Here is a 114,505-nt window from a genome sequence, read left to right as displayed (position 1 = left end):
GCCGACGACGCGGCCAACTACGGAGGCATCGGCGCGGTGATCGGTCACGAGATCGGCCACGGTTTCGACGATCAGGGCGCGAAGTACGACGGCGACGGCAACCTCGTCGACTGGTGGACCGACGACGACCGCGCCGAGTTCGCCAAGCGGACCGCTGCGTTGGCGAGCCAGTACAGCGAGTTCACGCCCGACGGCCTCGACCCGAAGTACAAGGTCAACGGCGAGTTCACCCTCGGCGAGAACATCGGCGACCTCGGAGGACTCTCCATCGCGCTTGTCGCGTACACCATCGCGACGGAGGGCGACGACGCGCCGGTCGTCATCGACGGCCTCACCGGGCAGCAGCGGGTGTTCTTCAGCTGGGCACAGATCTGGCGCACCAAGACCCGTGACGCCGAGGCGATCCGTCGCCTGTCAATCGACCCGCATTCGCCGCCGGAGTTCCGCTGCAACGGCGTCGTCCGGAACGTCGACGCGTTCTACTCGGCATTCGACGTCGCTCCCGGCGACAAGCTGTACCTCGAGCCGGATGAGCGCGTCCGGATCTGGTGATCCCTCACCACTGATTGGTTTCCGCCGGTTATGACGAAATAGTCGTCACAACCGGCGGAGACCGGTCGTCACGCGCGGTGACGTGAGTGTCCTCGCGCCCGTGGGGACCGTCCGAGACGACGACTCGCCCGCGCGCTGCGACTCCGGCGCGGTAAAGACGCAGTCGCCGAGCCAGGCGAACGCCCCAGACCACGATCGGGATGAAACCGATCCCGACACCGAGCACCACCACCGGCCATGGCATCAGCCAGGACGCGCCGATGACTGCACCTATCCCGGCCATCCCGATCACCGGGCCGAACCAGGCGATGTCGATCAGGAAACCGGCGAGGATTCCGACGAGGAGGGCGATGGCAGCGGTCCCAGCGCGCGCGTGTGTCATGGAGTGGCCGAAGACACCCGCGCAGCCCGCCATCCACAGAGCCACGACCACCGTGCGCACGATCGCGCCCCGAATCTGGATCGGCCCTGGCTCCATCGTCCGATCGTAGGACACCAGGCAAACGTCTCATCGAGGCGACTTGCCCCGTCACGTCGAAATGATCCCGACTGCACACGACGGCCCGCAACTCGTGACCCGACGCGTCGAGTTGATGCACAATCGAGGTTCGGCGATGCCAGCCCGACAAGCCGAGGGAGTGGCCATGATCAGCGTCTTCGATCTGTTCTCGATCGGTGTCGGACCGTCGAGTTCGCACACCGTCGGGCCGATGCGGGCGGCGGCCGACTTCGCGGCCTCCGTCCGAGACGACCCTCGTGTGGTGCGCGTTCACGTGGGGCTGTACGGATCCCTCGGTGCGACGGGCCGCGGGCATTCGTCCGATCGGGCAGTCGTGCTCGGTTTGGAAGGCGAACGGCCGGAGGCTGTCGACCCCGATGTCGTCGTGCCGCGATCCGATGCAGCCTTCTCATCCGGAACCCTGCGGCTCGGCGGCACTCACCCCGTCGCCTTCGATGTGGAGATGATCGGCGAGCGCAGCCTTCCGCGTCATCCGAACGGCATGCGGTTCGCGGCGCTCGACGACGTCGGGACGGTGGTGAAGGAGACGACGTCGTACTCGATCGGCGGAGGCTTCGTCGTCGGCGACGAACCCGTTCGGGCCACCGAAACCGATGTCCCGCAGCCCTTTCGGACGGCCGCCGAACTCCTCGCACGCTGCGGCGAGACCGGCCTGCCGATCAGTGGGGTGATGCGCGTCGATGAGGAAGCGGTCCGCTCTCCGGAGGAGGTGTCGGCGGGTCTCCGGCGCATCTGGTCGGCGATGGACGATTGCATCAACTCCGGCCTGCACGCCGAGGGCACCCTTCCCGGACCTCTACGGGTTCCGCGGCGAGCCGGCGCCCTCAACGCCAGACTGGCCCGGTCACCGTCCGACGATCCACTCCGGCACGTCGACTGGGTGACCGCGTTTGCGCTCGCCGTCAACGAAGAGAACGCCGCCGGCGGGCGGATCGTGACCGCGCCGACGAACGGGGCGGCAGGCATCGTTCCGGCCGTGCTCGCGTATTACATGCGCTTCGTCCCCGGAGCCCAGTTCGGCGACTGTGAACGTTTCCTCCTGACGGCGGGCGCCATCGCCGTGCTGTTCAAGGAGAACGCGTCCATCAGCGGCGCCGAGGTCGGCTGCCAGGGAGAGGTCGGTTCCGCGTGCTCGATGGCCGCCGGCGCGCTGTGCGAGTTGCTCGGCGGCTCCCCGGCACAGGTCGAGAACGCAGCCGAGATCGGTATGGAGCACAACTTGGGACTCACATGCGATCCGATCGGCGGACTCGTGCAGATCCCCTGCATCGAACGCAATGCGATGGCCGCGGTCAAGGCGATCACCGCCGCGCGAATCGCCCTCAATCACGACGGCCATCACGTCGTGAGCCTGGATCGTGTGATCGCCACGATGCGCGAGACCGGCGCGGACATGAGCGACAAGTACAAGGAGACCTCTCGTGGGGGGCTCGCCGTCAACATCATCGAGTGCTGAGATTCGGCCCCGTCGTGCTCGCGGCGGGTCTAGGGTCGCGTTCATGACCGTCATCCATTCAGATTCCGAAGCCCGGCAAGGGTTCTCGACGCTGCGAGCCGGAGGACTGCACTGGGACGCGTTCCCCCTCCGACTGTTCACCAAGGGCAACGGAAAGGCCTGGGACCCGGGTGCACTCGACTTCAGCCGAGACGCGGACGACTGGGCCTCTCTCGACGACACCCAACGCCGCAGCGCGACGTTTCTCGTCGCGCAGTTCGTGGCGGGCGAGGAAGCCGTCACCCAGGACATCCAGCCGTTCATGTCGGCGATGTCGGCCGAGGGACGCTTCGGCGACGAGATGTACCTGGCACAGTTCTGCCTCGAAGAGGCCAAACACGCACAAGGTTTTCGACTGTGGATGGACACCGTCGGCCTCACCGAGGACCTGCACCCCTACGTCGCCGAGAACCCCTACTACCGCCAGTTGTTCTACGACGAGCTGCCCGCGTCGTTGCGGATCCTCGCGTCCGATCCGTCGCCGCTCAATCAGATCCGCGCGAGCGTCACGTACAACCACGTCGTCGAGGGGTCGCTGGCGCTGACCGGGTACTACGCGTGGCAGAAGATCTGCGTGGAGCGCGGCATCCTTCCGGGCATGCAGTCCCTGATCTCAAACATCTCCGACGACGAGCGCCGCCACATGGCGTGGGGCACGTTCACCTGCCGTCGTCACGTCGCCGCCGACGACACCCTGTGGGACGCGGTGACCGAGCGGATGGGCGAGCTCCTGCCGATGGCTCTCGGGATGATCACGTGGGTCAACGAGCAGTTCGAGAAGCCGCCGTTCGGGATCGACAACAGCGAGTTCCTGACCTACGCAGCCGATCGAGCCCAGCGCCGACTCGGAGCGATCGAGTCGGCCCGAGGACGCCCCGTCGAGGAGATCGATCTCGACTACTCACCCGCCACACTCGAAGACACATTCGGCGACGAGGACCGCGAATCACTCGGCGGCTGACGCCTCAGGCGGAGGCGTTGCCGGCCTTCCACACCTTCCACGGGACGGCCCAGTCGCCGTAGGTGTCCCACACCGGAAGCTCGTCGCCACCCGAGTTGGAGATCTCGACGACGTCGCCGAGCCGGAACGTGTCGTACATCCATTTGGCGTCGGCGGGGCTGAGATTGACGCAGCCGTGCGAGACGTTCGCCGATCCCTGCTGGCCCACGGACCACGGTGCCGCGTGGACGAACTCACCGTCGTTGGAGATCCGGAGATTGTCGAAGACGGTCTCGCGGTAGTAGCCGGGATCACCCTGGCAGACGCCGTAGCTGCACGAATCCATCACGGTGCTCGCTGAGCGCTCCGAGACCACATGGACACCCCGGTGCGACGGAGTAGTCGGCTCGCCCAGGCTCATCGGCATCGTGCGAACGAGTTCGCCGTTGTGGAACACCGTGAGCTGTTCGGTGTTGCCGTCGGCTTTCGCCACCCACGAGTCGTGAACCTTGTAATCCACCGCGTTGTCCTCGGCGCCGTAGACGCCGTCGCCGAGGTCGACTCCGTAGACGTTCGCCTCGATGTGGATCTTGGTTCCGGGCTTCCAGTAGTCCTTAGCGCGATAGTGGACGCTCTGATCGTCGGTCCAGTACCAGGCGCCGGGCTGACTCGGCGTAGTGGTGACGACAAGATGCTTCTCGACTTCGGCGCGATTCTTGATCGGCTTGGTGAACTGGAAGACCATCGGCTGTCCGACCCCGATGCCGTCCTCGGACACCACTTCCGGTGCCGGGACCACGTTCGCGTACGCCGTGTCGTCGGGGTCGATCGTCTTCACGGTGAACGTCTGTCGCGTGTGCTTGCCGTCGGGGTTCACCGCATCCGCTTTGACGGTGTACGTGGTGCCGTAACCGAGGTCCTCGGTGGTGTGCCACTCCTCGCCGCCTTCGGACGACGCGCCCTTGACGTTTTTGCCCTTGCGGTTGGTGACGGTGACCGTCGTGAGGTCGCCTCGACTGGCGCGAACGCTGATCGGCGTCGTCGGGTTGATCGGCTTCGCCGTCGAGTCGGCGAGGGTGATCTTTGCCGCCGGCGCCGGATCAGGCGTCGAGCCTCCGCTGCTGCACGCGGCGGCGAACACCGCCACCGACGCCAGGCCGGCGACGGCGAGCATCCTGGCCGGGCGACGCATCACTGCTTTCCGTCCACTGCGGCGAGCACGCCCGCTGTGGTGGCAGACGCCGCCACCGTGACGGCGAGCACCGACGGCCAGGCGCCGAGTTTCTTGGCGAGCGGATGCGAGGCGCCGAACGCGCCGAGATAGGCGGCGGTGAGTCCGCCGGTGACGGCGGCGCCGCGGGAACGCCACGACATCCCGGCGGCGACTCCGGCCGCCGCGAGGACAACCCCTCCGAGCTCACGTCGCCCGGTGTATCGGGCTGTGGCATAGCCTCCGATGAGTCCCGCGGCGACGAACGGGACCGATGAATCGATCGTCATCTATTCATGGTACTGACGCACTCAACTAGAACACGTTCTATTCTGGTGTCATGGACGTGACATACGAGTCGACCAAGCGCGAGCTCACCACTGATCAGGGCGTCATCCGCTACCACGAGGCGGGCGCCGACAACAGCGAGGTGCTGCTGCTCCTCCACGGCAGCGGCCCCGGCGTCACCGGGTGGCGCAATTACCGCGGCAACCTGGAGTTCTTCGCCAAGACGCACCACTGTTACGTCGTCGAGTTCCCCGGCTTCGGGGTATCCGACGCCGTCGAGGGACACCCCGTCCTGACCGCGGGCGCATCGGTGATCCGGTTCATGGACGCCCTCGGCATCGACAAGGCCGCTGTGATCGGAAACTCCATGGGCGGTGTGGTCGGAATCAACCTCGCGATCAAGTATCCCGACCGGATCGCGAAACTCGTGACGATCGGCGGCGTCGGACCCAACGTGTTCAGCCCCAGCCCGTCCGAGGGCCTGCGTCTGCTGCAGGAGTTCACCGACGCCCCCGACCGCGACAAGCTGGTGCGCTGGCTCAATTCGATGGTCTTCGACCGGTCGCTCGTCACCGAAGAGCTCATCGAGGAGCGGTGGGAGGCGGCCATCAATCCGGACGCCGCCAAGACCGCGGCGATGATGTACGGCTCGAAGTCGTTCGAGATGATGCAGCAGTTCATGGCCAACTCGACGACCCCGCCGTACTGGGCGTCGATGCACCTCGTGAAGTGCCCGACCCTCCTCGCATGGGGACGCGACGACCGCGTGAGCCCGCCCGACATGTCGATGGTCCCGATGCGACTGATCCCCGACGCCGAACTCCACGTGTTCCCGAAGTGCGGACACTGGGTGATGATCGAGGCGAAGGACGCGTTCGAAAGCTCCGTCGCCGCGTTCCTCGCTCGCTAAGAACCACCCCGAGCTGCGACGATCGCGGGCGACATGACGGCAGACAGGTCGCCCGCGACGTCGAAATCAGCTTCCGGCGGCATCGCCACGTAGCTGATCGCGAGTCGTGTGATCATCCGCGCGATGGGTCCCGACATGTGTTCGGGCAGCGCGATCCACGATTCGCGGAGAGTGGTGTCGAGACGCCGCGACGCCGACTCGATGAGCGGCGCGGAGTCGGTGGTGATCAGCTTGAGAAGGTCGGGCTTGGCCTCGCCGCTGAGCAGGGACTGAATCATCGGGTCCTGGCTCGCGCTGGCGAAGAACCCGGCAAAACCTGCGGCGAGGGCACCTTCCACGTCGTTGGGCATTGCCTCCACGGCCGCCCCGATCTCACTGGTGAACTCCTCCACCAGGCGAAGGGCGTACGCCTGCGCCAGACCGTTGCGCGACGAGAACTCGTTATACACCGTCTGTCTGCTGACGCCCGCATGCTTGGCGACATCACTCATGGTGACCTGCGACCAGTCCTTGATGGTCATCAACTCGCGCAGGCCGTCGAGCAGCGACGTACGCAGCAGGAGCTTGCTCGCTGCCGCGTACGTCGGCCGGTCACTCGTGGGTGCGCTCACACCGTCGAGCCTAGCGATGCGTCGATCTCCGCGCGGCATGTCCGGGCGGCAGCGGCTCGTCCGACGGTGACCGCACCGATCAACCGCCCGTCTCGCGTCACTCGTACGGTGGCGTCGTCGTCGGCGAGCGATCCGTCGATCTCGACGTCGCCGTCAGCGGGCCAGCCCACTGTCTGGACGTTGATCCCGTATTGAATCGTCCAAGCGCGCGGCACGTCTCGGAATGTCGGAGCGACTGCTCCGCCGAGTGCCGCGAGCACCGATCCGGCGACGGCCTTGCCCTGATCAGTCGCGCCGAACCAGTGTCCGCCGACTGACGGATCTCCAGTCAGCAGATCCGGAGGAGCCGCCGCGTCGCCTGCCGCGTAGATGTCGGGTGCACTCGTGGCGAACCCCGAGTCGACGACGATCCCGGCGCGGGAGCACTCGAGGCCCGCCGCTTCGGCCAAGCCGACGTCCGGGCGCATTCCGACAGCCGCGACGACGGGACCGTCGATCGCGGCGCCGTCGGATAGGACCACGCCGTCGGCCGACGCGGAGACGACCGCTGAGTCGAGGTGCAGCCGAACGCCGTTGCGTCGATGCAGTTCGGCGAACCACTCCGACACCACCGCGGGGACCGCGCGGCCGAGGATCCGGTCGGCCGCTTCGATCACGTCGACGTCGAATCCACGCGCGGCTGCCGACGCAGCCAGTTCGAGTCCGATCAAGCCGCCTCCGACGATGGCCACCCTGGCGGCCTCTTCGATCGCCTGCCGGGCGGCGAGCGCCTCGTCGAGGGCCCTGATCGTCCGAACGTCCGCGCCGAGCCATGGCGGCCGGGCCGCCGCGCCGCCGGTCGCCAGGACGAGTGTGCGATAGCCGATCTCGTCGCCGTTCGAGCAGACCACCGTGTGCTCCGACGGATCGATCGCGGTGACGTTCACCCCCGTGCGGAGGTCGATGTTCCGTTCGGCCCACGACTGCGGCTTCTGCAGCGCGATCTTCTCGACGGACAGATCAGCGACGAGCAGGTCCTTCGTCAGCGCAGTCCGGCGGTACGGGGCTTCTGGTTCTGCGCCGATGAGCGTCACCGGACCGTCGTACCCGCCCGCTCGAAGAGCGACCGCGGCTGTGGCACCCGCCGTCCCGCCCCCGACGACGACAACGCCGGCGTCGAAAGCGGAACGATCAGAACTGGTGGTCATGGCCGTGCAACCTCGACCATTTCGAAATCGGCCTTGGCGGCGCCGCAATCCGGGCAGCTCCAGTCGTCCGGGATGTCGTCCCATCGGGTGCCGGGCTCGATGCCGTCTTCGGGCCAGCCTTCCGCCTCGTCGTATTCGAACCCGCACTGCATGCAACGGAAGAGTTTGAAGTTCATGTCAGGCTCCAATCGGAAGGAAGTCGATCTTGTCTCGAACACCGCAGTCCGGGCAGTTCCAGTCGTCGGGCACGCTGGCCCACGGGGTGCCTGCCGCGTAGCCCTCACGGGGGGCTCCCTCTGCCTCGCGGTAGACGTACTCGCAGTTGGGGCATCGGTACGCGGTGGCGGCCGGACGATCGAGCAGGGCGACTGCGGTGTCTTGTGCGGCGGCCGGCGCCTGGGCGCGAGCGGTCTGTCCGTACTTGGCGAGGAGCTTGGCTTCCTTGCCCGGCTGCAGATTGGCACGGGTGAGGTCGCCGTCGTAGTGCTCGATGACGCGCTTGTCCATGATCTTGCGCCAGATCGGCGGGAAGTAGGCGATGCCGATCATGCTGGCGTAACCGCTGGGGAGGTTCGGAGCCTCCTCGAAACTGCGGAGTGTCTGGTAGCGACGCGTCGGGTTCGCGTGGTGATCACTGTGACGCTGCAGGTGATACAGGAAGATGTTTGTGCAGATGTGGTCACTGTTCCAGCTGTGTGACGGGGTGCAGCGCTCGTAACGACCGCGGGCGTTCTTCTGCCGGACGAGGCCGTAGTGCTCGAGATAGTTGACGGTCTCCAGCAGCGAGAAACCGTAGACGGCCTGCAGGACCATGAAGGGCAGGATCTGCCAGCCGAAGACCGCTGCGAGCACACCCCACAGGACGATCGACATGACCCACGCGTTGAGAACGTCGTTGCTCCGATGGAACACCGGCTTGTCGATCTTCTTGAGGCGGTTGGCCTCGAGTTCCCATGCCGACTTCAGACTGCCGTAGACACTGCGCGGCAGGAACGACCAGAAGGTCTCACCGAAGCGCGAGCTCGCCGGATCCTCGGGGGTGGCGACGCGGACGTGATGACCACGATTGTGCTCGATGAAGAAGTGACCGTAGAACGTCTGCGCGAGAGTGATCTTCGACAGCCAGCGCTCGAGTGACACCTTCTTGTGGCCGAGCTCGTGAGCTGTGTTGATGCCGATGCCGCCCATGACGCCGATCGACAGGGCGAGACCGATCTTGGAGACGATGCCGAGCGATCCGCCGTCGACGCCGAGCCAGCTCAGGTCACCGAAGCGGCCGTTCGGACCCGCGGTCCAGAGGTACGCCGCGAAGATCAGGCTGGCGAACTGGAACGGAATGTACGCGTAGGTGCAGTACCGGTAGTACTTGTCGTTCTCCAACTGCTCCATGAGTTCGTCCGGCGGATTCTGACCGTCGGGCCCGAAGAACACGTCGAGGATCGGGAGCAGGACGTAGAGCAGAATCGGGCCGATCCACCACCAGACCGGGGACACGGTACCGAGCCAGGCCCAATCGAGCTTGTCGCCGGCCCAGTTCATCAGCGCGATGAGTCCGGTCGCGATGAACACTGCGGTCGGTGGAATCAGGCCGAGAAGCCAGAGGTGGCGCTTCTTGTCACGCCATTGAACGTCGTCGACGGGGCTGTCGTCGATTGTCGGATTCGCCATGTCTTCCTCCTGGTGAGGCGAGTTGGTGAACTTGACATTAGACGTTGGCACGTCGGTTGTCTAGACATCTGGACTAATTTGTAAAGTGCTCGACTTCACTCTGATCCGGTGAACTCCTGGCTACTATCGGGCTATGGGCTATTCGCGATTCGTCGCCATCGGCGACTCCCAGACCGAGGGGATGTGTGACGGAGACGATTCCGCCGGCTACCGAGGCTGGGCCGATCGCCTCGCTGAACGCCTGGCCGTGGACAACCCGGACTTCCGGTACGCAAACCTCGCCATCCGTGGGAAGAACACCCGGAACACTCGCGACGAACAACTCGAGCCGTGCCTGTCCCTGGCTCCCGACCTGATCGCGGCGCCGTTGGGCATGAACGACGTGATCGGACGCGCCGACCCCGCCGTCGTCCGCGCCGATCTCGACTTCATCTACCGACGTCTTGCCGAATCCGGTGCGACCGTTGTCATCTCGACGTTCCCCGACGTCGCTCGCACGATCCCGTTCGGGCGCAGTGTGGAAGACCGGCTTCTCCTGATCAACGACATGATGCGCGAGTTCGCGACGACGTACGGCTTCATCCTGGTCGACCTGTACAGCGCACCCGTCCTGACCGACCTGCGCTCCTGGGCGCGCGACCGATTGCACGCATCCCCTACCGGCCACGACCGCTTCGCCGCGGGAGCCGCATACGCGCTCGGACTCGAGGGCAGCTCCGCCGACTGGGGTCATGCCCTCCCACCGATCGACGACCCCAACCGAGTCCTGCGGACGCTCGGCGACGCCCGGTGGGTGGTCGAATTCTTCACCCCGTGGATCATCCGGAAACTCCGCGGCCGATCACTCGGCGACGGGCGTGTGGCGAAACGACCAGAGCTCGCTCCCGTGATCCTCCCCGGCATCTGACCCATCCGGCTGCGTCGCCCCAGTCAGGCGGCCGTTCGCCCGACCCGCGACAGTAGACTCCGAAGGTCGACATCGGAGCGGAGGTACGTGAGTGATCGTCGAGTCGGGTGACCGCACCGAACGGATCCTGATGCGTTTGATCGTGGCGACCGCGGTCGCGTGCATCGCTTTCGGATTCATCGTCGACACACCGGCCGACGTGATCCGCGGCATCGGCGACATCGTGATCGCACCCGATGTCCTCGTCACCGACTTCGTACTGCTCGGCGGGCTCGGTGGCGCATTCGCACAAGCCGGTCTCGTCACGCTCCTCGCGTGCCTCACATACCGGCTGACCGGAGCGAAGGTCGACGGCGGCGCGGTCGGCTGCCTGTACATGGTGCTGGGATTCGGACTGTTCGGGAAGACGATCGTGAACGTCTGGCCCATCCTCATCGGCGTGGCTCTGTACGCGCTCTGGCGACGCGAGGCTCTGCGCGATTCGGTGACGACGGCGTGGTTCGCGACAGCACTGTCGCCGGTCTTCTCCGAGATCGCCTTCAACACCGGTCTGGTCAAGTGGGTGTCAGTTCCCGTCGGCCTCGCGACCGGGCTTCTCATCGGCTTCATCGTCTCGCCGGTCGCGCGCGGCCTGTTCCGCGCGCACAACGGGTTCACCCTCTACAACATGGGGTTCGTCGCGGGCATTCTCGGCGCGGTGATCATCGCGGTCTTCCGGTCGTTCGGGTTGGAAGATCAGCCGCCCATGACATGGACCAGCGGGAACGACGGTCCCCTGCTGATCCTGTGCGCGATCCTCATCGCGATGGTCGTCATCGCCGCATTCGCCCTCGACCGCAGGCCGTGGCGCGGCTACCGCGGCCTGCTCCGCCGCACCGGGCAGGCGCCCGCCGACTTCATCGGATCCGACGGCCCCGGTCCCACCCTGCTCAACATGGCGATCACCGGAACCCTGACGACAGTGCTCATGGTGGCCATCGACGCAGACTTCAACGGTCCCGTCGTCGGTGGAATCGTCAGCGTCATCGGCTTCAGTGCGTGCGGAAAGCACGCGGTGAACATCGTTCCGGTCATGCTCGGCGTGATCCTCGGAGCACTCACCAAACCACTCGGGCTCGACGACGACGGCGTCGTGTGGGCGGTCATGTTCGGCACGTGTCTCGCTCCGATCTCGGCGCGCTTCGGCCCGCACTGGGGCGTGCTCGCCGGCTTCCTCCACGTCTCGGTCGCCCAGATCGCCGGTTCGCTGACGATCGGGCTGAACCTCTACGGCAACGGCTTCGCAGCCGGAATGGTCGCCGCGGTGCTCAGCCCGATCGCCCTGATGTTCGTTGAACGCCGAGAGTCCGATCGGCTCCAGGAACCGGAAGCGGTCCCGTCGACTTAGTGCGTGTGCTCGCCGTGATCGTGGTCGCCTGCGTGCGAGTGCGGGGCCATCGGGCCCGGATCGGCGGGAACAAGTGCGCCGCCGCGATGCTCGGCCAGCACACCGTGCACCCATGCGACAAGATCGTCGATGCTCTCCTCGTCCCGCTGGCTCAGTGCGACGACGGGCAGTCCGCCCCGCACCGATGACGCGTCGGTCACCATCTGGGCCGGGTCGACGCCGACGTGCGGCCCGAGATCGGTCTTGTTGACCACCAGCAGATCCGCGCGTTCGATGCCCGGCCCGCCCTTGCGTGCCACGTCACCGCCGCCCGCCACGTCGATGACGAAGATCTGCGTGTCGACGAGCGCGGGGCTGAACGTCGCTGTCAGGTTGTCGCCGCCGCTCTCGACGATCACCAGGTCCAGAGGGGCGAACTCGGCTTCGAGGTCTTCTACCGCCAGCAGGTTCGGCGTCACGTCGTCGCGGATCGCGGTGTGCGGGCAGGCGCCCGTCTCAACGGCGACGATGCGCTCCACCGGGAGCACACCTGCCGCACGCAGCAACCGGGCGTCCTCGTCGGTGTAGATGTCGTTGGTCACGACCGCCATCTCGAGGCTCTCCGCCAGTCGACGGCACAGCGTCGCGATCAGAGTGCTCTTGCCTGTTCCGACCGGCCCGGCGACTCCGAGTCGGAGCGGACGTTCCGCCTGGTTGATGCTGCTGACGGTCGTCTCAGGCATGAATGCTGATCCTGTTCTTCGGTACGGACGTGGCAGTTCGACGATAGCGCGCGCTACTGCGCGGCAGGTTTCCGGAAGGTGACGTCGGTGGTCAGCTCATCACGGCAGGCGAAGTAGTCGTCGCCGAGCCGAGCCGAGCCCGCGGTGATCCGACCGTCGTCTCCACACACGACTTGCCCCTGCTTATCGCCGACGAGCAGCCGCCACATCCCGGTCTGAGGGTCCACCACATCGCGGGGTCCTCGCAACCGCACCAGACGGGTTCCGTCGAATGTGTACACGCCGAACCACGCGTGGGTGCCGTCCGTTCCACGACCGATGACGATCTCGTGGCCCGGTTTCGCGTCCAGGTCGTAAAGCGCGACGTCGCGCGTCACCGACTCCGAGTAGACATAGGCGGCACGAGGGACAACCGCCGATTGGACGCCTCTTTCATCGTCGAACGCAACACGCAGTTCGGCGCTTCCGTCAACGCCCTCGACCACACCGATTCCCTGAAGCGACGTCCCGTCGGCGACGGTTCCAGCGCCCACCGAGGTGCACGCCGGTCCGATCCGTCCGCATGGATCGACCGCGATCGGCCCATCGTCGACCACGGTTTCAGGACTGCACGCAGCGAGCGCTGCCGTCGCCGCGACGACGGCAGCCGAGCGCAGGATCCGCATGCCGACCATCGTCGCAGACCGGCCGGTGCGCCGACCGGAGTCTGAGTCGGCGTGGCGGGGCGAGGGGGCTCGGTTCAGGCGGGGAGACGACCTTCTGCCACGTCGAGCACCCACTGCTCGGGCTCTTGGCCTTGCAGCCGGGCCACCTTCACCAGAATATTCGCCGCTGACCGGCGCGCGCGCGGCTGGTCCGACCAGCAAGAATGAAATCGGCGCCTGCACGTTCGCGAGCACTCTGTTCCAGACGAGCACTCTCATCGGGAGACGTCATGACTGTTCACCTCGGCCCGGGTCACTCGACGACCTACGTGGCCTAAGATTAGCAGTCGCGGCCAGAATTCCGACCTCACTAGAGGTCACCAGAGGCGACTCCGTGAGCGCTTCCAGAACAGCAAACCCCAGTTCACTCGACGCATCGTCGCCCCTGTGGGCTTGCTCCGCCGCCCACTGGAACCGTCGCCACCACTCGGCCCGTGCGTCGAAGCGATCGCGGTGCATTCGGTCCATCGCTTCGGACCGTTGCCTCTGCCACAGGGTGCCCACCACACCGATCGACGCGAGCACCCCGACGATCAAGTGTGCCCCAGGCCTGCGGCGTCATCACGACGCCCGTGGGAGCTCATCGTGACGGGCGAACAGTGCCATCGCCTGACGCAACGCGTACGGGATCTCGTAGGCGCAACCGAGAGCATCGTCGTGCCGATCGACAGCCTCCTGAAACCACCACAGTGCTGTCGACAGTTCGTCGAAGGCCGCAATGAGCTCCTCGTCCTCCTCTGTCGGCTCGAGCTCCAGCAACCGATGACGCCGCGTCGCCGCGTCCCACTCGTACTCGAGGGCGACCAATGAACACGTGCGGACGATGTCGCGGAGCGACACACCGTCGCCGAGCTCGAAACGCATCGGCAACACCCTTCCGTACCGTTCGGCACTCGGCTCGAATCGCATCATCCGTTTGAGCCACTCATCGATCGATCCACCCTCGTCACGCGCGAGTTCGTCGGCGATCGTGGGCCACTCCCACACCGGGGCCCGTGCCGCGCGACGCAGTGCCAGCCTCAGTTTCGGCGAGGCGCCGTGCCGCCTCTTCGATGCGGTCTTCTTCCTCCGTGACATGTCGTCCCCCTTCGACAGAACGAGGATCGCACCGAATCACGGAACCGTCGAGACCGAAGTCCACAGGCGGTGACCTGCAGAAACGACCAAAGCGGCCCCGGTGGATTTCTCCACCGGGGCCGCCATCTCGACTGCGCTCGATGAGCCGGGAACGGCTCGATGAGCGGGGAAGGCCCGCTCGACGAACGCGGCGAGTTGTCAGATCACTTGACGAGGTTCTCGTTCGTCAGGGAGGTGACGCCTGCTTCAGCCTTCTCGACCAGCGAGGCCGGGGGCTCGAAGTGCGAGCCGTACTTCGACGCGAGGTCGCGAGCGCGGGCGACGAAGCCTGCGATGCCACCCTCGTAGCCGTTGATGTACTGCACGACGCCGCCGGTCCAGGCCGGGAAGCCGATGCCGAAGATCGAACCGATGTTGGCGTCCTCGACAGAGGTGAGCACACCCTCGTCGAAGCACTTCACCGTCTCGAGCGCCTCGGCGAAGAGCATGCGCTCCTTCATGTCCTCGAAGGGGATCTCCGTCGAACCCGAGTTGAAGTTCTCACGGACACCCGGCCAGATGAGGCCGCGCTTGCCGTCGACGTAGTCGTAGAAGCCCTTGCCGTCCTTCTTGGCGGTGCGTCCGAGCTCGACCATCTTGTCGATGACCGCGTACGAACCGTGCGGCGTGGGCTCCTGGCCTGCCGCGCGGATCGCTGCCTCGGTCTCCTGACGGATCTTCTGCGGCAGGGTCAGCGTCAGCTCGTCCATGAGCTGCAGCGGCGGAGCCGGGTAACCGGCCTGGCTGCCTGCCTGCTCGATGAACGCGGGCTCGACGCCCTCACCGACGGCGGCGACTGCCTCGTTGATGAAGGTGCCGATCACGCGGCTGGTGAAGAAGCCGCGGCTGTCGTTGACGACGATCGGCGTTTTGCGGATCGCGAGCGTGTAGTCGATGACCTTGGCGAGGACTTCGTCCTTGGTCTTCTCACCACGGATGATCTCGACCAGCGGCATCTTGTCGACCGGCGAGAAGAAGTGGATTCCGATGAAGTCCTCGGGACGGTTGACGCCCTCGGCCAGGATCGTGATCGGCAGGGTCGAGGTGTTCGAGCCGAGGACGGCGTCGGGCTCGACGATGTCCTGGATCTCCTGGAACACCTTGTTCTTGACCTCGACCGACTCGAAAGCGGCCTCGATCACCAGGTCGACACCCTTGAAGTCGGCGGGGTCGATAGTGGGGGTGATGCGGGCGAGGAGCGCATCGCTCTTCTCCTGCGTGGTCTTGCCGCGCGAGAGAGCCTTCTCCTCGAGCTTCTCCGAGTAGCCCTTACCGCGCTTGGCAGCCTCGATGTCGATGTCCTTGAGGACGACCTCGATGCCGGCCTTGGCCGACACGTACGCGATCGCAGCGCCCATCATGCCTGCGCCGATGACGCCGACCTTCTTGGCCTGGAACTTCTCGAAGCCCTCGGGACGCGAGCCGCCGCCGTTGATGTGCTGCAGGTCGAAGAAGAACGCCTTGATCATGTTCTGCGCGACCTGGCCGGTCACCAGCGACACGAAGTAGCGGGTCTCGACCTCGTCGGCGGTGTCGACGTCGACGTACGCACCTTCGATGGCTGCGGCCAGGATGGCACGCGGCGCAGGCATGTTGGTGCCCTTGATCTGCTTGCGCAGGAGGGCCGGGAAGGCGGGCAGGTTCGCTGCGACAGCCGGGTTGGTCGGTGCGCCGCCGGGCATCTTGTAGCCCTTGACGTCGAACGGCTGCTGAGCCTCCGGGTTGGCCGCGATCCACTTCTTCGCAGCGGGGACGAGCTCCTCGATCGAACCGACGACCTCGTTGATCAGGCCGATCTCCTTGGCCTTGGTCGGGTTCAGACGCGGGCCCTGGAGCAGAACGCCCATGAGCGCCTGCTGGAAGCCGAGGAGGCGTACGGTACGGACGACACCGCCGCCGCCCGGGAGCAGACCGAGGGTCACCTCGGGCAGGCCGAGCTGGTTGCCCTTGACGTCGGCTGCGACGCGGTAGTGGCAGTGGAGAGCGATCTCCAGGCCGCCGCCGAGTGCCGCGCCGTTGATGGCGGCGACGACCGGCTTGCCGAGGGTCTCCAGACGACGCAGGACCTTCTTGAGACCGTTGGTGCGGTTGGTGATCTCGGTGGCGATCTCCTCCTTGGACTTGTCACCGCGTCCCGCGGTCATGTCCTTGAGGTCGCCGCCCGCGAAGAAGGTCTTCTTCGCCGAGGTCAGCACGACACCGGCGATGTCGTCCTTCTCAGCTTCGAGGCGCTCGATGGTGGCCGACATCGAATCGATGTAGGTCTGGTTCATCGTGTTGGCGCCCTGGTTGGGGTCGTCCATCGTCAGGACGACGACGCCGTCGGCGTCCTTCTCCCACGAAATCATGTTCTCAGTCATGAAAGTCTTTTCCTTTTGTTCCGTGGCCGTCAGAGGCGCTCGATGACGGTTGCGACACCCATGCCGCCACCGATGCAGAGGGTGACCAGGCCGTAGCGGCCGCCGATGCGGTCCAGCTCGTCCAGCGTGCTGCCGAGGATCATCGCGCCGGTTGCACCGAGCGGGTGACCGAGGGCGATGGCGCCACCGTTGATGTTGACCTTCTCGTGGGGAACCTTGAGGTCCTTCATCCACTTCATGACGACCGAGGCGAAGGCCTCGTTGAGCTCGAACACGTCGATGTCGTCGACGGTCAGACCTGCGCGCTTGAGGGCGAGCTCGGTCGACGGCGTCGGGCCGGTGAGCATGATCGACGGCTCGGAACCGATCTCGCCGTACGAGACGATGCGGCCGCGAGGAGTCAGGCCGTTGCGCTTGCCCGCCTCCTCGGAACCGATGAGGACCAGGCCGGAACCGTCGACGATGCCGGAGCTGTTGCCGCCGGTGTGGACGTGGTTGACCTGCTCGACGTTCGGGTACTTCTGCATCACGACGTCGTCGAAGCCTGCCATCGCGGCGAGGCCTGCGAACGCGGGCTTCAGCTTGCCGAGGCTCTCCGCGGTGGTGCCGGGACGACGGTGCTCATCGTTGTCGAGCAGGGTGACGCCGTTGATGTCCTTGACGGGGATGATCGACTTCGAGAAGCGACCCTCGTCCCACGCCTGTGCGGCGCGGCGCTGCGACTCGGCGGCGTACGCGTCGACGTCGTCACGCGAGAAGCCCTCGATCGTCGCGATGAGGTCGGCGCCGATGCCCTGCGGCGCGATGTAGTTGTCGTACGCGGTGGCGGGGTCCATGAAGAGGGCGCCGCCGTCGCTGCCCATCGGCACGCGCGACATCGACTCGACGCCGCCCGCGAGGACGAGGTCGTCGAAGCCCGAGCGGACCTTGGCTGCCGCCAGGTTCACGGCTTCGAGGCCCGAAGCGCAGAAGCGGTTGATCTGGGTGCCGGGGACGGTCTCGCCGAGACCCGAGGTGAGAGCTGCGGTACGTGCGATGACCGCACCCTGCTCGCCGACCGGGGACACGACGCCGAGAACGACATCGTTGATGTCCTTCGGGTCGAGATCGCCGTGACGGGCGAGGAGTCCGTCGATCAGACCCGAGACGAGGTCGATCGGCTTGACGCTGTGCAGCGAGCCTCCGCGCTGCTTGCCACGGGGCGTACGGACCGCCTCGTAGATGAATGCTTCGTCGGACACAAGTGTTCCTTTCACACGAACCTCAGATGGTTACGACCATGAGGCTAACCCCCAATAACGGTTTTGGCTATACCGGGAGGTCAGGTCTATACAAATTCGTCAACACTTCGGCTATGGTCGGTTCACCATGACGTCAACTTCAGGTGTGCGCCGCGCCCGGTCCAACGACCGTAGGCGTCAGCTGATCGATGCCGCGACACTACTGTTCGCCGACCGCGGATACCCGCATGTCAGCGTGGCGGACATCGCTCGGCACGCAGGCGTCAGCGCGCCGACCGTCTACCGACATTTCGAGGACAAACAGGCGCTCCTCTTCGACGCCGTGCAGGCCTCCGTCGACGATCTGGAGGCGAACACCGCCGCTGCGAATCTCGACGAAGCCGACGACCCCGCCGAGGCGCTGGCGGTCGCCGCCGTCCGGCTGAGCATGTCGAATCCACAGTCGACGTCGTTGTGGCGATGGTCAGGTCAGCACCTGTCCGTCGAGCAGAACCGAGAGGTGGTGCGCCGGACGCGGAGCGTTCTTCGTCAGTGGGCGTCGGCCATCGGCTCCACGCGCCCCGATCTCACCGAGCGCGAGACGATGTACCTCGCAGGCGCCGTGCTCAGCGTGGTCGGCAGCGTGGTCGGACGTGCAGTACGGACGGTCCCGCTCAACGTCGAGGCCGAACTGCTCGCGTTGCTGCGTCAGATCCTGCGGCTCACCCCGAGCGATGCGACCCCTCTGATCGAACCTGCGGGCATCGAGGCGCCGCGCACCCGCCGCGACGAGATTCTGGATGCTGCTGCAGTTCTGTTCTCCCGCAAGGGATTCGCAGGCACCGGAGTGGACGACATCGGCGCCGCCGTCGGGATCACCGGCCCGAGCGTCTACAAGCACTTCCCGTCGAAGAACGCGATCCTCCTCGCGATCGGTCAGCGCAGCGGCAACCAGCTCGACGCCTGGGCGATGGTGTCGTACGCGGCGAGCCCCGATCCAGCCGTCCGACTCCGGTCGCTCGTCGACACCTACGTGCACGTCATCACGTCGTCGCCCGACCTCATCGTGGCGTTGACGAGCGGGTACTCGCTCGCGGGCGATCCTCATGCGGGCGAACTCGTGGCCAGTCAGCGTCGCTATGTGGCACGGTGGATCCAGCTGCTGACCGAGTACGCACCGGAGCGCAGTGTCGAATCGACAGGCCTCGTCGTCCACGCCGCGCTGGCGATCGTGAACGACGCGGAACGACTGCCGCGCAGTACGCCGCGGCCCGAGTTCGCCGCCCGGATGGCGTACCTGATGAAGGGACTGCTCGGTGTCTGACGAACCGGTCAGCTACACGCGTGAAGAGCTCGTCGACGCCCTGCAACTCGATCACGACTACGCACAGCGATTCTGGAACGCCTTCGGTTTCGCCCAGGACACCGGTGCCACCGGCCACAGATTCACAACGGAGGACCTTGCGGCGCTTGCGATCTACGTGCAGGGCGACCACGCGATGGACACCTCCGCACAACTCGCGGCCGCACGCTCGATCGGACAGGCGACAGCACGTCTGGCCGAATGGCAGGCAGAGCAGATCCGACTCCTCGCCGCCAACGACGACATCACGGCCACCACCGACCAGATGATCGACGCTCTCGCTCATCTGCAGACACTCGTGTGGCGCCGCCACCTGGAGTCGTACCTGTCGGCGCCGGATCAGGACGAGGCCGAGGCCGACACGGTGATCGGCTTCGCCGACATCGTCGGCTACACGTCGATGTCGCGGAAGCTCGCTATGGCCGAGCTCGAGGATCTGCTGGAGACGTTCGAGTCGTCTGCGCACAGCATCGTCGTCGCCAGCGGCGGACGAGTGGTCAAAGCGATCGGCGACGCGGTCATGTTCACTTCCCCCGACGCCCACGCGGCCGCGGAGACCGCCGTCGCGCTGCACGCACTGACCTCGGGCGGCGAACTGCCAACCCTCCGGATCGGCATCGCACGCGGGCATGCACTCACCCGTCTCGGCGACGTGTTCGGCGAACCGGTCAACATCGCCGCCCGACTCGCGAGTTCCGCGCACTCGGGCACCACACTGGTCGACGAGAACGTCTCCGACGATCTGAAGGGCGACGAACAGTTCCGAGTCCGGTCGATTCCGGCACTGTCCGTTCGCGGGTACCGCCGCCTGCACGCATGGGCCGTCACCAAGAATCGCCACGCGAACTGAGCCTTTACGCGACGCCGGTTTCCGCCGCATGACGCTCGCGTGAACAGGTGAGATTCACTGTGGCGCAGGCGATGTGAGTCGTCGCACCGACAACGGCGGCGGCCCGATCGCGTCTGCACAATCGAGTGCATGACCCCATTGTTCGACGCCGTCACATCATGAGCCCGAACACACACGGGCCAGTCGTCAACCGGGAGACCGCTGTCGGTTCCGACGCCCGACTCTCCTGGCTGCTCGCCGGGGTGGCCGGCATGGTCGGCGCCGTGGCGTTCCTCCACAGCGCCGGGTACTTCGTCACGTTCATGACCGGCAACACCGAACGCGCGGTCGTCTCGTGGTTCGGCGTCTCGACCACCCAGAAGGTCGCGGGCGCGGGAGCTGTCGCGGCGATCGTGCTCATCGTCGCTTTCGTCGCCGGCGTCTGGGCGGCGTCGTTCTGCCGCCGCCGGTACTGGCAGAACCATCCGCACGGACCGACCGTCCTGACCACCGCTGGGCTGCTCGCCGCGGCAGGTCTCGACTTCGCTACGACGGCTTCGATGAGCCCGAGGTCAGGTTCCTGCCGATCGTCGTCATCACCTTCGCCATCGGCGCGCTGAACACCTCCTTCGTCAAGAACGGCGAGGTCTCGGTCCCGCTGTCCTACGTCACCGGCACGCTCGTGAAGCTCGGCCAGGGCATCGAGCGTCACCTGACCGGAGGCGGAACCGTCTACGACTGGCTCGGCTACGCGATGGTCTACGTCGGGTTCCTCGCCGGAGCAGGCGTCGGAGGTGTCGTCGCCTCGGTGTTCACCGGGCCTCAGGTGATTCTGGCAGCCGGGCTGCTGTGCGGTGCGACCAGCCTGATCACATTCCTGCACTCCGACCGCAAGGCGATCCTCGGCTGATCCGACTCAAGAATCCAGTGGAGGATGTCACACCCTGCCCGTACGGTGATCGTGTGAACAATCGACACGACGCATCCGTAGCAGTCGAAGCCGTCGACCTGGTCAAACGGTTCGGCGATTTCACGGCGGTCGACGGCGTGAGCTTCGCCGTCCCGACCGGCACGGTCCTCGGCATGCTCGGCCCGAACGGCGCAGGCAAGACGACCACCGTCCGCATGATGACCACCCTCAGCGACCCGACGTCGGGCACCGCGCGAATCAATGGTTTCGACGTCCGCGAGAATCCGGACGCCGTCCGACGCAGCATGGGCCTCACCGGCCAGGCCGCAACGGTCGACGAGCTGCTCACCGGACGCGAGAATATGCGCATGATCGGCGGTCTCTACGGCATAGGCCGCAAGGCGCTGAAGGAACGGACCGAGCAACTGCTCCATCAGTTCTCCCTCACCGATGCGGGCGACAAGACCGTTCGCGAATACTCCGGCGGCATGCGACGCCGGATCGACCTCGCGGTCAGCTTGATCGCGGCGCCGCCGGTCCTATTCCTCGACGAGCCGACCACCGGCCTCGACCCGCACAGTCGCAACGAACTGTGGGACGTCCTGCGGGGACTCGTCGCGGCGGGGACCACTCTGGTGCTGACCACCCAGTATCTCGAGGAGGCCGACCAGCTGGCCGACCGCATCGTCGTCGTCGACGCGGGAAAGATCATCGCCGAGGGCACTCCGCTCGAATTGAAGACGCAAGCGGGAGCGGCCAGCCTGATCACCACGGTGACCCACGCCGCCGATGTGAACGCGGCTCGGGCGATCCTCGATCAGGTGGCGGGTGACGTGTTCGTCGACGAGCATGCCCGCACCCTCACCGTGCCCGCGGGCGGGCTCGCCGACCTCACTCGCGTCGCGGGGATGCTCGACGAGTCGGGGATCGCAATCGACGACATCGGGCTGTCGCGCCCGAGCCTCGACGATGTCTTCCTCAGCCTCACCGGCCATCGTGCCGAACCCGGCTCCGAGTCCGCCTCCGATTCTGAAGGAGCGAGCGCATGAGCGCCCCCGCAATCGACCCCCGACTCGCGATCGATCCGCCGAGCCTCTGGCGTCAGACGTCGATCATGGTGCAACGCAGCATGATCCACACCAAACGCATGCCCGAGATGCTGTCCGACGTCACGGTCCAACCGATCATGTTCGTGGTGCTGTTCGCATTCGTGTTCGGTCCGGCGATGCCGGTGCCCGGCGGCGGCAGCTACCGCGAGTATCTGCTGCCCGGCATCATGGGCCAGACGATCGTGTTCACCGCGTTCATCGTCGCCAACGGCATCACGGCCGACGTCGACAAAGGCATCGTCGACCGGTTCCGTTCGCTGCCCATCAACCGGACGTCGTACCTGCTCGGTCGAGCGATCGCGTCGTTGATGCACTCGTCCATCGGCATCGTCGTGATGGCGTTGACGGGCCTCGTGATCGGCTGGCGGATCCATACGTCGTTCCCGGAGGCGGTCCTGGGCTTCGCCCTGGTCTTGGTGTTCGGCTTCGGCATCATCTGGTTCGGCATTCTCGTCGGATCGTGGCTCAAGTCAGTTGAGGCCGTGAACGGCTTCATGTTCACGCTGCTCTTCCCACTGACGTTCCTGTCGAACGCGTTTGTCCCGACGGCGCCGATGGCGACGTGGCTGCGGACGATCGCCGAGTGGAACCCGGTGTCGTCGCTGGTCCAGGCCATGCGTCAACTCTGGGGCAACGGTCCGAAGGCCACCGACGCGAGCGCACTCCCGCTCCAGCACCCGGTCCTCGCGACGATCCTCTGGTCGATCGCTCTCACGGCGATCTTTGCACCGTTCGCTCTGCGCGCGTTCCGCCGGCGTACCGCCGACTAGGCCCCTCCCGCTTCCCGCTGCACCTGTCGACTCCCGCTAATTGTCAGACGATTAGCGGGAGTCGACGCGTCACGCGGGAGCGTCGTCCTCGGTCTGCTGCGCGCCCATCAGGCCGAGAACCGGCGTCGTCACCTTCTCGAGCGCAGCAACCGTCGCCGCCTGTCGCTGAGCGAACTCGGCCACAACCCCGGACAATTCGGCCTGGACCTCGGCGAACTTGGCGATCGTCTCTGCCAGCTTCCGCTGCTGGACGATGAAATCCTGCATCGGCTGGGCGACGGCTCCGGCGACGCCGGTGGCACTACCCGCCAGGCTCGTCACCGCCCCGCTCAGCTCGGCGACCTGCCGCATCAGCTCATCCGGGGCGGCCGCTCCTGCCGACGCACCGGCAGCAGCCATTCCGCGGATCTTGTGCAACGTCTCTGAGGCGACCTTCACCGCCTGCTCCTGCGACTTGCTGAACAGCGACATCGCGTCATACGTCCGCTGACCCTCGTCGGGCTTCTCCGGCTCAGACATGAGCGAAGCGTAACGCGACGTGGTGCCCGAGCCCGTGAACCACGCTCAGACTTCGCCGAACACGTTGTGGTGCTGACCGGTCGTGGTCGGACGCCAGGGAACGACTAGGAAATGGTTCGCCGATCAGGCGGTGTGCGAGAGAGCGTCGAGCGGGTCGGCGTAGATCGCGTCGAGAGCGACGGCGCCCGCGGCCTTCTGCTGGACAGTGATCGCCGAACGTGCGACACGAACATCACGCTGGGTGACGACCGACGTCGCACGCAGTGCCTTGCTGACTGCGGGAAGAGCTTCAGGGTAGTCGGTGAAGGCCTGCCCGCCGAGAATCACGTGATCCGGGTTGAAGATGTCCGAGATCAACGCGACGGTCCGGCCGAGGATCTCGGCACGTTCGGTGAGGATGTCGTGCGCGACGGTGTTGCCGGTACGGGCGGCGGCGCGCAGTTCATCGATCGACGACACCGACAGCCCCGCCTTCTCTGCGGCGTACAGGACACCCGAATCGCCGACGGTGTCTTCGAGACGTCCGGTGCGATCAGGATCGAGAAGCGTCGTCTCGCCGGTCGGGAAGTGCCCGATCGTGGGCGGACCCGCGGCAGGCGTGTGGACGGTGCCGTCCACACTGAATGCGATGCCGACCATTTCGCGGGCGTAGAAGTACAGGAAGTTCTGGCTCTGGTCGGACGGCGTGTTGACGACCAGTTCTGCAGCGGCCATCGCCTCGACGTGCGACGCGACGGATACGGGCAGTCCGATGGTCTCCGCGATCACTCGCCCGACGGGGACGTTCGACCATCCGAGACGCGGATGATCGACGACGCCGCCTTCGGCGACTCGTCCGCCGATGGCGACTCCCGCCCAGAGCAGGCGCTTACCGACCCAGCGATCGGCGAAACGGCGAGCGCTTGCGCCAACCGCGGCGACGACTTCTTCGGGAGTCCCGGCCTGCGGCGTCGGGATCGCGATGGCGCCGACAACGCGGTGCATAAGGTCGTGAGTCGTGATCGACGTGGTCTTGTAGCCGATGTGAATCCCGACGGTCAGGAAGCCGGTCGTGTTGATCTCGAACGGGACGCGGGGACGTCCCACGGCGCCGGGCGGCGTCAGATCGGCGCGCTCGCGGATCAACCCCGCCTTGAGCAGAGCGCTGACCTGGCGGTTCACGGTTGAGATCGACAGCCCGGTGGCAGCAGCGGTGTCATCGCGGAAGACCGGCCCCGAGACGCGGGCGGTGCGCAGAACAAGTGCGGCGGCCTTCGTCGACAGTTGCAGACCTGCAGTGGCGACATGCGGAGCGGTCGGCGACGGGACCGAGCGGAGACGAACGGGAGCGATCTCGACGGTGGTCGAGGGGAGGGGACGAGCGAGGGTGGAAGTCATTTTCAGGGGTCCTTGTGCCGGACGCGCAACACGACAGCAGTCGATCGCGACGAAAGAGAGTGCCCGCAGGAGAGCAGGCGAGAAATGGGCTGGTTCAGCGCATTCGGCGACAACAGAGGACCCGAGCCAGCGGCAGACGGCAACCCAGAGCGGTGGTCACGTAGGTGACCTCCGGGATCGCGTGCAGCTGACGAGTCATGGAGCGAAGCTAGCAAGCACCCGCGACGCATGGCAAGTGAAGCAGGCCGTCTACGGTGGAAACGTGACCACCGCCACCCACCCCCACATGCACAGAACGGCCTGCTGAGATGGGCGCCATCTACCTCGTCCGTCATGGTCAAGCACCTGCACACGCGTACGGCGTCGGCAGCGCCGACGGCACCGGCCCCGGGCTCACCGAACTCGGATTCGCCCAGGCCCGACGCACCGGCGAGCTACTCGCCGGCTTCGTCCCGACGTTCGACGCCGCCGTCTCCGGCGACCTCCCGCGCCAACGGGACACCCTCACCGGCGTCCTCGAAGGATTCGGCACCCGACCGGATCATCAAGTGGACGCCGACTGGAACGAATACGAGCTGCCTGCAGAACTCATGACTGCGGCAGCCGACCTGTTCGCCGACCGCGCCGCGTACCAGAAGGTGCTCGACGCCGGGCTCGACGCGTGGATCGCCGGAACCCAGCCCGCCGACGAGACCTTCGCGGAGTTCCTCGCCCGCACGCACGCCGCATCGCAACGCGCCGCCGAACTGGCCGGATCCGGAAAGAACGTGCTCATCACGTCGTCCGCAGGGACCATCGGACTGCTCGTGTCACAACTGTGGGGTGTCCCGCCGGCCGGATGGCCCGCGGTGTCCAGGACGTTCGTGAACGCGTCGGTGACCAAGATCGTCTCCGGGCGGAGCGGCCTGACCGTCGTGTCGGTCAACGAGCACGGCCACCTGGCCTCCGACGGAATCCTGTCGTTCCGGTAGGGACGGGACTCGATAGGCGTCTCGACTGCGCTCGACGAACCGAAAGGTCGCGACGGCCCGGGGCTAAGCCCGGTGCAGGTTGGGGCCGGGGCGGGTGAGCACCGCCTGCGGGAGGACCGCCCAGCGCGAGAGCTGCGAGACCGCGTAGGCGACGGTTGCGACGTCCTCGGCGGAGATCATCTCGTCACCGGGGATCGCCCCCTCCCCTTTTGTCCACTCCGACATGTCCGTGTCGACGTAGCCGGGCGCGATCGACGTCGCCGAGACGCCGTTCACCGACTCCTCGAGGTTGAACGTCTCGCACATCGAGATCAGGGCCGCCTTCGTCGCGCCGTACGCCGCCATCTCCGGCTCGGGATACACCCCGGTGATCGACGAGATCGCGATGACCTTCGCCGCCCCTGCTGCGTCGACCGCCGCCCGAAGGCTCGGCAACAGTCCCTGCATCAACTGGAACGGCGCACGCACGTTGACCTGGTACAGCCGGTCGAAGCGCCGGGCAGGGAAGTCGGCGAAACCACCCTTGAGTCCCATGCCTGCATTGACGACGAGTGCGTCGGTGCGTCCGTACTCCTCGACGTGGCGGGCGATCAGGGCGGCGACGGCATCCTCGTCGGTGGAGTCCGCAGCCACCGACAGCACTCGGCCGCCGTGCTCACGGAGTTGATCGGCACGCGCGTCAAGCGCCTCCTGGCGGCGAGCACTGATCGTCAGGTCCCACCCCTCGCGGGCGAACCGGTTCGCGACAGCCGCTCCGATCCCACGCGAACCCCCGGTCACCAGCGCTACCTTGCGTGCAGTCATTTCACGGCCTCCAGTCCCTGTGCGATGAATGATGCGGTGGCCTCAGCAGCCTTCTCCGCGCCCGCCGCGCCGGACGATCCGCCCTGCAGTGCGCGGTGGGTGATGCCCTCGGCGATGACTCCCAGCTTCAGGTTGGCGAGGCCGAGGTAGAACGCCCAGTCGCCGAGGTCTGCTCCGGTCGCCTGCGCGTAACGCTCGGCGAGCGAGTCCGCGTCGGGCAGACGGTCGCTGGTCCACGCGGCGTCGAATCCGAGGACCGACGAGAACACCGGCTGGCGGTACACGCACATCAGCGCGACGTCGGTGATCGGGTCGCCGAGCGCCGACAGCTCCCAGTCGACGACGGCTGCGACCCGACCGGGGTCGTCGGGCGCGAGAATCGTGTTGTCGATGCGGAAGTCGCCGTGCACAATCGTGCTGCGCGCGGCTGCAGGAACTCGGTCGGACAAGATGTCGACCAGCCTGTCGACGTCATCGAGTTCCCGGGTCTTGACGATGCCCCACTGCCTGGCCCACAGCTTGATCTGACGAGCAGCGAAGCCCTCCGGGCGCCCGAACTCGGCGAGCCCGACGGCCGAGTAGTCGACGGCGTGCAGGTCGGCGAGCGTCCGGACCAGCGCATCGATCGATGCCTCCACCTGCGCGTCGGAGAAGCGCGCCAGATCGTCCACCGAGCGGATCACGTCACCGTCGACGAACTCGACCACGGTGCAGGGCGCGCCGATCACGTCACCGGCCCGGTCGATCGCGACCGTCGGCGCGACTGGAACGTCAGTCCGCGTGAGCGCCGAGGTGACCGCCCACTCGCGCTCCATGTCGTGCGCCGACGGCGTGAGGCCGCCCATCGGCGGGCGTCGCGCCACCCAGTGGTGAACGTCGTCGCGAACGTCGAACGTCAGATTGGACCGGCCGCCGCTGATCAGGTCGATCCGCAGGTCGCCGACCACGTCGACGCCGTTGCTCTCAAGCAGTCGCCGCAGATCCGCTGCCGCGAGTCCCGCGTGACCACTCATGCCTGACGCTCCTTTCGGGCACGTCCGACAGCGCGCTTGGCGATCGCCCACCGGTGCACTTCGGAAGGACCGTCGTAGATCCGGAACGGACGCAACTCGTCGGCGAGACGAGCCAGCGGCAGGTCCTCCGAGACGCCGAGACCGCCGCACATCTGAATGCTGCGGTCGACGACGCGGGAGAACGCCTCGGCGCCGAACGTCTTCGCGATCGATGTCGAGTCCGATGCATGAGAGCCCTGGTCGAGTTCCCAGCACGCGCGTACCAGCAGTGCGCGCGCCGCGGCGAGATCGATCTCGTTGTCGGCCACGAGTTGTTGGATCATGCCCAGGTCTGCGAGCCGTCCGCCGAATCCCTGCCGCCGTTCGACGTAGTCGAGCGCGACCTTCTGCGCGCGGACCGCCGAACCCATCCACCGCATCACATGTGTCATGCGGGCGGGACCCAGGCGTACCTGCGCATAGCGATAGCCCTCGTTGACCTCACCCAACACGTCGGCGTCGGGAACGAAGACGTCGGTGAACGTCATCTCGCAGTGACCGCCGATCATCGACTTGTCGGTGGTGTGGATATGGCGGTCGACTCTGATGCCGTCAGTGTCGCCGGGTGCGAGGAACATCGTCGCACCGCCGCGGTCACCCGGTTCACCCGATGTGCGCGCCATGATGATGAAGAAGCCCGCCCCGTCGGCACCGGTGATGAACCGCTTGCGTCCGTTGATCTTCCAGCCGCCGTCGACTCGCGTCGCCATCGTGGACAGGGCGTTCGGATCCGCGCCTGCACCCGGTGACGGCTCAGTCATCGCGAACGCACTGCGGACCGCCCCGGCCGCGAGCGGCGCCAGGTATTCGTGACGCTGACGGTCGTCGGCGATGTGGGCGAGCATGTGGACGTTGCCCTCGTCCGGTGCACCGATGTGCAAGGCGACCGGTCCGAACGTCGACCGTCCGGCGGCTTCGAACACGGGCGCGCGGTCGGACATCGAGAGCCCGAGTCCACCGAACTCGACAGGTGCGTGCGGCGCGAACACACCGGCGGCCTTGGCCTTGGCGTTCAGTTCACGCCGGAGGTCGTCACCGCCGGCCGCTGTCACGTCGCCGCGGAACTCGTTCTCCACCGGAAGGACGTGTTCGTTGATGAAGAGCTCGGTCCGAGCCACCAACTCGACTACCTCGGGACGGTAGGACAGATCGATCGTCATGAGCACAATCCCCGTTTCTGACCGAGCGCTCGCTCGGTCACGCGACCACTGTCCCACGAGACCCAGGTCACGTCAAGGACGATTCCCAGAAGTGATCAGCGAGACGGTCGGTATCCGACGATCGCACGGGCGTAGTCGAGGTTTCTGGCGATCAACTCGTCGGCACCGAGTTCGCCGTCCACTCGGTACCAGGTCGAGACACCGACACACATCGACGCGACGGCCCGTGCCGCCCCCTTGGGGTCGACCGTGACGAACACACCCGACCGGACGCCGGAGAGAACGATCTCGTCGACCATCCGCTGCTGACGCGTCCGGTGCCCGATGTAGGTCGGCCGATAGTCGTCGTCGAGGCTCCGGAGCTCGGTCGACCCGACGAAGGCCTGCTCTCGACGGAACATGTGGAAGCGCAGCAACGACTCGACGACCGCGTCGAACTGCGTCACCGGATCGTCGCCCGCCTCCTCGATCGCCTGCGCGGACCGACGAAGGAGATCGGTCATCGTCAACTCGAGCAGTCCTTGCAGGAGAGACTGCTTGGACGGGTAGTGGTGATACAGGCCGGGCACCGACAAGCCCGCGCGCGACGCGATGTCACGCACTGATGTGCCGTGATAGCCGTGCTCCATGAAGGCCTCGAGCGCGGCCCGGAGAGGCGCCGGAAGGTGGACAGCGCCGTAGTCGCGCCACGAACCGGTGGTCGGTCGAGTCATCGAGTCAGCTCCGCTCCGCCGTGATCGGCAGCATCATGCGCACACACACCGCGACGAGTCGGTCGCGATCGAGGTCGAGGCGACCCTCCGTCCACGAGGCGAGGACGCGGCCGAGGCCGCCCACCTGGAAATGCGCTGCCGCCATCGTCTCATCGGCCTGCCCGACACGGGCCACCTGGGCCGCCGACTCCGACGTCAGGTTCGCGAACAACTGCAGAGAATCAGCTCGCCTGCCGGCGAGAACGGGACTGCGGAGCGTGTCGGAGAAGATCAGCCTGCCGGTCCGGGGATCGGATTCGATGACGTCGACGATCGCTTCGACGGCCGCCCGAACCTTCCCCCGCGCATCGCCTCCTCGTGCGAACGCGGCCGCGGCCCGCTCGGCGATCTCGGCGATCACACCGTCGTACGTCGCGCGAGCGAGTGCGTCGACGTTGTCGAAACTCTCGTAGAAGTACCGCGGAGTGAGACCCGCACGAGCACAGATGCCTCGCACCGTGACAGTTCCCACGTCCGGCTCGGTGAGCATGTCGAGACTCGCATCGATGAGTGCCGCACGTCGGCGAGCCACCCGAGCGTCGCCCGCCTCCCCGCCGTACGAACGCAGTTCGCTCGCGGTCTCACCAGGCTTGGTCACACCGTCCATATAAACACCCCGCCTCTTGACACCGCGGGACGCCGGGCGTTGAATCAATAACAGGAAACAGGCGTTATCACTTTGGGGAGTGTCATGACAGCACAGCCGATCGAGTCGTTTCAGGCGGATCCGATGCCTCGCGCCACACGCGCGGAGCTCGACGAGCAACAGATCACCGATCTGACCCTGCTCGGACCCGCACTGCTGGCCGGTCCCGCGAACGTGATCATGCAGCTGACGCTCCCGGCGGTCGGCTACGGCGTCTACGAGAGCAAAGTCGAGACGGGCAACCTGTTCAAGCATCCGGTCAAACGGACACGAACCACCCTCACGTACCTCGCCGTCGCCGCCATGGGCGACGCCGAACTGCGCCGGAAGTACCGCCATGCAGTCAACAAGTCGCATGCTCACGTTCGGTCATCCAGTTCAAGTCCGGTCAAATACAACGCGTTCGACGCGAAGCTCCAGCTGTGGGTCGCGGCATGCCTCTACCGAGGCTGGGAGGACATGATCCGCCTTTACGGCGATCCGTCGGTCATCACGGAGGAGGCGTACCGCCAAGGCGCGATCATGGGCACCACCCTGCAGATGCCGCCCGAGATGTGGCCGGCCACCAGGGCCGACTTCGAGGTGTACTGGAACGAGACCGTGGCGAGCATGGAGCTCGACGATGTGATCCGCAGCTACCTGAAGTCGCTGGTCCGGTTCAAATTCGCCGCCAAACCCGTGTCGATGATCATGGGTCCGTGGTCGGAACTGCTGACCGTCGGGTACCTGCCGCCGGAGTTCCGCGACAAGCTCGGTGTCACCCAGACCCCCATGCAGAAGCGGATCTTCGACGCGCACAACACCGTCCTGCGCGTCGGAGTGAAGCTCATGCCCGCTCCGATGCGGAAGTTCCCGTTCAACCTGCTGCTGGCCGATGTGCGATGGCGGATGCGGACGGGCCGTCCGCTGGTCTGATCTCAGACGCCGACCGCCGTCCGACGCGCGGAGTCGTCGATCGTCGACGCACTCCCTCCGACGCGGAACGTCGCCCCGCGATGGTTGTCGGGCAGGCGGTCGCCCCGTCCGAACAGCTTGTTGCGCAGCGAGCCCGACTGATACGCCGACTGGTATGCCCCGCGTGCGTCGAGCGCGGGCACCACATGGTCGACGACGTCGCGGAACGATCCTGGCGTGACCGCGTAGGCGAGATTGAACCCGTCGACGTCGGTGTCGTCCACCCAGTCGATCAGCGTCTCGGCGACCTCGTCACCGGACCCGATGAGCACCGGCCCCATCCCCCCGATTCCACCCCAGGCGGCCACATCGCGAACTCGCCACGCCCGACCGTCCTCGTCTGCCTGAGAGAACGCCGCCACAGCCGATTGAATCGCATTCGACTCCACTGCGCCGATCGGGTCGTCGAGGCTGTATCGCGACAGGTCGATGCCCATCCACCCGGACATGAACACAAGCGACCCCTCGTCTGATGCGAAGCGCCGATACTCGGCGGCCTTCTCCCGCGCCGCCTCCGGAGTGCTGTCGGTGATGACAGTGGCAAGGGTGTAGATCCGAGCATCGTAGGGGCCACGACCTGCGGCGACGAGCGCGTCGCGTGTTCTGGCGACGACATCGCGCAGGATCGTCTTGGTCGGCGCGGCGACGAAGATCGCCTCCGCGTTCTCCGCCGCGAACCTGCTTCCCCTAGTGGACGCGCCGGCTTGATAGATCACCGGCGTCCGCTGCGTCGAGGGCTCCACGAGATGAATGCCCGGCACCGTGAAGTGCTCACCACGATGCCCGATGTGATGGACCTTCGCCGGGTCGGCGAACACGCCGGACTCGCGATCGCGTCGTACCGCGTCGTCCTCCCACGATCCCTCCCAGAGTTTGTACAGCACCGTGAGGTACTCGTCGGCGTGGTCGTAGCGTGCGTCGTGGTCGAGCAGCCGATCGTCACCCATGTTGCGTGCCGCGGCGGGCAGGTACCCGGTGACGACGTTCCAGCCGATGCGCCCACGCGTGAGGTGATCGAGTGTCGACACTCGACGTGCGAACGGATACGGATGCTCGAAGCCCGTTCCGGTCGTGATGCCGAATCCGAGGTTCTCAGTCGCATGAGCCATCGCCGAGACCAGCAGCAACGGGTCGTTGACCGGAATCTGCGCGCCCTGGCGGATGGCCGCTTCATCGGTCTGGGAGTAGACGTCGTACGTGCCGAGGACGTCAGCGATGAACAGCCCGTCGAACCGACCGCGTTCCAGCAGTTTTGCCAGTTCCACCCAGTAGTCCAGGGTGTTGTAGTCCCACGACCTGTCGTCTGGATGCCGCCAGAGGCCGGGCGACTGGTGAGCGACGCAGTTCATGTCGAAGGCGTTCAGGCGGATCCGTCGGGTCATGGTCTGATCCTGCGACCCCCGGCCTCGGCCGGCCAGCGTTCCACGCGCGCTGGGCGCAACCACGCGAAATGACTGAGATCGTCCCCGACAGACCCTCCCGAGGGCGATTCGCCCTCACAGCGCGCCCTCCGGGACGATTTCAGTCACGCCTCGCTGAGCAGGACCGCGATAGTGCCGTCGTCGAGAGCGTCGAAGATGTGCTCGGCGTCGCCGGGATAGTTGACGTAGTCGCCGGGCGCAAGCTCCACTGCGGCCTCGGTCGGCCCGACCAGCGCTCTGCCCGCGCAGAGGATCACATGCTCGACCACACCGCGCGCGTGCGGCTGCGAGATTCGCGGCCTGCCGCGGTCGGCGCGGATCAGGTAGACGTCACGCCGGGTTCCGTGACGGGCCGCCGACAGCAGCGTAGCCGCGTAGAAATCAGCCTCGCCCGCGGTGATGGTGGGCCCCTCCCCCAACCGAATCACTTCGACTGCGGGACGTGGAACGTCGACGAGAGCTGAGAACTGGATGCCGAGTGCCACGCTCAACGACCACAGGGTCTCCACGCTCGGGTTGCCGTCACCCGACTCGAGCTGCGACAACGTCGACTTCCCGATGCCTGCACGACGTGCGAGTTCAGCGATCGAGAGACCGGCTCGAGTGCGTTCACGCTTGAGTGCGGCGGCCACGAGTTTCTGCGGGTCGACCGATGCGTTCGCCATAGTGGCCGAACGTTCATCTTGACGAACGTCATCCATAGTTCCATCATAGTGGACATGCGTTCGCCATGGAGAACACTCGTCCCGAGGGAGATCCTGGTCATCGGCGCGTCGATGTGGGTGGTCGGCGCGTCGTACGGGGCGGCCGCACACGGCATCGGACTCGCGTGGTGGCAGGTGCTGATCATGGCGTGCACCGTTCTCGCCGGATCGTCGGAGTTCGTCCTGGTCTCCGTCGTCGCCGCGGGCGGCCTCCCGATCGTCGGGGCTCTCGCAGGTCTCCTGGTGAATGTTCGGAACTTCTCCTACGCACTGTCCATCGGACGTTTTCTCCGTGCGGACCGGACCATCTTCGCCGCCGCCCACATCGTCAACGACGAGACCGCCGTCTACTCCGCACCGCACCGCGATCCCGTGGCCGCTCGCTCGGCGTTCATCGTCTGCGGCCTGGCCGTGGTCGTCTCATGGCCCCTCGGAGCACTGTGCGGAGCATTGGTCGGACAGGTCATCGCCTCTCCCGAGGCCCTCGGCCTCGACGCGGCGTTCCCCGCACTGATGGCCGCCCTGGCCATCCCTGCGCTGCGTGATCCGAGCACCCGGTGGGCGTCCGTGTTCGGCGGGGCCATCGCGCTCGCGACCGCCGGCTTCGTCGCTGCCGGACTGCCGGTGGTCCTGGCGCTGCTCGGCATCCCACTCGGGCGACTCCTCACTCGACGCCGGGCGGCGTCTCGACTGCGCTCGACGAGCGGGACGCCGGAAGGAGTTGACGCATGACCGGCTGGCAGTTCGTGGGAGCGGTCGCGCTGCTGGCCGGCGGAACCTACACGATCCGTCTCGCGGGACTGCTCGTGCGCACGCGGGCGCAGGTGTCACCGGCCGTCGAGGCGATCCTCGAACGGGCCACGATCGTCCTGCTGGTCGCCGTCGCTCTCACCGGCGCCCTCTTCACCGGAGACGACGTCACGGGCCCCGCCCGACCGATCGGCGTCGCGGTCGGCGTCGCCGCGGCATGGTTCAAGGCGCCGCTCGTCGTCGTCATCGTCGCCGCAGCCGCCACCACCGCATTATTGCGCGTGGTCGGCGTCCCGTAGGCGCGGTCACACCCGCTTCAGAGCAGAGCGATCCAGGGTCGTCACGTCCGTGTGGCCCGAGAGGCCGAGTGTGAGATCGAGTTCGGCGACGATGTTCGCAACCGCATCGCGCGCCCCGTCGGCCCCGGCCAGTGCGAGTCCGTACATGTGGGGGCGACCGATGCAGACGGCGTCCGCGCCGAGTGCGAGCGCCTTGAACACGTCCGATCCGGTGTAGAAGCCGGAGTCGACGAGAATCTTGATCTGACCCTTCACCGCGTCGACGACGTCGACCAGCGCATCGGTCGATGAGATGGACCCGTCCACCTGACGCCCACCGTGATTGGAGACGATCAGGCCGTCGATCCCCAGCTCGACCGCCTGGCGGGCGTCGTCGGGATGCAGCACCCCTTTGAGGACGATCGGCAGGCTTGTCATCTCCCTCAGCGTCATGATGTCGTCCCAGTTCAACGACGGCCGCGAGTAGATGTCCAAGAAGGTCTCGACCGCCGCACGCGGCTCGGGCGCGGTAAGGTTCCGGCGGAGTTCGCCGGGCACGTTCCGTGCGATGGAGAACAGAGTCTTCACCGCTCCGAGGCTCACCTCGGGCTTCTCCGACACCGCGCCCTTGAGTCGCTCGGCGACGATCTCCCAGAACGTCGGATCGGACGTGTACTGGTTGATGCCCTCGGCTCGCGCGAACGGCAGCGAACCCAGGTTCAGGTCCTGCGGACGCCAGCCGAGCATCGTGGTGTCGAGCGTGACCGCGATCGCCGCGGCGCCCATCGCCTCCGCACGGGCCACGAGACTCCGGACCAGCCGGTCGTCGGTGGACCAGTAGAGCTGGAACCACCGCGGCGCTCCCGGACGAACCGACTCCATCTCCGCCGCGACGTCTTCCATCGGGGCGCATCCCTGATTGGAGAAGATGTACGGAAGCCCCAGCTCGGCTGCGGCATGTCCGATGTGGACGTCTGCCCTGTCATGAGCGAGCGCTCCTGCGCCGACCGGGGAGAACAGCACCGGCGCGGGCAGCGTCTGCCCGAAGAGCTCCACCTCAAGCGATCGGTCGCTCGTGTCGCGAAGCACTCGCGGTACGATCGCCCATCGGTCGAGGGCAGACCGGTTCGCATCCATCGTGCGCCCCTCGCCTGCACCGCCCCCGATGTAGGCCCACCCACGCTTGGACATCACCGCCTGCGCGCGCCGTTCGAGCGTCGCGAAGTCGGTGGGGATCGCCGGGGCGCGCCCGTGGATCCCCGCTCGATAGATCTCGTTCTGCCGCGCACGCCCGATGTTCGAACCCATGGGAACCATTGTGGCCCACGTCATTCACAGCCCGCTCGCGCACCACCCCTTGCGCTTGTTCTCAGGAAACGCTTAGAGTTCTAGCTCTTATGGATAGCCTAACCTCGCTGGCCGCCGCGGCGCCCGCATCAAAACCCGCGTGGCAGATCATGACCACCATCGGGTATTTCACCGCACTGTCGTTCGCGACGGGACTGTGCCTGGCATTGGCGTACCTGTTGCCGAGCCGGGCCCGCGACGGTCGCACCGAAGCCGCTCTCGCGTCGCTCGCCCGCCCCGTCGCGGTCCTGGCGCTTCTCGGCGGCTTCTTCCAGTACGTGGCGCGTGTGACGAAGTCCGACCTCGACGTGTCGTGGTCGCAGGCAGCATCGTTCACCCACGCGACCGACTACCTGACGCTGCCCAAGGACGACGGCACCTGGATGTCCGGCGGAGTCATGGGAACCGTCCAGTTCGTGCTGTTCATCGCGCTGGCGGCGATCCTCTGGAACCTCGCGGCCACTCCGACTCCCCGCCTGGCGTCGGCCGGATTCGTCACATCCATCCTCGCTGCCGCGATGCCGAGCATCACCCTTGCGTCCACGAGCCTCAACAAGATCGCGAACCGCGAACTCAAGCTGGCGCACATCCTCGCCGCCGACATCTGGGTCGGCGGTCTCGTAGTCCTCGCCGCCGCGGGCGTCGTCGCCGCCCGTCGTCGCGGGGGCGGAGAAGGGTCCACGGACGAAGCGGGCGCGTGGGAGCAGATGTGGTCCCGTTTCAGCACCTGGGCGATGGGCGCGGTCATCGCGATCACCGTCTCCGGAGTCTGGCTCACCTGGGTGCACCTCGGTTCGTTCAGCCAGTTCGTGACCACGTCGTACGGACGATTCCTGCTGATCAAACTGATCCTCGTCGCGTTCATGATCGGAGCGGGAACGTACAACGCCCTGGTCCTGATCCCGAAGATCCGCCGTGCGCGGGTCGCAGGCGACGAACGGACCTTCGCTCAGCTCGCGCTCGGCGAGTTCCCCCGCGTGGTGATCGCCGAGGCTCTCGCCGCATTCGCGATCCTCGTGATCGTGCCATTCCTGTCCGGCTCGGCCCGAAAGATGGACGGCCAGGCCGACGCGGGCCCGTTCGACTGGGGGACGTTCGGCCTCGGTTTCGCCCTCATCGCTCTCGCCGTCGCGGGCTGCACGGCGACGATCCGCGGCCTCGAGCGTCGCGATGCGTCACTCGCGGACGAGGAAGAAGTAGAAGTGCTCGTCACGCACGAGTGACGTGCTTCCGTTCATGATCCCCATCAACGTGTTCTCGTCGACGCGCTTGAAGTGATCGAAGACGGGCTGCCCGTCGTAGACCATGGTCGCCGTCAGCTCACCTCGGAACTCGACGTTCCACAGGCTGGCGGCGCCCTTTCCTATCTCCAGGTTCGAGTAGAGCTCGCCGTCGGCGCCACGGCAGACCATCGGCGCGACGTCGTACCGACTCCGCAGCCACTTGCCGTGCCAGCCCACCTGTGCGAGGCTGCCGTCGAGCCGGTGTCCCGACGGCAGCTCGCCTCCTCGCCAATCGCCGATCACGTCGTCGATCGTCACGGTCGGAAGTGCGGCCCAGATGGCATCGAGTTCGGCGGGATCGCTGATCTGCTGAGACTCGGCCCTGCGCTGGAAGTCGGCCACTGCCTGAGGTTCCGTAAGTTGACTCATGCTCACCGAGCATACGCTCGGCCAGGGGTAGTGTCACTCCTCACAAAGTCTCTTTCGAGGTGGTGCCGATGACTGACCGAACGCTGGCCGAGCTGCGCGCAGACGTGCGCGAGTTCGTCGCCGACGAGCTCGCGCACGGACGGTTCACTCCGATGGTCGACTGCTGGTTGACCGGCTGGGACGAGGCGTTCACGCGACGCCTCGCGCACCGCGGATGGATCGGCATGACTGTTCCGACCGAGTACGGAGGCCACGGGCGCAGCCACGTCGAGCGATTCGCCGTGACCGAGGAACTGCTCGCCGCAGGAGCACCCGTCGGCGCACACTGGATCGCCGACCGTCAGATCGCGCCCTCGCTCCTCAAGTTCGGAACCGAGTCGCAGCGCCGGCGACTACTGCCCGGGATCGTCGCCGGCGAAGTGTTCTTCGGAATCGGCATGAGCGAGCCCGACGCGGGCAGTGATCTCGCGGCCGTTCGCACCCGGGCCGAGCAGGTGGACGGCGGCTGGCGGGTCCGCGGCGTCAAGGTCTGGACGTCCGGCGCTCACGCAGCGCACTACTTCATCTGCCTCGCCCGCACCTCACCGCTCGACACCTCCGACCGTCACGCGGGGTTGTCTCAGTTCATCGTGGACCTGCGCGGTCCAGGAGTGACCGTGTCGCCGATCAGATCGATGAACGGTTCTCACCACTTCAACGAGGTGCTCCTCGACGACGTCTTCGTCCCCGACGAGATGGTGTTCGGCGACATCGGAAACGGCTGGCTGCAGGTGACAAGCGAGTTGGCGTTCGAGCGCAGCGGACCCGAGCGATTCCTGTCCACGTTCCCGCTGGTGGCGAAGCTCGCCGATGAACCTGATCTGGCACGCTCGTCACCGGCCTTCGGCGCGAACATCGCTCGCCTCGCCGGGCTGCACACGATGTCGGAGTCGGTGGCTCACACCCTCGCCGCAGGTCACGACGCGGACGTCGCCGCCGCCGTCGTGAAGGTGCTCGGGACAACACTCGAAGGTGACATCGCAGACGACGTCGACGTCATTCTCGGCGACGATGTCCACCAACCCGAGTTGGCTCGACTCGTCTCGACCGCTACCGATCAACGTCCCGGTTTCACGCTCCGAGGCGGAACCAACGAAGTGTTGCGCGGCGTGATCGCACGCGGACTGGGGATGCGCTGATGACCGTCGATCCGGACCTCATCGCCCTGATGAACGACATTCTCCGCACCGAGGTCGACGACCCCTGGCCGCGGCTCGTAGACCTCGGGCTCGCGCGTCTCACAGCGCCGGAGGCGGTCGGCGGCAGCGGCGCCGGATGGCCGGAGGCGTCCGCGCTGATCACCGCGGCGGCGACCGCCGGCGTCGCCATCCCGTACGTCGAGCACGACCTGCTCGCAGGCTGGCTGCTGCGGCGCGCGCACCTCCCGTCGAGCGACGCTCGCCGGACCGCCTGCATCATCAACGACGACGGGGTGGCCACCGGGGTCGGATGGGCCGCCGAATCCGAGCGGATCGTGGCGCTCCGAGCCGTCGACCACGGATGGGCGGTGGCAGATCTCCCGCGATCGGAGGTCGATGTGACGGCGGGATGGAACCGAGCCGGCGAGCCGCGGGATCGAGTGCACGTTCATGCCGGCGCCTCCGCCTGGAACCGTGTTCCCGACGACACCGGCGAAATGTTCCGCCTGCGTGGCGCTCTCGCGCGCGCCGCTGCGACCGTCGGCGCGCTGGACACGATCCTTCAACTGTCGCTCGATCACACGTCCGCGCGCACCCAGTTCGGGCGGCCGCTCTCCCGCTTCCAGGCAGTGCAGCACACCGTCGCCGACATGGCCGCTGAGACGGCGCTCGCCCGGTCGGCGACGGAAGCGGCGCTCACCGAAGCGGTGCGGAACGACTGGGCGGGTTCCACCGCTTTTCGAATCGCGGTCGCTCGATCGTGTGTCGGCCACGCCGCATCCGTCGTCGTGCGCGGAGGGCACCAGGTTCACGGGGCGATGGGCACCACTGCGGAGCATCGTCTCCACCGGTTCAGCAGGCCCGCGTTGGCCTGGCGCAACGAGTTCGGTTCCGTCGCGTCGTGGGATCGCGCAGTCGCCGACGCCGCGGTCGCCGCAGGCTCGTCTGGCCTGTGGGACCTCATCACCTCATGATCGGGCGGAGTCAGCCCGCGGCACGATCCTTGACCGACGCGCGGAGCGCGGCGAGGAGATCGGCCACCTCATCGTCACCGTCGTCCTCCGGCTTCGCTTCCGGTTCGACGAACGCGTCGCCGCCGCCGGCTTTCGCCTCGATCAGCTTGGCGAGTTCGATCTGATAGGTGTCCTCGAACTGCGACGGATCGAAGTCCGAGGCCATCGTCTCGATCAGCGACGCGGCCATGTCCAGTTCGGCGTCGCGGATCTGCACGTCGGCCGACTGGAACGCGAAGTCGGGCACGCGGACTTCGTCGGGCCAGAGCAGGGTCTGCAGGGTCATCACACCGTCGATGACACGCAACGCCGCCAGGCGGGTCTTGTTGCGCAGGGTGAAGTTGGCGATCGCGAGACGTTCGGTCCGTTCCAGCGCCTTCGCCAGGAGGACGTACGCTTTCGGCGATTTCGACGACGGCTCCAGATAATACGGCTTGTCGAAGTAGATCGGGTCGACCTGATCGATCGGCACGAACTCGAGGATCGCGATCTCCGGGCTGCGGGTGACCGGCAGCTGCGCGAGATCGTCTTTGGTGAGGATCACCGGCTCGCCCGACTCCGATTCGTACGAGTTGGCGATGCTCGCGAACTCGACCTCGGTGTCGGTGCCCTCCCGGACGCGGCGGTAGCGGATGCGGGTGCCGTCGGATGCGTCGACCTGATGCGAGCTCCGGTCGTGACTCTCCGTCGCGGAATACACCTTGACCGGCACGTTCACCAGGCCAAAGCTGAGGTCACCCTTCCAGATCGAACGCATGAAACTGATTCTGCCACGCCCGACGGCGCCGGGGAGGGGCAGAATCGACGCATGCCCGGTTCCAAGCTGGAGGTCGACGGCCGCCACATCACCGTCACCAACCTCGAGAAGGTGATGTACCCGGAGGCCGGGACCCGCAAGTTCGATGTGATCCAGTACGTCATCGAGATCGCCGACACGATGCTCCCGCACGTCGCGTCACGCCCGATCACCCGCAAACGGTGGCCGCATGGAACCGGGTCGGGCCCGTTCTTCGAGAAGGCTCTTCCTCCCGGCACGCCGGACTGGTTGGCCCGCTTCACCATCGAGCACTCCGAGAGCAAGACCGTGTACCCCGTCGCACGATCGGCCGCCGACCTGGTGTGGCTGGCCCAGATGGCCGCGCTCGAACTGCATGTCCCCCAATGGCGGATCGATCTCTCCGGAATCGGTTCCGCCGGAGACGAATCCCGTCGAACAGACCGCCTCGTCATCGACCTCGACCCCGGGCCCGACGTGAGCCTCCACCGCTGCGCCGAGGTCGCGATCGCCATTCGCGACGTTCTCGCCGACGCCGGGCTGCCCTCGTTCCCCGTCACCAGCGGCGGTAAGGGGATTCACGTGTACGCACGGTTCCCCAAGCCGGTGAAGTGCGAATCGGCACGCGCCGTCGCCAAACAGATCGCGACGTCGCTCGCGGCCGCACACCCGACCGAGGTCACCGCGACGATGGCGAAGGCCGCACGCCAGTCGAAGGTGTTCCTCGACTGGAGCCAGAACACGGCCGCGAAGACGACCCTTGCGCCGTACTCCCTACGCGGCCGGGAGCATCCGTGGGTCGCCGCACCCCGAACGTGGGACGAACTCGCCGATCCGACGATCGCTCAGCTCGACTACCGCGACGTGCTGGAACGACACCGGGAGTCCGGCGACCTGCTCGCCGACCTCGACCCGCCCGTGGTCCCGATCGCGAGCGCACCCGTCGATCTCGGCGAGTACCGCAAATCGAAGTCGTCGAGACTGCGCTCGTCGCCGCCGAAGCCAGTGGGCCCGACTGTCGTCACGGGAGGCTCCCGCGGACCCCGCCCGATGCTCGCGGCCGATGAGCTGATCGACGGGTTGACCGACGACGCATGGGCGTTCGAAGGCAAGTGGGACGGATACCGCATCCTGGCTCGACACACCGACGGCGATGTCAGCCTGTCGTCGCGGTCGGGAATCGACATGACCGCAGACTTTCCTGAGCTGCGTGAACTCGGAACGGTACTTCGCGGCTTCGACGTCCTCCTCGACGGCGAGATGGTCGCTCTCGATGCGACCGGCCGCACCGACTTCACGCTGCTGGCGTCGCGGCATCACCGCGACGAGGAGTTCACCCTCCGGTACATGGTGTTCGACGTGCTCGAACTGAACGGAACCGACCTGACGTCGGCGCCCTGGGAGCAGCGGCGCGCAGTGCTCGACGAGCTGACACCGGTGATCACCGCGGCATCCATCGCCGACGTCCCTCCGCTGCTGCCCGGCCCCGGTGCCGCCGCCGCCGAACACGCACGCGAGCAGGGGTGGGAGGGTGTGGTCGCCAAGCGCCGCACCTCCACGTATCAGTACGGGCGACGCAGCGCGGACTGGCGTAAGCACAAGAACTGGAACGACATCGAAGTGGTCGTCGGCGGGTTCCGCCCCGGCCGCGGCAGCCGGTCCGGATCGATCGGGTCGCTCCTGATCGGCCTGCCCACCGATACCGGCCTCCGCTACATCGGACGCGTCGGCACCGGCTTCACCGACGCCGATCTCGACGCACTCCACGAAGAGCTGAAACCGCTGATCATCGGCCGGAGCCCGTTCATCGGGAGCCTCGACAAACCGGTCGCGTCGAGCGCCACCTGGGTCCTGCCGAAGATCGTGGCCGACGTCCGATTCATGGATTGGACGTCCACCGGGCATCTACGTCATCCCAGTTGGCGGGGCGTCCGGCGAGACAAGCTCCCCGGAGATCTGTAAGGGAGCATCCGGTTGGAGGATGCGGCTCGACCGATCGCGCACACCGGACATTCGGCTACCGTTGGCGGTCATGATCACCGAAGCCGAACACACGGACTCACGGCACCCTCGACGACGCCGTCGTGTGTTGATCGCACTCGGAGTCGTCATCGCGGTTCTCGCCGCAGGCACTGTGGTCGCATTTCAGACCGGTGCCGTGCGCACCGCGCAGGCATGGCTCGACAGCCGCAACCGTGCGTATCCTGCGGTCGACACCGCTCTGCTGACACCGGTCCAGGCGAAACTGGTGAGCGTCACACGCGCCGAGTTCGACGCGCAGCCGGCGGGAACCAAGTACTCGGAAGGCGTCGAGGAGCAGTGGTGCGCCGACTTCGTCAGCTGGGTGATGCGTGCCGCCGGACGCGAGTTCAGCAACCCGAACTCCGGCAGCTGGCGCATCCCCGGCGTGTACACGCTCACCGAGTACTTCCAGTCGGAGAAGCGATTCCGGCCCGCGGGATCCGGCTACACGCCAAAACTCGGCGACGTCATGCTGTACGGCCACGACAGCCCGTTCCGGCAGCACACCAACATCGTGCTGACCGTCGACGACGGGGTCGTCACCACCGTCGGCGGCAACGAATGGGGCGGGCACGTCCGGATCAGCCGGTTCGACCTGTCGGATCGTGGACTGGTCGGGATCGGCGTGCTGTAGAGCACGGCGGTGTCCCCGCCTGACCAGCTCAGGCGGGGTTCCGCACCACGTCGACCCCCGCTGGGCCCGGCGGTCCCGGTGGCGGTGCCGGGATCCGGCACGACAACCACTTCTCGACCGCCGCCCCGGACTTAGTTGCCCGGATCGCGGGGAGGAGCTTCTCCGGCTGGAGCGAGTGGTTGACCTTCCACGGCTGGTTCGAGCCGGTGGGCCGCCATCCGACCCGGCCCTTGAACGGGCCAGAGGTGAGGACGGTGGTCTCCCATCCGCCGGGTTTGGTGGAGACGCTGCGGTTGTGGCCTCCGCAGGCCCCGCCGAGGTGGTCGATGTCGGTGGGTCCGCCGTCTTGCCAGTCAGGCATGTGATGCGCCTGAGTCCGTGACCACGGGGTGGTGCATCCGGGCGCGGTGCATCCGCGGTCCCGACCGAACAACGCGAGCCGCTGAGCCAGCGAGGCGAGGCGCTTGCCGCGACCCAGGTGCAGGATCTGCGAGGACTGATCCTCGAACACTTCAAGCCACGGCGTCGCATCGGCGGCGATGTCGACCAGATCAGTGACCGGCAAGCGTGTGCCGGTGGCGGTGACCGCAACACCCGCCCGGTTCTCGAGGTCCTCCAGCGAAGCGGTGACCACAAGGTGTGAGGGGAGGGCGACGGAATCACCGAGCGCGCCGTTCGCCAAAAGGTGGTCGAGCATCGCTTCGAGCGCGTCGTGGTTGCGCTGGGACTGTGACCGGGTGTCGCGTTCGCGGGCGGCGGCGAGGGCCTCGGCGTCGGCACCGTAGGCAGTCCCGTGCGGGGACTCCGGGTCGTCCGGGTTGTTCATCCCCGGCTCGGCCCAGAGGGTGAGGATTGCTTCGAGTTTTGCTCGAAGCGACGGCGACAGTTGCGCCCGGATCTTGGACATCAGCCGCTTGTCTTGCGGTTGGATCGCAAATCCGCGGGTGCGTGCGCGGTCTGCGTCGTCGGTCAGCGAACCGTCGGGGTCGAGGTGTGCCAGGATGCGGCGTCCGACTTCCCGGGTCCCCTCCGGGGTCAACTGCCGGGACAGTTCGGCGAGCTCCTGCTCAGCACGAGCCTTGTCCTCGGCGGGAATCGCGGCGGGGATCTCGTCGATCACGGCGACGATCTCACTGACGTGATCGACCGACAGATCACCATCGGCCACGGCTGCTGCCGTGGCCGGCAGGGTCGGGTCGAGCTGGTCGCCCGAGTAGTTGTACATCGGGCTGATCGCCAACGCTGCGGCGACGCGGCGCTTGCTAGCACCGAGGCCCAGGCGCAGGACTGCGGTGAGGTACTTACCCGGAGTCTGAGCACCGGCCTTGCGGTATGCGCCACGGGTGGAGACCTCTGCGTAAAGGCGGGCGTCCACGCCGTCGGACCGGCGATGTGAACGCTCGAGCACATCCGCGGTGCGCAGGACATCGTCGTCGGTCATCGACGTCAGCGAGACGGACGACAGCTTCGCAGCCACCGCGTCCTGCAGATGAGCAAGTTCAAGAGGCGAATCGGGGAGATCGAACGTGGTGGTCATGGTGTCCATCTCCCTTCGTCACATCTTGCGATCATGTCCGGTTTTGCTGTTATCTCCAGTGTAGACCTACTATGCGCAGAATCATAGTTCTTTCGTAAATCAGTTCGATTTCCCCTCGGGTGCCTGCGATCTTCCCTGAATGAGCCTGATGACTGCGTTCAGTGCAGTCTCCGACGTCGCACCGACATCGGAGGCGGCGGCGAGATAGTCCGCAGCGAGCCCGAGGATGCGGTCGTCCATCACGAGCGCATCCTCAACGTCCGGAACCGCGGCGACTCGAGTGCCTGCGCCGCGCCGTGTCGTGATGACTCCAGCCTGCTCCAGTTCTCGGTACGCGTGGGCCGCCGTTCCCACTGCTATACCCAGGTCGCGCGCCAGCTGCCGCAGCGCGGGCAGCTTCGCGCCAATCGGCAGCCGTCCCGCTGCGATGTGTCCGACAATCTGCCGCCTGATCTGCTCAAACGCGGGTGTCGGATCGTCAAGATCGAGCGTGATTCGCGCATTCGGCTCCGTCATCGAGCGACCATCACCGGATCGTCCTCCCGAAGCTTCGGCGGGAACGCGAACATTCCCAAGGCGCCAAGCACGCCCAGGTAGCTCAGATTCATCACCCATGTCGACGTCGTCTTGACCGGGAAGTTGACCAGCCACCGATAGCCGTCCACGGCCGTGCCGCCTCCGTCCAGGTAGGTCACATATGCCCACGCAGCCGTCGACACCTCGTTCGCCACCGCGCCGATCGCGGCAAGGCTCGCGACCAGCATCAGCCCGAGCGCGCGGATGACGACCCCACTTCGTGACCACTTGTCGCTGTCCGTCCTGGGATCAAGATCCGGCCTCCGAACCGCCGCCCGGACGGTAACAGCGGCAAGCAGCGCGGCCACGACGACGTAGATCATCTGCAGCCAGATGTCGGCACCGCCGCCGTAGTTGACGTCGACACGTGAAGCATGGAATTCGCGGGCGTCACGAATCGCCGGCACCGCCACGAACAGCGTCGAGAGCACTGCGAGCCCTGCGACAACGCCAACGCTCCACACCAGCCAGGTCGGCGCCAACGTCCGCACGCTCCGTGGCGTGAGCGTCGCAATTCGCTTCGCCGGCTTGGGACTCGTGAGTTCAGTTATGCACAAAGCGGCCAGCGGCAGCATGTACGCCCCGGGGTTCACCAGGAGCGCAAGCGCGTCGCCCGTCCAGTCAGGGAGCCCGAGAAACGAGTCCGTTGCGCTGGTCGCGCCGATGCCGTCGACGATGTTGAGGACAATCGACGCGACCATCAACGCGACCGCAATCATCATGTTCCGGCGCAGCCGTCGCCTGAAGTCCAGGTACTCCGGCGAGTCCGGCCCGGCTCCTGGCTTCGATGCACCCTTGAACAGCACGGACCCGGCGATGACCAATGCCAGAACTAAAGCTACGACGAACATGACCCGACCCCGATCTTGTATCAGTTGACTGATACATGATGGATCAGGCAGTCGACTTGTGTCAATCGACTATGACAAATCGCCGATCAAGGCCGGCGCGCGGCCGACTACTCCAGGACGAAGACTGGAATCAGCCGGTCGGTCTTGGTCTGGTACTCGGCGTAGGGCGGATACGCGGCCACGGCGAGCTCCCACCAGTGGGCACGCTCGTCGCCGGACACCTCGCGGGCGGTCTTCACGGAGACGACGTCGCCGTCCTGCACTGTGACCTGCGGGTTGGCTTTCACGTTGAAGTACCACGACGGGTGCTTCGGGTCACCGCCCTTCGACGCGACCATCGCGTACTTGCCGTCCTCCTCCACGCGCATCAGGGGCACGTAGCGCTCCTTGCCCGACTTTGCGCCGAGCGTGGTGAACAGCACCACCTTCATGCCGTTGATTCCGACACCGTCGGTGGTTCCTTGGGCGAGGATCTTCTCGGTCTGGTTGCGGACCCAGTCGGTGGGGCTCAGTTCAGGAGTCATGCCTTCGACGGTAGCGCGGTTCCCGCGAGCTGACGCGGACATGAGAGGACCGCCCGGGTGGGGGGATGCCCGGGCGGTCCGCGCTCTCGTAGATGTCAGCTCAGATGATGCACCTCCTGCAGTCCGTAGACGGGCGTGTCGAGGCCCTCGAAACGAGCCTTGAGCTGGAGCGCGAGGTACAGGGAGTAGTGGCGGGACTGATGCAGATTGCCGCCGTGGAACCAGAGACCCGGCTGCTGAGTCGGCTTCCACATGTTGCGCTGCTCCCCCTCCCACGGGCCGGGGTCCTTGGTGGTGTCGGAGCCGAGGCCCCACACCTTGCCGACCCGGTCCGCGACCTCTTGCCCCATCAGGTCGGCCGCCCAGCCGTTCATCGAGCCGTAGCCGGTCGCATAGACGACGACGTCGGCGGGCAGTTCGGTGCCGTCGGCGAGCACCACGCTGTTCTCCGTCAGATGATCGACACCGCCGTGGGCCAGCTTGATGGTGCCGTCGGCGACGCGCTCGCAGGCGCCGACGTCGATGTAGTAGCCGGAGCCGCGTCGCAGGTACTTCATGAACAGACCGGAGTCGTCGTCACCGAAATCGAGGTCGAATCCGGCCGCCTCGAGTCGGGCGTAGAAGTCCTTGTCGCGTTCGCGGATCTGGTCGTACAGCGGGATCTGGAACTGATGCATGATCTTGTACGGCAGCGACGCGAAGGTCATGTCGGCCTTCTTCGTGGTCATGCCGCTCTTCACCGCCTGCTCGCTGTAGAGCGCGCCGAGGCCGATCTCCATCAGCGAGTCGGACTTCACGATGTGCGTCGACGAACGCTGGACCATCGTGGTGTCGACGCCGTTCTCGACCAGTGCCTTGCAGATGTCGTGCGCCGAGTTGTTGGCGCCGATGACCACGACCTTCTTGCCGACGTACGCGTCCGGTCCCGGGTGCCGGCTCGAATGGTGCTGGTCGCCCGCGAAGACGTCGGCACCGGGAAACGTCGGAACATTCGCCTTGCCGGACATGCCTGTCGCCAAGACGAGCTGAGTCGGGTGCAGCGTCATCTTCTCGCCGTCGCGGACCAGCTCAACTGTCCATCGGCCCGCTTCCTCGTCGTATGACGCGGAGGTGCACTCGGTCTTGCTCCAGTACGGGACCTCCATCACCTTGGTGTAGAACTCGAGCCAGTCGCCGATCTTGTCCTTCGGCGCGAACACCGGCCAGTTGTCGGGGAACGGCAGGTACGGGAGGTGGTCGTACCAGACCGGGTCGTGCAGGCAGAGCGTCTTGTAGCGGCTGCGCCACTGGTCGCCCGGGCGGTCGTACTTGTCGACCACAACCGACGGAACACCGAGCTGCCGCAGGCGGGCACCGAGCGCGATGCCGCCCTGACCGCCACCGATGACCAGCACATACGGCTGGACGGCGGTGCCGAGTTCGGCTTCCTCGTCGTCCTTCTTCTCCGCCCACGACCGACGGTCCGGGTCGTTGCCGTGCACCGCGCCCATCGGCCGCGAGAAACCGTTGCGCTCCTCGTGCCCCTTGAGTTCCTGCAGGGTGGTGAGCAGCGTCCACGCGCGATCCTCCCCGTCGTCGTCGGCCTTGATGCGGAGATGGCCGTCGCCTCGACCGGTGGCCGTCTCGAACTCGATGAACGCTTCGACGACGCCGTCCGACTCGGACGGGGCCTCGCTCGGCGCGAATCCGCGCGGCGCGGTCTCAGCGAGACGCTCGGTGAGCATCTCGACGATCTGATCCGGGCCCTCAACGGTCTTGAGATTCCAGGTGAACGCCACCAGGTCGCGCCAGTAGCTGTCGGCGACGAACAGCGACGCCACGGCCTGCGGGTCGTTCGCTGCGAGCGCGGTGTTGAACTTGGCCAGCCAGGCGTCCATTCGCGCTCCCGGCGAGTCGGCTGCCGTGTCGATCACGATGTCGGCGGTCTGCGTCATCTGAACTTCCCTCTCGTTTCTCATGCACTTGATGTGATGGACAGCACACTCCATCGCCGAGTGGGCCGACAAGGGTTGCAGAGCGTTGCAACGTCGTTGCGCCGCCACCGCAGGTCGGCGCACTCTGGACGACGAGAAGATGTGACTGTCGCCACATCACGAGGGACGAGGACCACATGACGATCACGACAGGCCACCCTGCACCCGAACCGGCCCTCGCGACCGGGGAAGACCCGCGCGAGTTCGCGCAGGTCCTGCACGCCGTCTACGACGCGGCGATGGCGGGGGAACGTCTACCGGCACGTCCCCGCTCGGTGATCGGGCAGTCGTGGGAGCGGGCCGCCCACGCGGGCGTCGACCCCGACCGAGGCGGACCGTCCGACCCGATCGCGGCCGCCGACCTCACCGAACGACGCCGATCGTCTGGACTCGCGGATCTCTTGGACGACCTCACTCACGGCCTCGACGCCGTCGTCCGCGACAGCCCGAACATCCTCGTTGTGGCCGACGCCGACGGGCACGTCCTGTGGCGGGCCGGCACGTCGGCGGTGCGACGCCGCGCCGACCATCTCGGTTTCGTCGAGGGTGCGTCGTGGGCCGAGGGCGCCGTCGGCACCAACGCCATCGGCACCGCGCTCGCGTCCGGCCGGGCCGTGCAGGTGTTCTCCGCCGAACACTTCGTCCGCACACATCACGCGTGGACCTGCACCGGAGCGCCTATCCACGATCCGCGGACCGGTGGGCTGCTCGGCGCCGTGGACGTGAGCGGACCCGCGTCGTCGATCCACCCGGCGACCGTCGCCCTGGTCGACTCGGTGGCCCGACTCGCCGAGGCCCGACTGCAGATCGCGCATCACGACCAGCTCGACATGCTGCGCAGCGTCGCGGCCCCGATCCTCGCCAGGGCTGGTCGGCCCGCCCTCGCCGTCGACGAGTTCGGCTGGGTCGCCGCAGTCGACCGGGTTCCGCCGCGGCGACGGATCGTCCTGCCCTCCGATGTCGCGCCCGACCGGATGCACGTCGCCGGCCTCGGGCTGTGTGACCTCGAACCCCTTCCCGGCGGTTGGCTGGTGCGGCCCGCCGACGTCGAGTCGAGGACCGGGACGACCGTCGTGATCACCGACGAGCCCGACGGCCGAGCGATCGTCACCGTCCGAACGACGGACGGCGAATGGGCCCATCGAGCCACCCCCAGGCACCGGGATCTGTTGGCGCAGTTGGCAGTTCACCCCGAAGGGCGCAGCGCCGCCGAACTCGCCTCCACCATCTTCGACGATCCGACGCGCACCGTGACCGTGCGGGCCGAGATGTCGCGGCTCCGCAGAACCTTCGGCGGACTCCTCACCACCGGGCCTTACCGATTCGCGAGGGACCTCGACGTCACCGTCGCCTGATCGGCCGCCTTCGGTCGCTTCCGATAGCCTGGGGTCATGTTCGTCGTCGCACAGATCAGCGACCTGCACTTCCGCAACTCCGACCCGGAGCAACTCGCGCGCGTGGACGCCGTGATGCGCTACCTGAACGACCGCTGCGGCGGCCCGTCGGCGATCGACGCGCTCCTGGTGACCGGTGATCTCGCCGACGACGGGCTCCCCGGCCAGTACGAGGAAGCGGCCGCGCACGTCATCACCGAGATCCCGACACTCACGCTGCTCGGCAATCACGACGACCGCATCGCCTACCACGGCGGTCTACAGCCGGTGAACAGCTCACTGCTCCTGGACGGACTGCTCTTGCTCGGCCTCGATTCGTCGGTTCCCGGTCGCCAGGACGGCGAACTCACCGAGACGACACTCGCGTGGGCGTCCGAGCAGATCGAGGCCGCGGGCGACGTCCCGGTCCTGATCGCGTTCCACCACCCGCCGATCGATGTGGGCATGCCGTTCATGGATTCGATCCGCCAACTCGACCCGTCGGGATTCGAGGCGTTCGTGCGCCGTCACCAGAACATCGTGGGCCTGGTGTGCGGGCACATCCACTCCCCGTCTGCGACGACGTTCGCCGGAGTGCCACTGGTCACCGCGCCGGGAGTGTCGTCGACGTTGAACCTGCCGTTTGAAGGCGACGACGTCCTCAACGACACGCAGCCGCCCGGCATCGCCTTCCACTTCATCGACGACACCGGGCGACTGACCACCCATTTCCGCAGCGTTCGGCTCGGCTAGGGCACGCCCTAACTCCGGTCAGTCGACGTCGCCCGGCTCCGCGCCGCGCATCGCGACCCGAGTGCCGGCCGCGAGTGCCGCCAATCCGATTCCGCACATCGCACCGACCACCAGGATCGAGCCGACCAGAGGCAGCGTCGGCACCGCGGACCCGCCCATGCCGATGCTCAGACCGATCAGCGGCGGGGCCGCCACCAGCAAGCCGAGGACAAGCGCCGCGCCTGCGACGAGAAGCGATTCGATCCGCATCATCGATCGGATCTGCCGTCGCTTCGCGCCGACCAAGCGGAGAAGAGCGAAATCTCGACGCCGCTGTGTGGTGGCCATGACCAGGGTGTTCACCACCGCCACCGCGATGTAGCCCAGGATCACGACGAGCGCGATCGTGTTGACCCAGCCCTGCTGCTCCGCCTCGGCGCGATCGGCGGGATCGTCCGACGGCGCCACTGCGGTGAGACCCATGTCCGCAACCTTGGACGCGACGTCGGCGCCCGGTTCGGTGGACAGGAGAGCCTGCGTGCTCACTCCGGATTCGGTGTGTGCTCGGACCGTGTGGTCCGCCATCAGCGTGGCGCCGAAACCGAGGCCACGCGTGTACACGGCGACCACCGTCGCGTCGAGCGGTGCACCGTCCCCGAAGAACCCGACCAGCCGACCACCGACATCCACTCTCGCGGTGGACGCGAAGTCCGTGCTGACGGCCACCGTGTTCTTCTCGGAGAGCCGAGTGAGGTGGCCCGAGCGGACGCCGACGTCGAGGGTGGCGGGCAGCGCCTCGGGATCGACGCCGGTCAGCGACATCGTGGTCCGGGTGTCACGGTCGTCGTCGACCATCCGGTACTGCGCGACCGCCTGGGTCGCCGTCAACGGATTCACTGCCAGCACACCCTGAATGTCGCGGAGGTCGTCGATCACCTCGGGCGCAAGCCCTCCGGGGTGCCGGACCGTGAGATCGGCGGTCACTCCCACCCGGACTTCCGCCGACGCCGCGTCCGCCGTGATGGCCGGCGCCCCCAACTGGACGAGTCCGAGCCCGATCCCGAGGGCGAGTGGCGTGACCGCCGCCGCGAGCCTGCGGGTGTCGTGCCGCGCGGACGCCGCGGCCAGCACGGGTGCGGGTGCTCTGGTGCCGCGCAGCACAACGCCCACAACGGCGGTCATCGCCGACATCAACCATGGACCGAGCAGCGCGACGGCGATGATCAGCAGGATCGCGGCACCCGCGGATGATGCCCGGGCGGCCTCGCCTTCGGCCATCATCGGCCCGGCGGACGCGGCGAAACCGCCTGCGCCGACGAGAATCCCGGCCACGAGCCGAAGCCTGTGCGGCGCAGCGGTCGGCGCCGCCGCGTCCCGCAGCGCGTCAACGGGGTCGAGCTTCGCCGGGCGTCGTGCGGCGATGAGTCCTGCGACGACGGCCGCGACCAGCACGGATCCACAGGCGGCGACCGCGGGGAGCGGGCCTGCGGAGAGTTCGAAGTCGGACGGGATCACTCCGCCTTCGACGAAGCCCCACTGGAGCGCACTCGCCAACAGGTAACCGGGGGCAACACCCACCGCCGCACCGAGAGCGGCGACCAGGAGCACCTCGCGCGTGACGATGCCGCGGATCTGCCTGCCCGATGCGCCCACCGCGCGGAGCAGCGCGAAGTCGCGATGCCTCGACTGCACCGATAGCGACAGCGTGCCCGACACGACGAACAGCGCGACGAGCAGGCAAGTTCCTGCGAAAGCGGCGCTGATCCCGATCAGCGCGGCACGCCCGGCGCCCGCATCTCGGAACTCGGTGTCACCGTGACTGCTGCCGGTACGTGCCTCGACGCCCGGGAACGCGCTCCGGATCCGGTCGGCCACCGACTCCGGGGACTGCCCCTCGCGTGGAACCACGGCGAGCACACGAGCCGAGCCCGGCGCGATGGAGGCCAGCATCTTGTCGCCGAGGTAGACATCGGCCGGCCGGTCGTCGGACCGACCGATGTCGTCGACGGTCCCGACGACCATGACGTCCACCCGGCGTCCGGCACGGTCGAGGACGGTGCGTTCGCCGACCGACAGCCCGCTCCCGTCGGCGACGACCACCTCACCGCGGCCCGTGGGCGCCCGACCGTCGACGATCTCGAGGCCTGTGATCGGAGCCGACTGCCATCCGTGTGCGATCACCGGTCGCCCGCCGACCATCACCGGAACCGAACGGTCCCCGATCACCTTCTCGACCTCCGGCATGGCTGCGATCCGCGACGCCGTGTCCTTCGGCAGCGGGGCGCGTTCGGCCAACGGCAGATCGGCGTCTTCGATCACGTCGACACTCTGCGGGCCGGAGACGACGATCGGCGCGCCCGCCAGTCTCTGGGGTTCAAGACCTCCGCGGAAGCCGGATTCGAAGAGGACACCCAGTCCGGTGATCAGCGCCGTCGCGATGAGGACGGCCACGAAGACACCGATGAAGCTCGCGCGCGAGTGCCGGAGATCGGCGATGACGAGTCGACGCACGGTCACCACGCCCCGAGTGAACTCATGCGGGAAGCGATCGCCTGCGCGTCGCCGCCCGCCATCGACCCGACGACCGCCCCGTCGGCGAGGAAGACGACGCGGTCGGCGTGTGCCGCGGCCACCGGATCGTGGGTGACCATGAGAATCGTCTGGTCCAGGGTGCGTGCGGTGTAGGCCAGGAGATCGAGGACCTGCTTGGCGGTCCGTGAGTCGAGGGCGCCTGTCGGTTCGTCGCCGAACACGACATGAGGCCGGGTGACGAGGGCACGGGCGATCGCCACGCGTTGCTGCTGGCCGCCGGACAGTTCGGTCGGACGGTGCTTGCGTCGTTCGGCGAGTCCAACGGCGCCGATCAGGTAGTCGAGCCAGTCTCGGTCCACCGCGCGGCGCCCGAGCAGCAACGGGAGGGTGATGTTGTCTTCGACGGTGAGTGTCGGCAGCAGGTTGTACGACTGGAAGACGAACCCGACGTGATCTCGACGGAACGCGGTCAGCTTGTTGGCTCCGAGCTGCGACACCGTGTCAGCGCCCATTCGGACGGTTCCGCTGGTCGGCGTGTCCAGGCCGGCGGCGCAGTGCAGCAGGGTGCTCTTGCCCGATCCCGACGGGCCCATGACCGCCGTGAACGAACCCGTCGGCAACGTCAGGTCGACGCCGCGCAACGCGGTGACCCCGCTGCGTCCCCTGCCGTACTTCTTGACGACCGCTTCCACGGCCAGTGCTGTCGATGTCATGGGATCAACGCTATGAACGATTCCGATCGTTTCCGATACAGCAGACTGCCGAGTTCGGGGTATAGCCAGCTGTAGTGTCGTCGCCCGACGGGTACGGCAGACTCGTATCTGTGAATCGACCGCGTCCGCACCGTCCGATGCGGTCGTGGTGGACCGCTCTGCGGTTCGTCGTCGGTGAGACCGTTGCGGCCGTGGGCTCCACCGCGATCGGGATGGTGTTCCTGCTGGTGTCGCCGCTCATGCTGTTCACGGGCGGTTGGATCATCGTTCCCGCGCTCGCCGGGGTTCTCCATCGGTGGGCGGGGAGAGCTCAGGCCCGCTCGCGAGCCTTTCTCGGACGGCCGCAGACTCCCGATCGACCGCCGGCCGCGGTGTCGGTCACCAGACGCGAGCGGCTGAGCGCCGCACTGACTCTGACTACCGGGCGGGAACTCTGGTGGCTTGTGCTGCACGGACTCCCCGCCCTGCTCATCGGGCTGATCACCGTGGCGGTGCCGCTTGGGGTGGTGTCGTCACTGTCGGTGTTGATCCGCTGGCAGTACGCCCCCGAGGGCGAGCCTCTCATCGGCCCGTTCACCGTCACCTCGTGGGCGCAGGCGGCGTGGGCGCCAGTGGTGGCCCTCGGGTACGGACTCCTCGCATGGTGGCTCGTCCCCGCAGTCGCAGCGATGTTCGCGCGGACCACCGACAGGACTCTGACCCCGTCCCACCGCTCCGAACTGTCGGCTCGCGTCGACTCGCTGACCCTCAGCAGGGCCGCGGCGCTCGACGCTCACACCACCGAACTCCGCCGTATCGAACGCGACCTGCACGACGGCGCGCAGAACCGGCTCGTCGGCGTCGTCATGATGCTCGGGCTGGCGAAAAGGGCCCTCGATTCCGGCGACCCCGCCGCCGTCGACTACGTCGAACGAGCGCAGCAAGCCGCGTCCGACGCTCTGAGTGGACTCCGCTCGACAGTCCACGACATCTATCCCCCGGTGCTCGCCGACCTCGGACTGTCCGGTGCACTGTCCGCGGTCGCCGGACGCAGCGCCGTGCCGTGCGACCTGCGGGCCGACGACATTCCGCGAGTGCCGGCCGCGGTGGAGGCCGCGGTGTACTTCGTCGTCGCGGAGTCGCTGAACAACGTCGCCAAGTACTCGAACGCCACACACGCGCAGATCTGCCTGACACACGACCGGCCCACTGACCGCCTTGTCGTCGAGGTGGTCGACGACGGTGTCGGAGGTGCTTCGATCCGGCCCGACGGAGGCCTCGAGGGGATCACTCGGCGGGTCCAGGCGTTCGAGGGGACCATGACCTTGTCCAGCCCGGTGGGCGGCCCCACCGTTGTCAGAACGGAACTGCCATGCGGATCGTGATAGCCGAAGACGACACCCTCCTGAGGGAGGGGCTGGCTCTGTTGTTGCGGAGCGAGGGTTTCGACGTCGTCGCGGCCGTCGACACCGGTGAGGCGTTCCTCGGCATGCTCGACGACGCCGACGCCGCCGTCCTCGACGTGCGGATGCCGCCGACGTTCACCATCGAAGGGCTCGAGGCCGCTCGTGAGGCACGGCGACGCCGGCCAGGCTTCCCCGTGCTCGTGCTGTCGGCGTATGTCGAGGACAGGTACGCCGGACAACTCGTCGCCGAGGGGGCCGACGGCCTGGGATACCTGCTGAAGGAACGCGTGGGCGACGTCGGCGCTTTTGTCGACGCCCTCCGCAGAGTGGCTGCAGGCGGCACTGTGATGGACCCCGAAGTGGTGTCTCAGCTGATGAGCAGGAGAGCGACGGGCGACCCGATTCGCACGCTGACCCCGAGGGAACGCGAAGTCCTCGGCCTGATGGCCGAGGGACTCGACAACCAGACGATCGCCGGGCGACTGGTGGTGAGCGACACGGCCGTCAGCAAGCACATCGGGAACATCTTCGCCAAGCTCGGACTGTCGCCGTCCGACGGAGGCCACCGTCGAGTGCTCGCCGTGCTCGCGTATCTGCAGGACTGATCAGCCGGGAAACTCCAACTCGCTGAGCAGGTCGAGCAGCGCCGGGTGGTCGGGTGCGTGACGCAACGCCTCCTGCACCAGTGCGAGGGCGTCGGCAGTCAGACCGTCGTCGGCGGCGATGGTCGCGGACAGGTGCAGAACCGGTATCAACAGGCCGATCCAATTCGCGGCCCGGGCTCGTGCGGCCACGTCCACCAGCAATGCGGTGGAACGTTCCGGATCCGACACCCGCACGATGTCGGCGCGCGCGAAGTCGAGCCGGGCTCGTTCGAAGTCGACGGGTGCAGCCGTCGCGAGTTCCTCGTACGCCTGGTCGGCACGCGCGAGGTAGGCATTGGCGCCGTCATGATCACCCGCGAAGTACGCCGTGAGGGCGGCCGTGCGGAGGCAGTCCGCCGCATCGAATCCCGCACCCGACTCCGAGTACCAGGTGACGGCGGCGTCCAGGTCGGCGAGAGCTTCGGGGAACTGCTGCTGGTCGGCGAGTTCGACGGCCCGCGCGGCGTGCAACTGCGCCTGGACGACCGGCGGCACGTGGTCGGTGTACGCGTCGATCACCCTGGTGTACGACTCGACGGAATCGCCGGACCGTCCTGCGGCGGACTGCGCCCGTGCCAGGACCTGCATGCCCTGCATCTGAGCCCCGATGTCGCCGCGCGTCTCCATCGTCGCCACCGCGGACTCCACGAGTTCGATCACGGCGAGCGGGTCCTCCTCGCGCATGAGCATGATGTGCCCGAGGTCGAAGCGCGCCACGTCGGCGGCCGCGTCGTCACCTTCGACCATCCACACCGCGAGCGCCCGTTCGGCGTCGTCCCGTGCGACGTCGATGTCGTCGAGGTCGAGCCGCAGCGCCGATCGTGACGCCAAGACCTCTGCCAGCAAGGAGTACCGCGCGACGGTCTCGGCCTCACCGAGCAGGAGGAGTGCAGCGGCGCCGTCCGTCCGTGCGGCCACGCCTGCGGCCAGCTGCAACGCCCCGACGAGTTCCGATCTGTACAGCAATGCCTGATCGGGATCACTCGCGAGGTCGGCTGCGCGCCGCGCCGACACCAAGGCCGCGTCCACCTCGCGGGACGGGTCGAAACCGTCGGATCCGCGGGCGAGTTCACCGAGCACGTCCACCCGCAGACGGTGCAGCGCGGACCGCGACGCTGCGGCGTCGGCGTCGACCGAACCGGTCGCCGCGAGTGCCTCCGGATCGTCCAGGAGGGGAATCTCCCCGGCGTCCACCCGGTCGAGCACGGCGAGACCCTCGTCGACTGCTGCGAGCGCGCGGGTCGGGTCGAACGGGGCGAGAGCCATGCCGAGAAGTCGTGCGAAGTTGGCGCGTGCGCCCGCACTCCATTCGGGATCCGCGTCGCGCCAACCGGTGAGGAGTTCGGGGGATGCTCCGCCGCTGTGCACCTCGAGCAGCGCCGCGAGCAGATCCGACTGGGCCGACCATGCCGGATAGTCCGACCGGCTCGAGTCTGCCGCGGCGCGGAGCTCCTCGACGGCCCCGTGCGGATCGGTACGGCGTCGATCCCATGCCAACATGTGCCGTGCTCGGATGCGGGTCCGGCCGGACAGCTCCTCGACCCGTGGCCGCAGCGCGTCCGCGCACTGTTCGGCGCGCCGCGGCGACGAGGAGGCGAACGCCGACAGGCCCGACACCAGTTCCGCAGCCGTCCGGTTCGCGATCGGCGTCACCCGGGTGTCGGCCTTGGTCTGCAGCGCGGTGGTCGCACGGACCGCCAACACCTCCTCGAGCCCCGCCGACACGGCGTTCGACGCATTGCGCACGTCGAACCGACCTGCCGTCACCCGGACGTAGTCGGCGAGTTCGGCGGCAACCTGCGACGCCGCGACCGGCCCGGGCGCCCCGTCCTCGTCGTGTCGGACGACGACGGTGTCGGCGTCGCTGTCCGCGGCCGATGCGAAGGTCGCCGACAGCGCCGCGGCCAACTGTGCCGCCGCCAAGGGGTTGGGGCACTGGTCGACGACGTCCGCATGGCGCAGCGCCATCGGCAGCGCTTCGGCGAGCGCGTCGACCCGCAGGAGTGCGACCATCGCGTCAGCGATGTGGCCGTACAGATGAACCGGACTGTACGTCTCCTCCAGCGACCGCGCCGCTCTGATCACGTCGTCCCGACGTCCGGCGCGACCCCACGCCTCGATCAGTGCGCCGTACGTCTCCGCCGGATAGAAGCCACACCGTTCCGCCGGATCACCGTCGAGATCGGGAGTCGACAGCGCCTCGGCTTGGGAGTAGGCGCCCGCCGCGACGTAGACCGCGCCCACGGTCGCACGCGTCCCCGGGCCGCAGGTCCCGGCGGGCGGGCGGTAGTCGACGCACCCGTCGAGAATGCGGACAGCCTCGTCCGACCGTCCCTGGTGGACCGCGATGTCGGCGTGAACGGCAGCCTCAACGGCAGGCGCGTAGTACACGGTGCCTTTGACCCGCCGCGACCAGTCGTCGGTGATGCCGCGGATCTGGTCCAGGGACAACTCGGGGATTCCGGTGAGTGAGTCGAGCAGGTCGACGACGGTCGTCTGGAACTGCTCCATCTGCCAGTCGTCGAGTTCGACGTCGGCGCCGTGGGCGTCCTGCGTCCGATACAGCCAGGCGACGAGTGTCAGCACGTCGGTGGTGCGGCCTGCCCACAGTGCGGAGTACGCGCCTTCGAGCCGAGTGAGGATGCGCAGGTCGAGGTCGCCGGTCTCGTCGGCGCGTGCGATCAGCGAGGGGAACGGAGCGAAGTCCTCGTGCCCGAATCGCGGGTCGCCGTGTCGTGCCATCCACAGGTCGTCGAGGATCTCGCCGATCGTCGGGTCGATGTGCGGTCCGCTCATTCCACGTCTCCTTCGATGCTGTCGCGGGTCGCGAGATCGGCGAGCAGGGTGATCGCCGAGTCGAGTTCGGACGCCGCGGCCACTCGCACCGAACGCCGCGCTCGGAGCATCGCCTGGCTGTAGATCACCCGGATGAGTGCTCCTGCGACGACGTCGTCGCCCAGGGTCGGGAGACGTTTGACCAGAGCGTTGGTCGCATTGAGGACCAGCACCGGCCGAGTCGGGGGGACGTCGCCGTCGTCGAGCGCGGCGAGCGCGGCGAGCCACGCGTCCGGTTCGCCCGCCGCCTCCGACAGCATCTCGGTCCGGTCCTGCGCGATGCGGGCCGAGTCGTCGGTCAACAACAGTGCGGAGATCCCGTCCGGATCGAACTCGCGCAGGCTCACCTCGCAGTCGAAGGGTGAGACCGCGCGCCGAGCCAGGTGGACTGCGGCGTCGAACTCGGTGCGCAGTTCGGCGCTCGGCGTCGACAGGGCAGACAGCAGGAACTGCTGTCCGATGGGTTCGCACCTGCGCTGCGGGTCCGCGGCGATCAGCGCGCGGATGACGGCGGTCTCGAACGCGTGTCCGGCGTTCACCAGACCGATCCCCCGCCCGGCGAGGATGTCGGCGAGCACCCGATAGTCGTCGACGCTCCCCGCGTAGCGGATCGTGTCGAATCGAGCGCGGAACGTGGCAAGCGGCATGGGACCGACGTTGGTGTCGAAGACACAGTGCTTGTCGACGAAGCCCAGCAGTTCCGGTCGGTGAGCGGCGAGGGCTTTGACTCCCTGCTCGTGCACGTTCAGGAATCTCTCTCGCACCACCGGACGCGAGCCGAGGCCCGTCAGCCACGCGGATATCTGCTCACCGAGTGAGACCGACACTGCGTCGAACAGGTCGTCGCGGACGAGTCCCTCCCGCGACGCCGTCGGCTTCAGACCGGTCGAGTCGACGACGAGCCGCACGAAGTACGCCCATTCCGGGACCAGTGCGGGGACATCCCCCACGAGGAGGCCCTTCACGTACACGCGATGGGTCGCCCTGGCGACGAGGTCGCCGCCGCTCGGCCGCACGAACGCCACTCCGCGCAGGCCCGCCTCCGGGACGTCGACGTCGAACATCTCCAACGGCGTGAAACCGAGCTCGTCCTGGCTGAACGCGACGCGCGCCGCATCCCGGCCGCCGGACGGATCACCGAACAGGCCTGCGCCTCCGTTGACGCGCTCGCCGTTCACCAGCACCGGGGTCGGATGCATGGCGGTGTACTCGGCGGCCAGCGTCCGGACCTTCTCCGGCGCGAGCCATGAGCGAGTGTCCGGGCGAGCGATGATGCGGACGGTGGTGCCGGTGGCCTCGCGGTCGCCGGATGAGAGTTCAACCGCTCCCGATGACGAACCCGACCAGACGACGGCATCGGCGTCGTCCGCACGGGAAGTGACTTCGATGCGGTCGCCGACGAGGAATCCGCTGAGGAGGCCGACACCGAACTGACCGATCTGCGAGGTCGACCCGAACCCGAACGGGTCGCGCTTGGAGCTGGCGCCGATGGTCCCCAGCAGACGCGCGATGGTGTCGCCGGTCATGCCGACACCCTGGTCGGCGACCTCGAAGACTGCCCCGTCCGTGGTGATCTCGATCGGCGCGTCCGCCCGACCAGCCTCCGCCTGCGCATCGATCGCGTTCTGCAGCAGCTCACGGACGTACACGCCCGGCCCCGTGTAGAGGTTGGTCCCGAGCACGTCGATCAACGCACTCAGTTCGACGTCGAACACACTGGCGTCATCCATGCGTCGATCGTACGTTCACGCATGTCCTCAGTCGCCTGCCTGATCGGTACCGAGGTGCTGACGACCCGAGTCGCACCGTCGTGAACACTGTGCCGCAAAAGTCACATAAGGGTGGTGTACGAAACACACCTCGGTGTTACCTTCCGGCCAGGTCGTGAGTTTCGTGCTCCCTGCGATTCCAGGGAACTGCTCCCCGACGACCAAAAGCGATCGCCCCGCGGACCGAGGGTTCGCGGGGCGATCGTGGTGAAGAGACTCTTACAGAGCGGAGATGATGTCTTCCACGCGGTCCTTCGCGTCACCGAACAGCATCTGCGTGTTCTCGCGGAAAAACAGCGGGTTCTGGACACCGGCGTAACCGGCGGCCATCGAACGCTTGAACACGATGACGTCCTTGGCGTTCCAGACCTCGAGAACCGGCATGCCTGCGATCGGCGAGCTCGGATCCTCCGACGCCGCCGGGTTCACGGTGTCGTTGGCGCCGATGACCAGGACGACGTCGGTGTCCGGGAAGTCGTCGTTGATCTCGTCCATTTCCAGAACAACGTCGTACGGCACCTTCGCCTCGGCGAGCAGCACGTTCATGTGACCGGGCAGACGACCGGCGACGGGGTGGATGCCGAAGCGGACGTCGACGCCCTTGGCGCGCAGCTTGGCGGTCAGGTCGGCCACCGGGTACTGCGCCTGTGCGACGGCCATGCCGTAACCCGGCGTGATCACGACGGACGATGCGCCGGCGAGAAGCTCGGCTGCGGCGTCGGCCTGGATCTCGCGGTGTTCGCCGTAGTCCTTGTCCTCGGCCGGGCCGGCTTCGATGCCGAAGCCGCCCGCGATGACGGAGATGAACGAGCGGTTCATCGCCTTGCACATGATGTACGACAGGTACGCACCCGAGGAGCCGACGAGCGCACCGGTGACGATGAGCAGGTCGTTGCTGAGCAGGAAGCCCGATGCGGCCGCGGCCCAACCGGAGTACGAGTTCAGCATCGACACGACGACCGGCATGTCGCCGCCGCCGATCGAGGCCACCAGGTGCCAGCCGAGGAATAGCGCCAGGGCGGTGATGACGGCGAGCAGGACGTAACCGGTGGTGTCGTCCTTGAGGTCGCGTGCCACGTAGATGCCGGTGAGGACCGCGAACACGACGAGCGAGCCGACGTTGATGAAGTTCTTGCCGGGCAGCATCAGCGGTGCAGACTTGATCTTCGCCGACAGCTTCAGGTTGGCGACGATCGAACCGGTGAAGGTCACGGCGCCGATGAAGATGCCGATCGCGACCTCGGCACCGTGGATGCCGATGAGGGCTCCGCGGTCGTCATCGGCGACATGCTCGAGGTGTGCGCCGGTGATGGCGCCGTTCCAGCCGATGAGGACGGCGGCGAGACCGACGAACGAGTGCAGCAGAGCGATCAGCTCGGGCATGCCCGTCATCTCGACGATCTTGGCGCGCCAGAGGCCGATCAGGGCGCCGATGACAACGGCGCCGCCCATCAGGCCGATGGAGATCCACTTGCCGTCGAGGTTGGTCATGTTGTCGACGGCGAGGGCGATCGTCGCGATGATCGCGACGGCCATGCCGACCATGCCGTACGTGAGGCCGCTCTTGGCGGACTCGTGCTTGCTCAATCCGGCCAGCGACAGGATGAACAGGAGCGACGCGACGATGTACGCCGCAACAGTGATCGAATTGATGTCCATGGACGTCAGGCCCCCTTGCTGAACATGGCGAGCATGCGTCGGGTCACTGCGAAGCCACCGAAGATGTTGATGGAGGCGAGCAGGATCGCGATCGCGGAGAGCACGCGAATCGTGGTGTTGTCGGTGGCGATCTGCAGCAGCGCGCCGACCACGACAACACCTGAGATGGCGTTGGTGACCGACATCAGCGGCGTGTGCAGGGCGTGCGCGACCTTGCCGATGACGTAGTAGCCGATGACGATCGCCAGCATGAGCACCGTGAAGTGCTGCGGGATCGGGTCGGGAGCGACGGCGACGACCAGGCCGTACAGGACGATGCCCGCGAGGACGAGCGCGACCTTCTTGCCTGCCGACATCGGAGCCTTGGGCTCGGCGACCGGCGCGGGCTCGGCCGCGGCGGCCTTCGGAGCTGCGGACACCTGAACGGGCGGCGGCGGCCACATGCCTTCGCCGTCACGCGTCACCGTGATGCCGCGCTGGACGACGTCGTCCATGTCGAGCGTCAGCTCACCGTCCTTCGACGGGGTGAGGAGCTTGAGCAGGTTGACGATGTTGGTGCCGTACAGCTGCGACGTCTGAGCGGCCAGACGGCCGGCCAGGTCGGTGTAACCGAGGATCGTCACACCGTTGTCGGTGACGACCTTCTCGTCGGTGACGGTGCCCGCGGCGTTGCCGCCGTTGGCAGCTGCCATGTCGACGATCACGGAGCCGTGCTTCATGCCGGCGACGGTCTCGGGCGACAGCAGCTTCGGAGCCGGACGGCCGGGGATCAGCGCAGTCGTGATGACGATGTCGGCGGCGCGCGCCTCCTCGTCGTACATCGACGCGGTGGCCGCCTCCTGCTCGGCGGTCATCTCCTTGGCGTAGCCGTCCTCAGACTTCTCCGCCTCGAAATCGACGTGCACGAACTCCGCGCCCATCGACTCGACCTGCTCGGCGACCTCGGGACGCACGTCGAACGCACGCACCACGGCGCCCATCGCGGACGCGGCGCCGATCGCGGCCAGACCGGCCACACCGGCGCCGACGACGAACACGCGAGCCGGCGGGATCTTTCCCGCTGCGGTCACCTGACCGGTGAACATGCGGCCGAACTCGTGCGCGGCCTCGACGACGGCACGGTAGCCCGCGACGTTCGCCATCGACGACAGCACGTCCATGGACTGTGCGCGCGAGATGCGCGGGACAGCGTCCATGGCGAGCGCGGTGACGCCTGCGTTCGTCAGTTTCTCGACGAGTTCCGGATTGCGCGCCGGGGCCATCATCGAGATCAGCACAGCGCCACGGCGCATGCGAGCGATCTCGGCGTCGGTCGGGGCGTTCACCTTGACGACCACGTCGGCGGCCCACACGTCGTCGGTTGAACCGACCCGTGCGCCCGCCTCGGTGAACGCCGCGTCAGGCTGCTCCGAGAGCGAACCCGCACCGGCCTCGACGAGGACGTCGTATCCGAGCTGCTGCAGCTGGCCGACCGTCTTGGCGGTGGCAGCGACGAGCGTCTCGCCTGTCTTGGACTCCTGAGGGATGCCGATCAGCATGTCGATGCCTCTCCTGCATTCATATCTGTTGTTCTCACCTTGATCTGATCGCCGCATCAGACGAGATCGACGGGCACAAGGTACAGGTCAACGCCAGGAGCTCCCGCTCCGGAGAACGGTTCCATAGTGACCGGCAAGTGCTTCATCGAACTCGCGCGATGCTGCAGGAAACGTGGGGTAACCCGCATGATGGAAAACGTGGGACGAACTTAGCACGGGGTAAGAATCACCCAAGAGTGCCTGTAAGTCAGATCACAGCACTGCTAGATGTGTGCTGCGGCGGATGCGCCGGCACGCCGACCGAAGTAGGAGCCTTCTCCGAGCTGAGTGCCCGAAGCGTAGCCCTTGCCGTCCTGCGCAAGATTGGCTGCGCAGGCTCCGGCGGCGTACAGGCCCGGGATTACCGAACCGTCCTCGTGCAGAACCGCGCCGTCGACGGTGGTCGCCATTCCGCCGATGGTGAAACCGGCGTACAGCGCCTTGCCGAGGCTCATGTCGAAGGCCGCCCAGGGCCCGCGATCCTGCGGGGCGAGGAACTCGGGGCTCTTGTGGAAGTCGGGATCCTCGCCGTTTGCAGCATAGGTGTTGTACCGGTCCAGAGTCGAAACGAGGGTGTCCCGATCCAGACCGAGACCGTCGGCCATCTCCTCCACCGTCTCCCATCCGTCGATGAACGGGCACAGCGGGAACTCCGGCCGCTGCATGTGCGCTTCGTCCACGATCAGATACGCGGATCGATCGGTCTGGTCCATCACGAATCCCGATGTGCGGGAGTGATAAGAATCCTCTGCGACGAACCGCTTTCCCTCCTTGTTGACAGCCAGACCGGTCAACAGAATCGACGGCGGATACACGGGTGCGGTGATGAACGCCTGGTCCATGTGCTTGAGCTTCGCGCCCACCGAGACGCCCATGCGGATGCCGAGACCGTCGTCGTAGGTGCTGCCGAGCGTGAACGGCTTCTCGGCGAGCTGCGGAACGTATTCGGCGACCATGTCGGGGTTCATCACAAATCCGCCCGCCGCGATGATCACCGACTTGGCTTTGATGAAACCTTCAGTCGCGCCGTCCTTGAAGCGGGCGCCGACCACCGCGCCGGAGTCGTCGACGATGAGCGCGCGGCCGCCCACTTCGTAGCGGATCGGGACGCCGAGCTCGCCGAGGCGGTCGACGAGCAGACCGATCACCATGCCCGCGCCGCCGGTGTCGCCGGGGACCGGAACCTTGTGGCCACGGGGCGCCGGGATCGCCTGATCCTTGTACGGCCACACCTTCTCGTTGCCGGTGAACATCAGCCCCTGCGTCTGCGGCTGGATGACGGCCTTCTCCGGGTAGTACGAGCGCTCGAACTCGAATCCGAGGTTCTCGAGCCAACCGAAGTGCTCGACGCTGTCGTCGCAGTAGGCGCGAATCTTGTCGGGCTCGGGATCGCGGGAGACCGCCGTCAGGTACTTGACCATCTCGTCGGCGCTGTCCTCGTGCCCGGTGGCCTGCTGGACCGCAGTTCCGCCGCCGAGATAGAAGTGTCCGCCCGCCATGCAGCTGGTGCCGCCTGCCGCAGCCGAGCGTTCGAGCACGATGACACTCGCGCCCGCCGCTGCCGCTTCGACCGCCGCGCAGCATCCACCGATCCCCGCACCGAGAACCAGCACGTCCACGTCGTCCGTGTACTCCGCGACATCGTTCGCATCGACTGTTTCCGGAATGTCCAAGCCACTCATGGACGCCAGCCTAGACGATGTTCTAGAACATGTTCTAGTGTCACGGGAACTCGTACCGAGAGGAGTCGCGATGATCAGACACCACACGGTGGACGTCGGCGACATCACGATGCACGTCGCCGAACAGGGCGAAGGCGATCCGATCGTGCTGTGCCACGGCTTCCCCGGCCTCGGCTACAGCTGGAGACACCAGATGCAGGCACTCGCCGACGCCGGCTACCGCGCGATCGCACCCGATATGCGCGGCTACGGCGCGAGCTCGGCCCCGACCGACGTCCGCGTCTACGACCGCACGCACACTGTCGCCGACATGGTGGGCCTGCTCGACGCCCTCGACATCGACCGAGCGGTGTTCGGCGGCCACGACTTCGGCGCTCACCTGGTGTGGGACCTGCCCGCGCGGGCACCCGACCGCGTCGTCGCACTGGCGCAGTTCAGTGTTCCGCGCGTCGCACGGATGCCGGTGCGGCCCAGCGTCGCGTTCGAGTACATGGCCAAGCAGCACTTTCTGCATCTGCACTACTTCCAGCGGCCAGGCGTCGCCGAGGCCGAACTCGACGCCCGCCCCCGCGAGTTCCTGGCGAAGCTGTTCCACGCCCTCAGCGGTGACGGCCGCTACCTCGACTGCTGGGGATTCCCGTCAGACGGCAACGGGTATCTCGACGTGCTGCCGGAGCCGCCCGCCCTCCCGTGGTCGTGGCTGTCGGAGGCGGAGTTCGACGTGTACGTCGACGAGTTCGCGCGCACCGGTTTCACCGGCGGCCTCAATTGGTACCGCGCGGAAGATCTGGTGTGGGAGCAGAACGCGGGCCTCCACGACACCCCCGTAGCCGTGCCGACAACGTTCATCGTCGGCGCGCAGGATCCCGTCCTGCAGATGATGGGCGCCGATCCCCTCGCCCAGACCGCCGACCGTGTGCCCGGATTGCAGTCGACGCACGTGATCCCCGGCGCCGGCCACTTCGTGCAGATGGAGGCCGCAGGCGAGGTCAATCGGATCCTCGTCGACTTCCTCGACGGGCTCTGACTACCGCCAGACCCAGAACGTGACGATGCGGCGCGGACCGTCGAACCCGTATCCGAGATACACACCGTTGCCGAGCCTGCGGATCTCGTCGTGCAGGCCTCCGAGGCCACTGCGCGCGTAGTCGATGCGGATCACGCGCTTCCCGTCGAGCGCCGAACGCCCGTAATAGACGTTCGCCGGCAACGCCTCTCCGCCGAGCACCCGGTTGGTGAGCCATCCGCGGTAGAAGCGCTTGCCCGCCCACACACCGCCGATCGCCGACGACGCCCCGCTGTTCGGGCCTCCGATCGGCCGTGCCTGTCCGTTGTAGACGCCGACCGGCAGAGCACCCGCCTGCGCCGCGCGGAACAGTCGGTCGACACCCGCCTGACTGCACGTGTTCCGCAGCGCCGAGACCGTCGCGGCCTTCGACGTCGCCGCGGTGACCGTCGACGGGCACCTCGGAGCGGCATCCGCCGGCGCGGGGGCTGCGACCAGCGCGATGGTCGCCGCACATCCGGCCGCGACCATCGACAAAGACTTCCGAACGTTCATGACGGACCTCTCGTGACTTCGGGTTCCCGGCCTCGTTCAAGTCTGCGCGCCCGCGGCCCCGATCGGTAGACCCCGATCAGTCGGCGACCGACAATGGCCCCCGAATCCGCTCCCTTCAACGACATCCGCTCCCCACAAACGCAATCCGCTCCCTCCAGCGACATCCGCTCCCTTCGCGGAGGGAGCGGATGTCGTTGAAGGGAGCGGATGGAGCGGAAAGGAGCGGATGGGGTCACCCGTCACACCGCTCACGTGCACATTTGACGAGGGTCAGGACTTGACCAGGCGCGTGATCGCCTTCATCGCCTCGGCGATCTTCTCGTCGGCCGCCTCGTCGCTCTCGCGGGCGGCGGACACCACACAGTGATTCATGTGGTCCGACAGCAGTCCGAGACTCACTGCCTCGAGCGCCTTCGTCATCGCCGACACCTGCGTGAGGATGTCGATGCAGTACGCCTCTTCTTCAACCATCCGCTGGAGGCCGCGCGCCTGTCCCTCGATCAGCTTCAGACGACGGACGTATCCGGCCTGATTGCCGATGTAGCCGTGGTGCCCGTGGTCGGCTTCGTCAGTGTTGTCGTGTGCGCACATGGCCCACCCTTTCGCCTATACCCCCCCGCTGGTATCAGTTGTACCCGCTCGGGATGATTTCGTCTACCCCTGCGGGGTATCGGACGACGTCACTCCGGGAGTCGAGACGCGATCTCGGCGATGGTGCCGGCGACATCCCTGAGCGCCTCGCGGAGTTCCCTGGCATCGTCGGCGGCCGCCTCGTCGCGCAGGCGGTCGGCGGCGCCGCGAACAGCTGCGGTCATCGCCTTGAGATCGGCGCCGGTGAGTTCGGGCGTCGCAGTGGCGGCACGCCGCAGCGTCGTCGGCACCCCCATCCGCAGAGGATCATCGTTCGAGGCGATAACCTGCAGGATCGACGTGGTGAGGACCGCGTCGGACGTCGGTCGGACTTCCATCAGCGTGGCGTCGGGGTCGTCCCGGAAGACGACTGTCGTCGCGCCGCCCGGCGCGTCGTCGCCGAGCGACGGCTCGTAGGTGTTGTCGACCTTCTTGCGCTTGTGCTTCTGCCGCTTGCCCGACCGGTCGTCCGCGGGCACGAACTTCGCTGGACCGGAGGTGACCGACTCCTCGGAGGTGATGATCACCGGCTCCGGATGAACGGCGACTGCGCCGTCGGGAACCTCGATCGGCGGGACGTCGTCGACCGGGCCCGACGGCGGGTCCACGACGTCCACCTCGTCGACGTCCACGACCTCAACATCGACGACGTCGACCTCCGCGGGCTCAGCCGGGACCGGATCGGTCGGAATCGCGGCGACCGGGGTGGGCGGCGCGTCCCCGAAGGTGCGCCAGGTGCCGTCCGGCGACGGAGGAACGAACGGCGCATCTTCGGGGCGGAGCGACGGGAGGTCGGCGAAGAGACGGTCCATCGCCGTCCTGGAGTCGACGACGTGCGGCCACCCGGGAGGGGTGGGCAGCGGCGCGAACGTCTCGGTCGGCGGGTCGGGATCCATGTCGAATGCGGACGGCGCAGGCCAGGGCGCAGTCGGCGGGAACGAAGGGCGGCTCGGCGGCACATACGCCGCAGCTGCGGCGGGCCTGCGGTCCATCGGCGACGCCGGATCGACCCGCGGAGCCTCCATGACCGGCGGTGCGGCGGGAGCGGCCACACTGTGCGGTCCGCTGTGGCCCCGGTAGAAGCGACACGGCGAACCGTCGACGCCCGCCATCGGGCAGGGATCCTCATCGCGGAGCATCTGCGCGCCGCGCGCGAAGTCGCCCCAGACCAGCCATCGGCGACGACCGTGATGCGGCTGGTCACCGTCCGATGCGTGGGCGCCGGGATGGCCTTCGTAGAGGACACATCCGATGAGCCACTCGGCGTCGGGTCCGAGACTGAGGGCGGCGCGTTCGTCCGACGTGGCGACGATCGACGACCAGCATCGTCCACCACTCATGGACACACCCCTTCCCGGCTGCTGCTGTGTGCAGTGTACGGAGGTTGCCGGGCGGTATCTAGGAGGTTGGCACGGCGCGTTCGCGCGCCGCGACCAGCCGATCGCCGTCCAGCACGAACTGCCGCGACACCGGATCCGCCGACGTCGCCGGGTGATCAGCACGTTGGTGGCAACCACGCGATTCCTCACGATGCAGCGCCGCGGCGACGATCGCACGGGCGGTGAGCGTGAGCGCGGCGTCTTCCGCGGACCGCAGATCGGTCCTCGGACGCAACGGCGAACCGTCGAGCAGCGCGGCGACCGATTCAAGCCCACCAGCGTCACGGTCGAGGGCGACGTCGTGCGACATCGCGTCCTGGAGGGCCGTCCGGTCGCAGACTCTGGCCGCACCCGACTCGGGCACGTCGACCTCGACCACACGCCTGCCGACCCTGGCGGCCGCCTCGACCGCGCTGCGTCGACCCATCACAAGACCTTCGAGAAGGCTGTTGGACGCGAGCCGGTTCGCACCGTGCAGTCCGGTGCGGGCGGTCTCACCCGCGGCGAGGAGTCCCGGCACATCGGTCCGGCCGTCGCCGTCGGTGGCGACACCGCCGCACAGGTAATGCGCACCGGGAACCACCGGAAGATAACCGCCGGTCACGTCGAGACCCGACGCACGGACGCCCGCGGTGACCGTCGGGAAGCGGTCGGCGAAGTCGGCGACACCGGTGATGTCCAGGTGGACGCAGTCCGCGCCCGTCCGCTCCATCGCCGCGGCGACGGCGCGAGCGACCACGTCACGCGGGGCGAGATCACCGAGCGGGTGCACCCCGGCGGTGACCGACTGGCCGTTCACGTCGACGAGCCTGCCCCCTTCACCGCGAACCGCCTCGCTGACGAGCGTCCGGCGTCCACGAGCTCCCGGGACGAACAGCATGGTCGGGTGGAACTGCACGAACTCGAGGTCGGCGACGGCCGCACCGGCTCGGAGCGCGAGCGCAATGCCGTCTCCGGTGGCACCCGCCGGATTTGTGGTGGCGGCATACACGTGGCCCACCCCTCCGGTCGCGAGCAGGACCGTCGGCGCCCAGGCGACACCCGGCACACCCGCCGTCACGTACGCCGCACCGACCACTTCGCCGTCGTGCACGAGGACGTCCGACGCCCACGTGTCGTCCAGCACGGTGAGCCCAGCGTGCCCGGCGGCCTCCCCGAGGGCCTGCTGCACGCGCGCGCCGGTCGCGTCACCGCCCGCATGGATGATGCGGCGGACGCTGTGGCCACCCTCGCGGGTGCGCAGGAATCGCCCTTGAGCGTCGGTGTCGAAGTGCGCGCCCCGGTCGACGAGCTGGCTCACCGCAGGCCAGCCGTCCGTCAGAATCGGCCTGGTGGACGTCGGATCGGTGAGACCCGCGCCGGCGTTCAGCGTGTCGGTGACGTGCAGGTCGATCGAGTCGTCGCCGATGGCGGGATCGACGACGGCGATCCCGCCCTGCGCGTAGAAGGTCGAGGTCGGGTGCTCAGCGTCGCCGGGGTTCCACCGCTGGCCCTTGTTGAGGACGACGACGTCCAGCCCTGCGTCGACCGCCGACAATGCGGCCGTGAGTCCGGCGATTCCCGCACCGATCACAACGAGGTCGGCACGACGTTCCGTGCGTGCACCCATGACATGCTCCTGCCCGATTCCAACCACGAACCAGTTATCGACTCAGAATCGAAAACTCAGCTCGACGGTAGTCCTGCGCGCGGCGTGAGGCAATGACGAATCGGACGCGGGGCCATGAAGCAACTAGACTCCTCAGGCGTGACGACCGTCGAACCCGATCCGGACTCCGGCCGAGGCGCCCTGCCCGCCGTGTCGCCGATCAGCGAAGTCGGCCGCTTCACGTCGACCTCCGTACACGCGGCGGCCGGAGTGGGGCGGCTCGCCGTCGGCGCCATCGGCGGCCTGTTCCGTGGTCAGACGCCCGGCGCGGCGGATGTGGCCCGCGAGGTCCGACGCACCTTCGAGCACCTCGGCCCCACGTACGTGAAGCTCGGACAGCTCATCGCGTCCAGTCCCGGCGTGTTCGGTCCAACGCTTTCCAATGAGTTCGAGACTCTCCTCGATCAGGTTCGACCCCTCGACTTCGCCCAGGTCAAGGCCCTCTTCGTCGAAGACCTCGGGGCGGCACCCGACGAGGTGTTCGCGACGTTCGACGAGACGCCGATCGCGTCGGCGTCCATCGCCCAGGTCCACACCGCCACGCTGCACAACGGCGACGAGGTGGTCGTCAAGATCCAGCGGCCCGGCATCGCCGGGCGCCTCGCACCCGACGTCGCGATCCTCGAGCGACTCGCGGGTCTAGTCGAGATCTCCGAGTACGGCCGCATGCTGTCGGCCCGCCACGTCGTCGAGGACTTCGCAGAAGGCCTGGGCGCCGAACTCGACTTCCGCAATGAGGCCGCGACGATGGCCGAGTGGTTCGAGTGTCTGCAGCCCGGTCCCTTCGGGGACCGCGTTCGCGTCCCTCGCGTCCACCCCGAACTGACGACCCGGCGTGTCATGACGATGGAACGCATCTACGCCACCCGCATCGACGACGCAGCCGCCGTCCGCGCGGCGGGTCACGACGGGGAGGCGCTCGTCCGCAATCTGCTGCTGTCGCTTCTCGACTCGGCGTTCCACGGCGGTCTCTTCCACGGCGATCTGCACGCGGGCAACGTCCTCGTCGACGACGACGGCAAGCTGGTCCTCCTCGACTTCGGCATCGTCGGACGCTTCGACGCCCGCACTCGCCGCATCCTCCGACAACTCGTCGTCGACCTGATCGTGAAACAGGACTACGACTCCGCGGGCCGCGCGATCTTCCTGCTCGGCGCGGTCCACAATCCGGGTTCGACGTCCAAGGGCGGCGACGACCTGCGCAAGGTCACCTCGCCGTTGTCGACGACCGAACTCGGATCGATGAGCTACACCGACCTCGGCAGGCAGCTCGCGGCCGTGGCGAAGGCGCACGACGCGCGGTTGCCACGCGAGCTCGTGCTCGTCGGGAAGCAACTGCTCTACGTTGAGAAGTACATGAAGCTGCTTGCGCCTCGATGGAAGGCGATCAGCGACCGAGAGATCTACGGCTACATGGCCGGGATCATGAAGGAAGCCGAACGTGATCGAAGGAGCCGTCTGAAATGAAGCGCGTCCTACTGGCCTTCACCGCGTTCTTCGGCGTCGCGTTCATCGCGGCAGCCGTCGTCATTCCCATCTACCTGGTGCCGAAGCTGAAGGTGGTGCCGCTCGACCTCGACATCACGTCGGTCGCGACGACCGTCCCGGCCCAGGGCGAGACCGGCGACCGCTTCCCGGCAGTCATCTTCGACCGTTGTTCGGTGACCAAGAAGAAGGCGGCGCAGTTCGACGCGCACCTGACTCAGCAGCGCCGTTCGGTGATCGTCGATCCGTCCGACGCCGACCAGGCCACCCTTCAGTCGGCGCAGACCGTGCGCATCGACCGCGTCCGCGACTCCGCGGGCACCGAACGCGACCTGACGATGTCGACGGACGGCGAGCGAGCCTGCGACGACGCGTTGCTCACGGCGACAGTCGACCGCGTGTCGGTGAACCGCAAGACCTCTGTCCCGAACGGTGTTGTCAGTTCGCTGCAGCTCGAGTCGGTCCCTGAGGGCGGCAACGTCGAAGACGCCTCGGTCCGTCTCGACGACCGCAAGGGCTTCCAGTACAAATTCGGCTTCAACGTGCAGAAGCGCGAGTACTACTACTTCGACACGAACACGCGCCAGGACTCCCCGGCGAAGTTCGTGGAGGAGAAGGTCATCAACGGCGTCAAGACCTATCACTTCGAGGCCGACGTGCCCGAGAAGGACCTGTCCGACCTGCCGAACCCGCAGGGCGACGCCGCGCTCGGCACGATCCTGAACATGCCCGCCAGCTGGTGGGGCATCACCGGCCGGGGCGTCAAGGCCAAGGACATGGTCGAGATGCACCGCTACGGCGCCGCGACTCGCCACGTGTACGTGGAGCCGGTGACCGGCACGATCGTGTCCGGCTTCGAGGAGCAGCACCAGTACTTCAAGTCGCCCGACGACAGCTCGGAGACCCCTCGCGCCATCCGCGAGTTCCGCATGGACGCCTTGAAGGCGACGTTCCAGTGGTCCGACGAGACGGTCGCGCAGCAGACCGACCGCGCGAAGCACTACGTGAACCTCCTCAAGTGGGGCGGCACGTACGTGCCGATCATCTTGGGTGTCCTCGGCGGTCTCCTGCTCCTCGCGTGGGTGTTCCTCGTCTGGCGCGGTCGCAAGAAGCCCGCCACCTCAGGCGACGATCCCCAGGACCCGCAGGACCAGCCGACCCTCGACGAGCCGACAAGCGGCGCTCCGCCCGCCGTCGCCCTCGACAAGGCCCCCGCAGACGAGACGCCGACCACGTCGTACGCGGTCACCGACGGCGCGTACACGTACGACCCGTCGTCGTTCGGCGATCCGAACCATCAGCGGCCGACGTTCGCGGCACCGTACGCGCCTGCGCCGGACACGACGGTCATCCCCTCTGTGGAGCCGGACGCCCCCGAGACCACGGTGCTCCCGGATCAGTCGCAGTGGCAGCGCGCCGTCCCCCAGGAGTCGGAGTGGCAACCTCGCCACGAGGCACCCGACGCCCAGACGCCAGGCCACGTGGCGCCGAGCCCCCTCGACGACACGGACACCGGAGCGTTCCGGTCGCCGTTCGCCGACCCCACCCGACCGATGCCCAACCCCGACCAGAACCGCGATCGGTAGCGGCGCGAGCAGCGTGAACTACCGGAGGAACGTCCGACAAAGGCAGGTGGCGAGCCATGTCTCTGCTTTGGACACACCATCACGATTCGATTACGCTGAACGACCGAACGGGGGATCGGGCCGGTCTCAGTCCCTTGATTACGATCTTCCGGCGGCTTCGGCCGTCGCAGACGAAAAGGAAAACCGAATGCTCTCCAGCGCCCGTAAGCGCTTGACTGCCGGTGTGCTCGCACTGGCCACGGCTGCCACCGCTGCCGTCGTCGTCACCCCCGCACCGCAGGCTCAGGCCGCGGGCGTCGTCGAGAACGTCTGGTCCGCCGCGATGCACCGCAGCGTCCCCGTCAAGATCATCGACGGCGGCGCAGGCAAGTCGAAGCCGACCCTCTACCTGCTGGACGGCCTGCGCGCCCCCAAGCACAACAGCGGCTGGCTCATCGAGACCAACGTCGACCAGTTCATGGTCGGCAAGGGCACCAATGTCGCGATCCCGTTCGGCGGCGGCGGCAGCTTCTACACCAACTGGGAGCGTCGCGACCCGAAGCTCGGCCTCAACAAGTGGGAGACCTTCCTCACCCGGGAGCTCCCGGCGTACATGAAGAAGAACCACGGCAGTGACAACCGCCGCAACGGTGTCGCCGGCCTGTCGATGTCGGGCACCGCGGCGCTGAACCTCGCATCGCGCCACCCGAACTTCTACAAGGCCGTCGCCTCGTACTCGGGCTACCCGACCGTCACGATGCCCGGCTTCGGCCAGGGCATCCAGGCCTCCGTCATGGAGATGGGCGGCAACCCGGTCAACATGTGGGGTGTCTGGCCCGCAGGCGAGTGGGCCGCCAACGACCCGTTCCTGACTGCAGGCAACCTCGCAGGCCACCGCGTGTACGTGTCGTCGGGCACCGGCGTCGGCTCCAAGTACGACTCGTCGCTCACCCCGGGCAGCCCGAACTTCAACGCGACCAAGTTCGCTCAGATGGTTCCGCTCGAGGTCGCCGCGTCGACCAGCTCGCAGCTGTACATCGCGCGTCTCGCGACGGTCCCGGGCGTCCGCCTCACCACGCACATCTCGCCCGACGGCGCGCACTGGTGGGACTACTGGCAGGCACGCTTCAAGGAGTCGTGGGCCTCGACCTTCCGCCCCGCCTTCTTCTGATCCTCTCCGCTCGTCGAGCGGAACCTGACGGCCGGCACCCCTCGTGGGTCGCCGGCCGTCGGCGTGTCAGCACTGGAGTCAGCAGGCCGAGCTAGGGTGGACGAGTGGGTACCGGACAGCACATTCTGACGAGTAAAACGCCGACGGCGGTGTTCCTGGTGGTGACCGTCGACGACGGTGGCGAGCAGGCCGCACGTGATGCACTCGAAGGCCTCGCCGGCATCGTGACCACCGTGTCGTCGCGCGTTCCGGACGCCACACTGTGCGCGGTCGTCGCGATCGGGTCGGATGCGTGGGACCGGCTCTTCTCGGGACCTCGTCCGGCAGAGCTGCACCCGTTCGTGGAACTGACGGGCGAGGTCCACACCGCGCCCGCGACCCCGGGCGATCTGCTTCTTCACATCAAGTCCGACCGCGCCGACCTCGCCTACGAGGTCGGACGGCTCTGGACGACACAGCTCGGCGACGCCGTCACCACCGTCGACGAGACTCACGGCTTCCGGTACTTCGACATGCGCGACCTGATCGGGTTCGTCGACGGCACCGAGAACCCCAACGGTCCGGACGCCGTCTCCGCGATCACCGTCGACCCCGATCAGGATCCCGACTTCGCGGGCGGCAGTTACGTCGCCGTGCAGCGGTACGTCACCGAGTTCTCGGAATGGAATGCGCTGCCGACCTCCGATCAGGAGGACGCGATCGGACGGAGCAAGCTCGAGAACGTCGAGATGGACGACGACACCAAACCGTCGAACGCTCACACTGCACTGACGAACCTCCCCGACGTCGACGGCAAGCCGCAGGACATCGTCCGCGACAACATGCCGTACGGCGACATCGCAGGCGACGGCGTGAAGGGCACCTACTTCATCGCATACTCGAAGACCCCGGCGATCACGGAGGAGATGCTGCGCCACATGTTCCTCGGCGACCCGCCCGGCAACCATGACCGGCTGCTCGACTTCACCACAGCGGTCACCGGAACCCAGTTCTTCGCCCCGACGGCCGAGTTCCTGGCCGACCTGCCGCCCGCTCCCGAGACCGAACCAGCCGAACAACCGACAACTGTCGGACCGTCCGACGGATCGCTCGGCATCGGATCGCTCCGCTGACCCCACCGAAGTGAACGACGGATTGAAAGGACACCACCCATGACCAATCTGCACCGCGAGCTCGCGCCGATCTCCAGCGCCGCCTGGGCCGAGATCGAGGAGGAGGCCACCCGCTCGTTCAAGCGGAACGTGGCCGGACGTCGGCTCGTCGATGTGAAGGGCCCGCTCGGCCTCGACACCGACTCGGTGACCATCGGCCATCGCACCAAGATCGACGCACCCGCTGACGGCATCCAGGCGTACCTGCGCAACGCGCAGCCGCTCGTTGAACTGAAGGTGCCGTTCACCATCACCCGCGAAGCGATCGACGACGTGGAGCGCGGTGCTGCCGACTCCGACTGGGACCCGGTGGTCAACGCGGCTCGCGACCTCGCACACGCCGAGGACCGGGCGATCTTCTCCGGCTACTCGGCGGCGAGCATCGCCGGAATGGCCGCAGGCGCCACCAAGATCGCACTTCCCGAGGACGTCCGCGACTACCCGGAGGCCCTCAGCCAGGCGATCAACGCGCTGCGTCTCGCATCCGTCGACGGCCCGTACTCTCTCGCCCTGTCGGCGGACCTGTTCGCGCTGGTCAACGAGACGTCGAACCACGGTTACCCGATCCGCGAGCACCTGCGGCGGCTCCTCGTCGACGGCGAGATCGTGTGGGCTCCCGCCATCAGCGGCGGCTACCTGGTGTCGACTCGCGGCGGCGATTTTGAGCTGACCATCGGCCAGGACGTGTCCATCGGTTACGACTCGCACGACGCCGATGTGGTCAACCTGTACTTCACCGAGTCGTTCACCTACTTGAACTACACCGATGAGGCGGCCGTCGCGCTCACCTGACGGCGCGGTATTCGAGGTGCCGTGACGCCGAGGAGTGCGTAGGGTCGATCGGGTGCTGATCCGACTCCTTCGCATGTACCTGACGAAGTACCGCAGTCTGATCATCGCCGTGATCGCCCTCCAACTGGTGGCGACCGCGGCGATGCTCTATCTCCCCACCTTGAACGCCGACATCATCGACCGCGGAGTCGCGGCAGGCGACACCGGTTACATCCTGTCGACCGGCGGGTGGATGCTGCTCGTGTCGCTCGTTCAGATCGTGTGCTCGGTGGCCGCGATGTACTTCGGTGCGAAGGCAGCCCTCGGCGCAGGCCGCGACATGCGCCACGACCTCCTGCATCGGGTCAACGAGTTCTCCGCACGCGAGGTCGGACGGTTCGGCGCGCCGTCGTTGATCACCCGCACCACGAACGACGTGCAGCAGGTGCAGCTTCTCGCCGTCATGTCGATCTCCATCCTGGTGACCGCGCCGATCATGGGCATCGGCGGCATCGCGATGGGCATGCACGTCGCGCTCCCGATCTCGTGGGTCCTCGTCGTGGCCGTGCCCGTCCTCGGCATCACGATGGGTCTGATCATCGGCCGGATGATCCCGGCGTTCCGTTCGATGCAGGAACGCATCGACAACGTGAACCGCGTGATGCGCGAACAGATCACCGGCATCCGCGTGGTCCGGGCGTTCGTCCGCGAACGGTACGAGACCCAGCGGTTCGGCGTCGCCAACGACGAACTCGCCGAGGCGACGCTGAAGGTCGGGCGGATGACGGCGTTGATGTTCCCCGCCGTCATGCTGATCACCAACCTGACGTTGATCGCCGTCCTCTGGTTCGGTGGACACGCCGTCGACGACGGGTCCGTCGAGATCGGATCACTCACGGCGATGATCAGCTACGTCATGCAGATCATGATGTCGGTGATGATGGCGTCGTTCCTCGCGATGATGGCCCCGCGTGCCGGGGTGTGCGCTGAACGCATCTGCGAGGTCCTCGACACCGAGTCGTCGGTGCACTCGCCCGCAGTGGGGGAGGAGCAGACCGCCGACGCGGCGATCGTCGAGTTCGACGACGTCGAGTTCCGGTACCCGGGCGCTGCCGAACCCGTCCTGTGCGGGGTGTCGTTCACGACCGCGCCGGGCACCACGACGGCGATCGTCGGCTCCACCGGATCAGGCAAGACGACTCTGGTGAACCTGATCCCGCGCCTGCTCGACACGACCGGCGGAGTGCTGCGCATCGGCGGCGTCGACGTCCGCGATCAGGATCCCGACCTGCTGCGGTCGGGCATCGGCGTCGTCCCCCAGCGGCCGTATCTCTTCTCCGGGACAGTCGCCACCAACCTCCGGCACGGCAAGCCCGACGCCACCGACGACGAATTGTGGGAGGCGCTGACAGTCGCGCAGGCCGCAGACTTCGTCAGGGCGATGCCCGACGGTCTCGACACCGCGATCTCGCAAGGCGGCACCACCGTGTCGGGCGGGCAACGACAGCGGTTGGCGATCGCACGCGCCCTCGTCCGCCGTCCTGCCGTCTACGTGTTCGACGACTCGTTCTCGGCCCTCGACCTGACGACCGACGCCCGACTGCGCGCCGCCCTGGCGCCCGCCACTCGCGACTCCGCGATGATCGTCGTCGCGCAGCGCATCTCGACCATCACCGGAGCCGACCAGATCGTCGTCCTCGACGCAGGCACCGTCGTCGGCATCGGAACGCACGACGAACTGCTCGAATCGTGTCCCACCTACGCTGAGATAGCCGAATCTCAGCTGTCGATCGGAGCCGCACAGTGACTCGCCCCGGAGCAGCCGGCCCGCCCGGAATGACGCCGTCGATGGAGAAGGCCGACTCGTTCGGACCATCGCTGAAGCGGCTCGTGCGCCACCTCGGCGCGTACCGGACGATGATGACCGTGATCGTCGTGTCGATCATCGGTTCCGTCGCACTCAACGCCTACTCGCCGAGGGTCCTCGGCGACGCCACCGACGAACTGTTCTCGGGTGTCATCGGATCGCAGTTGCCTGCCGGACTCACCAAGGACGAGGCCGTCGACGGGCTCCGCCAGTCGGGCCACGACACGTTCGCCGACATGGTCTCCGCGATGGACGTCGTGCCGGGACACGGAGTCGACTTCAGTGCCGTCGGACGGATCCTCGCGATCGTTCTCGCGCTGTACGTGGCGTCGGCGCTGTTCGGTTGGCTCGGCGCGTACCTGCTGAACAAGGTCGTCGTCTCCACGATCACCGACCTGCGCGGCCGCATCGAGGCCAAGATCCATCGCCTGCCGTTGTCGTTCTACGACGAGTCCAAGCGCGGCGACCTCCTCAGCCGCGTGACGAACGATCTCGACAACCTCTCGCAGTCGCTGCAGCAGACGATCAGCCAGTTGCTCAACTCTGTGCTCATGGTGATCGCGATCCTCGCGATGATGCTGAGCATCTCCCCGCTGCTGTCGCTGATCGCCCTCGCCACCGTCCCGATCGCGGCTATCGCGACCGGCATGATCGCAAAGCGCTCCAAACCGCACTTCATCGGCCAGTGGTCGTCCACCGGCGCGCTCAACGCACAGATCGAAGAGGCATTCACCGGCCACGAGCTCGTCAAGGCGTTCGGTCGTCGGGAAGCCGTCGAAGCCGACTTCGACGAACGCAACACCGCGCTCTACGAATCGTCGTGGCGTGCCCAGTTCATCTCCGGCATCATCATGCCGACGATCATGTTCCTGGGGAACCTGAACTACGTCGCCGTCGCCGTCGTCGGCGGCCTGCGCGTGGCGTCCGGCCAACTCAGCCTCGGCGAAGTGCAGGCGTTCATCCAGTACTCACGGCAGTTCACGCAGCCGCTCACCCAGATCGGGTCGATGTTCAACCTGATGCAGTCCGGTGTCGCGTCGGCCGAACGCATCTTCTCCGTCCTCGACGAGCCCGAAGAGGCCCCGGATCCCGAGAAGCCGGAGTCGCCGGAGGCCAGCCGAGGCCGCATCGTGTTCGACGACGTCTCGTTCCGGTACGTCGACGACCGCCCGCTGATCGAGAACCTGTCCCTGACCGCCGAAGCGGGCGACACCGTCGCCATCGTCGGCCCGACCGGCGCGGGCAAAACCACTCTCGTGAACCTGATCATGCGCTTCTACGAGGTGGATGAGGGGACCATCTGGATCGACGGCGTCGACGCCTCGCACATGTCGCGCGACGACCTCCGCGAACGCACCGGAATGGTGCTGCAGGACTCGTGGCTGTTCGGCGGGACCATCTACGACAACATCGCCTACGGCGACCCGACCGCCAGCCGCGAGGAGGTCCTCGAGGCGGCCAGGATCAGTCACGTCGACCACTTCGTGAAAACGCTGCCCGACGGGTACGACACCGTGCTCGACGACGAGGGCGGCGGCGTCTCCGCGGGTGAACGGCAGCTCATCACGATCGCACGCGCCTTCCTCGCCAAGCCGACGGTGCTGATCCTCGATGAGGCGACGAGCTCCGTCGACACCCGCACGGAACTCCTGATCGGCAAGGCGATGGCCAACCTGCGTGCCGACCGCACCAGTTTCGTCATCGCGCACCGCCTCTCCACGATCCGCGACGCCGACGTCATCGTGGTCATGGAGGACGGACACATCGTGGAGCAGGGCTCACACGAGTCGCTCCTCGAAGCCGAAGGCGCCTACTTCCGCCTCTACTCCGCCCAGTTCTCCGCCGCCGTCACCTGACCCGTCCCACCCGGTCAGCGGGCGGAGACGTCCGCCTCGGCAGTCCTCGCGGGCTCGCCCAACTGCTCCTTGAGCGAGCGAAGCGAGTCGAAAGGCGTCCCCTTCCCCCGGTCAGCGGGCGGAGACGTCCGCCTCGGCAGTCCTCGCGGGCTCGCCTATCGGCTCGCGCGCTGCGGAGGGCTCCGCGGACGTCTCCGCCCGCTGACCTCGTTGTGGTGTCTTCTTCCGGTTGCGTCGTTCCCCTCTCGTCATGGTGCTGTCTGTTCCGCTCGTTCCTGTTTCCGCGCTCATCGTCGTTCCTACGCTGGCGGCTATGACCGCCGCGATGGCTAGCGATGGGAGGACGCCGATCGGTTGGTGAAGCAGCACGAAGCCTGCGACGGCGGCGATCGCGGGTTCCAGGCTCAGCAGGACGCCGAACACGTTCTTCGGCAGGCGGCGCAGGGCGCTCAGTTCCAGCGAGTACGGGATGAGCGAGCCCAGGAGCGCGGTGCCCGCGGCGAGCGCGAGCAGACGCCAGTCGCCGACTGCGGGTGCCGCGGCGGCTCCTCCCATGGGCAGCAGCACGATCGATGAGATCACCAGGGCCGCGGCCAGACCACCCGTACCCGGTACGCGGGCGCTCACTTTGGCGCCCGCGAGGATGTAGCCGGCCCAGAAGAGGCCGGCGAGCAACGCGAACAGCACACCGATCGGGTCGAGCGACGTCGCGCCGAGCACACTGTCCACACCGAGCAGCATCATGCCGACGAACGCCAGACCGACCCACAGCAGATCGGTGCGGCGGCGCGACAGGACCGCCGACAGGATCAGCGGGCCGAGGAATTCGATGGCGACGGCGGTGCCGAGTGGGATGCGGTCGATGGCGGCGTAGAATGAGCCGTTCATAGCGGCGAGCACCGCGCCGAACGCGGCCACCGCACGCCACTGGGATCTGTCCCACCGGAGGACTCTCGGTCGGGTGATCGCGGCCAGCACGAGCGCCGCGATCGTCAGCCGCAACTGCGTGGCGCCCCATGAGCCGACGTCGTCGAAGAGGTGCACGGCCATCGCTGCTCCGAACTGCAGCGACACGCATGAGCCGATGATCATCGCCACCGCCGCGCCCGTGCGAGCCTCGCCAACCTTCATGTTCACGAGATCCACTCTTCGCCCGACGATACGATCAGTCCAGCGAATGTCTCTGGCGGATAATGGTTAGCAGTTCTGATGTGTTGAAGGGCCCGAAATGCTGAACGTCGCACGCCTCCGAGTGCTCCGCGAACTGCACCTGCGCGGAACTCTCGCCGCGGTCGCCGACGCCCTGTCGTACACACCGTCGGCCGTCTCTCAGCAGTTGTCCCAACTCGAGAAGGAGGCCGGGGTCCAACTGCTCGAGAAGGTCGGGCGCGGCGTCCGGCTGACCGATCAGGCGATCACCCTGGTCGGTCACACGGAGGCGATTCTCGCGCGCCTCGAGCTCGCGGAGTCGGAGTTGGCGGCGGCACAGCCCGAGGTGAGAGGAGTCCTGCGGGTGGCGTCGTTCCAGTCGGTTGTTCTCGAGCTGGCCCCCGCAGCGCTCACTCTCCTCGCCGAGCGGCATCCGCTGCTGCAGGTCGAGATCACGCAACGCGACGAAGTTCTCGGCAGCAGCGGACTCCTCGCGCACGAGTTCGACGTCGTCCTCGGCGAGGAGTTCCCGGGTGGACCCCATGAGATCCGCTCCGGAATCGACCGTGAGGATCTCCTCCGCGATCCGCTGCTCTTGGCGATGCCGTCCCACGGCCCGCTCGCCGACCTGCCGGCCGACGTGACGCAGTTGGCCGACGCCCCGTGGGCACTCGACCCCGCGGATCTGGCGATGGGGGCGTGGTCGCGCGACGTGTGCCGATCGGCGGGCTTCGAGCCCGACGTCCGCTTCGACACACCGGATCCGCTCCTCCAGGCGCATCTGGTTCGCAGTGGTCACGCCGTCGCCTTGCTGCCGTCGCTCATCGCCGACGCCCACCTGCACGGAACACGGCTCGCGTCGCTGCCCGGCAATCCCCACCGCCGTCTGTACACGGCTGCTCGGGCCGGGCGATCGGGTCATCCGTCGATCCGTGCTTTCCGGTCCGCGCTGGCACACGCCGCCCGCGGGTGAACTACCGTCGAGGCATGCCCGCATCGCGCATCGTCCTGCTCCGCGCCGTGAACGTCGGCGGCGCGAAGCTCCCGATGGAACGGCTTCGCACGATCGCATCCGACCTCGGCGCCACGGACGTGTCGACGTACATCGCGTCCGGCAACCTGTTGTGCACTCCGCCGGGTGATCCGGACTCCTTCGACCGTGCCCTCGAACAGGCGATCTCCGACGAGTTCGGGTACTTCCGCGAAGTGATCAGTCGGACGCCGGACGAGGTCGCCGCGGCTCTCGCCGCATCTCCGTTCACCGGCGGCAAGCATGCGCACATCTACTTCCTGACCGGCGTGCCTGACGCCGACGCGGCGGAGGCGTTCTGCGCGACCGACTTCGGCGGCGGGGAACGGTTCGCGGTGATCGGCGCCGACCTGCACATCGACTACCCGGAGGGTGCGGGCGCCACGAAGCTCACGCCGGCGAAGATCGCGAAACTGTTGGGCGTCACCGGGACCGGCCGGAACCTCCGGACCACTGCGACGCTCGTCGAACGGGCGCGGGCGTGACCGAGCAGCCGCCGGGGTCGGTCGACGCCCGGTTCACGATGGCCGCCGAACGGACCCTGCTCGCCTGGTTGCGGACCGCGCTCGGGCTCCTCGCCGCCGGCGTCGCCGTGTTGCACGTGGTCGGCGACTTCGCCTCCCCTGTCCTGCAGACGACGCTCGGAGTGTCGCTGGTACTGCTCGGCGGCGCGTCGGCGGCCCTCGGCGCGTGGAGATGGCAGCGGGTCACGCGTGCCCTTTCCGACGGCGGGCCGATGCCTGGACCAGTCGGGATCTGGGTGCTCGTCGGCGCCTTCGTGGTGCTGGCGGTCGTGTTCGCGGTCGCTCGATGACCGCCCGGTAATCTGGTCCATCATGAGCGCACCCGACTCCTCCGCGAAGACCGTCGAGATCTCCACCGACGGTGCGTGCCTCGGTAACCCCGGCCCTGGCGGTTGGGGTGCGATCCTCCGGTACGGCGACGTCGAGAAGGAGATCTCCGGCTCGGAGCCCGACACGACCAACAATCGCATGGAGCTGATGGCGGCGATCAAGGCACTGAACGCTCTCACTCGCCCGTCGACGGTGATCCTCTACACCGACTCCAGTTATGTCCGGAACGGCATCACCAAGTGGGTCGCGGGCTGGGTCCGCAACGGTTGGAAGACGGCGTCCAAGCAGCCCGTCAAGAACGCCGACCTGTGGCAGGACCTCATCGACGCCGAGGACAAGCACACCGTCGAATGGCGCTGGGTCAAGGGCCACGCAGGCGACAAGTACAACGAGATCGCCGACACCCTCGCCACCTCCGCCGCCCGCGCTCTTAAGGGGTGACCAGCGCTTCAACGCACCTTGCCTGCCGTTTGGTGCCACCAGATGACACCAAACGGCAGGTCAGCGGCACTTCGGGCACTTGTGGAACGATGTCAGAGCGCTGCGTTCGGACAGCGCACGAGCCACCTTGGCGGCCGTGGAGCACGGCCGCCCGATAACCTGCCCTGTACCAAGCCTCAAGGTGAGACGGTTCGCACTGACGGCGGCGTCTAGGTCCCGTTCCATATCTGCGTCCCGGTCGCGTGCACTGTTGTGGAAGCGCCATCCGTCAAGTTCGACGACGACTCCAGCGTCCGGATAGTCCAGATCCCGGTAGCCTTTTCGCCCGGACGTCGTCGGGGCCTGCCGGATCGCAGCCGGAAGGCCGTGCGGCCTTTCCACGTCGGTGAGGTAGCGATGCTCAAGCACCGAGCACGTGCCGGCAGCGATGTCTGTCAGCACGTCACGAACGAAAGCGCGGCGACGATAGCGGCCTCGTTTAGCGAGACAAGCGAGAAGTCGTTGAGCGGTCGTGACGCGAGCGTTCACCGCATCGGCGAGCACCGCAATCGTGTCGATCTCCGACGCCGCAGCCGATGCGACGTCGAGAACCGCCTCTTCGACACGCAGCCGAGGCGGCTGCAGATTCCACGCGACAGCCTCCTCGAGGTTCGATCGGCGATGGACCACAACACCCGGTCGCTTCGTGAACTTCCGATCGTCGGCGACCACAACGTGGATTGTCGCGCCTGCATTCGGGAGAACCGACGTGTAGCCGAGCGCGGCCGGGTACAGATCGAGCACAGCCGCCCACGCGCGCTGACGCCACGTGAGCGGTCCGGTGTGATTGACGTAGACGCCTGCGAAAACCACTGTCCAATCACGACGCCGAACAAGACGACGGATGTCGTTCGGCGTGTAGCCGCATTTGATGGCTTGTCGGCGCGCGATGACGCCGTCCTGCATCGAGAGGACATCGGCGACGTTCAGATCGGCGGTCGTGGCCACGCCCGAATCGTGGCAAATAAGGGCCAATCGGTAAACACCGTTGTCCACAGGTACGGCGTCGCCGACGAACCTGTCGTTTGGTGGCACAGGCCGACACCAAACGACAGGTTAAGGGTCTACACCTGGATCGGCGGGTAGAGCTGTTCCATGGTGTACTGCCGGTTTCGTCTCGCGGCCCAGGAGCTGATGGCCAGGCTGCCGAGCATCACGGCCGCTAGGACGGCGACGCTGATGCCGAGGCGGTAGTCGACGCCGCCGGAGATCAGCTGTCGCATACCGGTGACGGCGTACCCCATCGGGTCGTACGGGTGCAGGATCTGCGCGGGTTTCGCCGTCGTCTCCACCGGATATATGCCGCCGGACGCGACGATCTGCACCATCAGGAAGGCCAAGGACACCACGCGTCCGACGGCGACGCCGAGCACCGAGTTGAACATCTGTATCAGCGCCAGGAACGCGGCGGAGACGAGGAGCATGAAACCGACCATCCCCAGCGGGTGTGCGGGGTCGAGGCCGACCGCGAAGTGCGCGACCAGGAACATGACGACCACCTGCGCGATCGCGATCAGTACGGCAGGCCAGTACGACGCGAGGATCGCGCGGAGGCCGCCGAGGCCGTTGACCACCGGACGCGCCTGCAGCGGCTTGATCATCATCCAGATGATGATGGTGCCGATGAACATGGCGAGCGGCAGGAAGAACGGCGCGAAACCAGCGCCGAACGTCGGAGCCTTGTTGTGGGTGAACTCGTTCAACGCAACGGGCTGGGACAGATTCGCCGCCGTCTTCTGACGCTGCGCGTCGTCACCGAAGTCGGGGATCTGCTTGACGCCGTCCGACAGCCCCTTCGACAGCTCATCCGCGCCCGCCGAGAGCTTCGGCGTGCCCTCCGCGAGCTGTGCGGCCCCCGTCGCCAGTCGGTTGCTTCCGTCGGTGAGCTGGATCAGACCGGAATTGAGCGCGGCCGACCCGTCCTTCAGCTGATTCGCACCGTCGGTGAGCTGCCCCAACTTGCCCGCGAGCTGACCGTTCTCGAGCATCGCCAGCATCCCGTAGAGCCCGGAGTTCTTGTCACCCAACTGCCGCGACAGCGCGCGCGACTGCTGCGACAGATTGTCGACGCGTTGCGTGGTGGACGGATCGACACCCTGTGTCTTGAGGAACGTCTGCACCGGCTTCAGCGAGTTCGCGAGGGCGCGGGCGTTCGGGTCCCTGCTGTTGCGCAGCTGGGTCATCACCCCGGTGAGCACCTGCTCGGCCTGCGACTGCCCTGCGCCGACCTGTCCGACGACGTCGAGCACACTCGACATGTCCCGAGTCAGACGAGCGGCGTCGGCCGCGTACTGCGTGGGTTTGATCCCCGAGCTCGCCACCTGCGCAAGCGTGGCCTTCAACGGCCCTGCAGCCGAGTTGATGCCGTCGGCGAGCTGACCGGCGCCGTCCGCGAGCTTGGCCGAACCGTCGCGCGCGGTCACCATGTTGGTGGCCAGTTCGTCGGCGCCGGAGGCCAGCTTCTGGGCACCGTCGTCCGCCGTCTTGAGACCTGTGGCGAGTTGGTCCGCACCGTCGGCGGCCCTGGTCAGACCGGCACCGGCGGTGGTGAGCCCAACGAGCACCTGGTCGACGGCCTGCTGGCCGATCTTGTCGTTGAGCGTCGCGGTGACCTGCGCCGCCGCGTTCTGACCGATGATCCCGGCCAGGTAACTGTTGGCGTCGTTGAACTGGAAGTCGACCTGCGCCTTGTGCGGATTCTTCGTGGTCGCCGAGGCGATCGACGAGCTGAAGTCCTTCGGAATGGTGATCGTGAAGTAGTAACGGCCGTGGGCCAGACCGTCCGCGGCGTCCGCCGCATCGGTCACATTGACGCCGAGCTTGCCCGACGCGACGAGCTCGGTCTCCACCTGCTCGCCCGCGTTCAACGTCTTACCCTGGGCAGACGCCCCGGCATCCTCGTTGACCAGCGCGACAGGGACCTTGGCGACTTCGTCGAACGGATTCCAGAACACCCACAGGTACATGGCGCCGTACAGCAGCGGCATCAGGATGACGGTGACGATCGCGATGCGGGGCATCGCGCCTTTCGAATACCGCTTGAGCTCGGTCCCGAGGGACATTCCAGCCAACATCAGCGCTTCCCTTCCCCGGAGGTGAGTTCGTCGTGCGTCAAGTTCGGGACATCGATGACGAGGCGATGGCCGAGGTCGTCGGGCAGCGGGTTGACGGTCGACGTGATCACCGTCTGTGCTTCACCGAGGTGAGCGAGACGTCGCACCAGGACCCGCTGGTTCACATCGCTGGTCACCTGGTCGATGCTTCCGACCACCAACAACGGCGGACGCTTCGTGTTCGCGAGCGCGATCCGCAGGAGCATCCGGTCGAGCTCGGACAGGTCGTCGACGTATTCGTCGAGGTCGGGAAGCGGCAGGTCGCCGAACACCGGGCGGCCGAGACGTTCGAGGTCGTCGGCCCCGGCTTTGCCGATCAGTCGGTACCACGGTGCATCCCACCGGATCTGCTCGGTGATCAGGTCCACCACGCGCACCGCGTTGTACACGGCGTCGAGTTCGTCGACAGCCGCCAGTCCGGCGATCCGGAAGATCTGCTTCGCCCCCGAGCGCCCGAACACCGACAGCTCGCCGCCCTTGATCTTCATTCGACCCGCAAGCGTCATCTGCAGGGCGGTGCGGCCCGATCCTGCAGGTCCACGCAGCACGGTGAGCCCGCCCGTGGGGATGTCGAGGTCGATCGGCCCGTAGACCGGTCCCCACGGCCCTCGTTGTGTGATCCCCCGGGCGACGACTGCTGGCTGGTCAGCGATGGTCATGCCTGGAGACTAGTGCTCAAACGTCCAGGTCACGATTCAGACCGGCCGTAGAGTGTGCGAACAGACGTTGTCAGATTTACGGTGGCGGAGGTCACGCCACCGCCGCCGGGGCGTATGTAGAGTCGATTTTCTAAAGGTTTTGCAGATTTGTGGACGGGCCTTCCGATCGCATCGGAGTCACGCGAGGAGCCTCATGAGCACACTGTGCGCAACAGCCGACCTGACCGACGTTCAGCGCGACATCCTGTCCACCGTCCGACACTTCGTCGACAGTCAGATCCTGCCGGTCGCGACCGAGTTGGAGCACGCCGACGAGTACCCGGCCGACATCGTCGCGACGATGAAGGAGATAGGCATCTTCGGGCTGACCATCGACGAACAGTACGGCGGGCTCGGCGAATCACTGCTGACATACGCGCTGGTGGTCGAGGAGATCTCCCGCGGGTGGATGAGCGTCAGCGGCATCATCAACACCCACTTCATCGTCGCCTACCTGCTGCAGCAGCACGGTACGCAGGAGCAGAAGGACAAGTATCTTCCGCGCCTCGCGGCGGGTGAACTCACCGGCGCGTTCTCGATGTCGGAGCCGGGTCTCGGGTCCGACGTCGCCGCGATCACGACCTCCGCCATCCCGGACGACGGCGGTGGGTACACGATCAACGGCCAGAAGATGTGGCTCACCAACGGCGGCACGTCGTCCCTCGTCGCCGTGCTCGTCCGCACCCCCGAGGGCAAGGACCGCCCGCACCAGAACTTGACGACCTTCCTGATCGAGAAGACTCCCGGCTTCGGCGAGGTCGCGCCCGGACTCACCATCCCGGGAAAGATCGAGAAGATGGGATACAAGGGTGTCGACACCACCGAACTCCTCTTCGACGGCTACTCGATCGACGCGGCCGAGATCCTCGGCGGCGAACCGGGGCGAGGTTTCTATCAGATGATGGACGGCGTCGAGGTGGGGCGCGTCAACGTCGCGGCGCGGGCCGTCGGGGTCGCGCACCGGGCGTTCGAACTCGGGACGTCGTACGGCCCAGCAGCGCGAGACGTTCGGCAAACCGATCGCCCAGCATCAGGCCGTCCTGTTCCGCATCGCCGAGATGGGCACCAAGGTCGAGGCCGCACATCAGATGGTGGTCCGGGCCGCCCGCATCAAAGACACAGGTGAGCGCAACGATCTCGAAGCGGGCATGGCGAAGTACCTCGCATCGGAGTACTGCCGCGACGTGGTCGAGGACGCGTTTCGAATCCACGGCGGCTACGGCTTCGCGAAGGAGTACGAGATCGAACGCCTCTACCGCGAGGCGCCGATGCTGCTGATCGGAGAAGGCACCGCCGACATCCAGCGCATGATCATCGGACGTCGCCTGCTGGAGATGCATGCCGACCACTGATCCCGTCGGGACGGCCGGACGTCGGCAGTCGAAGTCGGAGGCCACTCGCGCTCGCATCATCACCGCGGCCGCGAAGGTCCTCGCCGAGACCGGGTTCGGGCACACCCGACTGTCGGCCATCGCCGACGAGGCAGGCATGCAGATCGGCAGTCTCTACTACTACTTCGGGTCCAAGGACGAACTGGTGGAGGCCGCTCTCGGCGAGGCGGGCGCGCTGATCCACCGAGCCGTCTACAGCGCCGTCGACGACCTGCCGGAGACCGCAACGCCGGGTGAGCGGCTGTCGACTGCTGTCCGCAGCTTCATCCGGGCCCGAATCGAGGTCGGCAACTTGTCGGCCGCCCACATCCGCAACTATCGGGACGTCCCGAAGGAGATGCGCGACCGTCTCCGCCCATCTCTGGAGCGGTTCTCCGAGTTCTGGGCCGCCCTGGTCCACGACGCTGTCGAGTCCGGAGAGATCCGGTCCGACATCGACCCTCGCATACTGCACATGTTCGTATTCCACACGTCCGAACAGATATCGAAGTGGCCTGCCGCCCTCACGACGTCGACGGCCGACACCGTCGAGGTGATGCACCGATTGATTCTCGCCGGGCTCCACGACCGCGATGACGGGGGCGATGCCCGTACGTGACCGGCATCGACTCAGGGCGCCTCTCGGCGAGCCGCGTAGGCGGCCTCGTACTTCTGCTTGGCGAGGGCGGCGTCGGCGAGCTGCCGCTGGGTGAGCGGCGAGTTCCCGAGCCCGTGCTGCTGGAGCCTGCGCACGCGGTTCTGGTCCTTGTACGACACCGAGTAGACGAACGCGAGAATCGCGGCGAGCAGCACCATCAGCGCCCGTATCCACCAGTCGCCGCCGAACCCGAAGTAGAACGCGAGGTAGATCGGGAGGAAGCAGAACTGAGCGCGGATCAGGTGCCGCGGGGTGGCGAACCGGCCGGTGAGATCGTTGCGGACCCACTCGTGCTGCGCCTCGGGGAGCTTCGCTCCGTACGCGTAGGCGATCCACTGCAGCGGGTTCGGGCGAGCGCTCATCTCCGGGTCCTCACAGACGTCGATTCAAGTAGTGCGCTATTGAATATTGCACGAATCAATGCGCGATTCAATAGCGCACGATCGATTGGGGCTACTCTGTGTCCATGAGCACTGTGATCGACGGCAATCCCCTCGAACTGCATCGGCAGGTCTGCTTCGCGCTCGCCGTCGCCAATCGGTCGGTGCTCAAGATCTACCGCCGGGTCCTCGACCCCCTCGGACTCACACACCCCCAGTACCTGGTGATGCTGGCACTGTGGGAGGACTCGCCGCTTCCGGTCAAGGACATCGGCCGCCTCCTGCAGCTCGACTCGGCGACACTGTCTCCCCTGCTCAAACGCCTCGAGGCCGGCGGACTGATCACTCGTCGACGCAACGTCGACGACGAGCGAATCGTCGAGATCCTTCTCACCGACGCGGGCGCGGCCCTACGAGAACAAGCACTGAGCATCCCCGGACAGGTGGTCGACGCACTCGGCGTCGACCTGTCCGACCTCGAAGAGCTGCACGCCGTTCTCACCAAGGTCAACGCCGCCGCCCTGCGTGCGGACGGCGCCTGACGTTCTGCCCGGTCAGAAGTGTGTGCCTCCGTCGACACGCACCTCGGTGCCGGTGATGAACGCACCGTCGGAGCTCGCGAGCATAGCCACCACACCTGCGACGGTCTCGGGTCCGGCGAACCCCTGGCCGAGGGCCGGAGCGAGCTTCGCGAAGAGCATCATGTCCGCGTCCTCCGGCAGTCCCGGGCCACGGCTTGCGCCGCTCTCACCACTGCCGTCGGTCATGCCCGACGAGATCGATCCCGGCTGGACCGCGGTGAAGCGGACTCCCTGCTTCGCGTACTCGGCTGCGAGTGCATGCGTCATCGACTGGATTCCGCCCTTCGACGCCGCGTACGCCGACATGTAGGGGTGCGCGAACATGGCCGACGTGGAACTGAAGTTGACCACAGCAGCGTCGTCCGACTCGATCAGAGCGGGCAGCGACTCCCGGATCATCAGGAAGGTGCCGACGAGATTCACTCGCAGCACCAGCTCGAAGTCCGCGAGCGACGTCTCGTGCGTGTGCGAGGACCGGAGGATGCCCGCGGCGTTGACCAGGGCGTCGATGCCTCCGAGCGCCTCGCGGGCGGCGGCGACACCTGCGGTCACCGACGCCTCGTCGGAGACGTCGATGACCACGGTGGTGAGACGGCCTGCGGCGTCGCCCGCCTTGGCGACGGTGTCCGCGAGACCCGCTTCGCTGACGTCGGCGGCGACGACGGAGCCGCCCTCGGCGAGGACGCGGAGCACCGTCGCCTGACCGATCCCGGATCCGGCCCCGGTGATGACAACTCGGCGACCGTCGAAACGGGCGGGAACAACTGCGGACATGGTGGGCTCCTTCTACGGCTGAGGCAACGTGCGTGGACGCCAAGTCTCGCCCAGAAGCGCGCACACCGTCGCAGAATCTCCCGTCCAGCGGGAGGCGTCCCGACCCGTCCGATCAGCGAAGTCCGACCAACTCGCTCGACTCCTCCCACAGCCCGTCCACCAGGCGCTGGTTCCGCGTTTGACGTGACTGCGGCCCGTTCGGGCGGTTTCGATGGAAGTACACGCCGTTGACCACCGGGTCCGCGCCCCGCCTCGCCAACGCGATCAGCGGCTGCGCGCCCTTCTCCGGCGTGATCGGCCCCAGATGCCGCAACGGTGAACGGTAGGCGAGATCGACCCACTTCGAGTCCCGACCGAAGCTCGTCGCGACGGCGCCGGGGTGGACGGCGGCCGCCACGATCGCATCGCCCGCCCACCGTTGGGCGATCCCCCGCGCGAACAAGATGTTCATCAGCTTGCTGCTGCCGTACGCCCGTGGCTGGCCGATCTGTCGCCGGCGTCCGTCGAGATCGGTGAGATCAACCCTCCCCCATAGATTCCCGATGCTCGAGGTGTTGACCACCAGCGCACCAGCCGACGCCGCCGCCAGCCGCCCATGCAGCAGATTCGTCAGCAGATAACCGGCGAGATGATTCACCTGGAAGTTCGGTTCGAATCCGTCGGCGGTGCGGTCACCGGGGTGGAACGTGCCGCCCGCGTTGTTCAGGAGCACGTCGATCGAGTCGGTCCGCTCGACGATGTCCGCCGCGAGACGACGCACGTCGTCGAGCACACAGAAGTCGGCGCTGAGCACGGCCGCGCCGGTCTGGTCGGCCACCGCGGCGAGCTTGGTGGTCGACCGACCGACGACGATCAAGTCGACGTGGGCGTTCACTCATCGCGGAGTGCGACGAGCAGGTCGCCCGCCTCCACCTGCGCCACCTTGGTGATCGCGGTGCGGCTGACCACACCACCACGCGGGGCGGTGATCGCGGCCTCCATCTTCATCGCCTCGATGGTGCCGATCTGGCCACCGGCCTCCACAGTGTCGCCTTCTGCGACCGACAGCGTGACCACGCCGGCGAACGGCGCGGCGACGTGGCCGGGATCGTTCTTGTCGGCCTTCTCGGCGGCCGGGATGTCGGCGGCGACGGACCGGTCGCGTGCGGCGACCGGCCGGAGCTGACCGTTCAGGATGCACATCACCGTTCGCATCCCGTGCTCGTCCGGTTCCGAGATCGCCTCGAGGCCGATCAGCAGGTTCACACCCTTCGACAGTTCGACGCGACTCTCCTGGCCACTGCGCAGACCGTAGAAGAACTGCCCCGCCGACAGACGCGACGTGTCGCCGAACTGCTCCACGTGCGCGAGGTATTCCTTGGTCGGGCCGGGGAACAGCAGCCGGTTGAGCGTCGCGCGGCGTGTCGCCGAGTCACCTGCCAAGCCGGCCTCGTCCTCGGCCGTCAGCTCGGTCTGCGGCTTGGCCTCGCTGCGACCGGCGAGTGCGCGAGTGCGGAACGGTTCCGGCCAGCCGCCGACCGGGGTGCCGAGCTCACCGCGCAGAAAGCCGATCACCGAATCGGGGATGTCGTAGCGTGCCGGGTCGGCGGCGAAGTCGTCGACGCTGACGCCCGATCCGACAAGCGCCAGGGCGAGGTCACCGACCACCTTCGACGACGGCGTCACCTTCACCAGGCGGCCGAGGAGACGGTCGGCGGCCGCGTACTTGGCTTCGACCTCCTCGAACCGGTCGGCCAGGCCGAGCGCCGCGGCCTGCGTCCGCAGGTTCGACAGCTGACCGCCGGGGATCTCGTGCGTGTACACGCGACCGGTGGGCGACGGGACACCCGACTCGAACGGCACGTACACCTTGCGCAGCGCCTCCCAGTACGGCTCGAGGTCGCAGACCGCGTCCAGGCTGATACCCGTGTCGCGGTCACTGTGCGCCGCTGCCGCGACGATCGCCGACAGCGACGGCTGGCTCGTGGTGCCCGACATCGGGGCACTCGCGCCGTCGACCGCGTCGGCGCCCGCCTGCCACGCGGCGAGGTACGTCGCGAGCTGACCGCCGGGAGTGTCGTGCGTGTGAACGTGAATCGGCAGATCGAACTCCGACCGCAGCGCAGTGACCAGCTTCGTCGCGGCCGTCGGGCGCAGAAGTCCCGCCATGTCCTTGATGGCGAGGACATGCGCGCCCGCGTCGACGATCTGCTCCGCCAGGCGCAGGTAGTAGTCGAGCGTGTAGAGCTTCTCGTCGGGATCCGCGAGGTCACCGGTGTAGCTCATGGCGACCTCCGCGATCGTCGTACCCGTCTCGCGGACCGCGTCGATCGCGGGTCGCATCTGGTCGACGTTGTTGAGGGCGTCGAAGATGCGGAAGATGTCGATGCCGGTGGACGCAGCCTCGGCGACGAACGCACGCGTCACCGACTCCGGGTACGGCGTGTACCCGACGGTGTTGCGGCCGCGGAGCAGCATCTGCAGGCAGATGTTCGGGACGGCCTCACGCAGCTGCGCGAGCCGGTCCCACGGGTCCTCCTTCAGGAAGCGGAGAGCGACGTCGTACGTCGCGCCGCCCCACGCCTCGATCGACAGCAGTTCCGGCGTCAGTCGTGCCACGTGCGGCGCGACCGCGGTCAGGCTCGACGTCCGGACCCGCGTCGCGAGCAGCGACTGGTGCGCGTCGCGGAACGTGGTGTCGGTGACCGCGAGTGCCGACTGCTCGCGCAGTGCTTTCGCGAAGCCCTCCGGGCCGAGTTCCAGGAGTCGCTGCCGGGAACCGGCAGGCGGTTCGACCGTGAGATCCACGGCAGGAAGCTTCTCCGTGGACCGGCCGGTCTTCGGACGGGGACCGTCGGGCAGGTTCACGGTCACGTCGGCGAGGTACGACAGGATCTTCGACGCCCGGTCGGCCGACGCGTTCAACGTCAGCAGGTGCGGGCGTTCCTCGATGAACGACGTCGTGACGTGACCTGCTCGGAAGTCGGGATCGTCGAGCAGTGCCTGCAGGAACGGGATGTTGGTGGAGACGCCGCGAATACGGAACTCGGTGACGGCGCGACGCGCGTGGGCGACGGCCGATTCGAAGTCACGACCGCGGCAGGTGAGTTTGACGAGCATCGAGTCGAAGTAGGCCCCGACCTCCGCGCCCAGTGCGGACCCGCCGTCCAGGCGGATGCCGCCGCCGCCGGGGCTGCGGTAGGCGGTGATGCGCCCGGTGTCCGGTCGGAATCCGTTCGCCGGGTCTTCCGTGGTGATGCGGCACTGCAGTGCGGCGCCGCGGATCACGATCGACTCCTGCGTCAGACCGAGTTCGGCGAGGGTCGCGCCCGCGGCCACGCGCAGCTGCGACTGCACGAGGTCGACGTCGGTGATCTCCTCGGTGACCGTGTGCTCCACCTGGATGCGCGGGTTCATCTCGATGAACATGTGGTGACCACGCTCGTCGACGAGGAATTCGACGGTGCCCGCGCAGCTGTAGCCGATCTGCCTGGCGAAGGCGACGGCGTCGGCGCAGATCTTCTCGCGCAGTGCCGGATCGAGGTTCGGCGCAGGCGCCAGCTCGACGACCTTCTGATGACGTCGCTGCACCGAGCAGTCGCGTTCGAAGAGGTGGATGACGTCGCCGTGGGTGTCGGCGAGGATCTGCACCTCGATGTGCCGCGGGTTGATGACGGCCTGCTCCAGGAACACCGTCGCGTCACCGAACGCCGACTCCGCCTCGCGCGATGCGGCCTCGATGGCCTCACGGAGTCCGGACAACTTCTCCACACGACGCATCCCGCGTCCGCCACCGCCTGCGACGGCCTTGACGAAGATCGGGAACGTCATGGTCTCGGCGACACGCAGCAGCTCGTCGACGTCGGTCGACGGCTCGGACGACGGCAGCACCGGGAGTCCGGCCGCCTTCGCGGCGGCGATCGCCCGTGCCTTGTTGCCGGTCAGTTCGAGCACCTCGCGCGGCGGCCCGACGAAGGTGATGCCCTCGGCCTCACATGCCGCGGCGAGGTCGGGGTTCTCCGACAGGAAGCCGTATCCCGGGTAGATTGCATCTGCGCCGGCCTGTTTGGCCGCATCGATGATGAGACCGATGTCCAGGTAGTTGCGGACGGGATGGCCGGGTTCGCCGATCTGGTACGACTCGTCGGCCTTGGTCCGGTGTCCGGAGTTGCGGTCCTCGTACGGGAACACGGCCACAGTCTTGATGCCGAGTTCGTAGGAGGCGCGGAAGGCGCGGATCGCGATCTCGCCGCGGTTGGCGACGAGGACTTTGGCGAAGTTCTGGGTGGTCATCGGATCGGTGTTCCTTTGATCATCGTCGTGCGACGCCCCGTGAAGGGTTCGGCAGGGAGCGTCGGGAGCATGCCGCGGCGGATTGGTGCACCACGTCATCGTCAAACGTAGTGGCGGCCACCGTAGGTCACAGTCCGATTCATTGAGACTGACGATCTGTTTTTGTCATAGAACGTTCAGGAACGCTCCATGTATTGGCCTGAGCCGATCTCACATTCGGTCGCCGGCGTCCGTCTACCGAGTAGAAACCACGATGAAGGGACCAGCGATGAGCATTCGACACATCGAGTCGAGCACGTCTCTCGGGCAGGTCACGATCGTCGCCGACGTTCCGCGAGGGGAGACGACCACGTCGTTGACCGGGTACGCGGGCGGACTCGAGCGTAAGCAGGCGCTGGTGGAGTTGGACGGGCCCGCGTCGGCCGTTGCCGGACATCTGTTCTGACGACGAGAATGACATTCACGATGAAGAAGCCGTTCGAGGAAGTCGTGCAGCAGCACGGGGAGACCGTCCTACGAGTGTGCCGGTCGATCCTCGGGCTCCACGACGCCGATGACGCCTGGTCGGAGACGTTCCTGTCCGCGATGTGCGCCTACCCCGACCTGCCCGACACCGCGAACGTCGAGGCGTGGCTGGTCACGATCGCCAGGCGCAAGTCGATCGACGTCCACCGCGCCGCCGCACGCAACCCGGTACCCGCCGAGGAACTCCCCGACGCGCCGACTGCACTCGGTGTCCCCGGAGCGGTCGACGGCGAGGTGTGGGAGCACGTCGGACGACTGCCGGATCGGCAACGTCGAGCGATCACCCTGCGCTATCTGGCGGGTATGTCATACGCCGAGATCGCCGCCGTCATCGGCGGCACCGTCGACGCCGCCCGCCGAGCCTCGGCCGATGGCATGAAGAAGCTGCGAAAGACCTATCCGGGCGCGACCGTGAAAGGAGCACGATCATGAACAACACCGACCACGACGCCGTCGCCGCCGCAAGCGCGCCGATCACCGCCGACCTACTGGCACGACTGCACTCCCGACTGGAGGCAGACGCGGCCGCTGAAGGACTTCTCGATGTCGCTTACACCGTCGTCGACTCCCCGGTGGGCGACCTGCTGCTGGCCGCGACACCGACCGGCCTGGTGCGGGTGGCGTTCGCCGTTGAGGATCACGACGCGGTGCTGACCGCGCTCGCGGAGAAGGTCAGCCCACGGATCATGCGGGCCCCGGCCCGTCTCGACCCGGCCGCCCGCGAACTCGACGAGTACTTCGCAGGCCGCCGCCACCGGTTCGACCTGCCCTTGGACCTGTCGTTGTCGAGCGGATTCCGCAGACTCGTGCAGCAGCACCTTCCCGACATCGACTACGGCCAAACCCGCAGCTACAAGGAGATGGCGCTGATGGTCGGCAACCCGAACGCCGTCCGGGCGGTCGGCACAGCGTGCGCGACCAACCCGCTGCCGGTGGTCGTCCCGTGCCACCGGGTGCTGCGCACCGACGGCTCGCTCGGCGGATACATCGGTGGTCTGGAAGCGAAGACGACGCTCCTGGAGATGGAGGCGGCAGCATGAGCTCCCAGACCTGGGGCGAGCGGGTCGACTCGGCGGACTGGGACGCCGTCGCCGCCGAACTCGACGAGTTCGGCGGCGCACTCCTTCCCCAACTGCTCACCCGCGAGGAAGCGGCTGGGATCCGCGACCTGTACGTCGAGGACGGACTCTTTCGCAGCACCGTCGACATGGCACGGCACCGATTCGGCGACGGCCAGTACCGGTACTTGAAGTCCCCCTATCCGGAGCCCGTCGAGCAGCTCAAGCAGGCGTTGTACCCGCGGCTGCTGCCGATCGCCCGTGATTGGTGGACCCGGCTAGGGCGACCCACACCGTGGCCGGACACCCTCGACGAATGGCTCACGCAGTGCCACGACGCCGGTCAGACGAAGTCGACGGCGATCGTCCTGCGGTACGGGCGCGGTGACTGGAACGCACTGCACCGCGACCTCTACGGCGACCTCGTGTTCCCGCTGCAAGTGGTGATCAACCTCAACGAGCCCGGCGTGGACCACACCGGCGGCGAGTTCCTGCTCGTCGAACAACGACCCCGCGCACAGTCGCGAGGCACCAGCACGCAACTTCCGCTAGGGCACGGATACGTGTTCACCACACGCGACCGCCCAGTGAGATCGGCCCGCGGATGGTCCGCGGCACCGGTCCGCCACGGAGTGTCCGCCGTCCGATCCGGCGAGCGCCACACCCTCGCCCTCGTCTTCCACGACGCCGCGTGAGAGCACCGCCGAATCGGTTGAAGCGAGAACGATCAGGAACGCTCGATCTCCAGACACAGCGACGACATCAGGTTGAGCAGAACGTTCAGCCCGTACGTGGTGAGGAATCCACCGACGTGCGGCAGCAGCTCGATGCCGAGCGCCGACGAGAACAGGGGCGACACCGTCGCGTCGTCGATCGTGGTGAGGACGAACGTGATCACCTGCGCCGCGATGTCGGCAGCGAGCTTTGCACTCGCCACCGTCACGTCAGCGAGGGTGATCGTCTGCGCCAGACCGACGCCGCGGCCCAGGAGCTTCGCGACCCCGAGGATCTCGGCGAGCTCAGGATTGTCCGACGAGCCGTTCTCCAAGCCGATGTCGATGATCTTCTCGAGTTCCGACGGCCCGGGGTCGGTTCCTTCGGGAACCCGGGTGGCGCCGAGGAACCTCTCCAGGCCGCGAGTGACCGTCGCGATCCGGTTCGCTGTCTTCTCGTCGCGGGCGTTGGCCTGCAGCAACTTCGACGTGAGCGAGACGATCCGACCGAGCGAGAGGTCGGAGACCGACGGGCAGGTGGACGGCTCGGCGATCGCGAGTTGGTCGGCGATCGACTGGATGATCGCCGGGACCTCGGTGGTGAACTGCAGGTCCGGGTCGGGTTTGCCCGCGCGGGAGATCTCGTCCGGCGTCATCTTCACCAGACACCGGCCGATGATCGCGTCGCTGACCTTCGAGTACAGCAGCGACATGCCCTGTGCGCCGAGTGACAACGGCATCGTGATCAGGGTGATGCTGCTCGCCGGGCCGGCCGCCAGCAGGACCGGCGCGATGTCGTTGAGCACCGACGACGGAATCAACACGGTCAGGTAGAAGTACAGCCACGCGGTCTCGACTGCCTGGCTGATCGTCAGATTGTCGAGCGTGATCGGCTGAGCGTACCGGCCCTCCTTGACGTTCATCAGCTGCGTCACGAGCCACTGGGAGATCGGGTCCCGATGCGTGTTCATGGGGGCCGATTCCGACGCGCCGAGGCCCCTCGGATGCGTCGACACCGCGAGCGTCGAGATCTCCATGCTGCGCAGATCGGCGAGCACCGACGCCCGGACCGTCTCGGCTTCGGCACGCTGCGCGGGCGGAAGGAACGGCGTGAACGAGTCGAACACCGCTCGGACCACAGCACCGAAGGTCGCAGTCTCCGCGCCGACACAGCTCTGGTCGGACGTGCTGTTGTCAGACGACCCGGTGCCCGTCGAGCCGGTGTCGGACGATCCGGTGCCCGAGCTCCCGGCGTCCGGCTTCGCCGGGTGCGTCGGCGACGTGGGCTCGCCGTCCTCCGCCGCGTGCTGCTTGGTGAGCGTGTCGACCCCGCCGGGGGTGGTGACAGCGGCCGGGCTCTCCTCCATCGCGGCCGCTGCCGTCTCCACGGACGCCGTCAGATCACGAGCGGGCACCGGATTGCTCTGCCCGACGCTCATGACGATGACGGAACTCGCGAGAAGGGCGCCGCCGACGCGGATCACCCGCGACGACAGGAGACGACTAATTGCCACTGGACTACAAACCCTCTACTCACGACGTCACGCATGACCATGCGACGTCCACGAGTACATTCAGCCACGAGTTACGTCGATCACAACGCCTGCGGCTCAGTGCTGACACACACACGGCCCGAGTCTGGCGTCGGCCGGTCGAAATCGTGCCGTCGACCGCCGCGCGGGTCTCACATAGTCATCCCAGTGGTCACCGCAGTGGGACCGCGACATCCGATCCGCCCTCGTGAGTGAGACGAGCACCGACCTGGACGATCTGGGGAGTCGGCGCGAACCCGCCGGCGAAGAGCACCTGTCCCTGGCCGAACGACGGCGAACGATCGAGGAGGGTCGGCGGGGCGTAACCGAAGACCTGCCCCAACTCAGCGAGGTCGAGCGCCGAGCTCATCTTCATCAACCCGAGGTTGTCGCACTGCGACAGGGCGTTCGGATGGACCTTCGACGGGCGCTGCGTCGAGAGAAGCAGCCAGATCCCGTACTTGCGGCCCTCGGCGGCTATCTGCACGATCCGGTCGGTGAGCAGCCTCTCCAGCGGCGTTGACGGGTTGGGCATGCAGAGATTGTGCGCTTCGTCGATCACGACTAGTCGGCCCACACGCTGACCGCGGTGCGCCCACAGGTTGTCCAAGACGGCCAGCGCGGTCGCCTGCGACTCCTCTGGCGTCCCGAACGATCCGAGGTCGACAACGGTCGCATCAGCCCGTTCCGCGATCGCATCGGTGACGTCCGGCTGCCCCCACGCCCACAGGTCCCAGTCGGCCACGCCGAGGTTCTCCAAACGGACCGCGATTCGCAGAAACTGCTCGTCCCCGCTTCTCCGCAGCCACTCGACGAGCGGTTCGTCCATGTCGGGCAGACCTGCGGCGGCCGATCTGATCATCGTGTTGAACTCGTCCGCGTCCCGGATCGGGTCGAGTTGAAGGATCGCCGACCGCGACCTGATGTCCATGTCCACGAACCGGACCTTCAGCGGGTTCTCCGCGCCGTCACCCGGCCGGAGCACTCGGACGGTGCGTCGGGCCAGTTCCGCCGACGCATCCTCCGGGGCGTCAGCGCGGACGGAGCCGAGTTCGGTGAAGTCGGAGTTCGGGTCCAGAACGACGATCGGCAACTCGGTGTGAAGCATCACCTGCTCGAGGAGCACACCGAGCGCGTACGTCTTTCCTGAACCGCTCTGGCCACACCAGAAGGTGTGCCGATTCAACCGGTGAGCCAGCAGCGACGCGGCGGTCTCGGAGTCGAGGTGGGTTCCGATCGGGAGATGAGTCGACATGCCGGGATCGTAGCGTTCGTCGCGCCGCCTAGGGGCCGTCCGCTCAGTTCACCACCGCGTGGCCGACACAGCGGTACCGGCGACGGTCGTCCGATCCTCGTCGAGACAGATCGACCGCAGGACGTTGTGGAAGACGACCAGTCCGTACGTGTTCGGAGCGTTGATCACACCCTTGATCCGCGGCATCAGGTCGACGCCGCCCATGGTCGCGGCGAGTCCCGACGCGACCTGATCCTGAATCAGTGAGATCACCTGAGTGGTCAGCGCGTACGCGAAGTACGCGGCCGTGAGCGATTTGGTGACCGTCAGGTCCCACATCGGGACCATCTCACCGGGCTTGTCGCCCTTCGCGAGATTGTGTGCCAACCCGACGAGCATGTCGGTGAGCGCACCGCCCGCGTACGGCGCCACGCCGAGCCCGTACGACAGCAGGGTCTCGACTGTCGAGAAGTCTGCGGGATCCGCGGGGATCAGGTTGTGGGGCACCAGCGTGGTCTTCATGAACTGCTTCAGGCCGCGGATCCGGTTCTTGACCTCGGCTGCCGTGCCGCGGTTCGGCGCGACCGCCTGGAGGTACTCGGAGGTCCGTTCGACGACGCGCCCCAGGGACATGTCGGCGACGGCGGGACACGTTCCGGGTTCGGCGATCGACACCTGACCTGCGATGTCGGCGATGATCGACGGAACCTGCGAGGTGAAGGCCAGGTCGGGGTCGGGCCTGCCCGCCTGTTCGATCTGCGCCGGGGTCATCTGCGCGGTGCAGCGGTCGACCACCGCATTGCTGATCGCCTTGTAGAACAGCTTCATTCCGGCCGTGCCGATGGTGATCGGAAGGGTGATCAGGGTGCCGAGCGACGTCGGGCCGACTGAGTAGAACGTCGGCATCGTGTCCTTGGCCATCGTCAGCGGGATGACGGCGGTCAGGTAGAAGTACAACCACGCCGTCTCCACCGCCTGCGACACCGTGAGGTTGTCGACGCGAATCGGCCGACCGGCGTCGCCGTCCTTGACGTTCATCAGCTGCGTCACGATCCACTGCGAGATCGGATCGCGATAGGTGTTGATCGGCGCATCGTCGGACGCACCGAGGTCCGAGGGGTGCATCGAGATCGCGAGATCGGAGATCGTCATCTGATGCAGGCCGGACAGCGCGTTCGTCTTCGCCGCCTGTGCCGCGGCACGATGCTGCGCGGGTATCTGCGGAAGGAACGAGTCGAACACCGCGCTGAAGACGACGCCGAGGGTCGCCGACCGGCCGGGCGCGCACACGGTACCGTCCGGGGACGTCACCGTCGGACGTGTCTTCCGGGGCGACGTCGGCGCATCGGATTCCTCATCGGCTGTGGTCGCCCTGTCGACCGGAATCTGCTCAGGAAGGTCGATCACCGAGGCGCGGTCCGACGCCGACGGAACGCCGCCCGTGCTCTGCGTGGTGCCGACCACCAACAGTCCGCACACCATCGCGGCTGTTCCGATTCGCAGCGCCCGTGCGCGTGCCGTCTTACCGAACGTAATCACGTGAAGTTCTCCCGACTCACCAGCGTGCGGCAAGCACGCGACCGCTCTGTATCTAGCCACGCCGAGGACCGTTCTGCGCAATGAGACGGCAGTTTCGACACGAAATTAATCATCTGTTCGGACTAACGGCAAATCTGTGCCAGAGAGCGGCGTCGAGCGTCACGAAACTGCAGCCCGCATCGATCAGTTTTCGAGAAGCGGGAGTCGCGCAGACCGCCGTAGCGTTCTTCCCATGACATCGATCAACACACTCACCATCACCGCATCCGACGTCGACGCGACGCGGACCTTCTACAACTCGGCCTTCGGCCTCGGCGACCTGCTCCGCGTCGAGCACTCCGACGAACCGTCATCGGGCTTCCGCGGCTTCGCAGTCTCCCTCGTCGTCGCCGACGCCGGCGTGGTCGACGGGTTCTTCGACGCCGCCGTCGCCGCAGGGGCGAAGATCGTCAAGCCCGCGTCGAAGTCCCTCTGGGGGTACGGCGCGACCCTCGAGGCGCCCGACGGCACCGTGTGGACGCTCGCATCGTCGACGAAGAAGGCCACCGGAGCGCCTCTGGGCGTCGTCGACTCGATCGTCCTGCTGCTCGGCGCGTCCGATGTGGCGGCCACGAAGGCGTTCTACGTCGACAAGGGCCTGACCGTCGCGAAGAGCTTCGGCCGCAAGTACGTCGAATTCGAGAAGGGCGACGGACAGATCACCCTCGCACTGCAGAGCCGCAAGGCCACCGCCAAGAACGCCGGCGTGCCCGCTGACGGCAACGGGTCCCATCGCCTCCTCGTGTCGTCCGACGCCGGCGCGTTCACCGACCCCGACGGCTTCGCCTGGGTATAGGGCGTCAGAGGGCGAACGAGACGCCGGTCAGCTCCGCCGACAGGTCCCACAACTTCGTCGCGAGATCGAGGTCGCTCGCGCGGGCGGTGCGGCCCGCGAGCGCCGGGTGACCGCGCATCTCGTTGAGCCCGTCGGGTCCGACGTACGATCCGCCCGGCAGGTCCTGGCTCGCGGCGAACAGCATCGGCCACGTCCCCGCCTCAGCCGACTGTGCGATCACCTTGTTGCCGATCCGTCCACCCCAGTCGAACACCGGATTACCGGTGCGGGTCTGCAGGTTGGTGGCCGCGTAGCCGGGATGGGCGGCAATCGATCGGACCGTCGACCCGGCGGCGGTCAGCTTGCGCTGCAACTCGAGCGAGAACAGCAGGTTGGCGAGTTTCGACTGCCCGTACGCGGTCGCCCTGTTGTAGCCGCGCCGTTCCCAGTTGAGATCGGCGAGGTCGATTCGGCCACTGCGGTGCATCATCGACGACATCGTGACGACTCGGTCTGTGACGTGCGGAAGCAGCAGATTCGTGAGGGCGAAATGACCCAGGTGGTTGGTGCCGATCTGCATCTCGAACCCGTCCGCGGTCCGCGACTCGGGCACATTCATCACACCCGCATTGTTCGCCAGGACGGCGATGTCGCCGCTCCAGTCGCGCGCGAAGTCGCGGATCGACGAAAGGTCCGCGAGGTCGAGGCGTCGGACGTCGGTGTGTCCGCTCAGAGATGCCGCGGCCTTCTCGCCTTTGGTCGTGTCACGGACAGCGAGGACTACGTGCGCACCGACTCGCGCGAACTCCCGAGCCGCCACCAGACCCAGCCCACTGTTCGCGCCGGTGACGATCACCGTCCGACCGGTGAAGTCGGGAAGGTCGTCGGATGTCCACGTCATCGCATCGCTGGTCATCAATCCTTGCTATCACTCATCGCGACGCCTGTCATCGGCCGACGATGACTCGGGCCCCCCACGGACCCGAGTCACCGGCCGACGCCTATGAGGCGAACAGCCAATCGATCGATCGATCAACTGGTGGGTACCGTAGGCGGCGGGCGGCGACGATGTCCACCGAACGGCATGAATTCGGCCGTTCGGCGGATCGCCCTAGGGCGATTCACCCTCACTCTGCATCTCGATGAGCTTGAGCAGTATCGCGCGGAGTTCCGCCTTGGAGTCGCCGATCGCGGCGATCAGGCGAGGATCCGTGCGTTCCCGTTCCACCAGCGACTCGTAGACAGTGCGGCCCGCGGCAGTCGCGGCGACAACCCTGCGACGATGATCCCCGGGATCGACTTCCCGCGTGACGTATCCACTGCGCACGAGCCGTTCGATCGTGTGGCTCGCGGTCTGGTCGGTCACCCTGGCGGCCCGCGCGATCTCACGCTGCGAAGACGGCCCGGCGGCGACGGTGTGCAACACCACGAGGCCGGCGCTCGACATGTCGTACTCGCGGAGCACACTCTCCCATTCGTGCTCCACCAGGCGCGCCGCCATCGAGAGCAACCGCCCGGTCGGCCACCCTGCGTATCCATCGTTCACGCCGATCAACCTACCTCCGAACGGGCGCGGGATTCGGACCGTTGAATTACTCAGTAGACTGAGCTTTAATTGCGGTACGTGAGCACGACACATCGCGGCCCCACGACGATCTCGGAGGACTCCGTGCCCGACCTCGCAGACACAGAACAGCCGACGAGTCGCAAACGATGGCTCATCCCCGCACTCTTGATCATCGTTTGGCTCATCGTCGGATCGATGGGCGGACAGTTCGCCGGCCGCCTCGGCGACGTTCAGACCAACGACAACTCGTCATTTCTACCTGCGTCTGCAGAAGCAACCGAGGTGGCGGAGCTCGAATCGTCATTCATCGACAGCACCAGCGTCCCGGCGATCATCGCCGCGTCACGCGATTCTGGAGTCACCCCCGCCGACATCGACTTCCTACAGACGGCGACCGCCGGCGCAGCCGACGCGAACCAAGCCGTTCGAGCCGCCTCAGCCGCCGTGCAGTCGCAGGACGGCGCAGCCGCGCGAGTCGTCGTTCCGATCGATTCGACGAGCGACGTCGCGGCCGTCGTCGAAGAGTTGCGCGAGGTGCTCGCCACGGGCGCGCCCGACGGCTTGTCCATGTATGTGACCGGCCCCGCGGGAACCGCCGCAGACCTGACCGAAGCGTTCGGCGGAATCGACGGGCTCCTCCTGCTCGTGGCAGGCATCGTCGTGATCCTGATCCTCATCGTCGTGTACCGGAGTCCCATCCTTCCGTTCGTCGTCATCCTGTCGGCGATCTTTGCGCTCGCTCTGGCCAGTGCGGTCGTGTACTGGCTCGCGTCCACCGACACGATCACGCTCAACGGCCAGAGCCAGGGCATCCTCTTCATCCTGGTGTTCGGCGCCGCGACCGATTACGCACTCCTGCTCGTCGCCCGTTACCGGGAGGAACTCTCCACAACGGACGACAAGTACGACGCGATGCGCACCGCATGGCGGGCGACCATCGAACCGGTCGCCGCGTCAGCGGGCACCGTGATCGCCGGCGTTCTGTGTCTGCTGCTGTCGGATCTGAACTCGAACCGCAGCCTCGGGCCGGTCGCCGCCATCGGAATCGCGGCGTCGCTGATCGCGTCGATGACATTCCTGCCCGCGGTCCTCGCGCTCATCGGACAGCGCGCCTTCTGGCCGCGGACTCCTGTCCACACGGTGTCACGACCTGCCGATGCCGAGCAGTCTCACCGCATCTGGGCAGCGCTCGCGCGGCAGGTCTCGCGCCGTCCGCGCACGATCTGGGTGGCCTGCGCGCTTCTGCTCGGCATTTTCGCCGCCCTCATGCCGTCCTTCAAGGCCGACGGCGTCGCCCAGTCGGACACGTTCCTCGTCACCGTCGACTCACAACGAGGTCAGGAAGTCCTCTCAGCGCATTTCAACGCGGACGCCGGGTCCCCCGCGCTCATCATCACGAGCTCGGAAACAGTCGCCGCAGTTCAGAAAGCTGCGGCAGGCGTCGACGGAGTCGCCGCCGTGACCCCGGTCAGCGACGCCGGCGGTGCTCCCAAGAGTGTGGACGGCCGCTCCGCACTGCGAGCCGAACTCACCGACCCGGCAGATTCGCTCGCCGCAGAGGACACCGTCGTCCGCCTCCGCGACGCCGTCCAGTCCGTCGACGGCTCCGATGCCCTTGTCGGCGGTTCGACAGCCGTCGACTTGGACACGAAGACCACCGCAACACACGACAAGAATCTGATCATTCCCGTCGTGAGCCTGGTCGTCCTGCTGATCCTGTGTCTGCTGCTCCGCTCGATCCTCGCGCCGTTGATCCTGATGGCGACGGTGATCCTCTCGTTCGCGGCCACACTCGGGATCTCGTCGATCGTGTTCAACCACATCCTCGGGTTCCCCGGTGCGGATCCCGTCGTCCCGCTGTTCGCCTTCGTGTTCCTGGTGGCCCTCGGGATCGACTACAACATCTTCCTGATGACGCGGGCACGCGAGGAGGCCCTCGAGATCGGGACGCGCCAGGGAATCATCAAGGCGTTGACCGTGACCGGTGGAGTGATCACGTCGGCAGGCGTCGTCCTCGCCGCCACCTTCTCCGCGCTCTCGGTGATTCCGCTGATCTTCCTCGCGCAGATCGCCTTCATCGTCGCGTTCGGAGTGCTGCTCGACGCCCTGATCGTCCGGACCCTGCTGGTCCCGGCCCTGGTGCACGACATCGGACAGAAGGTCTGGTGGCCCAGCCCCCTAAGCCGTTCCGAGCAAAGCCCCAAGGCTCCCCGCTCGTAGGACATGGCTCCGGAGCCCAACCGTCCTCATCGTTGAGCGACGGCGCCTCCCCCTGCTCGTTGAGCGCCTTTCGTCTCGCAGGCTCGCTCAAGACCCGCGAAGCGAGTCGAAGCGTCCGCACATACAGCAATCCCATAGAACACACAGGCGAAAGTATTGTGTGATCAGACACGCTCCTGTATATTGGAGATAACAAACAGGGCGGATCGAAAGGAGGCGAACCCCATGACCACCACCTTCGACCTCCCCGATTCGCCTCTAGAGCTCGCCCGCCTGCAAGACGCAGTATCAGTGAAACTGTCCGCGGTGTCACTGACTCCGATGACCGACGACGACGTGCTCGACATGTCCGAGGTCTTCGAACGTTCCAATCGCCGGTCCGACGGCATCGGCGCCCGCCTGTACGCGGAGGTGTCCACCCGCGGCGCCAACCGCAAAGCCGGCGTCCAGACGCCGGGCAAGTACCTCACCGCCACCCTGCGCCTGGGCCTCGGCGCCAGCAAGCGCCGCGTCGCCGCAGCATTGGCACTCACCTCGATGTACAACTACTCCGGCGATCAGCTCGACCCGACCCTGCCGGCCACCGCCATCGCCGTTGCCGATGGCGACCTGTCGGTCGACCACGTCAATGAGATCGTCGCCGTGATCGACGAGATCCCCGCCGCCATCCCCGCCGAAGACAAGGCCCGTGCTGAGCAGGAGCTCGCCGAACTGTCCCGGCAGTTGACCCCGGAGGGGACCCGGGAAGTCGGCCGCCGCATCCTGGCACACCTCGACCCCGACGGGTCGCTGACCGACGACGCAGACCGCGCACGCACCCGCGGATTTGCGATCCAACCGCAGGACAAGCGGCTGATGTCCAAGATCCGGGCGCAACTGTCGCCGTCGCTTCGAGCAAAACTCGAAGCAATCCTCACCCTCTGGGCAGAGCCAGGGATGAACAACCCGGACGACCCGGAATCACCCCGCGGCGCGGCCTACGGTGCAGATGCGGAAGCTCTCGCCGCCGCGCGTGAGCGCGACGTGCGGTCGCAGTCCCAGCGCAACCACGACGCGCTCGAAGCGATGCTCGACCACCTTTTGGCGAACGGCGCGCTCGGCGACTCCGTCGCCCTCCCCGCCCACCTGGTCGTGACGGCCTCGCTCGAGGACCTAGAAGACCGCGCGGGTGTCGCGGTCACCGCGACTGGCACCCGTCTGCCCGTGGCCGATCTGGTCGACATCGCCGCCGATGCGACGCCGTGGCTTGAAGTGTTCGAGGATCAGTCCTCGCAGATCCTGTTCCTGGGTCGCGGCAAGCGTCTGGCATCGCTGGCTCAGCGGCTCGCGTTGTTCGGTCGGGACCGCGGATGCACCGCACCCGGATGCACCACCCCGTGGTCACGGACGCAGGCGCATCACATGCCTGACTGGCAAGACGGTGGACCCACCGATATCGATCATTTGGGTGGGGCCTGCGGTCCTCACAACCGGAGTGTTGCGACGACACTCGGCGGATGGGAGACCACCGTCCTCACCTCTGGCCCGTTCAAGGGCCGGGTCGGATGGCGGCCCACCGGCTCGAACCAGCCGTGGAAAGTCAACCACTCGCTCCAGCCGGAAAAGCTCCTCCCGGCCATCCGGGCAACCCAGTCCGGATCGGCTGTCGAGAAGTGGCTCTCCTGCCGGATCCCGGCACCACCACCGGGACCGCCGGCCCCACCCGGGGTCGACGTGGTGCGGAACCCCGCCTGAGCTGGTCAGGCGGGGACACCGCCATGCTCGCAGGACTCCGGACTCCATCTCAGCCCGCTTCCAGTGAATGGAACTACTGCTTGTTGCAGCAAGCCACCACTGCCACGTTGAAACCATGACTGCTCAACTCACTCTCAGCACCGCCGACCAGCTCATGGCAATCGAGGAGATCAAGCGGGCGTTCTGCGCCCGACTCCGCTGCATGGACAACAAGCAGTGGGAGATCTATCCGACGCTGCACACCGACGATGTGGTCTCCGAGACCTGGGGAGGGCTGCCGGCCGACAAGCAGCCGAAAACCGGTGACACGTCGAATCGCATCGTCGGAAAGGACAAGTTGACCGCCGCGATCAGCAGCTTCCTCGACGGCGACGTCAAAGTGACGACGGTGCATCACGGCCACATGCCGGAGATCGAACTGACGTCGGACACCACCGCCCGCGGCATCTGGGCGATGGAGGACAAGCTCTGGTGGACCAACGGCGATCACGAGGAGCATCTCCACGGATATGGCCACTACCACGAGGAGTACCGCAAGGAGAACGGTCGCTGGCTGATCAGCTACCGCCGGCTCAGTCGCCTCCGCGAAGACACGACTCCGAACTACTTCGACTACGTCAAGGCGCTGTAGGCGCGTCGAAGCACGCACCGGTCGATTCGGCGACGGCCCGTAGCTCGGCGAGCTGATCGGTGTAGTGCGCGAGGCTCGATGCGGTGAGCGACGCCGTGATGATCGTCGCTCCCGCATCGCGCAGACTCTCCAACCGGCGGCGGGTGTCCTCGGGATCACCGAGCGGATCGAGCAGTCCGCTCGTGAGGACGACGTCGAAACCATCGGGAAGGTCGACGCTCGACAGCATCTGGGACACCTGCTCCGGCGTCAAGGCGAACGGGCTGAACCCGTCACCCAGGTCAACAGCTCGGCGGAGCGCCCGACGGGTGCGTCCACCGACCCAGACCGGGACCGAGTCCTGCACGGCGTGCGGCTCCACCATCACGTCGTCGTACGCGTAGAACGGACCGTCGTGCGTCGGGGTACCGGTGGAGAACGCCGACCGGATTGCCGCGAGCGCATCGTCGGCACGGGCGCCGCGGTCGTCGAAGGGCATGTCAAGGAGCTCGAACTCCTCGCGCAGGCTGCCGACGCCGACGCCGAGGACCAGTCGTCCACCGGACACCTGGTCGAGGGTGCCGTAGCGTTTCGCGACCTCGAGCGGATGGTGATAACCGAGGACCAACACGCTGGTGGCGAATCGAATGCGGTCGGTGACTGCGGCCAGATATCCGAACGTCGCGAGCGGATCCCAATAGACGCCGCCCCGTTCGGCGGCGACGTCGACCGGCACCGCCACGTGTTCACTGCACGTCACGTGGTGATAACCGAGTTGGTCAGCAGCTTTCGTCACAGTCGCCAACTCGGCGATGCCCGAACCGGCCTCCCAGACTTGTGTGGTCGGCGGATAGGCGGTGACAACGGGGAGACCGAGACCGACGAACATCAGATCGCTCCGAGAATCGACGCTGACGAATCATGGCGGACAAGGTCGGACATGTACTCACTCCCCGATCGCGGACTGTTTCCTCGAGCATCGCACGCACCGAGTCGACATCCATGCGTGGTCCTGCTGGGTGGGAGAACCACGCCGTGGTGAGCGCAGGAGTCGCCCTGTTCCCGGCATACGTGGCACTATCGGACGGGAGAGTCTCTTCTGGGGGTGTGTGGTGCCGTACTTCGGTCTGATCGTGCTGGTGGTCTGGGCGATAGCGCTCATCGACGTCGTCGTGGCCGAGGAGTACCGCGTCCGGCATCTGCCGAAGATCGCGTGGCTCATCATCGTGATCCTGCTGCCGCTCGTCGGTTCCCTCGTGTGGTTCCTCGTCGGCCGCCCGGAAGGCGCCCCCGCAGCCGCCCGGACCACGGGTTACCCCGAGTACGAACGGCCGGGCAGGTCGGCGCCGTCCAACCCGGACGACGACGAGGAGTTCCTCCGATCGATCCGCGAACGAGCGGAAGAACAGCGCCGCAAGGGCCGCGAACTGCGCGATAAGCAGGACCCAGACGGCACTCCCACTGCGGACTGATCCCCGGGCGACCCGCACATTGGCTCATCGATGCGGTAAGCGACGCTCAGACGCTACCTGCCTGCTCGACCACAAGAATCCGCGCTTCCGGTGCGGGATGCGCGATGTGCTCGTCTCCGACCTCGACGCAGCACACCGTTCCCGGAGTCAGCCGTTCGACATGCTCGTCGCCGTCCACCCGGTAATGCATTTCCACCGCGCCGTCGAGGACAACGAATACCTCGGGTCCGTCGTTCACATGCCACACATACGGCTGATCGGTCCAATGCAACCGGACCGTGGCAGAACCGATGTCCGCAAGGTCGAGCGCACCCCACGGACGATCGGCGGTGAATTCGGCGGAGGCATAAAAACGCACGAGATCTCACTCCTTGCTCGATGAAGCGCAGTCCGGGTCCAGCGTACGGCCCATTCCTGGCGAGGGTCGTTGACGTCGGTCGCCGGCTACCACTCCGGCCGCCTCCGGATACCGGACCTCGCTACGATTGTCGGGCGATGGAGTGCCTTCTGGTCACGCCGCCGCCCGACCGGAGGAGAACGTACGATGTTGCACCTGCGCGTCACCTCTCCGAGTGACCGCTCATCGCATGTTCTGCGCATACTCACCGAGGAACGCGGCGCCACACACGTGACGCTGGCCGTCGGCGTCTCGGTCGACCCGGCCGGTGACGTCATCGAGGCTGATGTGACACGCGGCTGCGCCAACGACGTCCTGAGTGCGTTGACGGAGTTGGACATCGCAAGAACGGGCAGCATCACTATCGAGCCCACCGGCACCGTTCTCTCTGACGCCGCGGACCGAGCTGACCGCGCATCGCGCACGCGCTCGGACGAAGCGGTGGTGTGGGATCAGCTGCTCGCCCACATGCGCGCAGGTGCCCGACTGACGCCCGTGTTCATGGTCTTCTTGACGATTGCGTTCCTGTTGTCAGCGGTCGGCATGGCGACAGCCTCTCAGCTCACCCTTGTCGGCGCGATGGTCGTTGGGCCCGAGTTCCGGCCGCTGGCAGCGCTGGCGGTCGGCATCGTCCGACGAGACGCCGAGCTCATGCGGAGCGCCGCACGGACGTTGGCCATCTCGTTCCCCGTAGCGATGGTGGTCACTGCACTGGCCACCATGCTGTGGATACGCCTCGGGTGGATCGGCACAGGCGATGTCGAGAACGCACGCGCATTCGACTTCATCTACGAGGTCGGGCCGTTCTCGCTGGTAGTAGCACTGCTGGCGGGAGCGGCGGGAATGTTGGCTCTCGTCACCAGCACCTCCACCGTGCTGGTCGGAGTGTTCATCTCAGTGACGACGGTTCCCGCCGCAGGCCTGGCGGTCGTCGCGATGTTCGCCGGTAAGTGGAACGTCGCGCTGAGCTCTTTCGGTCAGCTCAGCGTGAATCTGATCGGGATCGTCGCCGCCGGAGTCGTAGTCCTGCTGGTGTTGCAACGCATCGGCCGCAGGGGTCAGCTCAAACGCGCCTCATGACCAAGCCCCTCAGCCCGAGCCATATCCGCGATCTTCGATAGATAGATATCAGCGCGAGGCGACGGTCCACCTCACCGGCCGATGTCCGCGCCCGGAGACAGCACCGACAGCACTGAGTTGACTGAGCGCGTACCGGACTTGCCGCTCAGTCAAGGTGCTCGCAGCAATCAGTTCGGCCACCGTGAGACCGGCAGCAGAGTCACTGAGTAGAGCGACCACCTCGTCGCCGTTCGGTACAGCACTCTGCTGACTCGACTCTGGTTGTGCCGCGGCTTCACTCTGATCGGAGACGACAGCGACGTCGAGTACATCGTCCGGGGAGAGATCCAGCGTGCCGGAGAGTCGATATCGTGCACCGCCACGTTCGCCTGCGACAACAGCGAGACCTCTGCTGACGAGATCCTGCAGAAGCGACGTCGCCTCTCGCGAGTCGATCTGATCGAACTCTTGCCGCACCATGCGATTCGTCCACTCTTGGCCGTGGTGCATCGATGCGAGAATGACTCGTTGTTCTTCGGTGAGCCTGTGTCCGGCCACCGCCGTGGTCAACCAGCTCAGATCACGATCCGAAAGGAGACGCCGACGCGACACGACGGCGGTGAAAGACACCCCGGAGTCATGGAATTTCAGCGGTTTGAGGCCTGCGGCTCGCATTCGCTCTCGCGCCTCGCGAATACCTCCACCCTCGCCTTCGATCACTCGTCCGCCATCGGGAAGCGTCAACTTCTGACACAACGCGTAGACAGTTTCATTGACCGCATGCTTGCCGCCGAGGTGCCCTAGTTGAGCTGTGGTGATTCCACGGAGGCCTCCCGGATTCGACACCGTGAGCCGGTCTCCGGTCAGACGAACCTCGACTCTCTTGCCGTGCGAGTGCGGACTCAAATCGCGGTGAACGAGCGCATTGCCGATCAGTTCACGGACCGTCACGGAAGGCAGTTCGGATTCGTCTACCGCATCACCGTCGGACCGATAGCCGATCGTGGTGTGCATGTTCCGTCCCACCCAGTCTCTGATCTCTGCGAACATCACCGGCAGTGGTCCCTCGAAGTGCTGCAAGTCGCGGTTCCGCGAGCCCGCTCCAGTGGGCAGCTGAACCGCCGCAGTTGCGGACCACGACGGCAGGAAACGCTGAGGGTACTCGGCGAGAACATATGCCCCCGCGACCGTCAGAAGCCCGTTCTTCGCCACCACTCCTAGATTCCGCAGAAGGACCTCGTCGCTCTTGTCGCGATGGAATGGCGACGCGTTCCGCGCGTTTCGCAGCAGCGTGTCCACATAGACCGAGTCGAGATCGTCGATACCAGAATCGGGAACATGACGAACGTCGTCGCGCACCCACATAGTCGTGTCTAGAGCGGCCTGCCGCTGGCGATCCTGGAGCATCTGCAACTCGACGTCGCGACCCCGCTTCACCTCGCAGTCAGTGGTGTCTCCCTGCTGGTGACGGAGATCCTCGATCAGATCGTGCAGACCTTCAGGGGAGTCAATCATGACACGAACTTACATACACGCTGATGTAAGTTACAAGGATCTATGTAACTAGATGTAGCTTCGCGCTGTCCCACTGCCGTCGAGTCACCACTCCTGGCGCGAGAGGACAGTTGTCGAGATGCAGCGGAGATTAGCAGCGCTACCCCCGGAAGTCTGACAGAACATGCGTGCCTCGATGAGTCGTGTCAATTTTGATTCTCCATGTGGTCGGCCATCCAAGTCACTTTCGGCGAACATTTGGCGTAGATCGATCTCTTGCGGCGCCCATGCAGCGGCAACCCCTCTGCTCTGACGACCGAGCATCGCCTCACACAAGTCAGCATGTCGCACATATGCCAAGTGCCATAACGCCAATCGGAGAAAGACTCATAGACAACTGCACAAGCCGGTGCTTTGTCCACGCTATCTTGCTCATCTCCACGAGCTGTTTCGACAGTACCGGAAGAAGAGTCGGGCCCTCGAGCCGATCCTGAACGGCTTCGGGCGTCAGGTGCCGCAGGTGTCCGAAATAGACAAAGTTGTCCGGCGCCTCAACCTCGAGGTTGGAGGCCCGTAGCCGGGGACGCACAACCCAGGCCGCACATAGGACGCTAGCTACTAAGAGGAGGATGCCAACGACGTACCAGACTACGGCCCAGCCCCCAAGGTCATGGAGCACCCGCCCCTCGCCCGACAGCGTGATAACTCCCACGAGGAGCGCGGTCTCAATTGTCAGTGCAAATGGCGCCTTCGTATCGGAGATATTGTCAAGACCTGTGGATGAGGTTGTTTCAGGCGGCCTCCTCTTGCGATGTTGATGGGGTGTCGGATTCGACGAGTTTGCCTTTCTCGAAGGTCTTGCCGGCTCGGACGAGGGCGACGACGTGGGGTGCGTTGAAGCGCCCTGGGTTCCGTTCCGAGTCTCAGCAAGGAGAATCGGAGTAC

General features: G+C 66.8%; 103 protein-coding genes and 3 pseudogenes (1 of these 106 cut by a window edge). 49 read left to right on the top strand and 57 right to left on the bottom strand.

Annotation, left to right across the window (positions count from 1 at the left end; genetic code table 11):
- On the top strand, positions 1-552 hold the final stretch of the coding sequence (locus GM1_RS05235; RefSeq protein WP_040519537.1) for a M13 family metallopeptidase. The gene continues 1,443 nt to the left of window position 1, outside the view; the window shows 552 of its 1,995 coding nt (coding positions 1,444-1,995); its start codon lies beyond the left edge, outside the window; its stop codon occupies positions 550-552.
- Between the two features lie 28 nt (positions 553-580).
- Here the strand turns inward: GM1_RS05235 and GM1_RS05230 are convergent, their stop codons facing one another.
- Positions 581-1,030 carry a hypothetical protein gene (locus GM1_RS05230; RefSeq protein WP_157435827.1) on the bottom strand — a complete coding sequence of 150 codons (450 nt, stop codon included), beginning with the start codon at positions 1,028-1,030 and terminating at the stop codon, positions 581-583.
- 136 nt (positions 1,031-1,166) lie between these two features.
- Between GM1_RS05230 and GM1_RS05225 the strand changes: the two genes are divergently transcribed.
- Both GM1_RS05225 and GM1_RS05220 read left to right on the top strand, forming a co-directional pair.
- Entirely contained in the window at positions 1,167-2,528 is a 1,362-nt protein-coding gene (locus tag GM1_RS05225; protein WP_280512937.1) for an L-serine ammonia-lyase, read from the top strand.
- A gap of 43 nt (positions 2,529-2,571) precedes the next feature.
- On the top strand, positions 2,572-3,528 hold the full coding sequence (locus GM1_RS05220; RefSeq protein WP_008377108.1) for a R2-like ligand-binding oxidase: 957 nt from the start codon (positions 2,572-2,574) through the stop codon (positions 3,526-3,528).
- A 4-nt stretch (positions 3,529-3,532) separates the two neighbouring features.
- On the opposite strand, the gene GM1_RS05215 is transcribed toward GM1_RS05220, so the two are convergent.
- Positions 3,533-4,699, bottom strand: a complete 1,167-nt coding sequence (locus GM1_RS05215) for a L,D-transpeptidase (RefSeq protein ID WP_008377106.1) — start codon at positions 4,697-4,699, stop codon at positions 3,533-3,535.
- On the bottom strand, positions 4,699-5,007 hold the full coding sequence (locus GM1_RS05210) for a hypothetical protein (protein ID WP_008377105.1): 309 nt from the start codon (positions 5,005-5,007) through the stop codon (positions 4,699-4,701). Before GM1_RS05210 ends, GM1_RS05215 begins: the two co-directional genes overlap by 1 nt.
- A 50-nt stretch (positions 5,008-5,057) precedes the next feature.
- On the opposite strand from GM1_RS05210, the gene GM1_RS05205 reads away from it, so the two are divergent.
- Positions 5,058-5,915 (top strand): alpha/beta fold hydrolase, encoded by an 858-nt coding sequence (locus GM1_RS05205; RefSeq protein ID WP_008377104.1) that lies wholly within the window; start codon positions 5,058-5,060, stop codon positions 5,913-5,915.
- Here GM1_RS05205 and GM1_RS05200 read toward each other — a convergent pair.
- From GM1_RS05200 to GM1_RS05185, 4 genes are read right to left on the bottom strand one after another with little or no spacing between them, the layout of a single operon-like run.
- Positions 5,912-6,526 (bottom strand): TetR/AcrR family transcriptional regulator, encoded by a 615-nt coding sequence (locus GM1_RS05200; protein ID WP_008377103.1) that lies wholly within the window; start codon positions 6,524-6,526, stop codon positions 5,912-5,914. The genes GM1_RS05205 and GM1_RS05200 overlap by 4 nt on opposite strands.
- Positions 6,523-7,713 (bottom strand): NAD(P)/FAD-dependent oxidoreductase, encoded by a 1,191-nt coding sequence (locus tag GM1_RS05195; protein WP_008377102.1) that lies wholly within the window; start codon positions 7,711-7,713, stop codon positions 6,523-6,525. The genes GM1_RS05200 and GM1_RS05195 overlap by 4 nt, the downstream gene beginning before the upstream one ends.
- Complete coding sequence (locus GM1_RS05190) at positions 7,710-7,889, bottom strand: rubredoxin (RefSeq protein WP_008377101.1); 180 nt, start codon at positions 7,887-7,889, stop codon at positions 7,710-7,712. The genes GM1_RS05195 and GM1_RS05190 overlap by 4 nt, the downstream gene beginning before the upstream one ends.
- A 1-nt stretch (position 7,890) precedes the next feature.
- Entirely contained in the window at positions 7,891-9,381 is a 1,491-nt protein-coding gene (locus GM1_RS05185; RefSeq protein ID WP_008377100.1) for a fatty acid desaturase, read from the bottom strand.
- 133 nt (positions 9,382-9,514) lie between these two features.
- Here GM1_RS05185 and GM1_RS05180 point away from each other — a divergent pair, with 133 nt between their 5' ends.
- Both GM1_RS05180 and GM1_RS05175 read left to right on the top strand, forming a co-directional pair.
- Positions 9,515-10,288 carry an SGNH/GDSL hydrolase family protein gene (locus GM1_RS05180; protein WP_008377099.1) on the top strand — a complete coding sequence of 258 codons (774 nt, stop codon included), beginning with the start codon at positions 9,515-9,517 and terminating at the stop codon, positions 10,286-10,288.
- A gap of 91 nt (positions 10,289-10,379) precedes the next feature.
- A complete protein-coding gene (locus tag GM1_RS05175; protein ID WP_008377098.1) occupies positions 10,380-11,675 on the top strand; it encodes a DUF1576 domain-containing protein in 1,296 nt (431 codons plus the stop codon).
- Here GM1_RS05175 and ureG read toward each other — a convergent pair.
- From ureG to GM1_RS05145, 5 genes are all read right to left on the bottom strand, one after another.
- Positions 11,672-12,397: an urease accessory protein UreG gene (ureG, locus tag GM1_RS05170; RefSeq protein ID WP_008377097.1), complete on the bottom strand. Its 726-nt coding sequence runs from the start codon at positions 12,395-12,397 to the stop codon at positions 11,672-11,674. The genes GM1_RS05175 and ureG overlap by 4 nt on opposite strands.
- Before the next feature lie 53 nt (positions 12,398-12,450).
- The gene (locus GM1_RS05165; RefSeq protein ID WP_040519536.1) at positions 12,451-13,062 is read right to left on the bottom strand and encodes a hypothetical protein; all 612 of its coding nucleotides are present in this window, start codon (positions 13,060-13,062) and stop codon (positions 12,451-12,453) included.
- 600 nt (positions 13,063-13,662) lie between these two features.
- Positions 13,663-14,178, bottom strand: coding sequence for a hypothetical protein (locus GM1_RS05155; protein ID WP_008377093.1), 516 nt, complete (start codon positions 14,176-14,178; stop codon positions 13,663-13,665).
- Between the two features lie 203 nt (positions 14,179-14,381).
- Positions 14,382-16,577, bottom strand: coding sequence for a 3-hydroxyacyl-CoA dehydrogenase NAD-binding domain-containing protein (locus GM1_RS05150; RefSeq protein ID WP_008377091.1), 2,196 nt, complete (start codon positions 16,575-16,577; stop codon positions 14,382-14,384).
- Positions 16,578-16,606: 29 nt separating this feature from the next.
- Positions 16,607-17,818, bottom strand: coding sequence for an acetyl-CoA C-acetyltransferase (locus tag GM1_RS05145; protein WP_008377090.1), 1,212 nt, complete (start codon positions 17,816-17,818; stop codon positions 16,607-16,609).
- Between the two features lie 127 nt (positions 17,819-17,945).
- Between GM1_RS05145 and GM1_RS05140 the strand changes: the two genes are divergently transcribed.
- The 5 genes and pseudogenes from GM1_RS05140 (at position 17,946) to GM1_RS05120 (ending at position 22,778) form a co-directional block, all read left to right on the top strand.
- Entirely contained in the window at positions 17,946-19,121 is a 1,176-nt protein-coding gene (locus GM1_RS05140; protein ID WP_040519534.1) for a TetR/AcrR family transcriptional regulator, read from the top strand.
- Positions 19,114-20,010: an adenylate/guanylate cyclase domain-containing protein gene (locus tag GM1_RS05135; RefSeq protein ID WP_008377087.1), complete on the top strand. Its 897-nt coding sequence runs from the start codon at positions 19,114-19,116 to the stop codon at positions 20,008-20,010. Before GM1_RS05140 ends, GM1_RS05135 begins: the two co-directional genes overlap by 8 nt.
- A 158-nt stretch (positions 20,011-20,168) precedes the next feature.
- Positions 20,169-20,899, top strand: a pseudogene (locus GM1_RS05130) (YoaK family protein).
- A gap of 53 nt (positions 20,900-20,952) precedes the next feature.
- Positions 20,953-21,948: an ATP-binding cassette domain-containing protein gene (locus GM1_RS05125; RefSeq protein WP_008377083.1), complete on the top strand. Its 996-nt coding sequence runs from the start codon at positions 20,953-20,955 to the stop codon at positions 21,946-21,948.
- The gene (locus tag GM1_RS05120; RefSeq protein ID WP_008377081.1) at positions 21,945-22,778 is read left to right on the top strand and encodes an ABC transporter permease; all 834 of its coding nucleotides are present in this window, start codon (positions 21,945-21,947) and stop codon (positions 22,776-22,778) included. Before GM1_RS05125 ends, GM1_RS05120 begins: the two co-directional genes overlap by 4 nt.
- A gap of 69 nt (positions 22,779-22,847) precedes the next feature.
- On the opposite strand, the gene GM1_RS05115 is transcribed toward GM1_RS05120, so the two are convergent.
- The gene (locus tag GM1_RS05115; protein WP_008377079.1) at positions 22,848-23,297 is read right to left on the bottom strand and encodes a hypothetical protein; all 450 of its coding nucleotides are present in this window, start codon (positions 23,295-23,297) and stop codon (positions 22,848-22,850) included.
- A gap of 123 nt (positions 23,298-23,420) precedes the next feature.
- Complete coding sequence (locus GM1_RS05110) at positions 23,421-24,674, bottom strand: ROK family transcriptional regulator (RefSeq protein ID WP_008377077.1); 1,254 nt, start codon at positions 24,672-24,674, stop codon at positions 23,421-23,423.
- Positions 24,675-24,982: 308 nt separating this feature from the next.
- On the opposite strand from GM1_RS05110, the gene GM1_RS05105 reads away from it, so the two are divergent.
- Positions 24,983-25,645 (top strand): histidine phosphatase family protein, encoded by a 663-nt coding sequence (locus GM1_RS05105; RefSeq protein ID WP_008377076.1) that lies wholly within the window; start codon positions 24,983-24,985, stop codon positions 25,643-25,645.
- A 63-nt stretch (positions 25,646-25,708) separates the two neighbouring features.
- Here GM1_RS05105 and GM1_RS05100 read toward each other — a convergent pair whose 3' ends face one another.
- The 5 genes from GM1_RS05100 to GM1_RS05080 all read right to left on the bottom strand — a co-directional run bounded on the left by GM1_RS05100 (position 25,709) and on the right by GM1_RS05080 (position 30,020).
- A complete protein-coding gene (locus GM1_RS05100) occupies positions 25,709-26,449 on the bottom strand; it encodes an SDR family NAD(P)-dependent oxidoreductase (protein WP_008377074.1) in 741 nt (246 codons plus the stop codon).
- The gene (locus GM1_RS05095; protein WP_008377073.1) at positions 26,446-27,462 is read right to left on the bottom strand and encodes a phosphotransferase family protein; all 1,017 of its coding nucleotides are present in this window, start codon (positions 27,460-27,462) and stop codon (positions 26,446-26,448) included. The genes GM1_RS05100 and GM1_RS05095 overlap by 4 nt, the downstream gene beginning before the upstream one ends.
- On the bottom strand, positions 27,459-28,661 hold the full coding sequence (locus tag GM1_RS05090) for an acyl-CoA dehydrogenase family protein (protein ID WP_040519533.1): 1,203 nt from the start codon (positions 28,659-28,661) through the stop codon (positions 27,459-27,461). Before GM1_RS05090 ends, GM1_RS05095 begins: the two co-directional genes overlap by 4 nt.
- A gap of 95 nt (positions 28,662-28,756) precedes the next feature.
- The gene (locus tag GM1_RS05085; protein WP_008377068.1) at positions 28,757-29,374 is read right to left on the bottom strand and encodes a TetR/AcrR family transcriptional regulator; all 618 of its coding nucleotides are present in this window, start codon (positions 29,372-29,374) and stop codon (positions 28,757-28,759) included.
- A 4-nt stretch (positions 29,375-29,378) separates the two neighbouring features.
- Positions 29,379-30,020 carry a TetR/AcrR family transcriptional regulator gene (locus GM1_RS05080; protein ID WP_008377066.1) on the bottom strand — a complete coding sequence of 214 codons (642 nt, stop codon included), beginning with the start codon at positions 30,018-30,020 and terminating at the stop codon, positions 29,379-29,381.
- An 84-nt stretch (positions 30,021-30,104) separates the two neighbouring features.
- Between GM1_RS05080 and GM1_RS05075 the strand changes: the two genes are divergently transcribed.
- Positions 30,105-30,974 carry an oxygenase MpaB family protein gene (locus tag GM1_RS05075; protein WP_008377065.1) on the top strand — a complete coding sequence of 290 codons (870 nt, stop codon included), beginning with the start codon at positions 30,105-30,107 and terminating at the stop codon, positions 30,972-30,974.
- A gap of 2 nt (positions 30,975-30,976) precedes the next feature.
- Here GM1_RS05075 and GM1_RS05070 read toward each other — a convergent pair whose 3' ends face one another.
- Positions 30,977-32,395 (bottom strand): LLM class flavin-dependent oxidoreductase, encoded by a 1,419-nt coding sequence (locus GM1_RS05070; protein WP_008377063.1) that lies wholly within the window; start codon positions 32,393-32,395, stop codon positions 30,977-30,979.
- A 143-nt stretch (positions 32,396-32,538) separates the two neighbouring features.
- Positions 32,539-33,135: a helix-turn-helix domain-containing protein gene (locus GM1_RS05065; RefSeq protein ID WP_081604230.1), complete on the bottom strand. Its 597-nt coding sequence runs from the start codon at positions 33,133-33,135 to the stop codon at positions 32,539-32,541.
- 18 nt (positions 33,136-33,153) lie between these two features.
- On the opposite strand from GM1_RS05065, the gene GM1_RS05060 reads away from it, so the two are divergent.
- A complete protein-coding gene (locus GM1_RS05060) occupies positions 33,154-33,870 on the top strand; it encodes an AzlC family ABC transporter permease (protein WP_008377060.1) in 717 nt (238 codons plus the stop codon).
- Positions 33,867-34,187 (top strand): AzlD domain-containing protein, encoded by a 321-nt coding sequence (locus GM1_RS05055; RefSeq protein ID WP_008377058.1) that lies wholly within the window; start codon positions 33,867-33,869, stop codon positions 34,185-34,187. The genes GM1_RS05060 and GM1_RS05055 overlap by 4 nt, the downstream gene beginning before the upstream one ends.
- Before the next feature lie 6 nt (positions 34,188-34,193).
- On the opposite strand, the gene GM1_RS05050 is transcribed toward GM1_RS05055, so the two are convergent.
- Positions 34,194-35,474 carry an alpha-hydroxy-acid oxidizing protein gene (locus tag GM1_RS05050; RefSeq protein WP_373278332.1) on the bottom strand — a complete coding sequence of 427 codons (1,281 nt, stop codon included), beginning with the start codon at positions 35,472-35,474 and terminating at the stop codon, positions 34,194-34,196.
- A gap of 89 nt (positions 35,475-35,563) precedes the next feature.
- On the opposite strand from GM1_RS05050, the gene GM1_RS05045 reads away from it, so the two are divergent.
- Complete coding sequence (locus GM1_RS05045; RefSeq protein ID WP_008377055.1) at positions 35,564-36,736, top strand: CopD family protein; 1,173 nt, start codon at positions 35,564-35,566, stop codon at positions 36,734-36,736.
- Here the strand turns inward: GM1_RS05045 and GM1_RS05040 are convergent.
- Positions 36,689-37,165, bottom strand: a complete 477-nt coding sequence (locus GM1_RS05040; RefSeq protein WP_040519530.1) for a DUF4334 domain-containing protein — start codon at positions 37,163-37,165, stop codon at positions 36,689-36,691. The genes GM1_RS05045 and GM1_RS05040 overlap by 48 nt on opposite strands.
- A 68-nt stretch (positions 37,166-37,233) precedes the next feature.
- Between GM1_RS05040 and GM1_RS05035 the strand changes: the two genes are divergently transcribed.
- Together GM1_RS05035 and GM1_RS05030 are read left to right on the top strand one after the other, a co-directional pair.
- Entirely contained in the window at positions 37,234-38,343 is a 1,110-nt protein-coding gene (locus GM1_RS05035; RefSeq protein ID WP_008377051.1) for an acyl-CoA dehydrogenase family protein, read from the top strand.
- Positions 38,343-39,317: an acyl-CoA dehydrogenase family protein gene (locus GM1_RS05030; protein WP_008377049.1), complete on the top strand. Its 975-nt coding sequence runs from the start codon at positions 38,343-38,345 to the stop codon at positions 39,315-39,317. The genes GM1_RS05035 and GM1_RS05030 overlap by 1 nt, the downstream gene beginning before the upstream one ends.
- 22 nt (positions 39,318-39,339) lie before the next feature.
- Here the strand turns inward: GM1_RS05030 and ku are convergent.
- A pseudogene (gene ku, locus GM1_RS05025) lies at positions 39,340-40,113 on the bottom strand (non-homologous end joining protein Ku); the annotation flags it as partial.
- A gap of 51 nt (positions 40,114-40,164) precedes the next feature.
- Between ku and ligD the strand changes: the two are divergent.
- On the top strand, positions 40,165-42,093 hold the full coding sequence (gene ligD / locus GM1_RS05020; protein ID WP_008377047.1) for a non-homologous end-joining DNA ligase: 1,929 nt from the start codon (positions 40,165-40,167) through the stop codon (positions 42,091-42,093).
- A gap of 70 nt (positions 42,094-42,163) precedes the next feature.
- Entirely contained in the window at positions 42,164-42,787 is a 624-nt protein-coding gene (locus tag GM1_RS05015; protein WP_040519573.1) for a CHAP domain-containing protein, read from the top strand.
- Positions 42,788-42,815: 28 nt separating this feature from the next.
- Here GM1_RS05015 and GM1_RS05010 read toward each other — a convergent pair whose 3' ends face one another.
- The 5 genes from GM1_RS05010 to GM1_RS04990 all read right to left on the bottom strand — a co-directional run bounded on the left by GM1_RS05010 (position 42,816) and on the right by GM1_RS04990 (position 48,209).
- On the bottom strand, positions 42,816-44,324 hold the full coding sequence (locus GM1_RS05010) for an HNH endonuclease signature motif containing protein (RefSeq protein WP_040519571.1): 1,509 nt from the start codon (positions 44,322-44,324) through the stop codon (positions 42,816-42,818).
- Positions 44,325-44,423: 99 nt separating this feature from the next.
- Complete coding sequence (locus GM1_RS05005) at positions 44,424-44,840, bottom strand: GntR family transcriptional regulator (protein ID WP_008377044.1); 417 nt, start codon at positions 44,838-44,840, stop codon at positions 44,424-44,426.
- Positions 44,837-45,751: a hypothetical protein gene (locus GM1_RS05000; protein WP_008377043.1), complete on the bottom strand. Its 915-nt coding sequence runs from the start codon at positions 45,749-45,751 to the stop codon at positions 44,837-44,839. The genes GM1_RS05005 and GM1_RS05000 overlap by 4 nt, the downstream gene beginning before the upstream one ends.
- Before the next feature lie 107 nt (positions 45,752-45,858).
- Positions 45,859-46,275 carry a nitroreductase family deazaflavin-dependent oxidoreductase gene (locus tag GM1_RS04995; protein WP_040519527.1) on the bottom strand — a complete coding sequence of 139 codons (417 nt, stop codon included), beginning with the start codon at positions 46,273-46,275 and terminating at the stop codon, positions 45,859-45,861.
- Between the two features lie 95 nt (positions 46,276-46,370).
- Positions 46,371-48,209 carry a flavin-containing monooxygenase gene (locus tag GM1_RS04990; protein ID WP_008377040.1) on the bottom strand — a complete coding sequence of 613 codons (1,839 nt, stop codon included), beginning with the start codon at positions 48,207-48,209 and terminating at the stop codon, positions 46,371-46,373.
- A gap of 176 nt (positions 48,210-48,385) precedes the next feature.
- On the opposite strand from GM1_RS04990, the gene GM1_RS04985 reads away from it, so the two are divergent.
- Positions 48,386-49,603, top strand: a complete 1,218-nt coding sequence (locus tag GM1_RS04985; RefSeq protein WP_008377038.1) for a GAF domain-containing protein — start codon at positions 48,386-48,388, stop codon at positions 49,601-49,603.
- 36 nt (positions 49,604-49,639) lie between these two features.
- Positions 49,640-50,374: a metallophosphoesterase gene (locus GM1_RS04980; RefSeq protein ID WP_008377036.1), complete on the top strand. Its 735-nt coding sequence runs from the start codon at positions 49,640-49,642 to the stop codon at positions 50,372-50,374.
- An 18-nt stretch (positions 50,375-50,392) separates the two neighbouring features.
- Here the strand turns inward: GM1_RS04980 and GM1_RS04975 are convergent, their stop codons facing one another.
- Together GM1_RS04975 and GM1_RS04970 are read right to left on the bottom strand one after the other, a co-directional pair.
- The gene (locus GM1_RS04975; protein WP_008377034.1) at positions 50,393-52,873 is read right to left on the bottom strand and encodes an ABC transporter permease; all 2,481 of its coding nucleotides are present in this window, start codon (positions 52,871-52,873) and stop codon (positions 50,393-50,395) included.
- Complete coding sequence (locus tag GM1_RS04970) at positions 52,867-53,598, bottom strand: ABC transporter ATP-binding protein (RefSeq protein ID WP_008377032.1); 732 nt, start codon at positions 53,596-53,598, stop codon at positions 52,867-52,869. Before GM1_RS04970 ends, GM1_RS04975 begins: the two co-directional genes overlap by 7 nt.
- Positions 53,599-53,708: 110 nt before the next feature.
- Here GM1_RS04970 and GM1_RS04965 point away from each other — a divergent pair, with 110 nt between their 5' ends.
- Complete coding sequence (locus tag GM1_RS04965; protein WP_223291305.1) at positions 53,709-54,962, top strand: sensor histidine kinase; 1,254 nt, start codon at positions 53,709-53,711, stop codon at positions 54,960-54,962.
- Positions 54,950-55,588 carry a response regulator gene (locus GM1_RS04960; protein ID WP_008377028.1) on the top strand — a complete coding sequence of 213 codons (639 nt, stop codon included), beginning with the start codon at positions 54,950-54,952 and terminating at the stop codon, positions 55,586-55,588. Before GM1_RS04965 ends, GM1_RS04960 begins: the two co-directional genes overlap by 13 nt.
- Here the strand turns inward: GM1_RS04960 and GM1_RS04955 are convergent, their stop codons facing one another.
- The 5 genes from GM1_RS04955 to GM1_RS04935 form a co-directional block, all read right to left on the bottom strand.
- Entirely contained in the window at positions 55,589-58,423 is a 2,835-nt protein-coding gene (locus GM1_RS04955; RefSeq protein WP_008377026.1) for a tetratricopeptide repeat protein, read from the bottom strand.
- Complete coding sequence (locus tag GM1_RS04950) at positions 58,420-60,192, bottom strand: HSP90 family protein (protein ID WP_008377025.1); 1,773 nt, start codon at positions 60,190-60,192, stop codon at positions 58,420-58,422. The genes GM1_RS04955 and GM1_RS04950 overlap by 4 nt, the downstream gene beginning before the upstream one ends.
- Positions 60,193-60,450: 258 nt before the next feature.
- Positions 60,451-61,890, bottom strand: coding sequence for a Re/Si-specific NAD(P)(+) transhydrogenase subunit beta (gene pntB, locus GM1_RS04945; RefSeq protein WP_008377024.1), 1,440 nt, complete (start codon positions 61,888-61,890; stop codon positions 60,451-60,453).
- 5 nt (positions 61,891-61,895) lie between these two features.
- Positions 61,896-63,428 (bottom strand): Re/Si-specific NAD(P)(+) transhydrogenase subunit alpha, encoded by a 1,533-nt coding sequence (locus GM1_RS04940; protein WP_008377023.1) that lies wholly within the window; start codon positions 63,426-63,428, stop codon positions 61,896-61,898.
- A 263-nt stretch (positions 63,429-63,691) separates the two neighbouring features.
- Complete coding sequence (locus GM1_RS04935) at positions 63,692-65,149, bottom strand: FAD-binding protein (protein ID WP_008377021.1); 1,458 nt, start codon at positions 65,147-65,149, stop codon at positions 63,692-63,694.
- 70 nt (positions 65,150-65,219) lie between these two features.
- On the opposite strand from GM1_RS04935, the gene GM1_RS04930 reads away from it, so the two are divergent.
- Positions 65,220-66,176: an alpha/beta fold hydrolase gene (locus GM1_RS04930; protein ID WP_008377020.1), complete on the top strand. Its 957-nt coding sequence runs from the start codon at positions 65,220-65,222 to the stop codon at positions 66,174-66,176.
- On the opposite strand, the gene GM1_RS04925 is transcribed toward GM1_RS04930, so the two are convergent.
- From GM1_RS04925 to nadB, 4 genes are all read right to left on the bottom strand, one after another.
- Complete coding sequence (locus tag GM1_RS04925) at positions 66,177-66,710, bottom strand: hypothetical protein (protein WP_040519525.1); 534 nt, start codon at positions 66,708-66,710, stop codon at positions 66,177-66,179. It lies immediately after the preceding gene.
- Between the two features lie 270 nt (positions 66,711-66,980).
- Complete coding sequence (locus GM1_RS04920) at positions 66,981-67,301, bottom strand: metal-sensitive transcriptional regulator (protein WP_008377016.1); 321 nt, start codon at positions 67,299-67,301, stop codon at positions 66,981-66,983.
- 89 nt (positions 67,302-67,390) lie between these two features.
- Positions 67,391-68,680: a hypothetical protein gene (locus tag GM1_RS21515; protein WP_008377013.1), complete on the bottom strand. Its 1,290-nt coding sequence runs from the start codon at positions 68,678-68,680 to the stop codon at positions 67,391-67,393.
- Positions 68,681-68,738: 58 nt separating this feature from the next.
- Positions 68,739-70,328, bottom strand: coding sequence for an L-aspartate oxidase (nadB, locus tag GM1_RS04910; RefSeq protein WP_008377012.1), 1,590 nt, complete (start codon positions 70,326-70,328; stop codon positions 68,739-68,741).
- Between the two features lie 114 nt (positions 70,329-70,442).
- Here nadB and GM1_RS04905 point away from each other — a divergent pair, with 114 nt between their 5' ends.
- The 7 genes from GM1_RS04905 to GM1_RS04875 all read left to right on the top strand — a co-directional run bounded on the left by GM1_RS04905 (position 70,443) and on the right by GM1_RS04875 (position 80,233).
- On the top strand, positions 70,443-71,834 hold the full coding sequence (locus tag GM1_RS04905) for an ABC1 kinase family protein (RefSeq protein ID WP_008377010.1): 1,392 nt from the start codon (positions 70,443-70,445) through the stop codon (positions 71,832-71,834).
- Positions 71,831-73,438, top strand: coding sequence for a cell envelope lipid trafficking protein PgfA (gene pgfA / locus GM1_RS04900; RefSeq protein WP_008377009.1), 1,608 nt, complete (start codon positions 71,831-71,833; stop codon positions 73,436-73,438). Before GM1_RS04905 ends, pgfA begins: the two co-directional genes overlap by 4 nt.
- Before the next feature lie 187 nt (positions 73,439-73,625).
- On the top strand, positions 73,626-74,588 hold the full coding sequence (locus GM1_RS04895) for an alpha/beta hydrolase (RefSeq protein ID WP_008377007.1): 963 nt from the start codon (positions 73,626-73,628) through the stop codon (positions 74,586-74,588).
- 104 nt (positions 74,589-74,692) lie between these two features.
- On the top strand, positions 74,693-75,700 hold the full coding sequence (locus GM1_RS04890) for a Dyp-type peroxidase (RefSeq protein WP_008377005.1): 1,008 nt from the start codon (positions 74,693-74,695) through the stop codon (positions 75,698-75,700).
- 39 nt (positions 75,701-75,739) lie between these two features.
- Entirely contained in the window at positions 75,740-76,531 is a 792-nt protein-coding gene (locus tag GM1_RS04885) for a family 1 encapsulin nanocompartment shell protein (protein ID WP_008377004.1), read from the top strand.
- 52 nt (positions 76,532-76,583) lie between these two features.
- On the top strand, positions 76,584-78,317 hold the full coding sequence (locus tag GM1_RS04880; protein ID WP_008377001.1) for an ABC transporter ATP-binding protein: 1,734 nt from the start codon (positions 76,584-76,586) through the stop codon (positions 78,315-78,317).
- Positions 78,314-80,233 carry an ABC transporter ATP-binding protein gene (locus GM1_RS04875; protein WP_008377000.1) on the top strand — a complete coding sequence of 640 codons (1,920 nt, stop codon included), beginning with the start codon at positions 78,314-78,316 and terminating at the stop codon, positions 80,231-80,233. The genes GM1_RS04880 and GM1_RS04875 overlap by 4 nt, the downstream gene beginning before the upstream one ends.
- 111 nt (positions 80,234-80,344) lie before the next feature.
- Here GM1_RS04875 and GM1_RS04870 read toward each other — a convergent pair whose 3' ends face one another.
- Complete coding sequence (locus GM1_RS04870; protein ID WP_040519565.1) at positions 80,345-81,364, bottom strand: EamA family transporter; 1,020 nt, start codon at positions 81,362-81,364, stop codon at positions 80,345-80,347.
- Positions 81,365-81,461: 97 nt separating this feature from the next.
- Here GM1_RS04870 and GM1_RS04865 point away from each other — a divergent pair, with 97 nt between their 5' ends.
- The 4 genes from GM1_RS04865 to rnhA are packed head-to-tail and all read left to right on the top strand — an operon-like array spanning position 81,462 to position 83,707.
- Positions 81,462-82,355: a LysR family transcriptional regulator gene (locus GM1_RS04865; protein WP_008376998.1), complete on the top strand. Its 894-nt coding sequence runs from the start codon at positions 81,462-81,464 to the stop codon at positions 82,353-82,355.
- Positions 82,356-82,369: 14 nt separating this feature from the next.
- Positions 82,370-82,897, top strand: a complete 528-nt coding sequence (locus GM1_RS04860) for a DUF1697 domain-containing protein (protein ID WP_040519524.1) — start codon at positions 82,370-82,372, stop codon at positions 82,895-82,897.
- On the top strand, positions 82,894-83,226 hold the full coding sequence (locus GM1_RS04855) for a YidH family protein (protein WP_008376996.1): 333 nt from the start codon (positions 82,894-82,896) through the stop codon (positions 83,224-83,226). The genes GM1_RS04860 and GM1_RS04855 overlap by 4 nt, the downstream gene beginning before the upstream one ends.
- A gap of 22 nt (positions 83,227-83,248) precedes the next feature.
- A complete protein-coding gene (gene rnhA, locus GM1_RS04850; protein WP_008376994.1) occupies positions 83,249-83,707 on the top strand; it encodes a ribonuclease HI in 459 nt (152 codons plus the stop codon).
- 60 nt (positions 83,708-83,767) lie between these two features.
- Here the strand turns inward: rnhA and GM1_RS04845 are convergent, their stop codons facing one another.
- The 3 genes from GM1_RS04845 to GM1_RS04835 form a co-directional block, all read right to left on the bottom strand.
- Entirely contained in the window at positions 83,768-84,721 is a 954-nt protein-coding gene (locus tag GM1_RS04845; RefSeq protein WP_008376992.1) for a putative endonuclease domain-containing protein, read from the bottom strand.
- A gap of 89 nt (positions 84,722-84,810) precedes the next feature.
- On the bottom strand, positions 84,811-86,820 hold the full coding sequence (locus tag GM1_RS04840; protein ID WP_008376991.1) for a YhgE/Pip domain-containing protein: 2,010 nt from the start codon (positions 86,818-86,820) through the stop codon (positions 84,811-84,813).
- Positions 86,820-87,518, bottom strand: a complete 699-nt coding sequence (locus GM1_RS04835; RefSeq protein ID WP_008376990.1) for a P-loop NTPase family protein — start codon at positions 87,516-87,518, stop codon at positions 86,820-86,822. Before GM1_RS04835 ends, GM1_RS04840 begins: the two co-directional genes overlap by 1 nt.
- 193 nt (positions 87,519-87,711) lie before the next feature.
- Between GM1_RS04835 and GM1_RS04830 the strand changes: the two are divergent.
- Both GM1_RS04830 and GM1_RS04825 read left to right on the top strand, forming a co-directional pair.
- A pseudogene (locus GM1_RS04830) lies at positions 87,712-88,909 on the top strand (acyl-CoA dehydrogenase family protein).
- Positions 88,896-89,546, top strand: coding sequence for a TetR/AcrR family transcriptional regulator (locus tag GM1_RS04825; RefSeq protein WP_008376987.1), 651 nt, complete (start codon positions 88,896-88,898; stop codon positions 89,544-89,546). Before GM1_RS04830 ends, GM1_RS04825 begins: the two are co-directional and overlap by 14 nt.
- An 11-nt stretch (positions 89,547-89,557) precedes the next feature.
- On the opposite strand, the gene GM1_RS04820 is transcribed toward GM1_RS04825, so the two are convergent.
- The gene (locus GM1_RS04820; protein WP_008376986.1) at positions 89,558-89,947 is read right to left on the bottom strand and encodes a DUF5313 family protein; all 390 of its coding nucleotides are present in this window, start codon (positions 89,945-89,947) and stop codon (positions 89,558-89,560) included.
- A gap of 104 nt (positions 89,948-90,051) precedes the next feature.
- Between GM1_RS04820 and GM1_RS04815 the strand changes: the two genes are divergently transcribed.
- Positions 90,052-90,507 (top strand): MarR family winged helix-turn-helix transcriptional regulator, encoded by a 456-nt coding sequence (locus GM1_RS04815; RefSeq protein WP_052005317.1) that lies wholly within the window; start codon positions 90,052-90,054, stop codon positions 90,505-90,507.
- A gap of 12 nt (positions 90,508-90,519) precedes the next feature.
- Here GM1_RS04815 and GM1_RS04810 read toward each other — a convergent pair whose 3' ends face one another.
- The 3 genes from GM1_RS04810 to GM1_RS04800 all read right to left on the bottom strand — a co-directional run bounded on the left by GM1_RS04810 (position 90,520) and on the right by GM1_RS04800 (position 95,592).
- On the bottom strand, positions 90,520-91,320 hold the full coding sequence (locus tag GM1_RS04810) for an SDR family NAD(P)-dependent oxidoreductase (RefSeq protein WP_008376984.1): 801 nt from the start codon (positions 91,318-91,320) through the stop codon (positions 90,520-90,522).
- A gap of 112 nt (positions 91,321-91,432) precedes the next feature.
- Positions 91,433-92,194: an SDR family NAD(P)-dependent oxidoreductase gene (locus tag GM1_RS04805; RefSeq protein ID WP_008376983.1), complete on the bottom strand. Its 762-nt coding sequence runs from the start codon at positions 92,192-92,194 to the stop codon at positions 91,433-91,435.
- Entirely contained in the window at positions 92,191-95,592 is a 3,402-nt protein-coding gene (locus GM1_RS04800) for a pyruvate carboxylase (RefSeq protein ID WP_008376982.1), read from the bottom strand. Before GM1_RS04800 ends, GM1_RS04805 begins: the two co-directional genes overlap by 4 nt.
- Positions 95,593-95,860: 268 nt before the next feature.
- Here GM1_RS04800 and GM1_RS22670 point away from each other — a divergent pair, with 268 nt between their 5' ends.
- From GM1_RS22670 to GM1_RS04780, 4 genes are read left to right on the top strand one after another with little or no spacing between them, the layout of a single operon-like run.
- Positions 95,861-96,037, top strand: coding sequence for a hypothetical protein (locus GM1_RS22670; protein ID WP_174316861.1), 177 nt, complete (start codon positions 95,861-95,863; stop codon positions 96,035-96,037).
- A 20-nt stretch (positions 96,038-96,057) separates the two neighbouring features.
- Positions 96,058-96,549: an RNA polymerase sigma factor gene (locus GM1_RS04790; protein WP_008376980.1), complete on the top strand. Its 492-nt coding sequence runs from the start codon at positions 96,058-96,060 to the stop codon at positions 96,547-96,549.
- Complete coding sequence (locus tag GM1_RS04785; RefSeq protein WP_008376979.1) at positions 96,546-97,157, top strand: methylated-DNA--[protein]-cysteine S-methyltransferase; 612 nt, start codon at positions 96,546-96,548, stop codon at positions 97,155-97,157. Before GM1_RS04790 ends, GM1_RS04785 begins: the two co-directional genes overlap by 4 nt.
- Complete coding sequence (locus GM1_RS04780; RefSeq protein WP_008376978.1) at positions 97,154-97,870, top strand: 2OG-Fe(II) oxygenase; 717 nt, start codon at positions 97,154-97,156, stop codon at positions 97,868-97,870. Before GM1_RS04785 ends, GM1_RS04780 begins: the two co-directional genes overlap by 4 nt.
- Positions 97,871-97,902: 32 nt before the next feature.
- Here GM1_RS04780 and GM1_RS04775 read toward each other — a convergent pair whose 3' ends face one another.
- The 3 genes from GM1_RS04775 to GM1_RS04765 form a co-directional block, all read right to left on the bottom strand.
- Positions 97,903-99,402, bottom strand: coding sequence for a hypothetical protein (locus tag GM1_RS04775; protein WP_008376977.1), 1,500 nt, complete (start codon positions 99,400-99,402; stop codon positions 97,903-97,905).
- A gap of 190 nt (positions 99,403-99,592) precedes the next feature.
- On the bottom strand, positions 99,593-100,675 hold the full coding sequence (locus GM1_RS04770) for an ATP-binding protein (RefSeq protein WP_008376976.1): 1,083 nt from the start codon (positions 100,673-100,675) through the stop codon (positions 99,593-99,595).
- A gap of 48 nt (positions 100,676-100,723) precedes the next feature.
- A complete protein-coding gene (locus tag GM1_RS04765; protein WP_008376975.1) occupies positions 100,724-102,193 on the bottom strand; it encodes a hypothetical protein in 1,470 nt (489 codons plus the stop codon).
- Positions 102,194-102,425: 232 nt separating this feature from the next.
- On the opposite strand from GM1_RS04765, the gene GM1_RS04760 reads away from it, so the two are divergent.
- Positions 102,426-103,028, top strand: coding sequence for a VOC family protein (locus GM1_RS04760; RefSeq protein ID WP_008376974.1), 603 nt, complete (start codon positions 102,426-102,428; stop codon positions 103,026-103,028).
- Between the two features lie 4 nt (positions 103,029-103,032).
- Here the strand turns inward: GM1_RS04760 and GM1_RS04755 are convergent, their stop codons facing one another.
- Positions 103,033-103,923, bottom strand: a complete 891-nt coding sequence (locus GM1_RS04755; protein WP_008376973.1) for an oxidoreductase — start codon at positions 103,921-103,923, stop codon at positions 103,033-103,035.
- A 195-nt stretch (positions 103,924-104,118) separates the two neighbouring features.
- On the bottom strand, positions 104,119-104,508 hold the full coding sequence (locus tag GM1_RS04750) for a MarR family winged helix-turn-helix transcriptional regulator (protein WP_052005321.1): 390 nt from the start codon (positions 104,506-104,508) through the stop codon (positions 104,119-104,121).
- A gap of 168 nt (positions 104,509-104,676) precedes the next feature.
- Between GM1_RS04750 and GM1_RS04745 the strand changes: the two genes are divergently transcribed.
- The 3 genes from GM1_RS04745 to GM1_RS04735 all read left to right on the top strand — a co-directional run bounded on the left by GM1_RS04745 (position 104,677) and on the right by GM1_RS04735 (position 109,159).
- Positions 104,677-106,794, top strand: coding sequence for an MMPL family transporter (locus GM1_RS04745; RefSeq protein ID WP_008376971.1), 2,118 nt, complete (start codon positions 104,677-104,679; stop codon positions 106,792-106,794).
- 225 nt (positions 106,795-107,019) lie between these two features.
- Positions 107,020-108,528: an HNH endonuclease signature motif containing protein gene (locus tag GM1_RS04740; protein ID WP_008376970.1), complete on the top strand. Its 1,509-nt coding sequence runs from the start codon at positions 107,020-107,022 to the stop codon at positions 108,526-108,528.
- Positions 108,529-108,643: 115 nt separating this feature from the next.
- Positions 108,644-109,159 carry a nuclear transport factor 2 family protein gene (locus tag GM1_RS04735; RefSeq protein WP_008376969.1) on the top strand — a complete coding sequence of 172 codons (516 nt, stop codon included), beginning with the start codon at positions 108,644-108,646 and terminating at the stop codon, positions 109,157-109,159.
- On the opposite strand, the gene GM1_RS04730 is transcribed toward GM1_RS04735, so the two are convergent.
- Positions 109,146-110,027, bottom strand: coding sequence for an LLM class F420-dependent oxidoreductase (locus GM1_RS04730; RefSeq protein WP_008376968.1), 882 nt, complete (start codon positions 110,025-110,027; stop codon positions 109,146-109,148). The two genes, GM1_RS04735 and GM1_RS04730, sit on opposite strands and share 14 nt — an antisense overlap.
- A 223-nt stretch (positions 110,028-110,250) precedes the next feature.
- Here GM1_RS04730 and GM1_RS04725 point away from each other — a divergent pair, with 223 nt between their 5' ends.
- The gene (locus tag GM1_RS04725; protein ID WP_008376967.1) at positions 110,251-110,610 is read left to right on the top strand and encodes a PLD nuclease N-terminal domain-containing protein; all 360 of its coding nucleotides are present in this window, start codon (positions 110,251-110,253) and stop codon (positions 110,608-110,610) included.
- A 46-nt stretch (positions 110,611-110,656) separates the two neighbouring features.
- Here GM1_RS04725 and GM1_RS04720 read toward each other — a convergent pair whose 3' ends face one another.
- Entirely contained in the window at positions 110,657-110,968 is a 312-nt protein-coding gene (locus GM1_RS04720) for a cupin domain-containing protein (RefSeq protein ID WP_008376966.1), read from the bottom strand.
- A gap of 186 nt (positions 110,969-111,154) precedes the next feature.
- On the opposite strand from GM1_RS04720, the gene GM1_RS04715 reads away from it, so the two are divergent.
- A complete protein-coding gene (locus GM1_RS04715) occupies positions 111,155-112,087 on the top strand; it encodes a DUF389 domain-containing protein (RefSeq protein WP_008376965.1) in 933 nt (310 codons plus the stop codon).
- Positions 112,088-112,135: 48 nt separating this feature from the next.
- Here GM1_RS04715 and GM1_RS21510 read toward each other — a convergent pair whose 3' ends face one another.
- Positions 112,136-113,581 carry an ATP-binding protein gene (locus GM1_RS21510; protein ID WP_008376964.1) on the bottom strand — a complete coding sequence of 482 codons (1,446 nt, stop codon included), beginning with the start codon at positions 113,579-113,581 and terminating at the stop codon, positions 112,136-112,138.
- A gap of 316 nt (positions 113,582-113,897) precedes the next feature.
- On the bottom strand, positions 113,898-114,323 hold the full coding sequence (locus GM1_RS22885) for a Pycsar system effector family protein (protein WP_464367272.1): 426 nt from the start codon (positions 114,321-114,323) through the stop codon (positions 113,898-113,900).
- Between the last annotated feature and the right edge of the window lie 182 nt (positions 114,324-114,505).

Source organism: Gordonia malaquae NBRC 108250, from assembly GCF_000344135.1.
Classification (GTDB): domain Bacteria; phylum Actinomycetota; class Actinomycetes; order Mycobacteriales; family Mycobacteriaceae; genus Gordonia; species Gordonia malaquae.
This window is presented reverse-complemented; position numbering and strand designations above follow the sequence as displayed.

What these genes read in the sequence shown, in the direction of transcription:
- GM1_RS04930 (WP_008377020.1), top strand. Translation starts at nt 65,220, where the DNA reads ATGATCAGACACCACACGGTGGACGTCGGCGACATCACGATGCACGTC.
- pntB (WP_008377024.1), bottom strand. Translation starts at nt 61,890, where the DNA reads ATGGACATCAATTCGATCACTGTTGCGGCGTACATCGTCGCGTCGCTC.
- GM1_RS04840 (WP_008376991.1), bottom strand. Translation starts at nt 86,820, where the DNA reads ATGTTGGCTGGAATGTCCCTCGGGACCGAGCTCAAGCGGTATTCGAAA.
- GM1_RS04810 (WP_008376984.1), bottom strand. Translation starts at nt 91,320, where the DNA reads ATGTCCGCAGTTGTTCCCGCCCGTTTCGACGGTCGCCGAGTTGTCATC.
- GM1_RS05095 (WP_008377073.1), bottom strand. Translation starts at nt 27,462, where the DNA reads ATGAGTGGTCACGCGGGACTCGCGGCAGCGGATCTGCGGCGACTGCTT.
- GM1_RS05085 (WP_008377068.1), bottom strand. Translation starts at nt 29,374, where the DNA reads ATGACTCGACCGACCACCGGTTCGTGGCGCGACTACGGCGCTGTCCAC.
- GM1_RS05015 (WP_040519573.1), top strand. Translation starts at nt 42,164, where the DNA reads ATGATCACCGAAGCCGAACACACGGACTCACGGCACCCTCGACGACGC.
- GM1_RS05090 (WP_040519533.1), bottom strand. Translation starts at nt 28,661, where the DNA reads ATGACGATCGATCTGTCCTACCGTCCCGAGGTAGTCGAGTTGGTGGCT.
- GM1_RS04785 (WP_008376979.1), top strand. Translation starts at nt 96,546, where the DNA reads ATGAACAACACCGACCACGACGCCGTCGCCGCCGCAAGCGCGCCGATC.
- GM1_RS05185 (WP_008377100.1), bottom strand. Translation starts at nt 9,381, where the DNA reads ATGGCGAATCCGACAATCGACGACAGCCCCGTCGACGACGTTCAATGG.
- GM1_RS04990 (WP_008377040.1), bottom strand. Translation starts at nt 48,209, where the DNA reads ATGACGCAGACCGCCGACATCGTGATCGACACGGCAGCCGACTCGCCG.
- GM1_RS05210 (WP_008377105.1), bottom strand. Translation starts at nt 5,007, where the DNA reads ATGACGATCGATTCATCGGTCCCGTTCGTCGCCGCGGGACTCATCGGA.
- GM1_RS05040 (WP_040519530.1), bottom strand. Translation starts at nt 37,165, where the DNA reads ATGAGTCAACTTACGGAACCTCAGGCAGTGGCCGACTTCCAGCGCAGG.
- GM1_RS05180 (WP_008377099.1), top strand. Translation starts at nt 9,515, where the DNA reads ATGGGCTATTCGCGATTCGTCGCCATCGGCGACTCCCAGACCGAGGGG.
- GM1_RS04970 (WP_008377032.1), bottom strand. Translation starts at nt 53,598, where the DNA reads ATGACATCGACAGCACTGGCCGTGGAAGCGGTCGTCAAGAAGTACGGC.
- nadB (WP_008377012.1), bottom strand. Translation starts at nt 70,328, where the DNA reads ATGGGTGCACGCACGGAACGTCGTGCCGACCTCGTTGTGATCGGTGCG.
- GM1_RS04835 (WP_008376990.1), bottom strand. Translation starts at nt 87,518, where the DNA reads ATGACCATCGCTGACCAGCCAGCAGTCGTCGCCCGGGGGATCACACAA.
- GM1_RS04755 (WP_008376973.1), bottom strand. Translation starts at nt 103,923, where the DNA reads ATGACCAGCGATGCGATGACGTGGACATCCGACGACCTTCCCGACTTC.
- GM1_RS04825 (WP_008376987.1), top strand. Translation starts at nt 88,896, where the DNA reads ATGCCGACCACTGATCCCGTCGGGACGGCCGGACGTCGGCAGTCGAAG.
- rnhA (WP_008376994.1), top strand. Translation starts at nt 83,249, where the DNA reads ATGAGCGCACCCGACTCCTCCGCGAAGACCGTCGAGATCTCCACCGAC.
- GM1_RS05195 (WP_008377102.1), bottom strand. Translation starts at nt 7,713, where the DNA reads ATGACCACCAGTTCTGATCGTTCCGCTTTCGACGCCGGCGTTGTCGTC.
- GM1_RS04780 (WP_008376978.1), top strand. Translation starts at nt 97,154, where the DNA reads ATGAGCTCCCAGACCTGGGGCGAGCGGGTCGACTCGGCGGACTGGGAC.
- GM1_RS04730 (WP_008376968.1), bottom strand. Translation starts at nt 110,027, where the DNA reads ATGTTCGTCGGTCTCGGTCTCCCCGTTGTCACCGCCTATCCGCCGACC.
- GM1_RS05190 (WP_008377101.1), bottom strand. Translation starts at nt 7,889, where the DNA reads ATGAACTTCAAACTCTTCCGTTGCATGCAGTGCGGGTTCGAATACGAC.
- GM1_RS05220 (WP_008377108.1), top strand. Translation starts at nt 2,572, where the DNA reads ATGACCGTCATCCATTCAGATTCCGAAGCCCGGCAAGGGTTCTCGACG.
- GM1_RS05150 (WP_008377091.1), bottom strand. Translation starts at nt 16,577, where the DNA reads ATGACTGAGAACATGATTTCGTGGGAGAAGGACGCCGACGGCGTCGTC.
- GM1_RS04885 (WP_008377004.1), top strand. Translation starts at nt 75,740, where the DNA reads ATGACCAATCTGCACCGCGAGCTCGCGCCGATCTCCAGCGCCGCCTGG.
- GM1_RS04960 (WP_008377028.1), top strand. Translation starts at nt 54,950, where the DNA reads ATGCGGATCGTGATAGCCGAAGACGACACCCTCCTGAGGGAGGGGCTG.
- GM1_RS05045 (WP_008377055.1), top strand. Translation starts at nt 35,564, where the DNA reads ATGGATAGCCTAACCTCGCTGGCCGCCGCGGCGCCCGCATCAAAACCC.
- GM1_RS05110 (WP_008377077.1), bottom strand. Translation starts at nt 24,674, where the DNA reads ATGACTTCCACCCTCGCTCGTCCCCTCCCCTCGACCACCGTCGAGATC.
- GM1_RS04790 (WP_008376980.1), top strand. Translation starts at nt 96,058, where the DNA reads ATGAAGAAGCCGTTCGAGGAAGTCGTGCAGCAGCACGGGGAGACCGTC.
- GM1_RS05005 (WP_008377044.1), bottom strand. Translation starts at nt 44,840, where the DNA reads ATGACGGAGCCGAATGCGCGAATCACGCTCGATCTTGACGATCCGACA.
- GM1_RS04750 (WP_052005321.1), bottom strand. Translation starts at nt 104,508, where the DNA reads ATGGCGGCGCGCCTGGTGGAGCACGAATGGGAGAGTGTGCTCCGCGAG.
- ligD (WP_008377047.1), top strand. Translation starts at nt 40,165, where the DNA reads ATGCCCGGTTCCAAGCTGGAGGTCGACGGCCGCCACATCACCGTCACC.
- GM1_RS04955 (WP_008377026.1), bottom strand. Translation starts at nt 58,423, where the DNA reads ATGAGCGGACCGCACATCGACCCGACGATCGGCGAGATCCTCGACGAC.
- GM1_RS04925 (WP_040519525.1), bottom strand. Translation starts at nt 66,710, where the DNA reads ATGAACGTTCGGAAGTCTTTGTCGATGGTCGCGGCCGGATGTGCGGCG.
- GM1_RS04950 (WP_008377025.1), bottom strand. Translation starts at nt 60,192, where the DNA reads ATGGATGACGCCAGTGTGTTCGACGTCGAACTGAGTGCGTTGATCGAC.
- GM1_RS05075 (WP_008377065.1), top strand. Translation starts at nt 30,105, where the DNA reads ATGACAGCACAGCCGATCGAGTCGTTTCAGGCGGATCCGATGCCTCGC.
- GM1_RS05215 (WP_008377106.1), bottom strand. Translation starts at nt 4,699, where the DNA reads ATGCGTCGCCCGGCCAGGATGCTCGCCGTCGCCGGCCTGGCGTCGGTG.
- GM1_RS05230 (WP_157435827.1), bottom strand. Translation starts at nt 1,030, where the DNA reads ATGGAGCCAGGGCCGATCCAGATTCGGGGCGCGATCGTGCGCACGGTG.
- GM1_RS05065 (WP_081604230.1), bottom strand. Translation starts at nt 33,135, where the DNA reads ATGGATGACGTTCGTCAAGATGAACGTTCGGCCACTATGGCGAACGCA.
- GM1_RS04735 (WP_008376969.1), top strand. Translation starts at nt 108,644, where the DNA reads ATGACTGCTCAACTCACTCTCAGCACCGCCGACCAGCTCATGGCAATC.
- GM1_RS05115 (WP_008377079.1), bottom strand. Translation starts at nt 23,297, where the DNA reads ATGTCTGAGCCGGAGAAGCCCGACGAGGGTCAGCGGACGTATGACGCG.
- GM1_RS04740 (WP_008376970.1), top strand. Translation starts at nt 107,020, where the DNA reads ATGACCACCACCTTCGACCTCCCCGATTCGCCTCTAGAGCTCGCCCGC.
- GM1_RS04865 (WP_008376998.1), top strand. Translation starts at nt 81,462, where the DNA reads ATGCTGAACGTCGCACGCCTCCGAGTGCTCCGCGAACTGCACCTGCGC.
- pgfA (WP_008377009.1), top strand. Translation starts at nt 71,831, where the DNA reads ATGAAGCGCGTCCTACTGGCCTTCACCGCGTTCTTCGGCGTCGCGTTC.
- GM1_RS04815 (WP_052005317.1), top strand. Translation starts at nt 90,052, where the DNA reads ATGAGCACTGTGATCGACGGCAATCCCCTCGAACTGCATCGGCAGGTC.
- GM1_RS04870 (WP_040519565.1), bottom strand. Translation starts at nt 81,364, where the DNA reads ATGAAGGTTGGCGAGGCTCGCACGGGCGCGGCGGTGGCGATGATCATC.
- GM1_RS04995 (WP_040519527.1), bottom strand. Translation starts at nt 46,275, where the DNA reads ATGACTCCTGAACTGAGCCCCACCGACTGGGTCCGCAACCAGACCGAG.
- GM1_RS05165 (WP_040519536.1), bottom strand. Translation starts at nt 13,062, where the DNA reads ATGCGGATCCTGCGCTCGGCTGCCGTCGTCGCGGCGACGGCAGCGCTC.
- GM1_RS05060 (WP_008377060.1), top strand. Translation starts at nt 33,154, where the DNA reads ATGCGTTCGCCATGGAGAACACTCGTCCCGAGGGAGATCCTGGTCATC.
- GM1_RS21510 (WP_008376964.1), bottom strand. Translation starts at nt 113,581, where the DNA reads ATGATTGACTCCCCTGAAGGTCTGCACGATCTGATCGAGGATCTCCGT.
- GM1_RS04920 (WP_008377016.1), bottom strand. Translation starts at nt 67,301, where the DNA reads ATGTGCGCACACGACAACACTGACGAAGCCGACCACGGGCACCACGGC.
- GM1_RS04935 (WP_008377021.1), bottom strand. Translation starts at nt 65,149, where the DNA reads ATGAGTGGCTTGGACATTCCGGAAACAGTCGATGCGAACGATGTCGCG.
- GM1_RS05105 (WP_008377076.1), top strand. Translation starts at nt 24,983, where the DNA reads ATGGGCGCCATCTACCTCGTCCGTCATGGTCAAGCACCTGCACACGCG.
- GM1_RS04820 (WP_008376986.1), bottom strand. Translation starts at nt 89,947, where the DNA reads ATGAGCGCTCGCCCGAACCCGCTGCAGTGGATCGCCTACGCGTACGGA.
- GM1_RS04800 (WP_008376982.1), bottom strand. Translation starts at nt 95,592, where the DNA reads ATGACCACCCAGAACTTCGCCAAAGTCCTCGTCGCCAACCGCGGCGAG.
- GM1_RS21515 (WP_008377013.1), bottom strand. Translation starts at nt 68,680, where the DNA reads ATGAGTGGTGGACGATGCTGGTCGTCGATCGTCGCCACGTCGGACGAA.
- GM1_RS05030 (WP_008377049.1), top strand. Translation starts at nt 38,343, where the DNA reads ATGACCGTCGATCCGGACCTCATCGCCCTGATGAACGACATTCTCCGC.
- GM1_RS05155 (WP_008377093.1), bottom strand. Translation starts at nt 14,178, where the DNA reads ATGTCACGGAGGAAGAAGACCGCATCGAAGAGGCGGCACGGCGCCTCG.
- GM1_RS04985 (WP_008377038.1), top strand. Translation starts at nt 48,386, where the DNA reads ATGACGATCACGACAGGCCACCCTGCACCCGAACCGGCCCTCGCGACC.
- GM1_RS05140 (WP_040519534.1), top strand. Translation starts at nt 17,946, where the DNA reads ATGACGTCAACTTCAGGTGTGCGCCGCGCCCGGTCCAACGACCGTAGG.
- GM1_RS04940 (WP_008377023.1), bottom strand. Translation starts at nt 63,428, where the DNA reads ATGCTGATCGGCATCCCTCAGGAGTCCAAGACAGGCGAGACGCTCGTC.
- GM1_RS05205 (WP_008377104.1), top strand. Translation starts at nt 5,058, where the DNA reads ATGGACGTGACATACGAGTCGACCAAGCGCGAGCTCACCACTGATCAG.
- GM1_RS22670 (WP_174316861.1), top strand. Translation starts at nt 95,861, where the DNA reads ATGAGCATTCGACACATCGAGTCGAGCACGTCTCTCGGGCAGGTCACG.
- ureG (WP_008377097.1), bottom strand. Translation starts at nt 12,397, where the DNA reads ATGCCTGAGACGACCGTCAGCAGCATCAACCAGGCGGAACGTCCGCTC.
- GM1_RS05080 (WP_008377066.1), bottom strand. Translation starts at nt 30,020, where the DNA reads ATGGACGGTGTGACCAAGCCTGGTGAGACCGCGAGCGAACTGCGTTCG.
- GM1_RS05120 (WP_008377081.1), top strand. Translation starts at nt 21,945, where the DNA reads ATGAGCGCCCCCGCAATCGACCCCCGACTCGCGATCGATCCGCCGAGC.
- GM1_RS05100 (WP_008377074.1), bottom strand. Translation starts at nt 26,449, where the DNA reads ATGACTGCACGCAAGGTAGCGCTGGTGACCGGGGGTTCGCGTGGGATC.
- GM1_RS04980 (WP_008377036.1), top strand. Translation starts at nt 49,640, where the DNA reads ATGTTCGTCGTCGCACAGATCAGCGACCTGCACTTCCGCAACTCCGAC.
- GM1_RS04895 (WP_008377007.1), top strand. Translation starts at nt 73,626, where the DNA reads ATGCTCTCCAGCGCCCGTAAGCGCTTGACTGCCGGTGTGCTCGCACTG.
- GM1_RS04760 (WP_008376974.1), top strand. Translation starts at nt 102,426, where the DNA reads ATGACATCGATCAACACACTCACCATCACCGCATCCGACGTCGACGCG.
- GM1_RS05055 (WP_008377058.1), top strand. Translation starts at nt 33,867, where the DNA reads ATGACCGGCTGGCAGTTCGTGGGAGCGGTCGCGCTGCTGGCCGGCGGA.
- GM1_RS05050 (WP_373278332.1), bottom strand. Translation starts at nt 35,474, where the DNA reads ATGGGTTCGAACATCGGGCGTGCGCGGCAGAACGAGATCTATCGAGCG.
- GM1_RS05035 (WP_008377051.1), top strand. Translation starts at nt 37,234, where the DNA reads ATGACTGACCGAACGCTGGCCGAGCTGCGCGCAGACGTGCGCGAGTTC.
- GM1_RS04770 (WP_008376976.1), bottom strand. Translation starts at nt 100,675, where the DNA reads ATGTCGACTCATCTCCCGATCGGAACCCACCTCGACTCCGAGACCGCC.
- GM1_RS05010 (WP_040519571.1), bottom strand. Translation starts at nt 44,324, where the DNA reads ATGACCACCACGTTCGATCTCCCCGATTCGCCTCTTGAACTTGCTCAT.
- GM1_RS04860 (WP_040519524.1), top strand. Translation starts at nt 82,370, where the DNA reads ATGCCCGCATCGCGCATCGTCCTGCTCCGCGCCGTGAACGTCGGCGGC.
- GM1_RS05225 (WP_280512937.1), top strand. Translation starts at nt 1,167, where the DNA reads ATGCCAGCCCGACAAGCCGAGGGAGTGGCCATGATCAGCGTCTTCGAT.
- GM1_RS04715 (WP_008376965.1), top strand. Translation starts at nt 111,155, where the DNA reads ATGTTGCACCTGCGCGTCACCTCTCCGAGTGACCGCTCATCGCATGTT.
- GM1_RS05000 (WP_008377043.1), bottom strand. Translation starts at nt 45,751, where the DNA reads ATGTTCGTCGTAGCTTTAGTTCTGGCATTGGTCATCGCCGGGTCCGTG.
- GM1_RS05070 (WP_008377063.1), bottom strand. Translation starts at nt 32,395, where the DNA reads ATGACCCGACGGATCCGCCTGAACGCCTTCGACATGAACTGCGTCGCT.
- GM1_RS04905 (WP_008377010.1), top strand. Translation starts at nt 70,443, where the DNA reads ATGAAGCAACTAGACTCCTCAGGCGTGACGACCGTCGAACCCGATCCG.